Source organism: Caballeronia udeis (assembly GCF_001544555.2).
GTDB classification, from domain to species: Bacteria; Pseudomonadota; Gammaproteobacteria; order Burkholderiales; family Burkholderiaceae; genus Caballeronia; species Caballeronia udeis.
The window spans coordinates 1-115343 of the sequence record NZ_FCOK02000006.1; the positions used below are offsets into that span (position 1 = coordinate 1).

103 protein-coding genes and 4 pseudogenes are annotated in these 115343 nt (G+C 60.8%); 73 read left to right on the forward strand and 34 right to left on the reverse strand.

What is annotated here, in order from left to right:
- Nucleotides 1–58 precede the first annotated feature (58 nt).
- The 8 genes and pseudogenes from AWB69_RS06355 to AWB69_RS47495 form a co-directional block, all read left to right on the forward strand.
- Nucleotides 59–646 (forward strand): annotated as a pseudogene (locus AWB69_RS06355) (TolC family protein); the annotation flags it as partial.
- A gap of 763 nt (nt 647–1409) precedes the next feature.
- Nucleotides 1410–1787 carry a hypothetical protein gene (locus tag AWB69_RS06360; protein ID WP_063977758.1) on the forward strand — a complete coding sequence of 126 codons (378 nt, stop codon included), beginning with the start codon at nt 1410–1412 and terminating at the stop codon, nt 1785–1787.
- 67 nt (nt 1788–1854) lie between these two features.
- Nucleotides 1855–2139 (forward strand): hypothetical protein, encoded by a 285-nt coding sequence (locus AWB69_RS06365; RefSeq protein WP_062083388.1) that lies wholly within the window; start codon nt 1855–1857, stop codon nt 2137–2139.
- A complete protein-coding gene (locus AWB69_RS06370) occupies nt 2136–2420 on the forward strand; it encodes a DUF6723 family protein (RefSeq protein WP_062083390.1) in 285 nt (94 codons plus the stop codon). Before AWB69_RS06365 ends, AWB69_RS06370 begins: the two co-directional genes overlap by 4 nt.
- 259 nt (nt 2421–2679) lie before the next feature.
- On the forward strand, nt 2680–2883 hold the full coding sequence (locus AWB69_RS06375; RefSeq protein WP_031362000.1) for a cold-shock protein: 204 nt from the start codon (nt 2680–2682) through the stop codon (nt 2881–2883).
- 391 nt (nt 2884–3274) lie between these two features.
- The gene (locus AWB69_RS06380; protein ID WP_062083392.1) at nt 3275–3499 is read left to right on the forward strand and encodes a hypothetical protein; all 225 of its coding nucleotides are present in this window, start codon (nt 3275–3277) and stop codon (nt 3497–3499) included.
- 220 nt (nt 3500–3719) lie between these two features.
- A pseudogene (locus AWB69_RS49215) lies at nt 3720–3929 on the forward strand (hypothetical protein); the annotation flags it as partial.
- Nucleotides 3930–4177: 248 nt separating this feature from the next.
- Nucleotides 4178–4348 (forward strand): hypothetical protein, encoded by a 171-nt coding sequence (locus tag AWB69_RS47495; protein ID WP_156528758.1) that lies wholly within the window; start codon nt 4178–4180, stop codon nt 4346–4348.
- 83 nt (nt 4349–4431) lie between these two features.
- On the opposite strand, the gene AWB69_RS06385 is transcribed toward AWB69_RS47495, so the two are convergent.
- Entirely contained in the window at nt 4432–4893 is a 462-nt protein-coding gene (locus AWB69_RS06385) for a response regulator (protein WP_062083395.1), read from the reverse strand.
- A 267-nt stretch (nt 4894–5160) separates the two neighbouring features.
- Here AWB69_RS06385 and AWB69_RS06390 point away from each other — a divergent pair, with 267 nt between their 5' ends.
- The 3 genes from AWB69_RS06390 to mazF all read left to right on the forward strand — a co-directional run bounded on the left by AWB69_RS06390 (nt 5161) and on the right by mazF (nt 6622).
- On the forward strand, nt 5161–5865 hold the full coding sequence (locus AWB69_RS06390) for a response regulator (RefSeq protein ID WP_062083398.1): 705 nt from the start codon (nt 5161–5163) through the stop codon (nt 5863–5865).
- A gap of 164 nt (nt 5866–6029) precedes the next feature.
- Nucleotides 6030–6272, forward strand: coding sequence for an AbrB/MazE/SpoVT family DNA-binding domain-containing protein (locus AWB69_RS06395; RefSeq protein ID WP_062083400.1), 243 nt, complete (start codon nt 6030–6032; stop codon nt 6270–6272).
- Nucleotides 6272–6622, forward strand: coding sequence for an endoribonuclease MazF (mazF, locus tag AWB69_RS06400; RefSeq protein ID WP_062083402.1), 351 nt, complete (start codon nt 6272–6274; stop codon nt 6620–6622). The genes AWB69_RS06395 and mazF overlap by 1 nt, the downstream gene beginning before the upstream one ends.
- Before the next feature lie 59 nt (nt 6623–6681).
- On the opposite strand, the gene AWB69_RS06405 is transcribed toward mazF, so the two are convergent.
- Nucleotides 6682–8709, reverse strand: a complete 2028-nt coding sequence (locus AWB69_RS06405) for an ATP-binding response regulator (protein ID WP_062083404.1) — start codon at nt 8707–8709, stop codon at nt 6682–6684.
- A 232-nt stretch (nt 8710–8941) separates the two neighbouring features.
- Here AWB69_RS06405 and AWB69_RS06410 point away from each other — a divergent pair, with 232 nt between their 5' ends.
- From AWB69_RS06410 to AWB69_RS06420, 3 genes are all read left to right on the forward strand, one after another.
- Nucleotides 8942–9715 carry an SDR family NAD(P)-dependent oxidoreductase gene (locus tag AWB69_RS06410; RefSeq protein ID WP_062083406.1) on the forward strand — a complete coding sequence of 258 codons (774 nt, stop codon included), beginning with the start codon at nt 8942–8944 and terminating at the stop codon, nt 9713–9715.
- Nucleotides 9716–9874: 159 nt separating this feature from the next.
- On the forward strand, nt 9875–10279 hold the full coding sequence (locus AWB69_RS06415) for a PaaI family thioesterase (RefSeq protein ID WP_062083408.1): 405 nt from the start codon (nt 9875–9877) through the stop codon (nt 10277–10279).
- 555 nt (nt 10280–10834) lie between these two features.
- A complete protein-coding gene (locus tag AWB69_RS06420) occupies nt 10835–12202 on the forward strand; it encodes an MFS transporter (protein WP_062083410.1) in 1368 nt (455 codons plus the stop codon).
- On the opposite strand, the gene AWB69_RS06425 is transcribed toward AWB69_RS06420, so the two are convergent.
- The 8 genes from AWB69_RS06425 to AWB69_RS06460 form a co-directional block, all read right to left on the reverse strand.
- Nucleotides 12191–13327, reverse strand: a complete 1137-nt coding sequence (locus AWB69_RS06425; RefSeq protein ID WP_062083412.1) for a zinc-binding metallopeptidase family protein — start codon at nt 13325–13327, stop codon at nt 12191–12193. The two genes, AWB69_RS06420 and AWB69_RS06425, sit on opposite strands and share 12 nt — an antisense overlap.
- A gap of 365 nt (nt 13328–13692) precedes the next feature.
- Nucleotides 13693–15171, reverse strand: a complete 1479-nt coding sequence (locus tag AWB69_RS06430) for an efflux transporter outer membrane subunit (protein WP_082913285.1) — start codon at nt 15169–15171, stop codon at nt 13693–13695.
- Entirely contained in the window at nt 15168–16202 is a 1035-nt protein-coding gene (locus AWB69_RS06435) for an efflux RND transporter periplasmic adaptor subunit (RefSeq protein ID WP_062083713.1), read from the reverse strand. The genes AWB69_RS06430 and AWB69_RS06435 overlap by 4 nt, the downstream gene beginning before the upstream one ends.
- Nucleotides 16203–16209: 7 nt before the next feature.
- Complete coding sequence (locus tag AWB69_RS06440) at nt 16210–16419, reverse strand: DUF1656 domain-containing protein (RefSeq protein WP_062083416.1); 210 nt, start codon at nt 16417–16419, stop codon at nt 16210–16212.
- Between the two features lie 40 nt (nt 16420–16459).
- The gene (locus AWB69_RS06445; protein ID WP_062083418.1) at nt 16460–18601 is read right to left on the reverse strand and encodes an FUSC family protein; all 2142 of its coding nucleotides are present in this window, start codon (nt 18599–18601) and stop codon (nt 16460–16462) included.
- Between the two features lie 6 nt (nt 18602–18607).
- A complete protein-coding gene (locus tag AWB69_RS06450; RefSeq protein ID WP_407923017.1) occupies nt 18608–19135 on the reverse strand; it encodes a MarR family winged helix-turn-helix transcriptional regulator in 528 nt (175 codons plus the stop codon).
- 91 nt (nt 19136–19226) lie between these two features.
- The gene (locus tag AWB69_RS50720; protein WP_407923019.1) at nt 19227–19904 is read right to left on the reverse strand and encodes a cobaltochelatase CobT-related protein; all 678 of its coding nucleotides are present in this window, start codon (nt 19902–19904) and stop codon (nt 19227–19229) included.
- A 1186-nt stretch (nt 19905–21090) separates the two neighbouring features.
- A complete protein-coding gene (locus AWB69_RS06460; protein ID WP_062083423.1) occupies nt 21091–22302 on the reverse strand; it encodes an AAA family ATPase in 1212 nt (403 codons plus the stop codon).
- A gap of 482 nt (nt 22303–22784) precedes the next feature.
- Here AWB69_RS06460 and AWB69_RS06465 point away from each other — a divergent pair, with 482 nt between their 5' ends.
- Together AWB69_RS06465 and ltaE are read left to right on the forward strand one after the other, a co-directional pair.
- The gene (locus tag AWB69_RS06465) at nt 22785–23087 is read left to right on the forward strand and encodes a hypothetical protein (RefSeq protein WP_063977759.1); all 303 of its coding nucleotides are present in this window, start codon (nt 22785–22787) and stop codon (nt 23085–23087) included.
- Between the two features lie 377 nt (nt 23088–23464).
- Nucleotides 23465–24496, forward strand: coding sequence for a low-specificity L-threonine aldolase (gene ltaE / locus AWB69_RS06470; protein ID WP_062083425.1), 1032 nt, complete (start codon nt 23465–23467; stop codon nt 24494–24496).
- A gap of 30 nt (nt 24497–24526) precedes the next feature.
- Here the strand turns inward: ltaE and AWB69_RS06475 are convergent, their stop codons facing one another.
- A complete protein-coding gene (locus AWB69_RS06475; protein WP_062083427.1) occupies nt 24527–25417 on the reverse strand; it encodes a LysR substrate-binding domain-containing protein in 891 nt (296 codons plus the stop codon).
- A gap of 115 nt (nt 25418–25532) precedes the next feature.
- Between AWB69_RS06475 and AWB69_RS06480 the strand changes: the two genes are divergently transcribed.
- The 3 genes from AWB69_RS06480 (at nt 25533) to AWB69_RS06490 (ending at nt 28599) form a co-directional block, all read left to right on the forward strand.
- Complete coding sequence (locus tag AWB69_RS06480) at nt 25533–26537, forward strand: aldo/keto reductase (RefSeq protein ID WP_062083430.1); 1005 nt, start codon at nt 25533–25535, stop codon at nt 26535–26537.
- Nucleotides 26538–26669: 132 nt separating this feature from the next.
- Nucleotides 26670–27554, forward strand: coding sequence for an oxidoreductase (locus AWB69_RS06485; RefSeq protein ID WP_062083432.1), 885 nt, complete (start codon nt 26670–26672; stop codon nt 27552–27554).
- Nucleotides 27555–27561: 7 nt separating this feature from the next.
- Complete coding sequence (locus AWB69_RS06490; protein WP_062083434.1) at nt 27562–28599, forward strand: AraC family transcriptional regulator; 1038 nt, start codon at nt 27562–27564, stop codon at nt 28597–28599.
- Between the two features lie 152 nt (nt 28600–28751).
- Here the strand turns inward: AWB69_RS06490 and AWB69_RS06495 are convergent, their stop codons facing one another.
- Nucleotides 28752–29687 (reverse strand): alpha/beta hydrolase, encoded by a 936-nt coding sequence (locus tag AWB69_RS06495; RefSeq protein WP_062083436.1) that lies wholly within the window; start codon nt 29685–29687, stop codon nt 28752–28754.
- Nucleotides 29688–29820: 133 nt separating this feature from the next.
- Here AWB69_RS06495 and AWB69_RS06500 point away from each other — a divergent pair, with 133 nt between their 5' ends.
- Nucleotides 29821–30732, forward strand: a complete 912-nt coding sequence (locus AWB69_RS06500; RefSeq protein ID WP_062083438.1) for a LysR family transcriptional regulator — start codon at nt 29821–29823, stop codon at nt 30730–30732.
- Between the two features lie 115 nt (nt 30733–30847).
- Nucleotides 30848–31756: a pyridoxal-phosphate dependent enzyme gene (locus AWB69_RS06505; RefSeq protein WP_062083717.1), complete on the forward strand. Its 909-nt coding sequence runs from the start codon at nt 30848–30850 to the stop codon at nt 31754–31756.
- Nucleotides 31757–31801: 45 nt separating this feature from the next.
- On the opposite strand, the gene AWB69_RS06510 is transcribed toward AWB69_RS06505, so the two are convergent.
- Nucleotides 31802–32866, reverse strand: a complete 1065-nt coding sequence (locus tag AWB69_RS06510) for a LacI family DNA-binding transcriptional regulator (protein ID WP_062083440.1) — start codon at nt 32864–32866, stop codon at nt 31802–31804.
- A gap of 238 nt (nt 32867–33104) precedes the next feature.
- On the opposite strand from AWB69_RS06510, the gene AWB69_RS06515 reads away from it, so the two are divergent.
- From AWB69_RS06515 to AWB69_RS06560, 10 genes are all read left to right on the forward strand, one after another.
- Complete coding sequence (locus tag AWB69_RS06515; protein ID WP_062083442.1) at nt 33105–34097, forward strand: substrate-binding domain-containing protein; 993 nt, start codon at nt 33105–33107, stop codon at nt 34095–34097.
- A 154-nt stretch (nt 34098–34251) separates the two neighbouring features.
- Entirely contained in the window at nt 34252–35772 is a 1521-nt protein-coding gene (locus AWB69_RS06520; protein ID WP_062890646.1) for a sugar ABC transporter ATP-binding protein, read from the forward strand.
- A complete protein-coding gene (locus tag AWB69_RS06525) occupies nt 35765–36778 on the forward strand; it encodes an ABC transporter permease (RefSeq protein ID WP_062083446.1) in 1014 nt (337 codons plus the stop codon). The genes AWB69_RS06520 and AWB69_RS06525 overlap by 8 nt, the downstream gene beginning before the upstream one ends.
- Nucleotides 36775–37806 (forward strand): ABC transporter permease, encoded by a 1032-nt coding sequence (locus tag AWB69_RS06530; protein ID WP_062083448.1) that lies wholly within the window; start codon nt 36775–36777, stop codon nt 37804–37806. The genes AWB69_RS06525 and AWB69_RS06530 overlap by 4 nt, the downstream gene beginning before the upstream one ends.
- Complete coding sequence (locus AWB69_RS06535; protein ID WP_062083450.1) at nt 37803–38678, forward strand: sugar phosphate isomerase/epimerase family protein; 876 nt, start codon at nt 37803–37805, stop codon at nt 38676–38678. The genes AWB69_RS06530 and AWB69_RS06535 overlap by 4 nt, the downstream gene beginning before the upstream one ends.
- A 165-nt stretch (nt 38679–38843) precedes the next feature.
- Nucleotides 38844–39464 carry a nucleoside/nucleotide kinase family protein gene (locus tag AWB69_RS06540; RefSeq protein ID WP_062083452.1) on the forward strand — a complete coding sequence of 207 codons (621 nt, stop codon included), beginning with the start codon at nt 38844–38846 and terminating at the stop codon, nt 39462–39464.
- A gap of 382 nt (nt 39465–39846) precedes the next feature.
- Nucleotides 39847–41601: an oxalyl-CoA decarboxylase gene (gene oxc, locus AWB69_RS06545; protein ID WP_062083455.1), complete on the forward strand. Its 1755-nt coding sequence runs from the start codon at nt 39847–39849 to the stop codon at nt 41599–41601.
- A 106-nt stretch (nt 41602–41707) separates the two neighbouring features.
- Nucleotides 41708–42958: a formyl-CoA transferase gene (gene frc / locus AWB69_RS06550; RefSeq protein WP_062083456.1), complete on the forward strand. Its 1251-nt coding sequence runs from the start codon at nt 41708–41710 to the stop codon at nt 42956–42958.
- A 100-nt stretch (nt 42959–43058) separates the two neighbouring features.
- Nucleotides 43059–43502, forward strand: a complete 444-nt coding sequence (locus AWB69_RS06555) for a PAS domain S-box protein (protein WP_062083459.1) — start codon at nt 43059–43061, stop codon at nt 43500–43502.
- Between the two features lie 52 nt (nt 43503–43554).
- Nucleotides 43555–45006: an aldehyde dehydrogenase family protein gene (locus AWB69_RS06560; RefSeq protein ID WP_062083460.1), complete on the forward strand. Its 1452-nt coding sequence runs from the start codon at nt 43555–43557 to the stop codon at nt 45004–45006.
- Between the two features lie 81 nt (nt 45007–45087).
- On the opposite strand, the gene AWB69_RS06565 is transcribed toward AWB69_RS06560, so the two are convergent.
- Nucleotides 45088–45438 carry an HAD family hydrolase gene (locus AWB69_RS06565; RefSeq protein ID WP_062083463.1) on the reverse strand — a complete coding sequence of 117 codons (351 nt, stop codon included), beginning with the start codon at nt 45436–45438 and terminating at the stop codon, nt 45088–45090.
- 131 nt (nt 45439–45569) lie between these two features.
- On the reverse strand, nt 45570–46490 hold the full coding sequence (locus AWB69_RS06570; protein WP_062083719.1) for a LysR family transcriptional regulator: 921 nt from the start codon (nt 46488–46490) through the stop codon (nt 45570–45572).
- A gap of 403 nt (nt 46491–46893) precedes the next feature.
- On the opposite strand from AWB69_RS06570, the gene oxlT reads away from it, so the two are divergent.
- The 9 genes from oxlT (at nt 46894) to AWB69_RS06615 (ending at nt 57004) form a co-directional block, all read left to right on the forward strand.
- Nucleotides 46894–48246, forward strand: a complete 1353-nt coding sequence (gene oxlT / locus AWB69_RS06575) for an oxalate/formate MFS antiporter (protein WP_062083465.1) — start codon at nt 46894–46896, stop codon at nt 48244–48246.
- Nucleotides 48243–49223, forward strand: coding sequence for a LysR family transcriptional regulator (locus AWB69_RS06580; protein ID WP_062083467.1), 981 nt, complete (start codon nt 48243–48245; stop codon nt 49221–49223). Before oxlT ends, AWB69_RS06580 begins: the two co-directional genes overlap by 4 nt.
- Before the next feature lie 134 nt (nt 49224–49357).
- Entirely contained in the window at nt 49358–50386 is a 1029-nt protein-coding gene (locus AWB69_RS06585) for a 2-dehydropantoate 2-reductase (protein WP_062083469.1), read from the forward strand.
- A 114-nt stretch (nt 50387–50500) separates the two neighbouring features.
- Nucleotides 50501–50722, forward strand: coding sequence for a hypothetical protein (locus AWB69_RS06590; RefSeq protein WP_062083471.1), 222 nt, complete (start codon nt 50501–50503; stop codon nt 50720–50722).
- Between the two features lie 64 nt (nt 50723–50786).
- A complete protein-coding gene (locus tag AWB69_RS06595; protein WP_407923020.1) occupies nt 50787–51467 on the forward strand; it encodes a GntR family transcriptional regulator in 681 nt (226 codons plus the stop codon).
- A gap of 1197 nt (nt 51468–52664) precedes the next feature.
- Nucleotides 52665–53912: a formyl-CoA transferase gene (frc, locus tag AWB69_RS06600; RefSeq protein WP_062083475.1), complete on the forward strand. Its 1248-nt coding sequence runs from the start codon at nt 52665–52667 to the stop codon at nt 53910–53912.
- Nucleotides 53913–54011: 99 nt separating this feature from the next.
- Nucleotides 54012–54788: a fumarylacetoacetate hydrolase family protein gene (locus AWB69_RS06605; RefSeq protein WP_062083477.1), complete on the forward strand. Its 777-nt coding sequence runs from the start codon at nt 54012–54014 to the stop codon at nt 54786–54788.
- A 13-nt stretch (nt 54789–54801) separates the two neighbouring features.
- Nucleotides 54802–55521 (forward strand): hypothetical protein, encoded by a 720-nt coding sequence (locus tag AWB69_RS06610; RefSeq protein WP_062083480.1) that lies wholly within the window; start codon nt 54802–54804, stop codon nt 55519–55521.
- Nucleotides 55522–55834: 313 nt separating this feature from the next.
- Nucleotides 55835–57004, forward strand: a complete 1170-nt coding sequence (locus AWB69_RS06615; RefSeq protein WP_231937003.1) for a YbfB/YjiJ family MFS transporter — start codon at nt 55835–55837, stop codon at nt 57002–57004.
- Between the two features lie 167 nt (nt 57005–57171).
- Here AWB69_RS06615 and AWB69_RS06620 read toward each other — a convergent pair whose 3' ends face one another.
- The 3 genes from AWB69_RS06620 to AWB69_RS06630 all read right to left on the reverse strand — a co-directional run bounded on the left by AWB69_RS06620 (nt 57172) and on the right by AWB69_RS06630 (nt 59499).
- Nucleotides 57172–57501, reverse strand: coding sequence for a DUF4148 domain-containing protein (locus tag AWB69_RS06620; RefSeq protein ID WP_062083484.1), 330 nt, complete (start codon nt 57499–57501; stop codon nt 57172–57174).
- Between the two features lie 288 nt (nt 57502–57789).
- A complete protein-coding gene (locus AWB69_RS06625) occupies nt 57790–58569 on the reverse strand; it encodes a carbon-nitrogen hydrolase family protein (RefSeq protein ID WP_062083486.1) in 780 nt (259 codons plus the stop codon).
- Nucleotides 58570–58599: 30 nt separating this feature from the next.
- Nucleotides 58600–59499, reverse strand: coding sequence for a LysR substrate-binding domain-containing protein (locus tag AWB69_RS06630; protein ID WP_062083488.1), 900 nt, complete (start codon nt 59497–59499; stop codon nt 58600–58602).
- Between the two features lie 333 nt (nt 59500–59832).
- Here AWB69_RS06630 and AWB69_RS06635 point away from each other — a divergent pair, with 333 nt between their 5' ends.
- Entirely contained in the window at nt 59833–60465 is a 633-nt protein-coding gene (locus AWB69_RS06635; RefSeq protein ID WP_062083490.1) for a helix-turn-helix transcriptional regulator, read from the forward strand.
- 19 nt (nt 60466–60484) lie between these two features.
- On the opposite strand, the pseudogene AWB69_RS06640 reads toward AWB69_RS06635, so the two are convergent.
- Both AWB69_RS06640 and AWB69_RS06645 read right to left on the reverse strand, forming a co-directional pair.
- Nucleotides 60485–60748, reverse strand: a pseudogene (locus AWB69_RS06640) (FAD-dependent oxidoreductase); the annotation flags it as partial.
- A gap of 72 nt (nt 60749–60820) precedes the next feature.
- Nucleotides 60821–62305, reverse strand: coding sequence for an aldehyde dehydrogenase family protein (locus tag AWB69_RS06645; RefSeq protein ID WP_062083494.1), 1485 nt, complete (start codon nt 62303–62305; stop codon nt 60821–60823).
- 364 nt (nt 62306–62669) lie between these two features.
- Here AWB69_RS06645 and AWB69_RS06650 point away from each other — a divergent pair, with 364 nt between their 5' ends.
- Entirely contained in the window at nt 62670–63995 is a 1326-nt protein-coding gene (locus tag AWB69_RS06650; RefSeq protein ID WP_062083496.1) for an NAD(P)/FAD-dependent oxidoreductase, read from the forward strand.
- Nucleotides 63996–64120: 125 nt separating this feature from the next.
- Here the strand turns inward: AWB69_RS06650 and AWB69_RS06655 are convergent, their stop codons facing one another.
- Nucleotides 64121–65092, reverse strand: coding sequence for a threo-3-hydroxy-L-aspartate ammonia-lyase (locus tag AWB69_RS06655; RefSeq protein WP_197500185.1), 972 nt, complete (start codon nt 65090–65092; stop codon nt 64121–64123).
- Nucleotides 65093–65416: 324 nt separating this feature from the next.
- On the opposite strand from AWB69_RS06655, the gene AWB69_RS06660 reads away from it, so the two are divergent.
- Entirely contained in the window at nt 65417–66343 is a 927-nt protein-coding gene (locus AWB69_RS06660; RefSeq protein ID WP_062083498.1) for a 2-hydroxyacid dehydrogenase, read from the forward strand.
- On the opposite strand, the gene AWB69_RS47500 is transcribed toward AWB69_RS06660, so the two are convergent.
- A complete protein-coding gene (locus tag AWB69_RS47500; RefSeq protein WP_156528759.1) occupies nt 66337–66504 on the reverse strand; it encodes a hypothetical protein in 168 nt (55 codons plus the stop codon). The genes AWB69_RS06660 and AWB69_RS47500 overlap by 7 nt on opposite strands.
- Nucleotides 66505–66940: 436 nt before the next feature.
- On the opposite strand from AWB69_RS47500, the gene AWB69_RS06665 reads away from it, so the two are divergent.
- The 5 genes from AWB69_RS06665 to AWB69_RS06685 all read left to right on the forward strand — a co-directional run bounded on the left by AWB69_RS06665 (nt 66941) and on the right by AWB69_RS06685 (nt 72584).
- Nucleotides 66941–67378 carry a hypothetical protein gene (locus tag AWB69_RS06665; RefSeq protein ID WP_062083500.1) on the forward strand — a complete coding sequence of 146 codons (438 nt, stop codon included), beginning with the start codon at nt 66941–66943 and terminating at the stop codon, nt 67376–67378.
- Complete coding sequence (locus AWB69_RS06670) at nt 67300–68643, forward strand: hypothetical protein (RefSeq protein ID WP_156528760.1); 1344 nt, start codon at nt 67300–67302, stop codon at nt 68641–68643. Before AWB69_RS06665 ends, AWB69_RS06670 begins: the two co-directional genes overlap by 79 nt.
- A 70-nt stretch (nt 68644–68713) precedes the next feature.
- The gene (locus tag AWB69_RS06675) at nt 68714–69337 is read left to right on the forward strand and encodes a twin-arginine translocation signal domain-containing protein (protein ID WP_062083504.1); all 624 of its coding nucleotides are present in this window, start codon (nt 68714–68716) and stop codon (nt 69335–69337) included.
- 86 nt (nt 69338–69423) lie between these two features.
- A complete protein-coding gene (locus AWB69_RS06680; protein ID WP_231937004.1) occupies nt 69424–71205 on the forward strand; it encodes a GMC oxidoreductase in 1782 nt (593 codons plus the stop codon).
- A gap of 134 nt (nt 71206–71339) precedes the next feature.
- The gene (locus tag AWB69_RS06685; protein WP_062083507.1) at nt 71340–72584 is read left to right on the forward strand and encodes a nucleoside deaminase; all 1245 of its coding nucleotides are present in this window, start codon (nt 71340–71342) and stop codon (nt 72582–72584) included.
- Between the two features lie 92 nt (nt 72585–72676).
- Here AWB69_RS06685 and AWB69_RS06690 read toward each other — a convergent pair whose 3' ends face one another.
- The 3 genes from AWB69_RS06690 to AWB69_RS06695 form a co-directional block, all read right to left on the reverse strand.
- On the reverse strand, nt 72677–76084 hold the full coding sequence (locus tag AWB69_RS06690) for a molybdopterin cofactor-binding domain-containing protein (protein WP_197500186.1): 3408 nt from the start codon (nt 76082–76084) through the stop codon (nt 72677–72679).
- A complete protein-coding gene (locus tag AWB69_RS48595; protein ID WP_062083512.1) occupies nt 76035–77333 on the reverse strand; it encodes a 2Fe-2S iron-sulfur cluster-binding protein in 1299 nt (432 codons plus the stop codon). Before AWB69_RS48595 ends, AWB69_RS06690 begins: the two co-directional genes overlap by 50 nt.
- Nucleotides 77334–77461: 128 nt before the next feature.
- Nucleotides 77462–78607: a porin gene (locus tag AWB69_RS06695; protein ID WP_062083513.1), complete on the reverse strand. Its 1146-nt coding sequence runs from the start codon at nt 78605–78607 to the stop codon at nt 77462–77464.
- Between the two features lie 336 nt (nt 78608–78943).
- Between AWB69_RS06695 and AWB69_RS06700 the strand changes: the two genes are divergently transcribed.
- The 8 genes from AWB69_RS06700 (at nt 78944) to AWB69_RS06735 (ending at nt 87936) form a co-directional block, all read left to right on the forward strand.
- Entirely contained in the window at nt 78944–79957 is a 1014-nt protein-coding gene (locus AWB69_RS06700) for an ABC transporter substrate-binding protein (protein ID WP_231937006.1), read from the forward strand.
- Nucleotides 79954–80790: an ABC transporter ATP-binding protein gene (locus AWB69_RS06705; protein WP_231937007.1), complete on the forward strand. Its 837-nt coding sequence runs from the start codon at nt 79954–79956 to the stop codon at nt 80788–80790. Before AWB69_RS06700 ends, AWB69_RS06705 begins: the two co-directional genes overlap by 4 nt.
- Nucleotides 80790–81623, forward strand: a complete 834-nt coding sequence (locus tag AWB69_RS06710; protein ID WP_062083517.1) for an ABC transporter permease — start codon at nt 80790–80792, stop codon at nt 81621–81623. Before AWB69_RS06705 ends, AWB69_RS06710 begins: the two co-directional genes overlap by 1 nt.
- A 37-nt stretch (nt 81624–81660) precedes the next feature.
- Nucleotides 81661–83043: an FAD-dependent oxidoreductase gene (locus AWB69_RS06715; RefSeq protein WP_062083520.1), complete on the forward strand. Its 1383-nt coding sequence runs from the start codon at nt 81661–81663 to the stop codon at nt 83041–83043.
- Nucleotides 83040–84203 carry a CaiB/BaiF CoA transferase family protein gene (locus tag AWB69_RS06720; protein ID WP_082913286.1) on the forward strand — a complete coding sequence of 388 codons (1164 nt, stop codon included), beginning with the start codon at nt 83040–83042 and terminating at the stop codon, nt 84201–84203. The genes AWB69_RS06715 and AWB69_RS06720 overlap by 4 nt, the downstream gene beginning before the upstream one ends.
- Before the next feature lie 13 nt (nt 84204–84216).
- Entirely contained in the window at nt 84217–84990 is a 774-nt protein-coding gene (locus AWB69_RS06725; RefSeq protein WP_062083522.1) for an enoyl-CoA hydratase-related protein, read from the forward strand.
- Nucleotides 84991–85202: 212 nt separating this feature from the next.
- On the forward strand, nt 85203–86120 hold the full coding sequence (locus tag AWB69_RS06730; RefSeq protein WP_062083525.1) for a LysR family transcriptional regulator: 918 nt from the start codon (nt 85203–85205) through the stop codon (nt 86118–86120).
- A gap of 433 nt (nt 86121–86553) precedes the next feature.
- A complete protein-coding gene (locus AWB69_RS06735; protein ID WP_062083727.1) occupies nt 86554–87936 on the forward strand; it encodes a sigma-54 dependent transcriptional regulator in 1383 nt (460 codons plus the stop codon).
- 53 nt (nt 87937–87989) lie between these two features.
- Here the strand turns inward: AWB69_RS06735 and proX (AWB69_RS06740) are convergent, their stop codons facing one another.
- From proX (AWB69_RS06740) to AWB69_RS06750, 4 genes are all read right to left on the reverse strand, one after another.
- The gene (proX, locus tag AWB69_RS06740; protein ID WP_062083527.1) at nt 87990–89018 is read right to left on the reverse strand and encodes a glycine betaine/L-proline ABC transporter substrate-binding protein ProX; all 1029 of its coding nucleotides are present in this window, start codon (nt 89016–89018) and stop codon (nt 87990–87992) included.
- Nucleotides 89019–89087: 69 nt separating this feature from the next.
- Nucleotides 89088–89555: an Lrp/AsnC family transcriptional regulator gene (locus tag AWB69_RS06745; RefSeq protein ID WP_062083729.1), complete on the reverse strand. Its 468-nt coding sequence runs from the start codon at nt 89553–89555 to the stop codon at nt 89088–89090.
- A 5-nt stretch (nt 89556–89560) separates the two neighbouring features.
- Nucleotides 89561–89710: a hypothetical protein gene (locus AWB69_RS47505; protein ID WP_156528761.1), complete on the reverse strand. Its 150-nt coding sequence runs from the start codon at nt 89708–89710 to the stop codon at nt 89561–89563.
- A gap of 81 nt (nt 89711–89791) precedes the next feature.
- A complete protein-coding gene (locus AWB69_RS06750; protein ID WP_062083529.1) occupies nt 89792–90382 on the reverse strand; it encodes an amino acid synthesis family protein in 591 nt (196 codons plus the stop codon).
- Between the two features lie 167 nt (nt 90383–90549).
- Between AWB69_RS06750 and AWB69_RS06755 the strand changes: the two genes are divergently transcribed.
- The 9 genes from AWB69_RS06755 to proX (AWB69_RS06795) all read left to right on the forward strand — a co-directional run bounded on the left by AWB69_RS06755 (nt 90550) and on the right by proX (AWB69_RS06795) (nt 100613).
- Entirely contained in the window at nt 90550–92379 is a 1830-nt protein-coding gene (locus AWB69_RS06755) for a helix-turn-helix domain-containing protein (protein ID WP_062083531.1), read from the forward strand.
- 92 nt (nt 92380–92471) lie between these two features.
- A complete protein-coding gene (locus AWB69_RS06760; RefSeq protein ID WP_062083533.1) occupies nt 92472–93461 on the forward strand; it encodes a flavin reductase family protein in 990 nt (329 codons plus the stop codon).
- A gap of 16 nt (nt 93462–93477) precedes the next feature.
- The gene (locus AWB69_RS06765) at nt 93478–94989 is read left to right on the forward strand and encodes an aldehyde dehydrogenase (RefSeq protein ID WP_062083731.1); all 1512 of its coding nucleotides are present in this window, start codon (nt 93478–93480) and stop codon (nt 94987–94989) included.
- A gap of 40 nt (nt 94990–95029) precedes the next feature.
- Entirely contained in the window at nt 95030–96130 is a 1101-nt protein-coding gene (locus AWB69_RS06770; RefSeq protein ID WP_062083535.1) for an LLM class flavin-dependent oxidoreductase, read from the forward strand.
- A 3-nt stretch (nt 96131–96133) separates the two neighbouring features.
- Nucleotides 96134–96988: an alpha/beta fold hydrolase gene (locus AWB69_RS06775; protein ID WP_062083538.1), complete on the forward strand. Its 855-nt coding sequence runs from the start codon at nt 96134–96136 to the stop codon at nt 96986–96988.
- On the forward strand, nt 96985–97341 hold the full coding sequence (locus AWB69_RS06780; protein ID WP_062083541.1) for an NIPSNAP family protein: 357 nt from the start codon (nt 96985–96987) through the stop codon (nt 97339–97341). Before AWB69_RS06775 ends, AWB69_RS06780 begins: the two co-directional genes overlap by 4 nt.
- Nucleotides 97338–98522 carry a quaternary amine ABC transporter ATP-binding protein gene (locus AWB69_RS06785; protein ID WP_062083543.1) on the forward strand — a complete coding sequence of 395 codons (1185 nt, stop codon included), beginning with the start codon at nt 97338–97340 and terminating at the stop codon, nt 98520–98522. Before AWB69_RS06780 ends, AWB69_RS06785 begins: the two co-directional genes overlap by 4 nt.
- Nucleotides 98512–99462 carry an ABC transporter permease gene (locus tag AWB69_RS06790; protein WP_062083546.1) on the forward strand — a complete coding sequence of 317 codons (951 nt, stop codon included), beginning with the start codon at nt 98512–98514 and terminating at the stop codon, nt 99460–99462. Before AWB69_RS06785 ends, AWB69_RS06790 begins: the two co-directional genes overlap by 11 nt.
- Nucleotides 99463–99569: 107 nt before the next feature.
- Nucleotides 99570–100613 carry a glycine betaine/L-proline ABC transporter substrate-binding protein ProX gene (gene proX, locus AWB69_RS06795; protein ID WP_062083733.1) on the forward strand — a complete coding sequence of 348 codons (1044 nt, stop codon included), beginning with the start codon at nt 99570–99572 and terminating at the stop codon, nt 100611–100613.
- 117 nt (nt 100614–100730) lie between these two features.
- Here the strand turns inward: proX (AWB69_RS06795) and AWB69_RS06800 are convergent, their stop codons facing one another.
- Complete coding sequence (locus AWB69_RS06800) at nt 100731–101708, reverse strand: GlxA family transcriptional regulator (RefSeq protein WP_062083549.1); 978 nt, start codon at nt 101706–101708, stop codon at nt 100731–100733.
- A gap of 198 nt (nt 101709–101906) precedes the next feature.
- Between AWB69_RS06800 and AWB69_RS06805 the strand changes: the two genes are divergently transcribed.
- Nucleotides 101907–102137 (forward strand): hypothetical protein, encoded by a 231-nt coding sequence (locus tag AWB69_RS06805; protein ID WP_231937009.1) that lies wholly within the window; start codon nt 101907–101909, stop codon nt 102135–102137.
- 38 nt (nt 102138–102175) lie between these two features.
- Complete coding sequence (locus AWB69_RS06810) at nt 102176–102895, forward strand: GNAT family N-acetyltransferase (RefSeq protein WP_062083551.1); 720 nt, start codon at nt 102176–102178, stop codon at nt 102893–102895.
- Between the two features lie 72 nt (nt 102896–102967).
- Here the strand turns inward: AWB69_RS06810 and AWB69_RS06815 are convergent, their stop codons facing one another.
- Complete coding sequence (locus tag AWB69_RS06815) at nt 102968–104197, reverse strand: alpha/beta hydrolase (RefSeq protein ID WP_062083735.1); 1230 nt, start codon at nt 104195–104197, stop codon at nt 102968–102970.
- 357 nt (nt 104198–104554) lie between these two features.
- On the opposite strand from AWB69_RS06815, the gene AWB69_RS06820 reads away from it, so the two are divergent.
- The 6 genes and pseudogenes from AWB69_RS06820 to cydB all read left to right on the forward strand — a co-directional run bounded on the left by AWB69_RS06820 (nt 104555) and on the right by cydB (nt 110771).
- Complete coding sequence (locus tag AWB69_RS06820; protein WP_231937010.1) at nt 104555–104731, forward strand: hypothetical protein; 177 nt, start codon at nt 104555–104557, stop codon at nt 104729–104731.
- Between the two features lie 296 nt (nt 104732–105027).
- On the forward strand, nt 105028–105408 hold the full coding sequence (locus AWB69_RS06825; RefSeq protein ID WP_062083556.1) for a TraR/DksA family transcriptional regulator: 381 nt from the start codon (nt 105028–105030) through the stop codon (nt 105406–105408).
- Between the two features lie 151 nt (nt 105409–105559).
- Nucleotides 105560–105766: pseudogene (locus AWB69_RS45560) on the forward strand (Clp protease N-terminal domain-containing protein); the annotation flags it as partial.
- Between the two features lie 248 nt (nt 105767–106014).
- Nucleotides 106015–108300: an FdhF/YdeP family oxidoreductase gene (locus tag AWB69_RS06830; protein ID WP_062083558.1), complete on the forward strand. Its 2286-nt coding sequence runs from the start codon at nt 106015–106017 to the stop codon at nt 108298–108300.
- A gap of 70 nt (nt 108301–108370) precedes the next feature.
- Entirely contained in the window at nt 108371–109759 is a 1389-nt protein-coding gene (locus tag AWB69_RS06835; RefSeq protein WP_062083560.1) for a cytochrome ubiquinol oxidase subunit I, read from the forward strand.
- Nucleotides 109760–109763: 4 nt separating this feature from the next.
- Nucleotides 109764–110771: a cytochrome d ubiquinol oxidase subunit II gene (gene cydB / locus AWB69_RS06840; protein ID WP_062083562.1), complete on the forward strand. Its 1008-nt coding sequence runs from the start codon at nt 109764–109766 to the stop codon at nt 110769–110771.
- Between the two features lie 82 nt (nt 110772–110853).
- On the opposite strand, the gene AWB69_RS06845 is transcribed toward cydB, so the two are convergent.
- The 3 genes from AWB69_RS06845 to AWB69_RS06855 all read right to left on the reverse strand — a co-directional run bounded on the left by AWB69_RS06845 (nt 110854) and on the right by AWB69_RS06855 (nt 115198).
- Entirely contained in the window at nt 110854–111657 is an 804-nt protein-coding gene (locus AWB69_RS06845) for a family 1 encapsulin nanocompartment shell protein (RefSeq protein ID WP_062083564.1), read from the reverse strand.
- Complete coding sequence (locus AWB69_RS06850) at nt 111654–112709, reverse strand: Dyp-type peroxidase (RefSeq protein ID WP_062083566.1); 1056 nt, start codon at nt 112707–112709, stop codon at nt 111654–111656. Before AWB69_RS06850 ends, AWB69_RS06845 begins: the two co-directional genes overlap by 4 nt.
- Before the next feature lie 1181 nt (nt 112710–113890).
- Nucleotides 113891–115198, reverse strand: a complete 1308-nt coding sequence (locus AWB69_RS06855) for an MFS transporter (protein WP_197500188.1) — start codon at nt 115196–115198, stop codon at nt 113891–113893.
- Between the last annotated feature and the right edge of the window lie 145 nt (nt 115199–115343).

A 115343-nucleotide genomic window follows, 5' to 3' on the forward strand; every position in this document is an offset into this window, starting at 1 on the left:
GCGAGAAAACCGCTGAAACCCTTGTCAGGATTGGTGCGCCCGGCTGGGATCGAACCAGCAACCCCTGCCTTCGGAGGCTTTGCTGCGCCGTCCGGATGTCCGCAGCGCCTACGCCGAGCTCACGCAACGCGCAGCGGAAGTGGGTGTTGCGCAGGCGGATCGTTATCCTAAGTTTTCGCTGCAACTGACTGACGGTTTGCTGGCGTCGTCTTATCTTGGCTTGCCCACGCTCACCGACAACCTCTTCAGCGCCGCGCTCAATGCGACGAGCCCGATTTTCAACGCCGGGCGCATCACGGCAGGCATCGAGCAGAGCGAAAGCCGCATGCGCGGGTCCGATCTGCATCTCCGGCAGACCCTGCTGCAGGCGCTGAAAGACGTGGAGGACACACGCACTGATCTTGTCAGTACGTCTGAACAGGCGGACCGCCTGAAGGATGCCTTGCAATCGTCCGACCAGTCGCTGCGTCTCTCTACGCAACTTTATAAGGGCGGTGCGAGCGGTTTCCTCGATGTGCTCGCGGCGCAGGAAGCGTATCTGCAAGACTCGGATGCGCTGAACCAGGCGAGGCGCGAACACGCGCTGGCAGCGGTCGCGTTGTACCGCTCGCTCGGCGGCGGCTGGAGCGAGACGAAGGAGGAGTGATGCACGCAATGATGGCCGATACGAGGCACGCGTAACATCGAGCATTCTTTGGGTTCGAGTTGCCCGTAGTTGCACTCGCTGGCGGCGAACCACGTCACCCTGCGCGGTCGTCGCACGCAGGGTCGACATCCACGTGCCGATCACCCCGTGCGACGAGTCCAAGGCTCAAGCAAGTTTAAAACCGCCGTTTCGACGCAAGTTGAAACGGCGTTCTATTTACGGCCACCAGCTGAAGCTTTATAAGATGAGGCGAGTGGTTTTCGTCGCGGGTCGACAAAAATCCCGGTGCAATCGAGCGTGCTGTGGAATATCGGCAGGGTTTGCCGCATTGGGTCAATATAAAAGATCGCGGTGCAAGTGGCGAATGCGCCAGCTCATTTTATTCAGCGGACGGCGCGCCGCGAAACTGCAGATTTTTATTGGTGTAGTAATCTATTTTCATCCAGCGTTCTGATGCCTAAAACGGCTTGAATCGGTTATCCAGGTCTGGATCCGGCCAAAAGTGCCGCCCGTGGCGAAATTCGTGCTGACGCAGGAAAAAGCGACCGGCGTACTTCGACCAGTGCTTTAAAAATGGTCGTGGCGCCTCCGCTGGTCAAGCACCTCCGCCATCCGTGCAATCTCGGTCAGACGTCGATTTGCCTTGCCTCACGCAACGATTGAGCGCATTCTTAATCGTTCCGATGCCGATGACCGCCAGTTTGCATATCGGTCTTCAGCAGATTTTCCCGACGGTCAGCGCAGTGTGTCCAGCGAGTGCGTTATGACCATCCATACCATCGAATATCGCGGCTATGCATTGCGCGCTTATTCGCAGCAGATTTTCCCGCCGCATGGCGATCCGTTTGCAAAAGGTCCCAAGCGTTTTTCTGCGATTGTTCAGATAGACGCCGTACCGTCCGACAGCGCAACGTCCAAGCGCTATTCGCCGGCAATCAAGGGCGCCGAGCCGGCTAACGCCGAAGACGCAATCGAGCTGGCCATGCAGTACGGTCGTGACATCATCGACGGCAAGGTCCAGGCAGGTGCTCTGTATAACGCGCGCAGCGGGCGCTTTTCCCGCTCCGTAAGGCGGTTCCAGCCATCCGTGACGGTTGCGCCCGCACCTTTGCAGCCAGGCGGCGCAGACAACGCCACATGAGCGGTAACGCTCGCAGTACCCACGCGCGGCAAGACCTCGGGACGTCGCGCAATAACTGAAGAACATCATGAACGACACTGTAAGAAGCTACCGCGGCCTCGAAATTTATCCGCTGATCTACCCGCACAAGCCGCGCGGCGCGGATGGTTCGCGCCATTACGACGCGGGTTTCGACGCCGCCGTGAAAATTTCCCGGCGCGGCATTGACGACAGCACGACCACCAGCCGCGTGTACCGCGTGCCGGGCGAGGGTCCGTTCAGCGGCTCGGGCGAAGCGCGGCTCGCGTCCACGCGCTATGCGGAACGGCTGATCGACGGCAACGTCGCCGGCGAATCGATCGCCGACCTATGAGTTATTCGCTCGATCATTCGCCTTCGACCGCTTCACTTGATAACCGGGCGGCCGACAAGCCGGCCGGGTGGGCCAATTACAACATGGCGGCCTCGTCAAGGCGCGCAACGGGCGGAACCATGCCCACGCTGCGCATCACGCGCCTGAGCGACAAGCGCGTGATCTATCCGTTTGTCGGTTGCGCAGACATGCCGCTTTTCCCGGACGCGCAAAGCGCCCGCGATTACGCGGAGCAGTACGGTGCAAGCCTCGTGGACGGTGACATTGCGGTGCCTGAGTGACCGTCCTGGCGCTTTGCCCGCGCGGCGAACGACTGTAAATCGGCTGTGATCGTTACACTGCGCGACTCGGCACAGTCCGAAATAGCTTGACACCTTACGCCGCGGCACGTAACCTGAAGGTCGAAGTATTCAAGAAGCTCGATTGCTGTTCATCATTCTGCCTCGTTATCTCCGCGGTATTTGTTGTCCTCTCACTTCCTTGAAGCTTCTCTCGCCTCAATACGAGGTTGCATCATTTTTATATTTTCAAGGATTTAATATGGATACCGGTATCGTTAAGTGGTTCAATGACAGCAAGGGCTTCGGCTTCATTACGCCTGACGCAGGCGGCGACGACCTCTTCGCCCACTTTTCGGAAATTCGTAGCGACGGCTTCAAGACGCTCGCCGAAAACCAAAAGGTTAGCTTCGAAACCAAGCAAGGCCCGAAGGGTCTGCAAGCTTCGAACATTACCCCGCTGTAATTGGTGGTGTAAGTGATTGATCGCGTAAATTAGCTCACGCTAATTTACGCGAGTAGTAAATGTTTTCGCGGAGCTTCGGTTCCCGGTTGCGGCAGTTGCCTGTATTGAACGACGCCGCTACCACCAGCATTGCACCTGTCTGCCTCTGCTTGCATCTGTTTGCACTTCCACTTTAGTCCGCTTTAGTCCCTCTGCAATCTCCTGCAACTTCGCTGCCACACGTCGCGATTCAAACTGAACGTTAATAGTTCGTTGGCGCGCTTGTGATTTCGGCTGCTTTCTGCTGTTTTTCTGCTGTTTCCTCTGCGAATTTTTAAGGCCTGGTGCCTGTTATCAACGCGTCCTGACAATCAATGTTGTCGGACCCGCGTTTGTTCGTGTGTTTCAACTTATGCATAACTCTAATATTTATTTGTACAACGGCTATAAAGTCGTTCCCTCCGCTCATCGTCTGCCTGATGGATCGTTTGCGTCGAACCTTTTGCTCGAGCGTAACAGCGGCAGCGAAAAGGGCAGCCGCTACCAATTCCACGTTCTCGATTATTTCAAGAACGAAGCGCAAGCGCTCGGTCATTCACGCAAGTGGGCACGGCACTGGGTCGACACCCGCGGCTGATTCCTCGCAGCGGGCCGTTATTCGCCGCATCGAAAGGGCTGGCTGTTTAAAGCACCCACCGACAACGTCTTTACAAGTCCGGTCTGACCGGCTTGCTCTCATAGTTTCCTGACACGTGCAGCAAGCGCATGTGTCCCGTCGGCGCACCCTGAGGTGCGCCGTTTTCATTTCAATTGATCAAATGGGCATTTAGCCTGTACGGACGGCGTTAAGCCCGTCCCAGAACGCTGCACTGGTGGAAGAAGCGGCAGCGGCATCCCAGTCGCTGCAGGATCAGGGCCGGCAGTTGACGGAGGCCGTGGCGTTCTTCCAGATGGAGGGGACGACCGTTGCGTCACATTCCGTCGTAAAACTGTTGGTTCGCGTGGCTCCTTCGCCGATCCCAAACGTGCCGTTAAACGCTCGCCTACCGTGCTGGCCGCACCGTTGAAAACGGCGAGCGCCGGCGAGGAGAGCTGGAACGCGTTCTGACGCACTGCCACCTCCGTGCAGGTGAATGAAGCGTTTTATATACGCTCGCTGTGTTATGTATTTACGTTCGAATAATGATTCGTTATACGAACGATTATTTTTGATTGGTCTCGTCGCGCTGTATTACGGACATTGATACGCTGGTTTTTAAGCGCCGGCTCCACGGTGCGGTGAGCGGCGCCGCGCTGGGTGCGGCGGCGGGCTTCGATGATTGGCGGTGCAGCGGCAGGGCGGATAGGCGCTGTCATCGGCACGCCCGGTGGCGCGGGTGTTCGCGGTGCGCTGCCTCACGCAATGGGCCGTGATTTGCCGGCGGCACTGAGAGAAGACGTAGTGTCAGCGGGCGGCGCGGTGTTGATCGTCATCATGTTCACTTGAGCTTGCCTTTCAGTTCAGTACAGCCGGTGCTGGTGGCGTCGACGTCGGCGTCGGCGTGAATTCAGCGCGGTTTCAGCGCAGTTTCAGTACTGGCACCGTTTCGGTATCGAGAAGTAGGTGGCCAGCATCTCTGCCAGGCGCCAGGTGGCGCAGGGCCGCCGGCAGTGAGCGTCGAAGCCTGCGTCTTTCAGGGTTTCGACAGGATCGGCCGGCCAGATGTTACTGATTGCGACCAGCAGGCGGCCGGTGAGGTCGGCGTCGGGGCGCAGTGCGTTGATGAAGGCGTAACCGGATTCGCTGTCGAGCCGCGTGTCCAGTATCAATGCCTGGGGTTTCCAGTTCTGCAGCAGTGACCGTGCGGATTTCAGGCTCTGGGTATGCATGACCTGCAGCCCGGTCAGCCGTAGCAGCGCGGCCAGCGATTCCCCGATCAGTTTGTCCTGATGGGCGATCAGTACCCGCGGTGATCCAATCGGCATGCGTGCCTGCTTGTTGCTCCACAATGCAAAGTGTCTTTCATCATCCGTGCCTGAGCGATTGCTCATGGTGTCCTCCTTTTGGTTTTATGTGACTGGGCGAGTCGCCGGAGCCGTATGACCTCCATGAACGGCTGTTTCGAATCCGGCGTTGGGAGTGCTGCGGAACCGATGACGCAGTGTCGCGGTGAAACGTTTGCCGCAAAACCCGGTCGAGGAGGGGCAGGGCCTGATTTTTCGGGGGGGTCGCAGACCCCCCTTCGTATCCCTGCGAAAGGGGGGGTGGCGACGCCCCGACATGCCGTTACCATCAGGGTGTGATTTATGGGAATGGCAATGGAAAACGGCAATTTCAAAACGGTGCTGCTGGTCGAGGATGAGGGGCTCACGAGAAGCGCCATGAAAAGCCTGATCCTTGCCAACGAACCGTTACTCGATATCGACGAGGCTGACGGCTTCGAACAGGCGACGGAGAAGCTTTCCGCGCGCTCGTACGATCTCGTTTTCCTCGACTATCAATTACGGGGGAATTCCACGGGACTCGATCTGCTGAACTGGATCGGGGAGCAGGAGCGCGAGGTACAGACCATCATGCTGTCCGCACAAGACGACCGCGATACGGTGCTGGAATGCATCAGGAGCGGCGCATGCGGCTTTATTTCGAAGGCGAGTGAGCAAGGGGCGGGCGTGTTCCGCGAGGCCCTCAAGACGATTCTGAGCGGCCGCGTGTATCTGCCCAATAGCGTGCTGGGAAAGGGCGGTCACAGCCCCAAGCCGGTGTCGACGCATTCCGGCGTGACGGTGGAGTCGCTGAACCTGCCGCCGCGCCTGACCGAAACGCTGCGCTATTTGTTGCAGGGTTTGTCGAACAAGGCGATCGCGAGAAAAATGAATATCAGCGAGAACACCGCCAAGGAGTATTCAAGCGATCTCCTCGCGCGGTTTCACGTGACGCGGCGCACGTTCCTGATCGTGGAGATGGCGCGCCGGGGAATCGAGATGCCGATGGGCAATACCGCGACTGCGAGCGCGTCACGGTAGGGTTGGCTGGACCTGAGAGATTTATAAAAACAAGTATGGATGGACCGGCGCGCTGAGAACAGCGGGCCGCCCTTTCACAATGCAGGCACTCTCATGTATCTACAAAGTTGCTACTGCCTTGGTGTTATGGCATAGTATCTACATTGACGATACAGGGGATTGAAATGCGCGTAACGGTGAAGAAATGGGGTAATAGCGCAGCAGTGCGCATTCCCGCCGCGGTGATGGACGCGATCAGCCTGAATCTGGACGAGATTGTAGACGTGCATGAGGAAGGCGGACGGATCGTTATCGAGCCGGTGCGCTCCAAAGAATACGACCTTGATCAGATGCTTGCCGGTATAACGCGGGAAAACTTGCACGCCGAAGTCAGTTTTGGCGCGGCACTCGGCAAGGAAACCTTCTGATGGTACGTCGTTATGTGCCGGAAGCCGGCGATATGGTGTGGCTGCATTTCGACCCGCAGGCAGGTCACGAACAAGCCGGGCACCGACCCGCGCTCGTGCTCAGTCCATCGACGTACAACAACAAGACTGGGTTGATGCTTTGTTGCCCTATGACAACGCAGATCAAGGGTTATCCGTTCGAGGTGATCATTGGTGGCGACCGGCAGCAGGCGGTGCTGGCCGATCAGGTCAAGAGCCTGGATTGGGGGGCGCGCAAGGCAACCCGCAAGGGCCAGGTTTCTTCAAGTGAACTCACTGACGTAAGAGCGAAAATTGGCGCCCTCATCGGGATTCCCAAAATCAGGCCCTAACCTGCCAGCAGGCTTACGCCCTAGCCTGGCGTTCGCGTTCGCTTCCCATCTCCTTCCCTTCAGCAAGCTTTTGCGGTTTCACCCACCGCGCGCCCCGATATCAGCGATGCGATCTGCTTGCGCAACTCAGCGGGGCTGACAGGCTTGCTCAACACATCGTGATCGCATGCAAGCGGCACGATGGTTGCAGCCGGTTCGCCGGTGACGACCAGGCACGGGCAGCGGCGCCCGATCTTTTGCGCCCCCAGCATGGCCACTTCGCGCGCGGTTTTGGAATCGCGCAAGCGGAAGTCCGTGATGATGAGATCCGGATAGCGTTCAATGGTGTCCAGCGTTTCTTCGAACTCCTTGAAGCTGCTGGCGGAGTCGAACAGCATGCCCCACTGCACGAGCAACGCTTCCGTCGATGCCCGCACGAGGCTGTCGTCCTCCACCAGCAATACGTAGAGCCCATCCAGCGGCACGGTCTGCAGATCGGCGGTCTCGCCTCGCGTACGCGGCGCGGTTTCGCCCAGAGGCGAACCGCAAATGGGCATTTCGAGCGAGAAGCGTGAACCGCGTCCTTCAGTCGATTTCAACTCGATCCGATGCTCCTCCAGGATCGACACCACGGCGTTCACGATCGACAGGCCGAGGCCCAGGCCCCGGTCGCTGTCCCGCTCGGTATTGCCCACCTGGAAGAACGGCTGGAAGATCGAGTCCCAATGTTCCGATGCAATGCCAATACCGTTGTCCACCACATCAATGCGCGTTCGCGTGGCCGAGCGCACCACGCCCACAATAACCACCGGCGTGGCTTTGTTGCTGGCATCGGCGTAACGAATGCCGTTCGACACCAGGTTCACAATGGCCCGCCCAAGCCAATGCGCGTCGCTGCGCACGTACACGGGCGCCTCAGGCATGCGCAGCCGCAGCTCGACACCGTGCATGGCTGCGAGCGGGCGCAGTTGTTCAGCCGCTTCCAGCACGGCGATCTTGAGGTCGAACACGTGATAGCGCGGCACGACCCGGCCCGACTCGAGCCGCGACAGATCGAGCACCGCGTTCAGGAAGCGCGCGAGGATCACCGAAGAACGGCCGGATTCATCGATCAGCCGGCCGGCTTCGGTGACATCGTCGTGGTGCAGCGCTTCGGCGGCAGCTTGCAGGAAGAGATTGAGCGCGTGCATGGGCTGCCGCAAATCGTGCGTGGCGGCCGCCAGGAAATTCGACTTCTCCTTGCTCGCGGTTTCCGCGGCGAGCATCTGCTGCTCCTTGAGCGCAAGCAACGCGTTGGTCTTGGTGTCCTGATCCTTCTTCGACGCCAGCAAGTCGAGGTTCTTTCGTTCCAGTTGAACGTTTGCGGTGAGGAGCTCGTTATTGAGCACACCGAGTGCACGCTCTGCCGCGAAGCGCTCACGCGATACCCGCTCCGCATGCACGCACACCCCGTGGCCGATCACGACCACGTTGAAGAGATAGAACAGGCCCATGTAGAAGTCTTCGGGCGAGAGAATCCTGATGGTGAGCTGCAGCACGATGACTGCTGAAAACGTGACCACGGCGGCCGTCAGCGCGACCCTGGACTTCAGGTAGAAAAAGCCGAACTGGAAGAAAAATACGAGGTAGAGGCCAACGAAATACCAGGTGTAATTGAACGGCCCGGGCGACAGGGCCACCAGCAGGAGCAGCAGCAAATTGCAGCCATAGACGCCGGTGAGGATCACGCGCTGTGATGTGGCATGCGTCGCGAACGAGGCCCTCAAGGTCAGGCTGCCGACGAACATCAGCAACACGATGCCGGCGAGCCGCAGCGCCATGATCTGCATGAAGACGGGTGCAAGCACCGCGCTTTCGCGGCCGAAGTTGAAGTCGTACCAGAGAAAGCAGACCCATACGCTCAGCGCGAGAAGCGCTGACGCGCGGCGGAACGCGCAGAAACGGCGGCTGTGGTCTTCAAGGAACTGGGCTTCGAGGGCGGCTTCGGGAAAGGGCTTGGGAATCGAGAGATTGCGGACGAGACTTAACCCCGCGTCGCGCGCGGACGAGGAAAAGAGCCGCGACGGCTTGGGCGCGGCAATGTCGGCAACATGCTTAGGGACGTCCATGATTCGCTCACTCGAAAAAGGGCGTGATCGATTACTTTAGCTGACCACGGGCCTGAAGCAAACATCGTTTTTTACAAAGTCTCTCAAGTGCTTACCGTCCATGACTGCATGTCATGAGCTTGATGACCGGCGCGCGCTCGCTCAGGACAAGCTCTCGCGCTACGCTCGCCATCAAGTTGACCGAATCAATATTCGTTCGGTCTGATTCATCTGATCATTAAAGGGTGCCGCCATGTCACGCATTTTCATTACCGGCTCAGCCGATGGACTCGGTCAAATGGCCGCCCGCTTGCTGGTTGCGCAGGGGCATCAGGTGGTGTTGCACGCCCGCCATGAAGAACGCGCGCATGAAGCGATGCAAGCCGTATCGGGTGCACAAGCTACCGTATCCGGCGATTTGTCCAGTATCGAGGAGACCACCCGCGTGGCTCTGCAAGTGAACCGGCTCGGACATTTCGATACTGTGATCCATAACGCGGCCGTGGGGTATCGCGAGCCGCGACGCATTGAGACCGTTGATGGCTTGCCGCATGTCTTCGCCATCAACACGCTCGCGCCTTACATCCTGACCGCGTTGATGGATAAGCCCCAGCGCCTGGTCTATCTCAGCTCGGGCCTGCATGAAAGCGGCGATGCCAGTCTCGACGATCTTCTGTGGGTGCAGCGGTCGTGGCAGGGCGCAAGCGCCTATTCCGATTCAAAATTGCATGACGTCCTGCTCGCGTTCGGCGTGGCGCGCCGCTGGCCGGGCGTGTTGTCCAACGCCGTGCATCCGGGCTGGGTGCCGACCAGGATGGGCGGCGCCGGCGCGCCCGATGACCTGAAGGCGGCCCCGCAGACACAGGCCTGGCTCGCGGTAAGCAATGATCCAGCCGCAAGGGTGACCGGCGAATATTTCTTCCATATGAAACGGCGCGAGCCGAGCGCGGCCGCCCGCGATGCGGATTTGCAGGATCGGCTGATCGCAGCGTGTGAACGCTTATCCGGGATTCGGCTGCCGGAGTGAGTACGTACTTGCCTTGCGGTAGCGGGATGTAGCGCACTACAGAGACATGATGAACCCGCGTCCGCGACCGGGAGTCTTCGCACGTCAATCGCTTCGCCATGGCACAGTCTTGGTTAAACGCTTTGGTTAAACCCTACTTACCCGGCAGGAGCCTTTTCGATGTCCGATTTCATTCTCGACAACCCGTTTCTCGAATTCCTCGATGCGCGCCTGGTTGCGTGGAAGAACGGTTATGCCGAGTTTCGCATGCCGATCCAGGCGCGCAACCTGAACCGGCAAGGCGTGTTGCAAGGCGGCGCGGTAGCGACCTTGCTCGATGCCGCATGCGGTTATGCGGGCCTTTATGCCGAGGAGGGCGAACCGGCCATCCACGGCTTCACGCTTTCGCTGACAGTGAATTATCTCGATACGGGTCTGGGTGAAAGCGTGACAGCGAAGGGTTTCATCGAGCGGCAAGGGCGCAGCATCTTCTTCTCGCGCGGCGAAGCGTGGGTCGACGACAAGCTCCTGATTGCGAGTGCGCAAGGGACGTTCAAATATGCCGGCACGCATGGCAAGAAGTGATTCTCTTCTAGCGGCGCTTCGCGTGAAGTTGTAAGCCTTGATCGACACGCATGCACGCGATGCAATCAAGCCGCCGGCTTGAGCACGACCTCGGTCCAGCCGTCATCGCGCGCATCGACCTGACCCGGTTGCACATCGTCCGGTTCGCGACTTCAGGGCCCGAGCAACCGCATTGACACCCGACGCACTCGCAGCCGGGTCCGGTCATCTCCATGACCTGTTCGACCGATGAACCGCCGCTGTCGTCAATGGAGAGACGCACCTGTCTTCCCAGTCAGTTTGAGCCGGTAACGACGACGGGCGGAGCTCGGCTGCACGCAGATTCTGCCAATGCCGGGCCGTGCTCCCATTCGTCAGGAGCGCTGCGTTCGTCCCGGCCGCACCCGTAGCCGGCGGGATCGATGTCGCTTCGGTCCTATCACCTTGACGTGATCGTTCTAGGAGCGGAGTTTATGGTCGCATCTACTCAAAGGGACCCATCCAGCGCGTTTCCGGTGTGCCGGCTCGCTAAAAAAACCATCCTGCAAGGCCGTTCCTTTTCCCGGGAGTCATCGAATGTCGAGACCGTTGGAAGCATCGCCCCCTGAAGTCGATCTGAAAACGCTGCGCAAGGTGATTTTCGCGGCGTCGATCGGCAACTTTGTCGAATGGTTCGACTTTGCCGCGTATGGTTTTCTCGCAACCATTCTCACGCGCGAGTTCTTCCCGAGCGGCGACCCGGCGATCGGGCTGCTCAAGACCTTCGCCGTCTTCGCCGTGGCGTTTGCATTCCGGCCGCTGGGCGGCATTGTGTTTGGCGTGATTGGCGACCGGATTGGCCGCAAGCGCACGCTTGCATTGACCATCCTGATGATGGCCGGCGCCACCACGCTGATCGGCTTGCTGCCAACGTACGCCGCCGTCGGCGCGCTCGCGCCGTTCCTGCTGACGGTCATCCGCTGCGTGCAGGGGTTTTCCGCCGGCGGCGAATATGCCGGTGCATGCGCCTACGTGATGGAACATGCGCCGCAACACAAGCGGGCGCGTTACGGCAGCTTTATACCGGTATCGACGTTCTCGTCATTCGCGGTGGCCGCGGTCGTCGCGTATGCATTGGACGCGTCCCTTTCCGCCGATGCCATGAGCACCTGGGGCTGGCGCGTACCGTTCCTGGCCGCCGCGCCCATCGGCCTGATCGGGCTGTACCTGCGGATGAGCCTCAACGAAACCCCCGCCTTCCGCGCGCTCGAAGGCGAGCACGACGTGGCGCACGCGCCACTGCGCGACACGCTGCGCACGCAAGCGTCGGGCATTCTGAAACTGGGGGCGTTCATCTCGGTGACGGCGTTGTCGTTCTATATGTTCACCACTTATTTCGCGACCTATTTGCAAGTGGCGGGCGGGTTGAATCGCGCGACGTCGCTGCTGATCACGGTGATTGCGTTGTTTTTCGCGGCGGCGCTGTGTCCGCTGGCCGGGCTGTATTCGGACTGGGTCGGCCGCCGGAAAACCGTGTTGACGGCGTGCGTCATCCTGATCGCGACCGTCTATCCGTCGTTCTCGCTGGCGGGGTCGGGGCACTTCTTGCCATCGGTGATTGGCGTGGGCCTGCTGGCGCTTGGCGGGGTGCTGGCGAACGTGGTCACGGCGCCGTTATTGTCGGAGGTGTTTCCGACGCGCACGCGCTATACCGCTTCCGCCATCACCTACAACCTGGCCTATACGGTGTTTGGCGGCACGGCGCCGCTGGTCGCCACGTGGCTGATTACGACGACAGGCAACAATATGTCGCCGGCGTTGTACCTGATCGTGATCTCGGTGATGGGATTGATCGGTGGATTGATGCTGCCGGAAACATCGAAGGTCTCGCTGCACGGCGCGGGTGCTGTTCATTCCGATGCGACCGCCGCTGCATTGAAAAGCGTACCGGGGTCAGCGGCGTAGCGGTTGCTGTTTGCTGCTGGTCGCCGGCGATGTGATGGCCGCTGAAACGGCTACGCCCGGCGTCGGCTGGACGTGCCGCGAGGCTGCGATCACGTGATCCACGAAGCGCAGTTTTTCGACGACGGGCGGCGCGAGCGCAAACGGGTAAGCGTCCGGCATGCCGAGACTGCGATTCAGGCTGTTCAACGCGTAGGTGAGCGGAAACCACTGTTTCATCAGATGATCGAAGGTGGCTTCGCCCGGCGGGGCCTTGGCCGAAAGCGTCGGGTCCAGCGAGTTTCCCGGCATGAGCGCGACACCGCAGGCCATGGCGGTGTCAACGGTGTCCACGATGTGCAGGTAATGAGCCCAGGTTTCCGCCCAGTCCTCCCACGGATGCGTGGTCGCGTACGCGCTGACGAACGATTTGCCCCAGTCCGGCGGTGGTCCGTCTTTATAGTGCGCGGCCAGCGCTTCGCGGTAATTCACCCGCTCGTCGCCGAATAGTGCGCGAAAATCCGTAATCCACGGGGTATTCGCAATCAGGCGATCGAAATAATAGTGGCCTATCTCGTGCCGGAAATGGCCCAGCAGCGTCCGGTATGGCTCACCCATCGAGAGCCGCACGCGTTCGCGTTGCGCGTCGTCGGCTTCCGCAATGTTCATGGTGATCAGGCCGTTATCGTGGCCGGTCAGCACTCTTTTGCCGCGTTTATCTTCTAGGAATTTGAACTGCAGCCCCGTTTTCGGGTTGACCTGACGTGATTCCACCCGCAAGCCCAGCACGCCCAGCGTATAGAGCAGGCGGCGTTTGGCTGCTTCCAGACGAAACCAGTAGTAGCGGCGGTTGGCTATGCGAAGGTTGGGAATGGTGTGCGTCAGCCGGCAGGCGTGGCACAGCGGGTCGGTGGACTCGGCCGGAACCATCCAGTTGCAGACTTTTTCTACTTCGTAGTTATGACAGCGTTTGTAAAGCGCGCCTGGGCGTTCCGGGTGCCGGCTGCGCCAGAGGCCGTGGCCAGCGTCTTCGAAAGCGCTGATTTCAGCGATTTCCGGAATGAAACCAAGCAGCGACTCGCAGCGTTCGCAGCGAAAATTCTCGAAGAACACCAGTTGATTGCAATGATTGCAATGGAACGTTTTCATAGGCCGGGGGTATCGAAGTACATGGTGCATGTTCCCCTAGTATGGGCATGCGCGCTGGAAGTTCTTCGAAGCAACCTGCATGCCGCCGGGCAGCCTCGGGCCTAGCTTACGCGTTCTGTCAGATTCGCTGTCACAACAGTTTTATATTCATCGGCGAGCAGACGGCGTTTCTGCTGGGGGACGCGTGGCGAGCGCAAGTGGGCGATGTGAGGAGATGCCCGGATTATAAGAGAGCGAAGGGCGCAGGTTTTCAAACGTGCATCCGCATAAATCGCCGCAACGCGATCCGGCCGAATGATTAATCAGGATGACGATCTAATTCACCAGCCAGCGAAGCTGCAACGTCATGAGCTCGTCCATCTGCTTCACTGACTCGGCGCGCTGTCGCTTGCGCTCACCGGCGCGGCTGCCGCGTTGGCGGGGTCCATCTCCCAGCCGCCGCCCAGCGCGAGGAACAGGTTGACCTGATCCAGCGCGACCTGTCCTCTTGCCGCAGCCAACTGCGCATTCGTCGATGTCAGCGTTCGCGTCGCATCCAGATCGGCGATAAACGACTCCCGTCCGGCGAGAAAGAAGCGATGAGTCTGGTCGGCGGATTCAGCCGCTGATTTCTGCGCGGCCGTCAACGCATCGGCGCGGGTGTAATCGGCGGCATACGTGGCGAGGCTCGACTGCGTTTCCCGCAGCGCCTTCAACACGACGCCATCGAACTGGGCAAGCGCGGCATCGGCGCCGTATTGCGCTTCGCGGATTCGCCCGCGCTGACCGTTCACCGGGAAGGTCCAGCTAATCAGAGGACCGAAACCCCATCGTGCGGTGGGTTGCGTGCCGAGATCCTCGAGCACGCCGGTAAGCCCCGCCGATGCCCCCAGGGTCACCGTTGGAAACAGCGCACCCGTGGCTACGCCGATCCTCGCCGTCGATCCGGCAAGCTTTCGTTCCGCCTCGCGTACGTCGGGACGCCGGCGCAGCAGCGCGGCGCCATCGCCGACGGGCAGCGGCTGCGCGATCACCGGTGTCTTGTTGCAGGCAAACACGCCCCTGGGCAGATCGGCGGGCGCACGCGCCAGCAGCGTGGCGAGTTGGTATTGCGCAATCCGCCGGCGTGCCGTGAAGACCGGAATATTTGCCAAGAGCGTTTCCACCTGCGTTTGGCCGCTCGTGACATCGGGCACATTGCCGCGGCCTGCCTGCTGCAAGCGCCGCGATACGGACACCCGCTGGCGCTGCAAGTCCAGCGAGCGTTGCGCAATGCCCAGTTCTTCCGCCGCCGAACAATTCTGCACGTAAGCCCGCACCACATCCGCTACTACCGTAATGCGCGCAAGATCGGCCGCGGCCTGGGTCGCGTCACTATCGGCGCGCGCCGCTTCCACGCCTCGGCGAAGCGTACCGAACAGATCAAGCTCATAAGAAATGTTGATGCCGATATCGCCTTCATTCGCGACCGGGACTTTTTCCGTCAGCAGGTATTGCTCCGCCGATTCCTGCGCGCGTTTGAACGCAGCCGACGTCCCGCCTGAAAAGCCGCCTTGCGCCTGCGCCACGCCGAGCGCGGCACGCGAACGGCCGAGATTGGCCGCGGCAACGCGCAAGTCCGTGTTCGACGCCATGGCTTGCTGGACCAGATCGTCGAGGACGGGGTCGTCGTACAGACGCCACCAGTGCGCCGGCACGGGCCCGCTCGAGATTGTCGACTGGCCATCCGCGCCGTCGAGCGGGGCGTTGGCGAACGGCGCATTGACGACGGCGTCTTTCGGTACCGAATAGTCGGGACCAACGGTAAAACACGCGGCAAGCGCGAGCACGAACGGCGTCAGGACGAGAGCGCGCGGCATCTTCATTGACTCGCACCCGGCGCGGAGGCGGTGGCAGTGCCGCTAACCGGCAGGACACCGCTAGCAGCGCTCACGGGAGCCGCGGCGGAAACGGAGGCGGAAGCGCCTGAAGCCGCGAAGACCCCGCTCGCGCCACCCGCACCCGCCGCCGGGTTCGATTTGGCGAGCGGCGCGATATCGCGTACCGACACCGTCGCCGTGCGCCCCGCGATCATGCGAAAGTCTGCCGGCACTTCATCCAGCGCGATCCGCACCGGAATCCGCTGCGCGAGCCGCACCCAGCTAAACGCCGGATTTACGTTCGGCAGGAGATTCGATCCTTGCGTGCGGTCTCGATCCTCGATCCCCGCCACGATGCTCTGCACGTGCCCGCGCAGTATTTTCGTCTCGCCCATCACCTTGATGTCCACCGGTTGCCCGATATCGATCCCGTGGAGCTTCGTCTCTTCGAAATAACCATCGACGCGGAACGAGTGCAGGTCCACCACCGACAGCACCGAGCGTCCCGCCGTCACGTATTCGCCCGTGCGCGGCGCGCGATCGTTGAGATAACCATCGACGGGACTCACCACCGTCGTGCGCTGCAGGTTGAGCCTGGCGGTATCGATAGCGACATCCGCATCCGCCAGCGCCGCTTCCGCCGTTTGCACGCGCGAATGGGTTTCCTCGGTCACTTCACGTGCCACGAGGTCGCCGAGCGCGCGGTTGCGGGCGTCTTCCCTACGCGCCTGATCGAGCGTCGCGCGGCGCTGCAGTGCTGTTGCCTGCGCCTGGCGCAGCGCCAGTTCGTAGCGCGCCTGATCGATGACGAACAGCACCTGGCCCGCGTTCACCGGCTGGCTGTCGACCACGTTCACGCTCACGATCAGGCCGCCCACGTCGGGCGCCACTTGCACGACGTCGGCGCGCACGTGGCCGTCGCGGGTCCAGGGCGCGAACATGTAGTAGTCGACCAGCCGCCACAACACGAATGCGGCGATCGCCACGACGACGAGCGTAAAGAGGATCTGTCCAACGGAGAACCAGGTTTTTTTCACGGTAAATTCACGGTAATAGCCGATGCGAAACAATGACCACGATGCCGAGCACGATCACGTAGATCGCGAGATCGAAAATGGAGCGATGCCAGACGAAACGGTACAGCCCGACACGGGCGAACACCCGCGTGACGATCAGGCAGAAAAGGTACGAGACCAGCATCAGTACCAGCACGGCGGGCAGGTACACGCCGTAGATATCGATTTCACCGATCATCGCGGGGTGCCGTCCGAAGAGGAATGGAAGGAGCAGCGCGTCATGCGGCAGGCCCCGGTTGGGGCGGCAACGCGGCCGCGAGCGTGTCCGGGAACAGCGACAGACGCATGCCTACCAGCGCATGCAATGCATCGCGGATCTGGCGGCCGGGGACCGTCTGGTCCGGCTGCGCGGCTTCCACCGCTTGTTCCGCCGCCGCTTCCGCCTGCACCGCGCCGCCGCGCCTGGTCATGCGTTCCAGCGCTATGTCGATAGCCGTCTCCAGGCTCGCCGGTACCGGCTGGCGTACGCCGCGCTCGACGCACTGCTGGAAATACGCCCGCACGCCTTCCAGCACGCGATCGACCGACGCGAGATCGGCGTCGTGCAGGCGTCGCCGCAGGCGCCGCAGATCCAGCGAGTTGAAGGCAATACGCAGGTCGCGAAAACTTTCGATGGACGGATGGCGCTGGTCGTCGCTGGCGGCCAGACGGGGGATGACTTGCATGAGACGGTCGATCATGCGCGCGGTGTGATTTTTCTGGTCGTCGACGGGCCGGGTCGATGCGCTGAGCGCCACGTCGCGCCAGCCCGAGCGGATCAGCCGGGCTGCTGCCAGTTCCGAACCGAAAGGCCGTGTCACGCGGGTCCAGACGAAGGCGAATAACAACCCTGCCGGTCCCGCAAGATTGCTGTTCATGAAGGTCAGGAAGTTCGCGTCGTAGGTTCCCTGGATGCTCATGAACGTGGCGGTATTCACGGCTGTCAGCATGGTTGCGAGATTGAATTGCGGGCGCGGGATCAGCGTGCCGATCAGGATGAAGGGGACCGCGAACATGATCACGAGCATGGGGAAGTCGTGCACCGTCGGTAGGATGACGAATAGATACAGCCCGGCGAGCACCACGGCAAGACAGGTGTAGGTGAAGAACGCGAATACTTGAGGCGCGGGTTCATCGAGGGCGGCGAAGAAACAGCACGCCACCGCGGCCAGCGTGACCGCGCCCGCGCCGTCGTTCCAGCCGGATGCAATCCAGAGGCTCGACGCGATGAAAATGGCCAGTACGGCGGAACCCGCCGAAAACAGCAGCATGCCGCGATCGAAGTACTGCTGCGTGCCGCCGAGCCGCCAATGCCGGTAACGGGGCCGCCAGCTGCCGTGCTCGTGCGTGATGATCACGCGCAGCGCGCGGCAATCCTGCCAGACATCGACGAGTTGTTTCAAGCGCCACAGGGTGTTCGAAAGCAACGCGCCTTCCCAGGTCCGCAGCCGGTCCGCGTCCGGTTGCAGGCTCGCGATCCGGCTGCGCAGGGCGTCGGCCTTGGGGTCGTTATTGGCATTGCTGGATGACGCCGCATCAGTGTGCGCGGAGAGCGGTTCGTCGAACCATGTGACGATATCGGCGAGCAGCGGTTCGAGGCCCGGTGGCGGCGGGTTCCGGCCGTTGAACAACGCGGCGAGCGGGTCGCTGATCGCCGACATGATCGGCATCAGCAATTGCATTCGGCCACGCAGCGCCTGCGCCCGCGCGAGTATGTCGGGCCGGGTGTGGTCGTAGGCAAGCTGGCTCAGCAGGAATTCGAGCGCGTTGACGGTGACCGCGAGCCGCTGCCTGCACGCCGAGAGGGTCTTGCCGCCCGTGCGCCTGGAGAGCGTTTCCCTGGCATAGAAAGCGGCGTCGCGGAACCAGGCGTCGGTCCGCTCGATCAGCGTTGGCGCAAGGCGGTTCGGCAGTATGGCGCTGCCGACCACGCTCGCACACACGATGCCGAGCAGGATCTCCTCGGTCCGCGTGACAGCCAGGTCGAAGATGCCCGCCGGGTTCATCACGGAGGGCAGTGCGATCAGCGGCATGGTGTACGCGGCCAGCATGAACACATAGCTGCGTGCGGTGCGGTCCGAGATGGCGAGAAGCAGCAGCGTGCCCGTCCACAACGCGACTATCGCGCTGAACCAGTAGGGCGACTCCACGAACGGCGGCACGAACAGCACGGCGGCCGATGCGCCGATCATGGTGCCGAGCGCGCGATACAGCGCCTTGGAACGCGTCGCCCCCACGAACGGATTCGACACGATATAAACCGTCGCCATCGCCCAATAAGGGCGCGGCAGTTCCAGCTTGAGGCCGATATACAGCGCCAGCATGGAAGCCGCGAAGGTCTTGACCGAAAATATCCAGTCGCGCGAAGTGGGGTACGTCATGGTGCGCTAGACGCCTTCTTCCGTATTGGTGTCGGTCGGGCCGATGGCAGGGCCTTGCTGTGACGCGGGTGTTGACGCTGGTTGCGTTTGACTGAACGCGCCAAGTTTAAACGCGGCGAATACCCGCAGGGTCGCTTCCAGGTCCTCGCGGCTCACGTCGTTCAGCACACCGGCGCGCAGTCCGATCAGTTCTTTCTCGATCTTGGCGGTCACGGAGCGGCCTTCGTCGGTGAGCGAGATGATCTTCGCGCGCCGGTCGTCGGGATCTTCGTCGCGACGCACGAGGTTGGCCGCGCACAACTGGTCGAGCAGACGCACCAGCGACGGCCCCTCGATTCCAGTCAACTCCGCGAGCGCAACCTGCCGGACGGGCGCGTCGAGCCGCGCCGCGATCAGCAGCGGCGTGGCGCAGGCCTCGGAGACGTTATAGGCTGCTATTACCCCTTGGCTCGTGCGCCGCCACTGGCGCGCAGCAATGACGAGCGCGCTGCTGACGGATTGGCGAAGGACATCGATTTCTGGCATGGCGGGCATTGTATTTCGCTGACAATTCGTTAGCAAGCTATTGAATTAATTTTTGGGGCGCGATGCGAGTGAAGCGAGGCGAGGGCAGCGAACAGCGCGGCTAATGCGTGCGGCCGCGTTGGAGCAGGAGCTTGCTGAGTACCGTGAACGCCATCGTGGGGAGTTCATCGAGTTTTCGCACGACGATGTTATGCGCATAAAACTTTTCTACGGCGTCGTCGAGTAATCCGATACCAATCAGTTCTATTCCCGAGTTCGCGATCTCATCTATACGTGCCCGCAAGTCGGTGCGCAATATCACTGGATGACCGTCGCCCGTGGCGGGATACCCGTCGGAGAGGACCATCAGGATGTGCCTCCCGGCGCGTTGTGCGGCGAGGCGCTCCGCGGCCCACGCCAGCGCCTCGCCGTCCGGATTCTCGTGACCGCAATCGATCGCGCTCAACCCCACCGGGTTATTCGAGCCGAAACGCTTGTAGACCTGCAGGTCGAGCCGTTCGACGCGCCGGTTGAAACGGTTCAAATCCACGCCTTCGGCCAGCTTCTGCTCATAAAGTGTGCGCATTTCCGGGGATTCGACCGAGCTGTAGCCGAGCACTTCGCACTTGAACGAAAGCTGCATCAACGCGTCGCAGAGTGCGGCGGCGCAGAGCCTCGCGAGGGCGATCTTTCCGCCGGCCATGGAGCCGCTTCGGTCGATCAGCAGCGTGACGGCGGCATCCCGCCCTTCAGTCGTGCGCTTGACACGAAACGGCGTCCTGTATCCCGGCGATATCACCAGCTTGGCCAGCGCCGGCCGGTCGATTTCCCCGCGCTCCTGTTCGCGTTTCCAGTGCGTCTGTTCATCGGCTTTCAGCGCACGTTCAAGACGTGCGGTCAGCGGCGCGGTTTCTGCGCGTGCGAGCGCGCGCAGATTGCGCCACGCGGCGGCGTCGCCCAGGCCGGTGAGGTCGGTGACGAGATCGAATTCGGTCGTGAGCGGAATGGACAGACGAGGCCGGCCATCGATCATGTCGATATCGAAAGTCATGGGCGCGGCCGGCGCCTCTGCTTCGGAAGCTTCCGAGGAGGCATCGGACGGCGCTTGGGCGGGGCTGGCGGCGTCAGAAGACGCCGCGTCGGACATTTCCTGCGACGCCGCAGCGTCCAGCGCATCCGGATCGGCCGATGCCTGCTCGGCGTCGAGGGCTTCGTCGGCATCGGCGGAAAACATCATGGTGTTCACGTCGCCGGCTGCGAGCGACCTGATCCGTTCCACAAGAGCCCGTGCGCCCGCCACGCTTTCGGCAGTCGAACGGCTGGCACGGGTGGTCTTCAGCAGTTCGCTCACGGCGCCGAGCGTCGCGATCAGGGCCGGAGTTCGTTCGGTCACGTCGGGCGCCTGGTCCCAGAGCGCGCGTTCGATGAACCAGATCAGCTTGTCGCGCCAGGCCAGGGTCGACCAGCGTGCGTGGGTGTTTAGCGCCGTTTGTTCATGTAGTTTCTCAACATAGCTACGTGCGCCCGGATAGTCGTTGAACAGGCGTTCGCAGACGCGCCGGTCTTCAATCGCTTGGGCAATCTGCCGGGTCGGGCCGGCATTGAGCGCGCTGATTTCACCGATGGCGGAGTATTTCGAGCGCGCCACCAGCAAGTCGAGCTGACCCGTGAGCGCGTCCAGGTTGATCGCGCCGGCGGACTCCGGTGGGATTTCCGGCAACACAATGCGGTCGCGTTCCACGCGTGGTCCGGTTGCGTCGAATGACACCGTCACGCCGTATCGGCCCGTCAGCACGCGCGCCATCTTGCCGAGCATGGCGTGCGTCGCGTCTGAATAGATCGGGCCGGAGCGGGACACGTCGGTTACCCGTAAGACACGATGGTCTCGCGCTTCACGCCGTTTTCCACATCGGCTGGCGTGAAAGCCGCGCTTGCGCTCGGGGAAGATCGCGCAACGTTGGCGGGATTGCACATGAGCACGTCGCTCATTCGTCGAACGCAATGTGATGCCGGATGATGCTGCGGATCAGCGCAGCGTCCTCGGCGCTCACTTTCGCGTAGATCGCCGGGCCGGCGGCGCGTTCGGGGTCGCCGGAACGCAGCATCAGGTCGGCCCAGTCAAGCAGGCGCCGGGTTGAAAACGCGCTTGCCAGATCCTCGCGGGCGAACGCCGCGCGGCAATCGGCGGCAACGGCTGCGAGCGTTTGCGCCATCGACCGCGTGAAGCGGCTCCCAAGCGTGCGCATCAACACTTCGGCCTCTTCCTCGGGCGACAGGTAGTTCATCAGATACACGCGCCAGCGATCCAGAAAGGCCTCGTTCATCAGGTTGGCGCCCTGATACAGATGCCGGTACACACTCATCGCACCGACCGCGTTTGCCGTTGCGAACAGCCGGAACGACGGATGCGGCGCCACCAGTTCGTTGCCCTTTTCCTTCAGCAGCAAACGGCCGTGGGGTTCGAGCACGGCAGTGAGAACGGCGAGTATCGAGGGTTCGGCGAAGTCGATTTCATCGACTACGAGCCACAGGCCTTCGCGCATGGCGGTTGGCAGGACGCCATCGACCCAGAGCGTTTCACCGCCTTTCACGGTCCAGAAACCCACGAAATCGCCGATGGTCGTCTGGCCGTTCATGTTCGCCCGCAGCACGCCGTGTTGCGTACGCGCCGCGACCTGCTCGATCAGGCTCGTTTTCCCCGCGCCGGTATGGCCGATCAGCAGCACGCGCCGGTTCTCCACGATGTCCTGCAGGATGTCGCCGAAACGCTCGGGAAAAAGATACGCGGGGTTCAGGGGCGGCACGAGCGGACCCGGCTGGCCGACAGGCATGTCCACCGGGCCGATCGCCGTGGTGGTTTCGTTTGAATCCGGATTCGCGCCTTGCGGCGTTCGCCTGGCGGCATGCCGGAGCTCTTTCAGAAATCCCGTTCTTCCCGCAGCCGGCAGCGGCGCAAGCGCGGGATCGCCCGGACGGAAAAACCCCTCCCGGTGCCACTTTTGCAATTTCGACTTGAGATTTTCGAGGTCGACGACCGTATCGATATTGGCCGGCCCTTCACCATAGCCATGTTCAATTCGATACATCTGCGGCCGGTCGGAGAGCGTCACCTGCCACCACTCTGCGGCCTGTCCCGTCGAGCGCTCGTAGCGGCCAATGTGAGGATCGTCTTGCAACTTCGGTTCGGGCGCGTTCATTGGCTTGCGGGCATGAGCTGGGTGAATGAGTGACGCTGAATGTTCGAAACTTTACACGGTCGACGGATGTGGCTCAGCGTGACTGGCACATTTGGGGTGGTGTCGAGGGATTTTTTAGGGTTGGAACGATGGGCGGTCGGGGTTAGGTATTCGTGATTTTTATGGCGATAAAATAGTTTAATAAGACGTGGTAAATATTTGATACTTAAAAATTTGTTTGTGCACAAGTCGCTAAATCCATGCGAACTCGAAATTTGTTCATAAAGACGTTATAAGTAACTGTTTTAAAACTAAAAAATTATCCAATCGGTACCTTTCGCTGTCCCCGATCTCCCCGCATGACAAAACCTTCACGCAAGCGAAGCGGAAACGACAATCCGTCTGCCTATTCTGAAAGCGCAGTCTCGGCAACAGCCCGGTACCCGTCGTGACCCAGGCTGCATCGCCTCTCAAGGCGATATGACAAACTCAAGGAGACACTCATGAAGACCCCCTTCAAATTCGCATTCCCTCTCGGACTGATGCTGGCCAGCGCGTGCGCTATGGCCTCGAATCAGCTCACTCCGCGCGAGTGCAACGCCTATCCGTTTAAACCGGCGCACGGCGAGCTCACGCATCGTGCGCTGATGCGCGAACTGACGGAGCTTGAGTCGGTAGGCTACCGGCCGGCGATCGATAACTACTCGCTCGATATCACGCAAGCTAGGGAGCGGCTTATCGATAAATACAATACGGACTGCAAGCCGCAGCAGGCGGCGACTAGTCTGCCGGCAACCAACGGCTGAGCGTGGTCGAGGGGTTTGCTGGAGCGATGCGTCCGGAAATTCGATGAGTTTCAGGGCGCGCGCTGCCGCGGCGGGTCAATTGGCGATGCCGTTGATCAGGATTCAAGATCTACCTCTTGTTAATGATTAACTGCAGAAATAATCAATAACTATTTGATTTTATGCAAAAAAACTAAAATACATGTTGTTATGAATTAGATCCAGGCGACATATAACTGATTTTTAAGGAATTTCATAAATTTCAACAAGATTTCTGTCGCCTTCAAGCTGGAAACCAGATCACATATCCTCCGTAGAAGCCTGATCTGCCAACTTGCCCGCGCGACACGTTCCTCCTCGCGATGGCAAAATACCCCCTCCACCTACCAGGAGCTGCAATGAGCACCCCGATCCAGCACGACTTCCGCAGCGATACCGTTACGCGGCCCAGCCAGGCCATGCGTGCCGCGATGGCATCCGCGGAAGTCGGGGACGACGTTTTCCGCGACGATCCCACCGTTACGCAACTGGAAGCCGTGATGGCCGAGCGTTTTGGCAAGGAAGCGGCTGTGTTCCTGACGTCGGGCACGCAATCGAATCTGGTCGCGCTGATGGCGCATTGCGGGCGCGGCGACGAGTACATCGTCGGGCAGCAGGCGCATGCCTACCGCTGGGAAGCGGGCGGCGCGGCGGTGCTGGGGAGCATCCAGCCGCAACCGCTGAACAATCAGGCGGACGGCTCGCTGCTGCTGACGGAGATCGAAGACTCGATCAAACCGGATGACTCGCATTACGCGCGCACGCGGTTGCTGTCGCTGGAGAACACGATCGGCGGCAAGGTTTTGTCGCTGGAGTACATGGAAGCCGCGACGGCGCTGGCTCGTCGGCACGGCCTTGCCACGCATCTCGACGGCGCCCGTATCTTCAATGCGGCGACCGCGCTCGATACGCCGGTGGCTACGCTGACCCGCTCTTTCGACACGGTGTCCGTGTGTTTATCGAAGGGCTTGGGTGCGCCGGTCGGCTCGGTGCTGGTCGGCAGCGCGCCGCTGATCGCAAAGGCGCGACGCACGCGCAAGATGGTGGGCGGCGGCTTGCGGCAGGTCGGCATTCTCGCCGCGGCCGGGCTTTACGCGCTGGAGCACAACGTGGCGCGTCTCGCCGACGACCACGCCAATGCAGCAACGCTGGCTAAAGGTCTGGCAGCCTTCGAACAATTGAAAGTCACGACGCCGGACACGAATATCGTGTTCGTGGAAGTGGACAGCACGATTGCCGATGACTTCAAGACACATCTGGCGGCGCGCGGGATTGGCATCACGTCGACGTATAGCGCGACCAAACAGCGCTGGGTCACGCATCTGGATGTGGACCGCGCGGCGGTTGAAAACGCCTTGGCGGCGGTTCGGGCGTTTTTCTCCGAACGGTAACTGCCGCGCGCGGGTTCAATCCTCGCAGGTTCAATCCTCTTTGATGAAATCGATGAATGCCCGCAGCGGCGCGGGCATGTGCGTACGGCTCTGGTAGTACAGAAACGGCCCTGAAAAACTCTCCCACCACTCGTGCAGCACGGGCACGAGTGCGCCGCTTCGTATTGCTGGCCGCAAGAACTCTTCGAACGTATAGATCATGCCCAGGCCGGCTGTGGCGGCGCCCACTTCAAGCTCGATCACCGACGCCACCAACGGCCCGTTCGGCGTGAATCGAACCTGTTCGCCATCGCGCTCGAAACGCCAGGCCGCCAGCACGCCGCTTGCAAACCGATGCCCGATGCATGCGTGCTCCAGCAAATCGCGAGGGTGTTCAGGCCATCCGTGCGCCGCAAAATAAGCCGGCGCGCCCGCCGCCACGAAATGCTGCGTGCGCGGGCCGATAGGCACGGCGATCATGTCGCGCTCGATCCGTTCGTCGTAGCGGATGCCGGCATCGAAACCTGCTGCCAGCACGTCGATAAACGTATCGTTCGATACCACCTCCAGCGTGATGCCCGGATGCGCCGCGAGAAAGCGCGCGACGATGGGCGGCAGCACGTGCATGGCCACAATGCTCGGGACGTTCAGGCGCAAGGTGCCGGTCGGGCTGTCGCGGAAACTGTTGATTGCATCGAGCGCACCGGCAATCTCGCCGAGCGCCGGTCCTAGCCGTTCCAGCAGACGCTGGCCGGCTTCCGTGACCGTGACGCTGCGGGTGGTGCGATTCAGCAAACGCACGCCGAGCCGGGCTTCAAGCCGGCGAATCGCCTCGCTCAAGGCGGAGGCCGACACACCGCGCAAGCGCGCCGCGGCCCTGAAGCTACGGACCTCGGTGACGGCAACGAAGGCGCTGAGATCGGAGAGATCGGGATCGTTCATTGTGCGGTTTTTCGTACAGCCCGTGCTGTGAAGGCCGGATTGTCGCACGACAAAACGCCTCGCATACTCTCTCGAACGCTCGCAATCACGCGACGCCCGACCCAGGAGACTTGACATGGACTATCGGCAACTCGGCGCGACCGGACCGCGCGTATCGGCACTTGGACTTGGCTGCATGGGCATGTCCGGCATGTACGGCCCGGCTGACCGGAGCGAAAGCATTGCCACGATTCACGCCGCGCTCGACGCCGGCATCACGCTTCTGGATACCGGTGATTTCTACGGCAGCGGCCACAATGAAGCGTTGATCGGCGAAGCGCTGAAGGGCACGAAACGCGATTCCACCGTCATCAGCGTGAAATTCGGCGCGCTGCGCGATCCGGCCGGCGGCTGGGTCGGTTATGACGCGAGGCCGGCTGCTGTGAAGAACTTCCTGACGTATTCAATGCAGCGCCTCGGGGTGGATTACATCGATATCTATCGTCCCGCGCGGCTCGATCCGAATGTGCCGATCGAGGACACCGTGGGCGCGATAGCGGACATGGTGAAGGCGGGTTACGTGCGTCACGTCGGGCTGTCCGAGGTCGGCGCCGAGACGATCCGGCGCGCGGCAGCCGTGCATCCCATAGCCGATCTGCAGATCGAGTACTCGTTGATTTCCCGGGGCATCGAAGGCGATATTCTCTCGACGTGCCGTGAACTCGGCATTGGCGTGACGGCCTACGGCGTGTTGTCGCGCGGGCTGATCAGCGGCCATTGGCAGACGACGCAAAATCTGGCTGGCAACGATTTCCGCGCGCATAGCCCGCGTTTCCAGGGCGAAAATGCCGAGCGCAACCTGCAACTGGTCGAAGCGTTGCGGCGGATTGCGGAAGCCAAGGGCGTGTCGGTCGCGCAGATTGCGATTGCATGGGTCGCGGCGCAGGGCGCGGATATCGTGCCGCTGGTTGGCGCGCGGCGGCGCGACCGGTTGGCCGAAGCGCTGGGGGCGCTGGATGTCGTGCTGACGCCGGACGAACTGAGTGCCATCGAATACGCCGTGCCGAAGGGCGCTGCAGCCGGCGACCGTTATGCGGCCGCGCAAATGGCCCATCTCGACAGCGAGACACGCCACAAGTAACTGCCCGGATCAGTCAAGGCGTTGGCGCGATCCGATTGCAAGTTGGCGCGATCGGATTAGTGCCACACGGAGGGCGCTCCTAGAATCTGGTGATCGCAGCACCTTTCGTTCACCATTAAAGGAAGCACCTCAATGTCTTCAGTCTGGTTTATTACGGGCAGTTCCCGCGGCATCGGCCAGGAATTGGCCAAGGCCGTCCTCACCGCGGGTCATCGTCTGGTTGCGACCGCGCGCCGTCCCGACGATCTCGCTGCGCTTGTGGAGCAGTATGGCGAGCGCGTGCGCGCCGTCGCACTCGACGTGACCGACCCCATGTCGGCACAGTCGGCCGTGCAGCAGGCCGTGGCGTCTTTCGGCCGTCTGGATGTCGTCGTCAATAATGCGGGTTATGGCAACATCGCGTCGATCGAGGAAGGTGACGACGCCGATTTCCGCGCGCAGATGGAAACCAATTTCTACGGCGTGTTCAACGTGACGCGCGCCGCGTTGCCGATCCTGCGCACGCAGCGTAGCGGCCATATCATCCAGATTTCATCGATAGGCGGGCGCGTTGGTTCGCCGGGCCTCGCCGCATATCAATCGGCGAAATGGGCCGTGGAGGGGTTCTCCGAGGTGCTGTCGAAGGAAGTCGCGCCGCTCGGGATCAAGGTGACGATCGTGGAGCCGGGCGGCTTCCGCACGGATTGGGCCGGTTCGTCGATGACCATCCACCCCCCCGGCCCGGACTACGCCACGAGCATTGCGCCTTTCATGGAGTACCGTGATTCGCACAAGCCAGTCGGAGACCCCGCGAAAGCCGCACAGGTCATCCTCGGCATTGCGGGACTGGATGAACCGCCGCTGCGATTGCTGCTCGGCAGCGACGCGGTGTATATCGCGGCGCAAGCGCACGAAGCGCGCAGCGCGGCGGATGCCAAGTGGCGTCACGTGAGCTTGTCGACCGACGCCGGCGACGCCACTGAATGGCGCGGGCTGGTCGACAAACTCGGGATCGTGAAGGAACCGGTCAAGGACTGAAAAGCGTATGAGAACCGATGGCGTTCCGGTCAGTCACGCACTGTTCGCACGGCTGCGGGCGCTGGGCGTGGATGTGCCGCGCACGTTCCGCGCGGCGGGCTTGCCCGTGCCGGCGGCGAATGCCGAGCCGGGCAGGCTGCGGCTGACGACGCAGAAATACTTCGCGCTATGGGACGCTATTGCGCAGGTGAGCGGGGACCCGGCTATCGGTTTGCGCATTGGTGCTGAAACCTTGCACGGGCAACTCGACGCAATGTCGCTTGTGGCGCTGCATTCGGCCAACTTCCGCGAGGCGCTGGAGAAGCTTGCGCGCTACAAGCGGCTGAGTTGTCCGGAAGAGGTGGTGGTCACCGTGCAGCGTGACGAGGCGGCTGTGACGTTCCGCTGGTTGCTGGCCAACGGTTTTGTCCCTGACCTGCTGGCAGACACCATGTTTGCGTCAGCGCTGGCCATCGCGCGGCGCGGATCGGGCGTGGCGATCAAACCGCGTCGCGTGGAGCTGACGCGGCGGGCGGCCAACCGGGCGATGTTTGCGCGCCACTATGGTTGCGAGATCGTGTTCGATGCGCCGAATGACGTGCTGGTGTTCGATGCGGCAAGTCTCACGCTGCCTTTCGTGACGCACAACGTTGATTTGCTTGCCGCCGTGGTGCCGCAACTCGATGCCGGACTGGCTGCGCTTGCCCGCGAGCAAACATTCGCCGATCACGTCGATGCCGCTCTCGCACGGAGCATGTGCGGCCAGCGGCCGAGCGTTGAAGCGCTGGCGCGTGAACTGGGGATCAGTACGCGAACGCTGCAACGCAAGCTTGCGCTCGACGGAACGAGTTATCAGCAGCAACTGGACCGCGTGCGCAGCCGCATTGCTCGCCGCTTGCTGGGCAGTACGGATCTCGCAGCCGGCGAGATTGCGTGGTTCCTGGGCTTTGAAGAGGTCAACTCGTTTTCCCGGGCGTTTAACCAGTGGGAAGGGACGACGCCTCAGCGATGGCGAGGCAATGAAGCCGGGGGCCGTGACCGGCTGTTTTCGGAACCCGTCGTTTGATTCGGAATGCTGATCAGATGACCTGGGCGCTCGATCATCGCGCAAACAATATCGCTGAATTGGGGAATCCTGAAGGTGCATCTTGAGGCCGCGCTCCTGCAAGAGCAGCGCGGGATCCACTTGGTCGCGGCGGCTCTCCTGGGCGCGTCGCGTTACGCCCAGTGACGGCTCAGGAATGTCGCCACCGCATCGAGCGCGCGGCGTGCAGCCGGCAGGTCTCTCGTCGCGCCCTGGAACACGTGGTGCAACCCTTCGTAGATCTCGAGCTGCACCTCGCCACCCTTGTCCGCGGCCGCTTGCGCGTAGCGCCGCGCGTCGTCGAGCAGGATCTCGTCGCTGCCCACATGGATCAGCAACGGCGGCAGGACCTCGGGCACGGCGTAGAGCGGCGACGCCCGGCCGTCCTTCGGATCGGCGCCGGCGAGATAAGCAGCGGCGGGTCCCCCAAGCATTTCCGGCTGAATGAAGATGGGGTCGCGGATGTCGGGACTGGTGACCGAGGCGCCGGTCATCGCCAGATCGAGCCAGGGCGAAAAGACCGCGATGGCCGCTATCGCCGGTGAGGTCGTCGCCGTATCGCCCAACACGCTGAGCGCCAGGCCGCCGCCCGCGGAGTCACCGACCAGCGCGACCTGCGAAATACCTTGGCCCTGGCGGCCCAGCCAGCGGCGAACCGCGGCGGCGGCTTCGGACGCGGCCGGGAACACATGCTCCGGCGCGAGTGGATAGTCGGCCACGAACGCCGCCACGCCCGCGCGGACCGCAACCTCGCTGGCCAGGCCGCGATACGCCTTGGCCGAGCCGAGCATGTAGCCGCCGCCGTGCAGGAAGAGGATCGCCCGGTCGGCCGGGGCGCCGGCCGGCCGCACCCACCAGCCGCTGACACCGTCGCGGTCGATGGCTTCCAGGGTAACGCCGTCGGCGATCGGCGTGCTGGCGATCATCGTGTCATAAGCCTCGCGCTGATTGCCGGTGGGGTTCGAGAACAGTTGGTGGATCCCGGCGAGCACAGCCCGCTCGATCTGGCGCTCGTCTTCGGACAGAACGTGCCGGGTCTCAATGGAGGTGGTGTTGGTGGCGGTGGTCATGGAACTTCCCTCTGGTCTTGGGGCCGGACACTTCCGGCCGCGTCTGGCGAGAGGATCATCCATTTCCATCTGGCACGGAAGTCCGGTTTCCGGAATACAATCCATTCCTGACAGGAAGTATTGGGAACCTTCAATGGATCGGCTCGACGCAATGCGCCTCTTCGTCCGCGTGGTCGAACGCGGCAGCTTTTCGTCGGTTGCCCGCGAAGCCGGGGTAGGCCAGTCGGCGGTCAGCAAACAGATCGCCGCCCTCGAAGCACACCTGGGTGCGCAACTGCTGCGCCGTACCTCGCGGAGCATGACCCTCACCGACGCCGGCCAGGTTTTCTACGAATCCGCCTTGCGGGTGGTCGACGAATTCGACGCGGCCGAGTCCCTGGTTGGCCACGGCCAGTCCGCGCCGTCCGGGCTGGTCCGGGTGACTGTCGCCCCGGTGTTCGGCCGGCTCTACATAGTGCCGCGCCTCCCCGAGTTTTTCGCTCGCTATCCGGACATCTCCATCGAGCTCACCGGCTCCGGGCGCAACATCAACCTGATCGAGGAAGGCGTCGACCTGGCGATCCGCAACGGTGAGCTCACCGACTCGAGCATGATCGGACGCCGCATCGCCACGGCGCCTTTCGCGACCGTCGCCACGCCCGCCTACCTCGCGGTGCATGGCGTGCCCTTGACCCCCTCCGACCTCGACGTCCACGCCTGCCTGATTTTCGCGCCGCTCCACGAGCCGCTGCCGTGGGAGTTCCGGGACGGGGCGAGGACCCTCCTGCATCACCCAAGAGCGAACTTTCGCACTGCCGACGCCGAACAGATCCGCGCCGCGGTACTCGCCGGCCTGGGACTTGCCCACAGCCCGGCCTGGGCGTTCGCGCCCGAGATCGCCTCGGGCGCGGTCCGCGTCGTGCTGGCCGACTACGCCCCCGGCCCGCTGGCCATCAGCGCCGTCCACCCCGCCGGCCGGCGCTTGCCCACCAAGGTCCAGGTGTTCATCGACTTCCTGGCGGAGATCCTGGCGGGCGATGCGGGGCTGACGGGGCACGCGGGCTGAGTAGCATTCAACGGCGCGGCCGTTCCCGGCCTGCAATAAACTACGAGGCTCGAATCCAGCCGCGGCCGTCATGCCGGCGCGCTGGTCCCGGAATTCCCGTTTGAAAGGACCGATCTTGCTTCACATCGAAACCCCGTTGATCCTGCATCCCGGACTGTCCACGTCCACGCGCCGCATCTGGCTCAAGCTCGAAAACCTGCAGCCCAGCGGCTCATTCAAGATGCGCGGCATGGGCTTGCTGTGTTCGCGGGCGAAAGAGGCCGGCAAGCTCCGCGTGGTTTGCCCGTCAGGCGGCAACGCTGGATTTGCGACGGCGTTTGTGGCGCGCTTGCTCGACATGCAGGCTGAGATCGTGGTGCCTTCCACAACGCCCGAAAGCACCCGCAAGCGGATTGCCGCGCTCGGCGCGACGGTGGTTGTGCAGGGCGATGTCTGGGACGAAGCGAACGAGCATGCGCTGGCGCTCTCGGCGTCCGATGAAGTCGAGTACGTGCCGGCGTTCGATCACCCCGTGTTGTGGGAAGGCCATAGCACGATGATCGACGAGATTGTCGGGGTGCTGCCGCAAATGGATGCCGTTGTGGCCAGCGTGGGTGGGGGCGGTTTGCTTGCAGGCATCCTGACCGGTTTGTTGCGCCATGGCCGCACGGATTGTCGCGTGATCGCGTGCGAGACGACGGGCGCGGCATCATTTCGCGCGGCATTGGATGCAGGGCATCCGGTGAAACTGGATCGCATCGACAGCATCGCAAAGTCGCTTGCTGCGCTTCAGGTGGCGAGCTGGCCGGTCAACGCCATCAGGCAGTTTCCGCACGAGTCCGTTGTGCTGCCGGATGCCGACGCAATCATGGGCGTGACGCGTTTCGCCGATGATCACAGGCAGCTCGTGGAACCGGCGTGCGGGGTGTCGCTTGCTGTCGGTTACCTTGATCATCCGGCGATTGCCGGCGCCCACGATGTGGTGATCGTGGTGTGCGGCGGAGTCAGCGTCGATGCGCGGATGGTGGCGGACTGGGCGGGTTGATCGCTCGTGCCGGGGATGCGTTGTGCAAAAAAAACGGCGCAACTTTCACCTGTCATATTTGTGTTTGATCGCCGGATCGTCTTCGTCCATCACGTCGCCGAAGCCCGTCGGCACGACAATCAGCGGATGATTCGCCGCGGTCTCATGGTTATCGGAAAGTGCGAAGGCCTCCGAAATAATTCTATCCACGTCCTGCCGCATCATCGTCACCTCAAACGGTAAATGGGCGGCAAACGGATCCCAGTCGAAGCACCCGACAACCGTCGATTGCAACGCATCCCGGGACAGTTGCGACGTGAACTGCACAAGCCCTTCGAACGCGGTGATCGAGTTGATGAACAAACCCGCGGGCAGCTTGCCAAGGCTCTCGTAGCCACGAGCAAGCGCTTGCCGGGCAACGGACGCGTTGTATCCGCAGCAGTCCACCGCATCGGCGGTTGGGCTGATTCCCCTCGCCTCGAACGCGTCGCGGAAGCCGAGAATGCGCTCCTCCGTTGCGTATTCGCCGGCAACCCCGCCAAGGAAAACCAGCTCTTCGGGGGCGCCACCGCGTGCCTTCATTTTGTCGATCAACACCTCGGTCAGCGCGCGAGCACCGCCGCGGTTGTCCGACACCACCGACGGTGCGCCGGCACCGGGCAGGTCGACATTGATGCAAGTCACGCCCGCCGCCGCACACAGTGCGTTAAGCGGCGTCGGGTTGCGCACGCCGGCAATGAAAAGCACTTCGACCCGTTGCGACAGCAGCGTTTCCGTGACGCTCGTCTCGACCGCCGGATCCCGCTGGGTACTGACGACGATAGGGCACAGACCCCGGCTTCTCGCCTGTTCTTCGAAGGTCTCCGCGAGCCCCGCAAAGAAACGATTGCGATAGTGCGGAAGAATCATGCCGGCGAGTCCGGAGCGGGAAAGCCTCAAGCCCCGGGCGCGCATGTTCACGTTGTACCCGAGCTGCTGCGCGCTCTCCAGAATGCGGTTGGCGGTTTCCTCCTTGATGCGATATCTCGCCCAACTTCCGTTCAGCACCATGCTCACCGCCGTGACCGACGTGCCGGTTGCTTCCGAAATATCGTAGATCGTGGATTTGCGTCCCTTGCTACTGCGGACCATCTGTATTTCCCCTTTCAATTGCTTGGCGCTCCACCCGGAGGCTGACCTGCTTCGGCCGGAAACCATACTAGGGTATCCGAGAGTTGACCATCAAGCTAAATGGATTCAGCATCGGTTCCGTCATTAGCTGAATGGATTTAGCAAAATGCTAAATAGTTCAATGATCCGGCAAATTGTCCACAATCAAACCAATGGACTCCCCGGAGCGAGAGCTCACGGAAGTCCACGCGGAGGAGACATGTCAAGGTACTTCGTACGCGCTCTGTGCGCAGGCGTCGCTGCATTTGCGTTGGCAACGGGCCTGGCTGCGGCCTCACCCGACAAACCCGTCATTGGGATCGTTGTAAAAATTGGCGGGATTCCGTGGTTCAACGCCATGGACGCCGGCATCAAGAAGCGAGCGGAGCAGCTTGGCGTCAAGGCGTTCATGGTCGGGCCGACCAGCGCTGACCCTGCGCTGCAGGTCCGGGCGATCGAAGATCTGATCGCGCAGCACGTTGACGTGATCGGCGTGGTGCCGAACGACGCCGAGGTCCTGGAGCCGGTGCTGGCGCGAGCGCGCGCTGCGGGCATCAAGGTCATCACGCACGAGTCGCCCAAGCAAAAGAATACGGATTGGGACTTCGAACTCGCCTCGGTCAAGGGCTTCGGCGAAGCGTACGCCAAGCGCATGGCGACCGCGTTGGGCGGCAAGGGGGAATACGCGGTCTTTGTCGGCTCGCTAACCGTGCCCTTGCATAACGCGTGGGCCGATGCCGCCATCGCTTATCTCAAGGCGAACGATCCCGGCATGACCCTGGTTGGCGACCGTTACGGTGTTGCCGAAGATGTCGACGCGTCGCGCAAGACCGCGCTCGACCTGATGCGTGCGCATCCCAACCTCAAGGGCATTCTTGCCTTCGGCAGCCAGGGTCCGATCGGGGCAGCGCGCGCGGTGGCGGAAAAGCACGAGCAGGGAAATATCCTCGTGCTCGGTCCGTTTTCGCCGGGGCAGGGCAAGCGTCTCGTGCACGATGGCGTCCTGACGGGCGGCTATATGTGGAACCCCGAGATTGCCGGCGAAGTGTTCGTGACCCTGGGTGTGATGGTCGCGAAGGGTGAGCCGATCAAGGACGGTACGAAGATCGAAGGCCTGGGGGTGGTTCACCCCGACGGCCACAACCTGATCGTTGACCAACTGGTGGATCTCAACGCGAACACCGTCGACGACCTCGCGAAGATGGGGCTCTGAGCGGAATCGTTTCGTTTCTCTGGAAGGGTGCGGGGCAGCCGAGGCTGTCCTTCACTTGATCGGTCAGGCCAGGTATGGGTTGCATCGGAGTGTCTTCATGGTTCCAGCGGCTTCGAAGGACCGCTTCGCGCCCTCGCGAGGCGACGCGAGCGAGATGGCGGTGGCGCTCGAGAACGGTGGCATCGGCGTCACGCCACTGCTCAAGCTTGAAAACATCACCAAGATTTTTGGTGGCGTAAAGGCGCTGCAGGCCGTGAAGTTTGACGTGATGCCGGGCGAGGTCGTGTGCCTCGCCGGTGAAAATGGCTGCGGGAAGAGCACCCTGATCAAGGTGATCAGCGGCGTCTATCAGCCCGAAGCCGGCGCCGTCATGTTGATGGATGGGCAATCAATCGGCGGTCTGGAACCGTCGAAGGCCCGCGACCTTGGCATCCAGGTGATATGGCAGGACCTCGCGCTATTTCCCGAGATGACCGTGGCGGAGAACATTGCCTTCGAACGCAACCTCGGCCCGCGTCCGCGCCTGGTCAACTATGGCCAGATGAAAATTGCCGCGCGCCGCATCCTGGAACGCCTGGGCGTTGCGATCGATCTTGGCCGCTCCGTACGCTCGCTGTCGATTGCCCAGCGGCAGATCGTGGCAATCGCCCGCGCACTCGTAGCCGACGCCCGGCTGGTGTTCATGGACGAACCTACTGCTTCTCTCAGTCACGCCGAAACCAAAGCATTGCTGACGATTGTCCGGCGCTTGTCGTCTGACGGGATTGCCGTTGTATTCGTCAGTCACCGGCTTGCTGAAGTTCTGGACGTATGTACCCGCGTGACCGTGTTGCGCGACGGACAGTATGTCGGCACGTTCCCCACTGTGGGCATGACGCAAACCCGCCTCACCGAACTCATGACCGGCCGCACCTTCGACTACGCGGTGCGCACGACGGACCTGTCCGCTGCGCCTGTGGTGCTGAAGGTGGAGGGCCTGTCACGTCGCAATGAATACGATGCCGTTTCCTTCAGTGTGCGAAAGGGCGAGATTCTCGGTGTTACCGGCCGGCTTGGAGCAGGGCGCACGGAACTGGCGTTGTCGTTGTTCGGCATGACGCGGCCGACTGCCGGCGCGGTCAGCCTCGACGGAACGAAACTGTCGCTCGGCTCGAACCGCGACGCGATTCGCGCGGGCATTGCTTACGTGTCGGAAGATCGCCTTCAGCTGGGACTCGTGCAGCAGCAGTCGATAGGCGACAACGCCGTGGCCGCCGTGCTGGATGATTTGCTCGATGCCACCCGCCTGATTGCGCCCAGAAAGCGCGACGCGCTGATCCGCGACTGGATCAGACAACTGGCGGTCAAGATCGGGAAGGCCGAAGATGCGGTATCGACATTGTCCGGGGGCAATCAGCAGCGCATCGTGCTCGCCAAATGGCTGGCGACCAATCCGAAACTGCTGATCCTGGATTCGCCCACAGTAGGGGTCGACGTGGGGGCGCGAGCCGGCATCTTCGCCATTATTCATAGGCTCGCCGCGCAGGGCATGGCCATCCTGCTGATCTCCGACGAGATCCCTGAGGTCTATTTCAACGCCGACCGTATCCTGCATATGCGCAACGGACGCATGATCGCGGAGTACGTGCCGGGAGCCACGACCATCGACCAGATCGAGCGAGACGTCCATGCCTGACTTGCGCAAATGGGGGATCGGCTCGATCGAGGCCCTGCTGATTCTCGTGATCGCCGCCATGGTGATCGGGCTCGGGGCTACGACTTCAACGTTCCTTACCCTGCCCAACCTGTTCGACCTGCTTAACCAAAGCGCGGTCAACATCATCTTTGCGGCCGGCTTGCTGGTCGTGCTCATTGCCGGCGGGATCGACATCTCGTTCGCGGTCGGCGCGTCCGTGGTCCAGTACCTGACGGCGCTGACCGTCATGCGGCTGGGCGGCGGCGACTGGGCATTGGGCTTCCTGGTGGCCGCCGGGTTCGGCTGTCTGCTGGGCGCGATCAACGCCACCATCATTTACCGCTTTCGCATCGTATCGATCGTCGTGACCATCGCGACCTTCAACGTGTTCTTCGGTGGCTTGATGTTCCTCACGGGCGGCGTGTCGATCTACGACCTGCCGGACTGGTGGATGAACCGCGTGTCGCTGATCTCGTTCAAGACGTCAGGCGGCGTGGCTGAGCTCGCGCTACCCGTCGCGGTGATGGCAGTCATGGTCGCGGCCACCTGGTTCCTGCTTCGGCGCACGACTGTCGGCCGGCAACTCTACGCCATGGGCGACAACCCGGAAGCAGCGCGGCGTGTGGGCATCAACATTGGCGCGATGCATTACGTGGCCTTCGGCTGGCTCGGGATGATGGCGGGTATCGCAGGGCTCATGCAGGCTCATTACGTGCAAGAGGTGGTGCCCAACGCGCTTTACGGCCGGGAACTCGACGTGCTCGCGGCCGTGGTGCTCGGCGGCGCCCGGCTGGGCGGCGGGCGCGGCACGATCCTCGGCGCAATCCTGGGCGTCCTCCTGACCGCCATTACCGCGAATGGCCTGAACCTGCTCGGGATCTCGCCCTATGCGTTCAAGATGATCATCGGCGCCATCATCCTGATCGCCATCACCTTGTCGAGTGAAGGCCTGGCCAAGCTGGTCGGATCGCGTTTCACGCTGCCACGTGCAAAGGTTTCATCATGAAAACGTCCTCGTCGCAAGGCTCCGCTGTGCCGCTCGTGCAAGCTGATGTCGTCGGCCTGTCAGGATTCCTTATCATTGTGATCGTGGTCCTTAGTTTCGCCTCGGACCGTTTCCTTACTACCGACACCTTTGTCTCGGTGGCGTTTCAGTTGCCTGAACTGGGGCTCTTTACACTGGCCATGCTGATGCCGCTGATCTCCGGCGGCTTCAACCTGGCCGTCACATTCACCGCGAACATAGCCGGCCTCGCGATGGCCTGGGTGCTGCATGCCCACGGGGGCGCGGATGCAGGCGCCGGCGCTATTGTGCTTGGGATTTGCGCTGCACTTGCCACGGGCGCAGCGGCAGGATGGATCATGGGGGCCATCATCGCGCGCACCGGCGCGAGCCCGATCCTGGTATCCCTTTCAATGATGATCTTCCTGCGCGGGCTAGGAGAATTCCTGACCCACGGCGGCGACATTTCAGGGTTTCCCCCCTTCGTGCTGAAGCTGGGCAACGGCCTCCTGCTCGGCGTTCCGGTCCCGCTCTGGATTTTCGCCGGATGTGCGGCGCTCTGGCATGTGGTCATGACGCGCTCGCGGCTTGGCTTCGCCACGCGCATGATCGGTTCGAATATTGAAGCGACCCGCTATTCGGGCATTGACACCCGCAGCGCCGTGACCCGCATCTACATGCTCTCCGGCCTGATGTGCGGCGTGGCTGGTGTGGTGATGCTGGCGAGTTTCAACTCGGTGCGCGTCGGGCACGGCGAGGCATTCCTGCTGATCGCCGTGCTTGCCTGTTTCCTCGGCCGCGTGGATCCGTTCGGCGGCTTCGGGCGAGTCGTGCCCGTGGTGATTGCGCTTGTGATCCTGCAGGTCATTGCCTCCGGCCTGAACCTGCTCGGCGCCAACCAGCACCTTGCCACCGCTTTGTGGGGCGTGTTTTTACTCGCCGTGATGTTCCTGCGCTGGGCATGGGCACGCGGTTATTTTCAGTCTTTGGTCCGCAGACGCGCGACCGCTACCGGAGGAGTGACTCAATGAATAAGCTCGGTGTTCATGCATTGGTATGGGCCGGCGACCTGACGCCGGAGTCGACCCGCAAGGTCATCAGCCAGACCAGGGCAGCGGGTTTTGATCTGGTCGAGTTGTCGCTTCACGGGCCCAAGGTCATGGACCTGTCGCTTACGCGTGACCTGCTCCAGGAGCATGGCCTGGAGATCGGGTGTTCGCGTGGCCTTACGCTGGACGCGGACGTATCCAGCGACAACCCGGAGTCGGTTGCACGTGGCCTGGCATTGCTGGAAGAGGGCGTCAGCATCACGGCGGAACTCGGCGGCAAGTACTTCGGCGGCATCCTGTACGGTGCAATGGCGAAGTACTCGGCGCCGCTCACCGCTCAAGGAAGGCGCAACGCGGTTGACTCGCTCAAGCGGATTGCGGATTTCGCCTTGAAGAAGGACGTCACTCTCGGCCTCGAAGTCGTGAACCGCTACGAAAGCAACCTGCTCAACACGGCATCACAAGCGCTCGACATGCTGGATGAAGTCAATGCGCCCAACGTAGTGGTACACCTTGATACCTATCACATGAATATTGAGGAATCCGACTTTATGCAGCCGGTGCTGGCATGCGGCAAGCGTTTGGGTTATGTCCATATCGGCGAAAGTAATCGGGGTTATCTGGGCTCGGGCACTATTGATTTTGCCCAGTTCTTTCACGCACTATCCATGATCGGCTATGAGGGCGTGGTCACCTTCGAGAGCTTCTCATCCACGGTCGTGAACGAGCAACTGTCAAACGCGCTGGCGATCTGGCGGAACCTGTGGGACGACAGCATGGATCTGGCCACTCATGCGCGGACGTTCATGGCCGGCGGTATCAACGCCGCGGCTAAAGCCAGGGCGCACCATTAGAGGGATTTTGACTGGGGCTTGGAAGGACGCGAGACATGGCACGTCTGCGATCATGCGCTCGTCGCGTCCAGGTCCTTTCTTCGTTTCGCGGCGAAGCCCCAGCCGCTCGAAGACCAGCGAAGTGTGCCGTGCCGCAATAAACAAAACCCAAACAGGATTGTGCCGATGATCGAAGACCGTTTTCTCGCGCGACTGCATCAGCTGGTAGCGGATGGTCGGCGCCGTATCCTTGGGCTCGTGGGTGCGCCGGGCGCCGGCAAATCAACGCTGGCGCAGGCCATTCTCGAGGCACTGCCGGGCCGCGCGGTGGTCGTGCCCATGGACGGTTTTCATCTTGCGAACGTCGAACTCGCCCGTCTGGGCCGCGCGTCCCGCAAGGGCGCCGAGGATACGTTCGACAGCGCCGGTTACGCCGCATTGCTGGAGCGCTTGCACGCGCAGCGTGACAACGAGCTGATCTACGCTCCCACGTTTCGCCGGGAGATCGAGGAACCCATTGCCGGGGCTATTCCGGTCATGCCGGACGTGCCGCTTGTGATCACCGAAGGCAACTACCTGCTGCTGCAGCAAGGCCACTGGAAGGCGGTTCGGCCTTTGCTCGACGAAGCCTGGTACGTCGACGTCGATCCGCAATTGCGCGTGCAGCGGCTCATCGCGCGCCACGTGCAGTTTGGCCGCGATGAAGACGCCGCCAGAGAATGGGTCCAGCGAACCGACGAGGTCAACGCGGCGCTGATTGAGTCAACCCGCGGGCACGCCGATCTGGTTTTTCAATGGACGTCATAGAGCGTGTGAGCGTGCGGAAGATCGACATTTCATACAGACAATCACCTCGTCAATCCTCCGCGGATTGACGACTCAAGCGCAGGCATCCGCCGCTAAGCGCGGGTAAACCCACGCTCCGGCAAGCGCTGGCAAACGGCTGTGCCGCACGCCTCCACCACAGTCCCCGTTCGCCCCTGCTCCCTGCCGCGAAACCCGCAGCATCGCTCAAACACCCTCATCGCATCGCAGCAAAAAAAACGTCAAACCTGCCGGTGCGCCAGCATTTTCGCGTCAATCGCACCGCACCACATTCGACGCATCAAACAAATCCGCTTGACTAATACTGTGTGTGGAATATTGTATATCACAAACCAAACAACACCCGCCAAGGAGGGGAGACGTTATGGCAGAAGTATTGAACCATCCGCAGACCGCCACTGCAGCCGAGACAGCGAAGCAAGAAACACCTGCGACCACCGACGGTTTTCATCTGGTCATCGACGCCCTGAAGCTGAACGACCTCAACACGATCTTCGGGCTGGTCGGCATTCCCATTACCGACCTGGCGCGCCTGGCGCAAGCCGAAGGCATGCGCTTCATCGGCTTTCGTCACGAACAGCACGCGGGTAATGCGGCGGCTATCGCCGGCTACATGACGCAAAAGCCGGGCATCTGCATGACCGTTTCTGCGCCGGGCTTCCTGAACGGCCTGACGGCGCTGGCCAACGCGACCACCAACTGTTTCCCCATGATCCTGATCAGCGGATCCAGCGAGCGCGAGATCGTCGACTTGCAGCAAGGCGATTACGAGGAAATGGATCAGCTCAACGCGGCCAAGCCCTACGCGAAGGCCGCGTACCGCGTGCTGCACGCGGAAGATATCGGCATCGGCATTGCGCGGGCGATCCGTGCGGCGGTGTCGGGCCGTCCCGGTGGCGTCTACCTGGACTTGCCGGCGAAACTGCTGTCGCAGACCGTCGACGCCGTGAAGGGCAAGCAGTCGCTGGTACGCGTGGTTGACGCGGCACCGCGCCAGCTTCCGGCGCCTGACTCGGTCAAGCGTGCGCTCGACGTGCTGAAGGGCGCGAAGCGTCCGCTGATCCTGCTCGGCAAGGGCGCGGCTTACGCCCAGGCCGACGCGCAGATCCGCGATCTCGTGGAAAAGAGCGGCATTCCGTACCTGCCGATGTCGATGGCAAAGGGGCTGCTGCCCGATACCCATGAGCAATCGGCGTCCGCCGCGCGCTCGTTCGTGCTGCAGGAAGCCGACGTCGTTCTCCTGATCGGCGCACGCCTGAACTGGCTGCTGTCGCACGGCAAGGGCAAGACGTGGGGCGGCGCACCGAAGCAATTCATCCAGGTCGACATCTCGCCGACTGAAATCGACAGCAACGTGGCGATCGCGGCGCCGGTGATCGGCGATATAGGCTCCTGCGTGTCGGCCTTGCTCGGCGGCATGGATGCCAGTTTCCCGAAGCCGAGCACCGAATGGACGGGCGCGATCTCCGAGCGCAAGAGCAAGAACCTGGAGAAGATGGCCGCGACGCTCGCGAAGAACCCGTCGCCGATGAATTTCCACAGCGCACTGCGCGCGATCCGCGACGTGTTGAAGACGCGTCCGGACATCAACGTGGTCAACGAAGGGGCGAACACCCTCGACTACGCCCGCAGCATCATCGACATGTATGAGCCGCGCAAGCGTTTCGATTCGGGCACTTGGGGAATCATGGGTATCGGCATGGGCTTTGCGATTGGCGCGGCGGTCACCAGCGGCAAGCCGGTCGTCGCCATTGAAGGCGACAGCGCGTTCGGTTTCAGCGGCATGGAACTCGAAACCATCTGCCGCTACGACCTGCCGGTTTGCACCATCGTCTTCAACAACAACGGCGTGTATCGCGGCACTGACGTGAACCCGACCGGCGGCAAGGACGTCGCCCCGACCGTGTTCGTCAAGGGCGCTCGCTACGACAAGATGATCGAGGCATTCGGCGGCGTAGGCCACCACGCCACCACGCCGGAAGAGCTGACGAAGGCGCTGCAGGAAGCCATTGCGTCCGGCAAGCCGACCCTCATCAACGCGGTTATCGATGAAGCCGCCGGCACCGAGAGCGGCCGCCTGACGAATCTGAACCCGCAAAGCACGGCGATGAAAAAGTAATCCGCTTGGAAGGCATCGGCGGCAATGCAAACGCGCGCCGCCGATGTCACCGCCTGGAACATCAGTAAAAACCCACCTTTAGCCAGTGAGTCAGGAGACAGGAATCATGAGCAAGCCACTCGAGGGAATCAAGATTATCGACTTCACGCACGTGCAGGCAGGCCCCGCCTGCACGCAGTTGCTAGCGTGGTTCGGCGCCGACGTGATCAAGGTGGAACGCCCGGGTTCGGGCGACGTCACCCGCACGCAACTGCGCGATATCCCGGATGTCGACGCGCTGTATTTCACCATGCTCAACAGCAACAAGAAGTCGCTCACGCTCGACACGAAGAAGCCGGAAGGCAAGGAAGTGCTGGAGAAGCTTATTAAGGAATCCGATGTGATGGTGGAAAACTTCGGTCCGGGCGCACTCGACCGGATGGGTTTCCCGTGGCACGTCATCAGCGAACTGAATCCGAAGATGATCCTGGCTTCCGTGAAAGGCTTCAGCGACGGCCACCATTACGACGACCTGAAGGTCTACGAAAACGTCGCGCAATGCGCGGGCGGCGCGGCATCGACCACGGGGTTCTGGGACGGCCCGCCGACCATCAGCGCAGCGGCGCTGGGCGACAGCAACACCGGCATGCACCTGGCCATCGGCATCCTGACGGCGCTGATCGGGCGTGACAAGACGGGCAAGGGGCAGAAGGTCGCGGTATCCATGCAGGACAGCGTGCTCAACCTGTGCCGCGTGAAGCTGCGTGACCAACAGCGCCTGGACCGGCTGGGTTACCTGGAAGAGTATCCGCAATACCCGCACGGCGAATTCAGCGATGTCGTTCCGCGCGGCGGCAATGCCGGCGGCGGTGGACAGCCGGGATGGGTGCTCAAGTGCAAGGGCTGGGAAACCGATCCCAACTCGTACATCTACTTCACGATCCAGGGTCACGCCTGGGCGCCGATTTGCCGCGCGATCGGCAAACCCGAGTGGATCGACGACGCGAACTACAACACGGCGAGCGCACGCCAGCCGCATATCTTCGACATCTTCAAGACCATCGAAGAATGGCTCGCCGACAAGACCAAGTTCGAAGCAGTCGATATCCTGCGCAAGTTCGATATTCCGTGCGCGCCCGTGCTGACGATGAAAGAGCTGGCCAACGATCCTTCGTTGCGCGAAAGCGGTACGATTGCTGAAGTCCCGCACAAGGAACGCGGCACGTATCTCACGGTGGGCAGCCCGATCAAGTTCTCGGACATGAAGCCGGAGATCACGGGGTCGCCGTTGCTGGGCGAGCATACGGACGAAGTGCTCGAGAGCCTGGGTTATAGCAGCGCGCAGATCGCCGACCTGCATCAGAAACAGGCCGTTTAAACGCAGCACAGACGCAAGAACGCCGCGCCGTGGATGCCCTGACGGGGATCCGCGGCGCGGCCAGAAAAAGACCCAGGCCATTTCAACCATGAATAGCGCCATGCAACCCAAATCCCCCATCGATTTCGAGCAACTGGTCGACGTGATCGGCGACGCGGTCGTCATTTCCGACGCCAGTGGCGCAATCACCTTATGGAACCCCGCTGCCGAGCGCATGTTCGGGTTCACGCCCGAAGAAGCGCTGGGAAATTCGCTGGACCTCATCATTCCCGAGCGCTTGCGAGGGCGTCACTGGAGCGGCTACGAAAAGACCATGGCGACCGGCGAGACACGTTACGGACACGACGTGCTGCGCGTGCCGGCCATGCACAAGGACGGCCGGTCCTTATCGATTGCATTCACGGTTGCGCTGCTGCATTCAGCCGGACCGGAACACGGTGTAAGCGGCATCGTGGCTGTCATACGCGATGAAACCAGCCGCTTCACTGAAGAGCGAAACCTGCGCAAGCGCCTCGCTGAACTCGAAGCAAAATCCAGCGCGTGATCCGGATACAGAGACCGCGCGCGGGACTGCAATACGGTAAAAGGAGACAACAATGACCGCCCAAGCGGACGTGAAACGTTACGAGCTGCTGATTGGTGGCGAAGCAATACCGCCCGGTGGCGGCGCGTATTCCAGCATCATCGATCCATCGACCGAGACGCAGATAGCGAGCGTTGCTCAAGGCACCGCTGCTGATGTCGACCGTGCCGTGCAAGCTGCGCGCGCCGCGTTGAAACCATGGAACGCAATCCGCGCATCCGAGCGAGGCCGGATCCTGACGCGCTTTGCAGAATTGATGCGCACGCATCAGGATGAAATTGCCGCGGTGGAAAGTCTGGACGCCGGCAAGCCTATCTCCGGCGTGCGGCGCCAGGATGTACCGGCTGCCATCGACACCCTCGCGTATTACGCGGGCTGGTGCGACAAGATCAATGGGCAAGTGGTGCCCGCGCGCCCGGACGCGCTGACCTACACCGTGCGCGAACCGGTCGGCGTGGTCGCGGCTATCGTGCCGTGGAATTTCCCGTTGATGATCGGCATGTGGAAGATTGCACCCGCGCTTGCCTGCGGCTGCACGCTGGTCGTCAAGCCTGCGGAGTTGACGCCGCTGTCGGCGTTGATGCTCGGCCGTCTCGCGCTGGAAGCAGGCGTACCGCCGGGCGTACTCAATATTGTTACCGGCAAGGGCTCGGTGGTCGGCGACGCGCTCGTCGCACATCCGGGTGTGGACAAGGTTACGTTCACCGGTTCGCCATCGGTCGGCCGGGGCATTCTGCAGGGCGCGGCGGTCAACTTCAAGCGAGTGACGCTTGAACTGGGCGGCAAGTCGGCCAACGTGATCTTCGCCGATGCCAATCTCGATCAGGCCGCGCGCGCAGCCGCCTCGGGGATCTTTTTCAACGCGGGGCAGGTGTGTTCGGCGGGTTCGCGGGTCCTGGTCCAGCGAGCCGTGTACGACGAGGTCGTCGAACGTCTTGCGCAGCGTGCGAAGGCAGTCACGCTCGGTGATCCATCGCAGAAAGAGACGTCGATGGGGCCGCTCATTTCCGCGAAGCAGATGCAGTCGGTGCTCGACTACGTGGACATAGGCAAGAGTGAAGGGGCGTCGGTCGTGTCGGGTGGAAGGCGCTGGGGCGAGCGCGGCTATTTTGTCGAGCCCACGGTGTTTGCCAATGTCGAGCACGAGATGCGCATCTCGCAGGAAGAGATCTTCGGCCCGGTGGTCAGCGTGATTCCCTTCGACGATGAAGCCGATGCCGTGCGCATCGCCAACGGGACGCTCTACAGCCTTGCTGCGGGTGTGTGGAGTGCGGACATAGGCCGGGTGCACCGGATGGCGTCAGCGCTCAGGGCGGGCACGGTCTGGGTGAATACCTACGGTTATACGGATGTGCGATTGCCATGGGGCGGCTCGGGTGATTCAGGCTTTGGCCGCGAGCACGGGGACGTGGCCATCGAGAACTTCACGGAGCCCAAGAGCGTGTGGGTGTCGCTGGCGCAATGAAGGAAGGGGCGGGTTTGACAAACCCGCCCCCTTTGAAATCGTAGTACCTGAGGCATGACCTCAGGCTGGAACATTCGCGCGTCAGGCGGCTTGCGCATGCGGGGTATCGCAGTCGGGCCGCCACATCCGCGCGCCGCGGGTGTCGTCGGCGCGGGCGATGCTGGTGGCGCGGCACGCTTCGTAATACGCGTTTTTCCTGTCCACGATGGCCTGGCACAAGAACTCCGTGCTGTACGCCTTGAGCAGGTGAGAGCAATGCATTTCGATGTACTGGGCGATGCGCGCCTGATCGCTTGCTGCATGCGCCAGCGACTTAAGGGTTTCGACGTCCCAGCGGAACATCAGGTCAAGTTCTTCGAAGGCGCTGTTGTAGGCGCAAAGCTGCGTCTGGAGTTCGCGCGCATCGGCGATCGTGGCTTGTGAATGGTTCATGGTCGTCTCCTAAGGTAGCCCTAACGACAGCGTGATATGGCTGCGTGGCTTAACTACAGGATAGAAAGAACCATCCATATACGATAGTCACTTGTTTTTTGCTTAACTATTAAAGATACCTAATAGATGGTTTACCCGATATGCGTGATGGTCGAGATTTGCGCCGCCCCTTCCTCAATGAGGAATTGCTTGAACGCCATTGCCACTGCCGGCAGCCGCTTGTTGTGACGATGCACGAGATACCAGTTGAGCATCACGGGGAAACCCTCTATGTCGAGCACGGCCAGCCGTCCGATCTGCAACTCCATGCTGACCGTGTGCGCCGACAGGAAGCTGATCCCCATGCCGGCGATCACCGCCTGCTTGATGGTCTCCATGCTGGTGATTTCCATTGCGATATTGCGGGGCTTGAACCGTCCCGCGAAACCTTCTTCCATCGAATTCCGGGTGTCGGAACCGCGCTCCCTGACGATGAACGGTTCGTCGACAAGCGACTCCAGCGGAATGTTCTTCCTGCCCACCAGCGGATGATCAGGGGGCGCCACGATCACGTACGGGTGCGGGGCAAACGACACGTTCTCGGTGTCCATGTCTTTCGGCGGGCGAACCATGATCGCGAGGTCCGTGAGGTTGTCGGTGAGCTGGTGCAGCAGTTCTTCGCGGTTATGGACGGCCAGGTTCAGCTTGACGTCGGCATTGCGTTTGGTGAATTCGGCCAGCAGGCGCGGAAAGAAATAGTCCCCGGCGCTGATCACGGCCACGTTCAGCGTGCCTCCGGAAATACCCTTGAGTCGCGCCATGGCGTCGTCGGCTTCGCGGAACTGTTCGAGGATTGCGCGGCTGTGGTGAAGCATTTCGTGGCCGGCCGACGTCAGGTAGATCTTCTTGCCGAGCTGCTCGAAAAGCGGCAGTCCCGCATGCTCCTCGAGCTGCTTGACCTGCGTGGAGACGGCCGGCTGGGTGAGGTAGAGCTCTTCAGCAGCGCGCGAAAAGCTGAGCCTCCGAGCGACGGTTTCGAATATTTTCAGTTGCCTGAGCGTCGCATTACGCATCATGGCGGATCTCCACCTATAAACGATCCTGAATTTATACAATAAATTTTTCTAACTTTCCCTAATCATTTTTCTGCCGCAGGATGCTTTCAACGTGCGCTAGTTCCGTAAGGTGCACGGGGGGAGAAGGCAGCGGCAGGGTCTTCCCCTATAAGCATCAGAACATTGGGAATCGCTTAACCATGATTCTTCGATCACCTCCCTTACTTTTGCGGCCCGCAGGATGGGCGTGGCCGTATCCGCCGCAGCGGCGCCACGAACGCGTTCCCTGACCGACCAAGTCCCCTCACACCTTGACTCACGACACGGTGTGCCGCAGCCGATTAAGTAATCGACGAAATAGTCGATGCAGCAGTTGATTACGCGCCGCACGAGCGCTGATACAAACATAACGGAGACAGACATGGCAAACGCAGCGACGGCACCGGCCGCTGGCCAGCCCCAAACTGGGTGGCGCAACAATCGGTGGGCTCAACTCGCCATCGGCATCATCTGCATGGGCTTGGTCGCCAATCTGCAGTACGCGTGGACTTTGTTCGTAGTCCCGATGGATGCGAAACATCATTGGGGTCAGGCGGCGATTCAAACCGCGTTCACCATTTTCATTGTCACGGAAACGTGGCTGGTGCCGCTCGAAGGCTGGCTCGTCGATAAATTCGGCCCGCGGCCGGTCGTGATCGGCGGTTCGATCTGCGCGGCGCTAGGCTGGATCATCGATGCAAACGCGACCAGCCTGGTCCATCTCTACATTGCGGCGGTGATTGCCGGCGTGGGCGCGGGTTGCGTGTACGGCACCTGCGTGGGCACCGCGCTCAAGTGGTTCCCGGACAAGCGCGGCCTCGCTGCCGGTTTGACGGCTGCAGGTTTCGGGGCGGGCGCGGCGGTCACGGTCATCCCCATCTCGAACATGATCCAGCGCTCCGGCTACGAGCACACCTTCGTGTTCTTCGGCATCTTCCAGGGCGTCTGCATCCTGTTGCTCGGCATGCTGCTGGTCCGTCCGAGGCCACCGGTCCATGCCGTACCGGCCAAGCGCGTGGTGGCGTCGAAGATCGACTACACGACGGGCCAGATGGTGCGCTCGCCGCTCTTCTGGGTGCTGTACATGATGTTCGTGTTCGTGGCGGCGGGCGGTGTGATCGCCACGGCGCAGCTCGGTCCGATCGCGAAGGAATACGGCTTTGCCAAGATGCCGGTCAGCCTGCTCGGCGTGACCTTGCCGCTCCTGACCATGGCGCTGTCGATCGACAACCTGTGCAACGGTTTTACGCGTCCGCTCTGCGGCTGGGTCTCCGACAAGATCGGCCGCGAGAACACCATGTTCTTCATTTTCATCGGCGAAGGCGTTGCATTGCTCGGGCTGATGGAGTTCGGTCACAACCCGTATCTGTTCATGTTCTTCGCGGCCGTGACGTTCCTGTGCTGGGGCGAAATCTTCTCGATCTTCCCGGCCACCTGCGCCGATACCTTCGGCAGTAAATACGCCGCCGCCAACGCCGGTACGCTCTATACGGCGAAGGGCACGGCTTCGATGCTCGTGCCGCTTGCCTCGGTGCTGTCGGCCATCGGCTCATGGGACACGGTGTTCATCGTGACGGCCACCATCTCGATTGCCGCCGGGCTGTGCGCGAAGTTCGTGCTTGCGCCCATGAGAAAGCGCTGGATCGACAACACGGTTGCCGAGTCGAGCCGGCTCGATGCCGCTACGTTTCAGGCTGCCTGGCCGGAAGCACCGCGCAACTCGTCGGCGCAATGAACCGGAGCCCGACGACTGATGCCGTGCAGGGATTGAAGACGTCCGGCGTGTCGCTGCAGCAATTGCGCCTGTTCGTGATCCTTGCGCAGCATCGGAGTTTCACGCAGGCGGGCAACGCGCTCGGCGTCACGCAGTCGGCGGCGAGCCGCGGCATCAGGGAGCTGGAGGACCTGCTGGAACTGAAGTTGTTCGACCGCACGACGCGTCAGGTCGCGCTCACCGATACCGGCCGCGCGCTGCTGCCGCGCATTGCGTTACTGGTCGATGAACTCGAAGCCGCGCTGCGTTTCGGGCGGCAGGTTTCCACGGCGGAGAGCGGCGCGGTGTCGATAGCGAGCAGCTCAAGCCTGGTCGCTTCGGTGCTGCCGGCGCTGCTCTCATCGTGCCGGGCGAGCTACCCCAATATTGCGCTGACGTTGCACGATGCGCCTGCACGCAAGGTGCTCGAGCTCGTGCGCGCCGGCGATGCCGACATGGGCGTGCTGGCCGGTCCCCTGGACGATAGCAATCCTCACGATCTCTGCGATTTATCGACGCAAACCCTTTTCTCCGATTCCCTCTGCGCGATCGTTCCGGCGCGACATGCGCTGGCATCGCACGCCACGGTGCGATGGCGCGACCTGGGCGGCGCGAGTCTGTTTCTTCTCGACGACGACGCCGGCAGTTTCGACCTCATCGCGCGTGCGCTCGATGAACACGGTGCATCGAACGTCAGGCTTCAGCGGCTGACCCAGGCCGCGAGCGTCGAGCATATGGTCGCGGCGGGACTTGGGTTTGGCATTCAGCCCATGCACGCAGGCGCAGCCTCGGCGCAAGCGCTGGTTCAACCGGTGCAGCTATGGCCGCCGGTGACGCGGCCCGTCGTGCTCGTCAAGCGGCGCGGCCGCACGTTGCAAGCGCAGGCGGCGTGTATCTGGACGCACGTCATTTCGTCCTATGATGAGCAACATAAGCCGCTGCAAATCGCCCACGCCTGACCCCAATCCACTGAGTATTCGAAGCGCGGCTCCCTGAAAAGAGTCGCGCTTTTTTCTTGCTCTTTCTTCGTTGTTATCCAATACTGAATCTAATATGTTGTATATCAGAAGAGCCGACAATCCAGGAGACAACAATGAAAATTTGCATTTACGGTGCCGGCGCGATCGGCGGTTATATGGGTGCGCAACTGGCCCGGGCTGGGGCGGATGTCAGTTTCGTCGCACGGGGGCCGCATCTGGCTGCCATGCAGGCGAACGGCGTGCGCTTGCAGATCGATGGTGAGGAGCACACCGTCAAGGTCCGCTGCACGAACAATCCCGCGGAGCTTGGGCCGCAGGACTACGTGGTGATTGCGTTGAAGGCGCATTCGGTGCCTGGCGTGGTGGACCTGATGCAACCGCTGCTGGGACCGGATACGGCCGTGGTCACGGCGGTGAACGGTTTGCCGTACTGGTATTTCCACGAGCATGGCGGTGCGTTGGCCGGTACCACGCTGGAAAGCGTCGATCCGGGCGGCCGCCAATGGCAGGTCCTCGGGCCGGAGCGCGCAATAGGCTGCGTGCTGATTCCCGCAGCCGAAATTGCGGAGCCGGGCGTGATCCGTCACGTGTACGGCAAGAAATTTCCCATCGGCGAGCCGAGCGGACTGGTAACGCCGCGGCTGCAGGCGTTCCACGACATCATGGGCGCCGCCGACATGGAAGCACCAATGCGCGACAACATCCGCGACGAGATCTGGCTGAAGCTGTGGGGCAACCTCTGTTTCAACCCGATCAGCGCGCTCACGGGCGCCACGCTCGATGTTCTTGCCGGCGATCCTGCCGTGCGCGCGCTGTCACGCCGCATGATGGAGGAGGCGCAGGGCATTGCCGAGCAGCTCGGCGTTCATTTCCGTGTCGATGTGGAAAAGCGCATCAACGGAGCAGCAGCTGTCGGCGCTCACAAGACCTCGATGCTGATGGATTGCGAAGCCCGCCGTCCCATGGAGATCGATCCGATCGTGACCGTCGTGCAGGAAATTGGCCGCAGGCTTGCCGTCGACACGCCGATGATCGACGCCGTGCTCGCGCTGATCAAGCTGCGCGAAGGCGTCAACCAGGGCACGGCCAAGCCCGGTATCAAAACGATTGAATCCTTCACACGTTCGCAAAAAGCCGCTTAAACTGCGAACACAGGAGGACTGTTGTTTCTGATATATCACATACGAAATATGTTGCGTTGCATTGCGACGCAACATATACTGAAGGCTCTTGGAGTAAACCACTAGGAGCCGGAAATGAGCATCGCTTTATTAGTCGTGATCGGAATTGCCTTGGTAGCGGGCGGTGTGGGTGTGACGTTTGCACTGGCATCGGCGGTGCCGCAAGACGTGTTGCAGCGCGCGCAGGACAATGGTCGGTACGCCGGGCTGACGGCGGATGACCAGGGCGGCAGCACGGGTACACGGGCGACGACGGGCGTGCGGAACCTGGGACATCAAACCATCAATGCCATCTGATACAGAAGTTGCAGCGACCCCGGCCAATCTTCTTGAGCCGCGTGCAGAAGGTAAGCCTGCTGGCGTGACGCTTTCGCTGGCGCCGATCAACGCGACGGCTTCGTTGCGCGATCAGGCGTATGCGCGGCTTCGCCAGGCCATTTCGGAAGCGGACATTTATCGTTCGCGGGAAGAGATCCGGCTGGACGAGAAGGATTTGACGGAAGCGCTGGGCGTGAGTCGTACACCCATTCGCGAAGCCATGACGTTGCTCGAGCAGGAAGGGTTTCTGCGTACGGTGCCGCGTCGTGGGATTTATATCGTGCGCAAGACCAAGCACGAGATTGTCGAGATGATCAATATGTGGGCCGCGCTGGAAAGCATGGCGGCGAGGCTCGCGACTCAGCGCGCGACGGACGAAGAGATTGCTTCGTTGCGGCATATGTTTGACCATTTTCAGAACCAGGCGCCGGCCGAACATATCGAAGAGTATTCGGAGGCGAATATTGCCTTCCATCAAGCGATTGTGCAGTTGAGCAAGTCGCAGATCATCTTCGATACGATCAAGAATATTTTCGTGCACGTGCGCGCGATCCGGAAGATGACGATTTCGCAAAGCGATCGGGCGGCGCGGTCGATTCAAGACCATATGAAGATCATCGAGGCGCTCGAGGCTCGGGATACCGAGTTGGTCGAGAGGCTGGTCAGGCAGCATTCGCTGGATCTCGCGGCGTTTGTCGAGGCGAATTGCGATTTTCTTGACTGAATGGACGGGGCGCTGGCGCTGGGGGGTAGCAGTTTGGGTTGTGCGGGTTCTGGGGGTGGCGGTCGGGGTTGGTGCCGGGTTGCCAGGTTTCGGGGGTAGCGGTCTGAGTCAGTGCCGGGTTGCTGCTTTCGGGGTTAGTGGTCTGCCTGAGTGAGCTATTTTCTTTATCACTATTAGCCACTGCGCGTGGCGGCGCGTCATTTCCTGGTCCTTAGCGACAAAGAAATGAAGCAAAGAACGCGCTTTAACCGCACTACCCTAAGTGTCCACAGCGTGCAGTTTCTATTCATGGGTACCCGAAAAGCACGGTGCTCGCCAGAGCCACGGATGTGTGAACCCCTCTTTCTCCGAACACGGATACCCACACGCTTCGCCACCAGTGACTGAACCTGCCCAAGGGGCACCCCGCGCTATCCGCGGAAAACCAGTCTCCGAATTAATATGCACTTCTAACCACACCGTCAACCACCAAAAACCTCGATCCTAAAATATGCATGAGGCCGTACGGATTCTGAGCAATAGTGCTTGCCCGAGAGCGTGCGGGGCGAAGCGTGTTCATGTCAGGATTCGCGAGAAAGAGGGGTTCAAACATTCTTTGCTCTGGCGAGCACCGTGCTTTTGGGGCACCTATGAATTAAAACTGCACGCTGTGGACACTTAGGGTAGTGCGGTTAAAAGCGCTTTCTTTGCTTCGTTTCTTTGTCGCGTTGGACAAAGAAATGACGTGCCGCCACGCACAGTGGCTAATAGTGCGAAAAAGATCAGCCAGAACAGAACGCGCGAAGACCTGGAAAGCAACAACCCGGCAAAAACCCCGACCGCTACCGCAGACCCTCCACCCAAAATCCGCCGTCCCTCGCATTGCAGCAAAACTCGACCGACATTCGCCATTGCGCGAGCATTTCCGGCCTACTGCACCGCACAACCCACCGCGCATCACGCAAAACCCACCGCGTATCACGCAAAACCGCTTGACTAATACTGTGTATAGAATATTGTATATCACAGTGCTCGCACTTTAACCGGTGCCGTGAGGGGCCTCCCCATCTACAGAAAAGGAGGAAAACAGCCCATCATGTCCAGAGCAAGACGAAACCAGGCAACTCCGCAGCACTAAAACCCGGCACGGCCCGCAGGGCTATACCGAAGGGCATCACAAGCATCACGATAAAACCTGCTAAAGGTTAGGAGACAGGCATGAGCAAAGCCCTCGACGGGGTGCGTATCCTCGATTTCACGCACGTTCAATCAGGCCCGACCTGCACGCAGCTGCTTGCATGGTTCGGCGCCGATGTCATCAAGGTCGAGCGCGCCGGCGCAGGCGACATCACGCGGGAGCAACTGCGCGATATCCCCGACGCCGACAGTCTCTACTTCACCATGCTCAATCACAACAAACGTTCGATCACCATCGATACGAAAAACCCGGACGGCAAGAAGGTCCTCGAGTCGCTCGTGAAAAAGTGCGACGTGCTGGTCGAGAACTTCGCCCCCGGCGCACTCGACCGCATGGGCTTCACGTGGGAACGCATCCAGGAACTGAACCCCAGGATGATCGTGGCATCGGTGAAAGGCTTCGGCCCCGGCCCCTACGAAGACTGCAAGGTCTACGAAAACGTCGCGCAGTGCGCGGGCGGCGCAGCATCCACCACGGGTTTCGACGACGGCCCGCCAGTCGTCAGCGGCGCGCAAATCGGCGATTCAGGCACAGGCCTGCACCTCGCGCTCGGCATTGTCACCGCGCTCTATCAACGCAACGCCACCGGCCGCGGCCAGAAGGTGCTCGCCGCCATGCAGGACGGCGTGCTCAACCTCTGCCGCGTGAAGCTGCGCGACCAGCAACGGCTTGAACGCACCGGCACGATGAAGGAATATCCGCAGTACCCGAACGGCACGTTCGGCGAGGCCGTGCCGCGCGCCGGCAACGCATCGGGCGGCGGCCAGCCGGGCTGGATCCTGAAGTGCAAGGGCTGGGAAACCGATCCGAACGCCTACATCTACTTCATCACGCAAGCGCCGGTCTGGGGCGAGATCTGCAAGGTGATCGGCAAGGAAGAATGGATCGATCATCCCGACTTCTGCACGCCGGCTGCACGGCTTCCGCATCTCAAGGGCATCTTCGCCGAGATCGAAGAGTGGACCATGACCAAGACCAAGTTCGAAGCCATGGAGATCCTGAACCAGCACGATATTCCGTGCGGCCCGATCCTTTCGATGAAGGAAATTGCCGAAGACCCGTCGCTGCGCAAGACCGGCACGATCGTAGAAGTGGACCATCCGGTGCGCGGCAAATACCTGACCGTAGGCAACCCGATCAAGCTCTCCGATAGCCCAACCGACGTCGTGCGTTCACCCCTCCTGGGCGAGCATACCGACGAAGTGATGGCGGAACTTGGATACTCGCCCGATCAGATCGCGACGTTGCGAAGCCTCGGGGCGATCTAGGTCACGGTCGTGCTTGGCGCCCCTTGAAGGCGCGCATGACCGCTGGCTCCGGTTGCCGTTTTTAAAAGACGGCAGCACTACTTCTTCAGGGCTTTCAACGTGGCTAACTGGATACGTTTTTCCCGCGCCGATGGCGTCGAGGGCTTCGGCACGCTGTCGGAAGACGGCAGGAGCGTGATGCAATGCGAATGTTCTCCCTTTGAGCGCATAGAGCCGACGGGCAAGGAACTGGGCATGGACGAGGTCACGCTGCTGGCGCCTTGTCAGCCGGGCAAGATCGTTGCGCTCTGGAACAATTTCTACGCGCTATCGAAGAAGCTCGATAAAGCGCCGCCCAAACATCCGCTGTTCCTGATCAAGCCCGCACGGTCGGTGATCGGCACCCAGGAGGCGATACGCCGGCCGGCCAGCTACGACGGCAAGATTGCTTACGAAGGCGAGCTAGGCATCGTGATCGGCCGGCGTTGCTCGTCGGTATCGGTGGAGGAAGCCGAGGCCGCGATCTTCGGCTACACGTGCGTGAACGACGTCACGGCCGGCGAACTCCTGCAGGAAGATCCGAACTTTCCGCAATGGTGCCGCGCGAAGGGATTCGATACATTCGGATGCCTCGGGCCCACGATCGCAACCGGATTCGACTGGCGTGCGGCGCGCGTGATCACCACGCTCGACGGCGTCGAGCGGCAGAACTATCCGCTCGACGACATGATCTTCACGCCCGCTGAACAGGTCAGCCTGATCTCGCACGACATGACGCTCGAACCCGGCGACGTCATCGCGTGCGGCACGTCGCTCGGGATCGGATCGATCAAGGACGGCGCCGAGGTGTGCGTGTCTATCGAAGGTATCGGGACCCTGGTCAATCGCTTGCTCTGATGCGGAGGCATCAATGCTCGACGGTGCGTTGTGTGCGTTCGCCGTGATGGCGTCGATGCAGAGCCTGAAGGCGCCCGGCGCAGTCTCGCCCACCCGGCGGCAGGCACTGCGCGATGCGACGGGCGTGGGGGCTGCGGTGATCGTGGCTTACGGCATGGCGACGGGCTTCGACTCGACGCTCGTCGCGCTGGCCATCGCGGCGTTCGCGATGCTGACGCCCCGGTTGGGCAGGACCACGCCCGCGTCGCTGCAAAGTGCGCTGGCGCTTGCCGCGCTTGCGTCGGCATCAGCAGATCGCGTGCTCGGCTTCGACCCGGGCGCGTCACTCGCGTGGACCGCGCTTGGCGGTATCGCGGCGATTGCGTTTGCGGTCTTACTGGGCCGTGTGCGCTTCGGGGTATCGAATGCAAAACTGATGAGCACGATGCACTTCGCCTGTGCCGCGTTGTGCACGGTGATTGCGTATACGGCAGGGTTCGAAGGCGGCGCGGTGGCGGTAGTGATCATCGGCGCGATGGTCGCGTTGATCGGCGCTTACCTGGCAATGGCGATGGCCGATCGCGCGTATCCGGTTTTTATCGCTGCATTGAATGGGTATGCCGCGTGTTCGGTCGTCGCGGCCGGAGTCGGGCTGGCAAACGGCGCGCTGGTGGTGACCGGCGTGGCGCTCGTGCTGGGATGCGTGGCGACGTGCACGAGTGTTAGGCCGTCGGGTGCGCCCAGCGAGAAGTAGGGCGGCAGGTTTGTGCCATGGGGTGACTGGATAGCGTGCTTCGGCACGCTATCTGCGTTTTGAGGCTGGGCTTTTGTTGAGCAGAAGGCCGCGGGCATGCAAGGAGGGAGCGAGCGTGCCGGTATGAGGCCAGGGCGCGTTACCATAGCGACACGCCGCCAGATAGCGACGCCGCGTCCGGTAAGGTTCATGTCCTTCAAGTTCCTTTAGCCCGTCAGCCCACAAGCCGCCTTAGCCGATGATCGACGACACACGCAGCACCGCGGCACAGGCATCACCTGTTCAAGCATCACGCTCTCGCGGGCACACACTTATGCTGGCCGCGGGTTTGTCATTCGGCAGCGCTATCGCGCTTGGCCTTACACGTTTCTCCTACGCACTGCTGTTGCCGGCAATGAAAGCCGATCTCGGCTGGAACTTCGCGCAAGCCGGTGCGATGAACACCGCCAATGCGCTGGGTTACCTGCTTGGCGCACTCGCATTTCCATGGGTATCGCGTCGATGGCCCGTGGGTCCGTGTTTCATCGCGGGATGCATCTTGACTGCTGCGTTGATGACCCTCGGCGGTCTCGTTTCCGATACCCATGCATTGCTCGCGCAACGCGTTGTCACCGGCATCAGCAGTGCGTTGATCTTTGTCGGCGGCGGGGTGTTGGCGGCACGTCTCGCGTCGGCCCATCCACGCGATGCGGGTCTGGTGCTCGGGCTCTACTACGGCGGTGCGGGCAGCGGGATAGTCGTCGCAGCGCTGCTGGTGCCCATGACCACGTTCAGCGGTCCGCATGGCTGGCAATGGGCCTGGTTCGCCTTGGCCGCCGCTTGCGCGCTGGCATCCATTGCTGCGATCGCCGCCGCTCGCAGGATCGGGCACGCTGAACCTGCGCCGGCGGTTTCTCCTGCACATACCGCATCGCCGTTGCGCCCAAGCGCTTTGCCCTGGCGACGTTTCGGTTTCATGCTGGCCGGTTACGCGCTGTTCGGCGTGGGTTATATCGGTTACATGACCTTCCTGATCGCGTTGCTTCGTGCGGCCGGCATGAGCGCGGCCGTGGTAACCGCGTTCTACGTGCTGCTCGGTCTGGCGACCATCGTCTCGGCCCGGCTGTGGTCCGGGCTGCTCAACCGCATGAGCGGCGGGCAGGCGTTGGCGGTGTTTAATGCGGTCCTCGCGTTTGCGACCTTGATGCCCGCGTTGTTCACGCAACCAGCGGTTGCATTCGTATCGGGAGCGTTATTCGGCGCGACGTTTTTATCGGCGGTGGCGTCGACTACGGCGTTCGTCCGGCACAATCTTCCAGCCGTGCAATGGACCCGCGGGATCGGCGTGTTCACGATCGTATTCGCCGTGGGACAGATTGTCGGGCCGATAATCATTGGATGGATATCGGATGGCGCAGGGCTCGCTCGTGGGCTCGTGTATTCATCAATCTTGCTTGCTACAGGCGCTGTTCTTGCGATGTTGCAGAAACCATTGCGCGTTTGAGCGCGCTGCAAAGTGCTATCCGTTGCTGCGAGGTACGGATATGGATAATACTTGGCATAGCTTAGTTGTTTGCCTAGCGTAAAAAAATCGCCCAGCGCCTTTAAGCGGTGAGCGATTTCTTGAGTCCCTGCGTCAAGCAATCAGTCGACGGCGGAGCTTATCAAATCTTAGTGACCAAAGAAGATTGAATGCGGGTCGTTGCCGGAAGCCGGTGCGATGCTGGTCCGCACACCTGAAGCCGATGTGCCGCTGTTCGACGGGCCATACGCTCCTGCCGTTACTCCGTTCGCTGCATCAACGCGTTGCTGCGCGGCTTGCAGCGCTTGGGGATAATAATTGTCGTTGGCAGCCGGGTTATAACCGGCTTGTTCGAGCTGGGTCAACTGAGCGCGAACTTCCGCACGCGTCACAGGCGCGTTGTTGTCCTGGGCAAACGCAAATGAAGGAGCGGCGAGCGCAGAGGCAATCAGCAGGGCGGAAAGAAGCGACTTGGTCATGATGAACCTCCAGAGTTTGTTTTCGATTTTCGGAAGACGTTGAGACTGAGTGCCTGTGTCTGCATGCGCTTCTGATGAAAACAAGTCTAGGTCGCCTATTGACCGTTTTAAACGATAGTTTCGGCGAAAGATATTTTCCGTTGCGGCAACAATAAGCCCGTTTCCCTAGGGTGGTGCATACGTGTCGGCTTTATTTCGGTAATAAATCGTTGAGTTAAACGGTCACGGAATGAACCAGCAATAAATGCCAGCAATCATGCGTTTGCCGCGCGACTCAACCCGCACGGGTCAGGGCATCTCTTTCACATAACACGGGTATTGCGCTTTCTGCGCGCGGGCCGCATCAAGGTCGATCGTGACAACGCGTAGCGGCGTTGCTTCGCTTGTTTCCTCAAGCAAGACACCGTCAGGCGAGACCACGAATCCGGCTCCTCCAAACTGTTGTCCTAGCGCGCCCTGACCATGCCGGTTCGAACTGACGAACCACGCACCTGACACAATGGCCGCCATGGTGCCCGCCGTTTTCCATCGCGCCAGTGACGTGCCGGTCGCGCGTGGCGTCACGATAAGGTCAACGCCGTCGCGACCATACGCTCGCGCGCGGTCGTTGAAGAACAACTCGGTGCAGAGCAGAACCCCCACCTTGACCTGCCCGACCTGCACGCAGTCGAATCCACCCGCGCCGCGCACGTACCACGCTTCCTCGAAGAAGCCTGGCTCCTGCGGGAAGTACTTCTTATGGTGGATCGTGCGATACGCATTCGATTCCAGCACAAATGCCTCGTTGGCAAGACGGCCGTCGAAGGCAACAGGACGCGATGAAATTACCGCTGCCGCGCCCAGGCCGCGCAATGCATCGAGCGCGTGCTCATGCAGCGCGATGCTGCGTTGCGCTGCTTGCGCATCGAATTTCGCATGCTCTGCAAGCCACGGGCCGAACGGCATTTCGTTGGTCACCAGAATGTCGGGGCGGGCACTTTCGATGGAACGGCGAATGGCATCCCATGCCGGTCCGGCAGGTTGCAATCCTTCGGGCCACTGTACATACGCAATGCGGGCAGTTGTCATGACGAAGCGGTCGATCTCATCCAGGCAGGGTTACTGGGACCCGCGAAAGTGCTCGACCAGGAAGTCGATGAACGCACGCATACGCGCGGGTTGATTGCGGCGGCTTGGATAGTAGACAAACAAGTCCGCCGGCGGCAGCAGGAAGTCGGGCAGCACGACTTTCAGCCGGCCGCTTTCCAGGTATTTCGCGAGGTCCCATTCCGAGCGGATCGAGATGCCGTGTCCGTCGAGCGCCCATCCGAGCACGATGTCGCCGTCATTACTCGAGAGCCCGCCGTTCACCTTGACCGACACCGTCTCGCCGTCGCGCGTGAAACGCCAGACGCCGTAGGCGTCGTCATTCTGGCGGTGAAGGATAGTCCGGTGACGTGCAAGATCCGCAAGCGCGGCGGGGTTGCCGTGCCGCTGCAGATACGCCGGCGATGCACACAGGAAGCGCCGGTTCGACATGATGCGGCGTGCGTTTAGCCGCGTGTCGGGTAGCGCGCCGAAGCGGATGGCGAGATCGAAACCCTGCTCGACAATATCCACCGGCCGGTCCGTTACATCCAGTTGAACCTCGACCTGCGGATAACGCTGCACGAACGCGGAGACGAGCGGCGCGATGGTGGTGCGGCCAAAGCCAAGGGAGGCGTTCACGCGCAATATGCCGCGGGGTGCTTCGCGGCTGCGCGACACGGCGTCTTCCATTTCGCTCATAGCAGCAAGAATACGCGTAGCGTGCCGCAGATATGTGTCGCCCTCGTCAGTGAGGCTTGCGCTGCGCGTAGTGCGGTTCACGAGCCTCACGCCCAGCCGCTGCTCCATCAGCGCAAGCCGTCGGGTGGCGGCCGGTGGCGTGAGATCAAGCGCACGCGCGGCAGCCGACAAGCTGCCCAGGCGCGCAAGCTGGACGAAAAACTCGAGATCGGAGGTGACGTCGTTCTTCACTTAAACTGAATAGTGTTTGTGAGGGGTTTCAATCAACGGTCCATGATTCTGGTCGACCGGCTCAGCGCCTTACCTGAGACATCGCTATGAAACCGCGCTCACCCGACGCCAACTCGAAGTGTACAAGAACCCCTGAACCTAACCATCACGTTGCGCCGGGGGGCGGCTGCGACGGGCATCGTGACTTCCATCGCGGTCTAAAACACATAGTCCAAATTTAGAATTTCGGTATAATTCGGCAAAACCGGGTTGCTGCGTGAAATCCTTTTTTGCTTCCAACGGCGCAACTGCAACCAGGTACATAACACTCTGAATTGAGACACATCGTCCGGCATGGCAAGAAACAAACAGAAGTCCGAGCAGGAGTCGTTACTTGAGCAAGTGCAATGCATTGCTGAAGGCCTGGGCGAGATGTTTGCGCCTTTCACGGAAGTAGTGGTGCACGACCTGCGCTCGCCCGAGCATGCCATTCTCGCGATCCACAATAATTTGTCTGGGCGGCGCGTGGGTGAGCCTGCCACCGAACTCGGCCTTGCCCGAATTCAGGATCAGGATTTTCCTCAGCTCCTTGCCAACTATCCGAATCGATTCGCGGATGGCAGATCGGCGAAGAGTACCTCGATTGGCATCAGGGATTCGTCCGGCCGCTATATTGCGGCGCTTTGCATGAACGTCGACGTGACACTTTTTCGCGGAATGCAAGGGATGCTGGAGCAGTTCTGCAGCACGTCGGCAGCGCCGATCAAAGAGTCGCTTGACCCAACGAACGCAGATGCCATTCGCGCGCGTATCGACCGCTTCGCGATAAACCTGGCGACCACCTCGCGCTCACTCAAGACGGAACACCGCCGAGAGTTATTGCAAGAGCTGAGAGATGAGGGTTTCCTGGAAGTGCGCCGCTCAATGGAGATCGTCGCGCAACACCTGGGAGTATCTCGGGCGACCGTGTATAACGACGCGAAATAACGCCCAGCTACTTCTTCTAGACGCCTTGGATGCTACGGACTGCTGCATAATCTTGCGCCGCACCGGTATTGCAGTGGCCAGTGTTTCGGCCAGAGACGCCGCTGCCAACCGTTGACGCCTCCAGGACCGTGACAGAGGCCCCGCGCTTCCCAAGCGCGAGAGCGGCCGGGAGTCCGGTAAAGCCTGGGCCAATGACAACAACATCGGCCACTCCATCAACGGGTTCTTCCAGGGCGCCGCCGAAGTGGGTTACCGAATCCAGCCACCAGGATTTGAGCTTCATTTTTGGGCGTGGATAGAATCCAGCCCGTATTCCAAATCGAATGCGCTCGTTTCCGGCGGCACCGGTTTCGCACTAACCGTTCAGATCAATCAGTACGCTCTTGGAGCGAAGGTTGGCTTCGAATGCTTGTCGCCCAAGATCTTTGCCCAAGCCTGAGCGCTTGTAGCCGCCAGTGGGAATAATGAAGTCCGATGAGCGGCCATAGCGATTGACCCAGACGTTGCCCGCTTCTATCCCTCGCACCATTCTCAATGCGCGGCCGAGATCGGCTGTGTGCACGCCCGCGGCGAGACCATAGTCTTCGTGTTGAGCGAGTTCCAATGCCTCCTCTTCGTCTTCGAACGTCTCCACTGTCAGGACCGGGCCGAATACCTCTTCACGGACGATTTCCGACTCACGAGCCACACCGCTCAGAATGCTCGGCGCAACGAAGGCACCGCCGGTCGGGGCGTCCGCCCGCCCGCCGCCGCAATGAACCTGGGCGCCGGCGAACACGGCTCGCTCCAGAATACCGTCGATACGGATCGCTTGCGCTTCGCTGATGATGGGCGATAACGTCGTGCTTGCGGACCAGGTCGGCCCGGCACGCAGGCCATTGAAAATGGGGACCAGCCGACTTAGTATCGCTTCGGCGAGGGGGCGCTGAATCAGCAAACGAGAGCCTGCGTTGCACACCTGGCCCGCGTTGCCGGTGATGCCCGTGACGATACGACGCGTCACGGCATCAAGGTCGGGAACGTCGGAGAAAACCACTTGCGGGCTTTTCCCGCCAAGCTCAAGCGTCACCGGCTTGATGCCCGTTTCCGCACACGCGGCCATGATCGAAGCGCCAGAACGGGTCGAGCCGGTGAACGACACCTTGCCAATGCGTGGGTGCCTCACAAGCGCGTCACCGGTGACGCGGCCATCCCCCTGGACTACGTTAAAGATGCCGGCCGGTACGCCGGCCTGGACGGCCAGTTGTGCCAGACGGAGTACCGAGAAAGGTGTCATCTCCGACGGCTTGATCACGACTGCGTTACCCGCGGCCAGCGCCGGTGCGATTTTCCACGCTGCAAGCACCAGCGGGAAATTCCAGGGGACGATGCCTGCCACGACGCCTATTGGCTCAGTAAGCGTCATGCCCAGCAGGGACGGGGAGGTCGCGGCGACTTCGCCACCGTACTTGTCTGCAAGTTCCGCAAAGAAGCGGATGCACTCAGCGGTATAGGGCACATCCCACGCGGTTGCATCGCGTACAGGGCGCGTGGATCCCACGGCTTCGAGAGGGGCCAGGGTGGCAACGTCCTGTTCCACCAGGTCAGCAAACCGGCGCAGAACGCGCGCACGGTCGCGCGGCGGCAATTTTCCCCAGCCGCTTTGGCGTTGCGAGCGCCATGCGCTCTGCACGGCGCGGTCAACCAGCTCCGAATTTGCTACGGGCATCTGGGCGTAGCGAACATGGTCGGACGGGCGAGAGACCGGCAGATAATCACTTCCGGGGCCGCCGTTTACGATTTCGCCGTCGATGAAATGGCCGTTGGGAATCACCAATGCATCAGGGTCAAAGTTTTCCATGCAGATTTCCCCAGAGGAGGTAATGACGATGCGTTCTATGCTAAGTCCGAGCGCACAGCAGATGTCGCGGAATAAATTCCTGCGCCGGCATTAGTCAGTGGTTTTTGCGAGCAGAACTATCGACTTCTCCGCTATTGACCCGGTTGGCCGCTTTCCAGTGTTCAACTGGCCGGGCCGGACCCTGGGAAGCTGCCGGATATCAGGCTTGGAACAATATGCTGATCGGCGGGGGCAATCGGCATGCCGTTGTTACAAACGCCCCATTTTTGATAATGATCCGGAAGCACGTCATGCTTAAATGAACTGGCGCCGGATTGGAGCACGGTGCCCCCGTACTATCCGAATATGAAACTGGAGTAGTTTGATGCCTGCCCCCTTAATGAAGATTGAAGCGACACCCTCCTTACCTGAGCAGGTGGATGTCGTTGTCATCGGTGGAGGAATTGTCGGTGTTTGCTCAGCGTACTATCTGGCGCGACGCGGCATACGTGTCGCGCTTGTCGAGAAGGGGCTGGTAGGGGCCGAGCAATCAAGCCGGAACTGGGGCTGGTGCCGTCAGCAGAACCGTGATGGCCGCGAATTGCCAATAGCCACGCGCAGTCTTGCATTGTGGGAAAACTTTGCGGAAGAGATTGGCGAAAGCACCGGCTTCAAGAGATGCGGGCTTCTGTACCTGAGCAACAACGAAGCGGAAATTGAACAGTGGGCCAACTGGCGTGACTTTGCGCGGACAGTGGGCGTCACCACGAACATGCTCAGCGCCTCGGACGCAAAAGACTATGGACGCGCTACGGGCCAGACATGGAAAGGCGGCGTGTTTTCACCCTCGGATGGCACGGCAGACCCCGGCATCGCCGTACCCGTCATTGCCAAAGGGGTCATCAAAGCCGGCGGGACGGTACATCAGATGTGTGCGGCACGCGGACTCGAGATGGAAGCCGGGCGGGTAAGCGGTGTCATCACTGAAAAGGGCACCATTCGCACAAGGGCCGTTGTATTGGCGGGTGGCGCGTGGGCATCGTCGTTCTGTCGGCAACTTGGCATTCGATTTCCGCAGGCATCGGTAAGATCGTCAATCCTTTCGGTCGCTCCCGGTGGCCATGATCTGCCACATGCGCTGCACACGGCAGATGTTTCGGTTACCCGTCGCCTGGACGGCAGCCATACACTCGCCATCAGCGGCCTTGCCAAAGTGGATCCGACGCTTCAGCAACTACGCTTTTCGAAAGACTTCATGCCCATGTTCGCCAAGCGACGAGCGAGCCTCGCGCTGGGCGACCTGACCGGTTGGCGGTCCGGACATGAGACGCTCGCAAAATGGCGCCTGGACGCGCCGACTCCCATGGAAAGGAATCGCATACTGGACCCGGCGCCTGACCGTGGCGTGGTTGACGAAACGCTGCGCCGGGCGAGGAAACTTCTGCCTGCCTTGGGCGCAGTGGGAATAGCACACGCCTGGGCCGGGTATATCGACAGCACGCCGGATGGCGTACCTGCTATCGGTGAAATTCACACGCATCCCGGTTTGTTTCTCGCTGCTGGATTCAGTGGACATGGCTTCGGCATTGGCCCTGGGGCCGGCCATCTGGTGGCCGATCTTGTCACCAACGCAACGCCAATTGTCGACCCGAAACCGTATCATCCCGATCGTCTCGCCAAATCGGTCAGAGGGAAAGTCGCGGAATTCTAAGCTCGACTGGCATCGCTCACATCAAAAACCACAACGTCGACGCACCCTCGACAAAGCGCGCAGATGGCGCCCCATGGTTTGGCTTTTTGGCGCGCGAAAAATGATTGTGATTCCTCATGAGTCCGTCAACGGGACGTCAATTCAGAGAATTTCGCGAGATCGATGTTGCCTCCGCTGACGATGACGCCCACACGTTTTCCGGCGAGTTGATCCTTCATTTGCCTCGCTGCCGCCAGGCCCAGGCAACCCGTGGGTTCCACGATAATTTTCATTCTTGCGGCAAAGAACTTCATGCAATTGATGAGTTCCTGATCGTCGGCGGTGAGAATGTCATGCACGCCCTTTTGAATGAGCGGAAAGGTGTAATTCCCGAGATGCTGGGTCTGAGCCCCATCGGCAATCGTAACCGGCGTGTCGATGTGGACGATGCTGCCGCTTCGGAAGGACTGTTGGCCGTCATTGCCGGCCTCGGGCTCGACTCCATACAACGCGGTATCCGGCGACATGGCCGCTTTGGATAGCGACGTGCCCGCGAGCAGGCCACCGCCTCCCAATGGGACAAACAGCGCATCAAGCTGACCCACGTCCTCAAAGAGCTCATACGCGGCCGTGCCTTGCCCGGCGATCACGTCAGGATGGTCGTAGGGCGGGATAAGGGTCAGGCCGTGCTTTGCAGCAAGTTCCCGCCCGATCTGTTCTCTGTCTTCCTTGTACCGGTCGTAGATAACCACGTTGCCACCGTACCCCTTGGTTGCGGCAACTTTTGCTGCGGGTGCGTCATGCGGCATCACGATAGTTGCCGGCATGTTAAGGAGTCCTGCCGCGAGTGCGATCGCTTGTGCGTGATTCCCCGAGGAAAAGGCCACGACACCCGCTTTGCGCTGAGTCTCGCTAAAGCGCGAAAGTGCGTTGAAAGCCCCGCGAAATTTGAAGGCCCCCATGCGCTGGAGGTTCTCGCACTTGAAGAACACCTCTGCTCCAAGCTCCGCGTTGATCGTGCGGGAAGTCAGCACCGGAGTTCTATGGGCATAGCCCTTGATGCGGCCGTTCGCTGCCGTGACGTCGTTGAAAGTGGGAAGGGGTAGCAAGTTGTCCATGGCCTTTCGATACGAGAGATGATCCTTGGCACTGTGGGGAAAACAATGCCGGCGACGCTAGAAAATCGAGCAAATACAGTTTGTCCAAAAATATACAAACTGTCAAATTTTTCGCCATGGGCGGCATTCGTAGCGAGAATAGAAAGATCGTCCTATGCAGCAACCGCAGATCTCGCCACAGTAAAGTCATCGTGAGGATCTCCGGCAATTTGCCACCATTAATTTGCTACCGCATTTTCCACCATCAACCAGGCTACCGGGTAATGCCGGGCTCTCCCCGGCCGCTCCATTGGGGCAGGGCGGCACGGATCAAAAGAGGACTTCATGACATTTCTCTACAAGGCCGATCCCTCACGCGGCCAGCAATGGGCAAAGCTCTTCGCCGAGCGCGCACCGGAGATTGGGTTCCGCGTGTGGCCCGATCTGGGCGACGCCCGCGAGGTGCGTTATCTCGCTGCATGGGCGCCACCTGAGAACCTGCACACGCTCCTGCCCAACGTCGAGGTCGTCTTCTCGACCGGTGCAGGCATTGACCAGTTCGATCTCTCGCTGGTGCCGCCGCATATTCCCGTGGTCCGCATGGTGGAGCCGGGCATTGTCGAGGGCATGGTCGAATATGTCACGCAGGCGGTACTCAGTTTGCACCGCGACATCTTTACCTATGGCCGCCAGCAGGCCGCGCACGAGTGGGGGCCGCTGCCGGTGGTGTCCGCCAGCGAGCGGCGCATCGGCGTGTTGGGGCTGGGCATGCTGGGGCAGGCCGTGCTCGAGCGGCTCAAGCTGTTCAACTTTTGCTGTGCCGGGTGGAGCCGCACGCCGCGCGAAATCGACGGCGTGGAATGCTTTGCCGGGCAAGAGGCGCTGGCGCCGTTCCTTGCGCGCAGCGATGTGCTGATCTGCCTGTTGCCGCTTACGTCCGCCACGCGAGGCATCCTGGACAAACGCCTGCTGGCGGGGTTGCCGCGCGGTGCAGCGCTGATCAACGTCGGGCGTGGCGGGCACCTGAACCAGGAGGACCTGCTGGACCTGCTTCACAGCGGGCATCTTTCGCAGGCGATCCTCGACGTGACCGACCCCGAGCCGTTACCGCCCACGCATCCGCTCTGGACGCACCCGTGTGTGCGCATCACGCCGCATATCGCCAGCGCCACGCGACCCGATACGGCAGTCGAGGTTGTGCTGGAGAACCTGCGCCGTCATCGTGAAGGCCGGCCGATGATCGGCCAGATCGATCGGGGGCAAGGCTACTGAGCCGGTGCTGCGGCCACGCTGAAAGTCATTCGATTGTATGAAGCGCCCGTTTTGGAGTTGGCAATGAAAGGGGCGTGACCATCAGCAAGGTCGCTAACCCATCCATGCGGATAGTGCAGCCGTTCAAGTACGCGTGCTTTTGCTGAATCCAGCGTCTTCATTAGCGATCTCTTTTTTAGTGCGCCCCCGGGCAATAATTGTCCTTGCGGCGCTGTTTTTTGTTATGGAAATATGAGGAGATCAACGAGTTGGCTTGAGCGTAAAGCCGCCGATTGATCTGACCGCCTTCGCTGAATACCGGACGGTATGCGCAAGAAGGAGGTCGGCCCCTTACGAGGGCATTTGGATTCCCCCGCTACTCAACAAGTCTGCACACGCACGTGCCGGCATCGTGCTCTCTGGCCGATGCCGGTCCGGCATACTTGTCGACCACGGTGGCAACCGCAACGATTGATGTGGTAATAGCATCTGGTAAGGCCATTCCAGATGTGACTGCGCATGGTTGACTCTGGCTGAAGTCTCTCGCTCGGGAAAATCCGGTCCCGACCGGATCCGGGGACCAGTCCGGGCGAGTCCTTGATGTAGAGAGAAAAATAAATGGTTGCGATTGCGAGGCGTCACGTCATCTTGCTGCTGGCCTTTGGCCTGCTTTCCATTTTCAGGCCGGATGGTGCGAACGCAGCAGGTTGCTGGAGTGCACCGTATAGCTGTCATCCTGGCGGCGACATCAACCCGTCCACCGCCGCCACTTACGAGGCCAGATACATGGCCTATGCCGAGCTGGCCTGGCGGGACTTCATCGCGTTGAACTTCCCGGCCGCAACGAGCCCGCAGGGAAAGCCGGAACCGGCGCCAAGCAGGGAGCACGGACTGGACTATCGCGGCGGGGACTACACCGCCGTCTGGCAAACCTGGCCGGAGGCACGCGACATCTTCCTGCCGGGGTCTGGTGACCCGTGCCTGCTGCGTTCGGCACGGGTCACCAGACCCCGGCAACCTGTCTCAGGCCGGATGCGTCGGGGCGGCTTGAACTGACTGACAGGATCGTGCTGGACGAGTATGTGCAGGCCAACCGGATGGGACCGGTGATCGACAAGCAGGGGCAGTATGTCAGGTATGGCTTGAGCTTCAATAAACCGATATTCGACTACATCACGGCTCACCAGCTCTATTCCACCGAAGGCCAGGCCGCGATGGATGTGAACAACCCGGACCGTGACAAGCAGACGGTCCGGTTCCCGGCCGGCCAATATTCCGGCAACGACGATCCTGCAATGACAGGATCCATTTTCGTCAAATCGTCCTGGAAGATACTGGACGCCTCGGACAACAAGTCGAGCTTTTACCGGACCCAGGCCTATGTCTACGATCAGGCCGGCGGTGCATTCGCCGATGAACCCACGGTCAGGGAGCAATGCTCGCTGAAGCCGATCGGACTCGTCGGCTTTCATATCGTCCATCTGGCCGGGTCGGCGCCGCAATGGGTATGGGCAACATTCGAACATGTCGACAACGGGCCCTGGCTCAACGATTTCACCTCCACGCTCAAGCGTGACTACAGTTTTTTTGACGCTGCCAAATGTGCGGCATCGGGTCCATCATCGGGCGGAGTGCCGGGCTGCGCGTTCGATACCGGACCGGCTGAGCCGTGGAATCCTCAACGGCCCGGCCAGACGCCGACGCAGCTCGTGCGCCTGGCTGCCCCGGGCAAGCTCGCGCTGGCCGTCAACGAGCAATACAACAACCGGATCAAGAAGACCTATCCGGATAGCGTCTGGGCTAACTACTTCCTGGTCGATGTCCAGTTCCCGACCAACGTAAAGGCCGCGGGCGGCGAGCAGGGCGCCGCTGTACCGAATCCCGCCTACCCGGACGGAATGCCGGCCACGTCCTTCCTGTCGAACTCGACCATGGAGACGTATATCCCGGGGTTCTTCCACGGTGAGATCACGCCGAGCGGCAACCCGATTCCCCCGGACGACCAGATGCGGACCATACCGCCAACGGGGGCGGTGATGCCCTTCTCTTCAACGGGGCCTCATACCGTGTCGGGCGGCGCTGATCGTACGACGTCGAGTTGCGTCAGTTGCCACTCCGATGCTTCCATGACCACCGGCTCGTCCAGCGATTTCGTGTTTTCGCTGAGCCGCGCGCAAAGCAAAGGCAGGCTCAACCTGAGCACGTCCGGCACGAAATCGGACAGTGCTGCCGGCGCGCGGGTGCTCACAGGACATGAAGCGTCCTCGGTCGTCGAATACGTGATGGGGACCAGCAAGCCGGAGGAGCCGTCCGGGAAATAGGTTGGGCGGATATTGCAGACGGAAATTGGGACGAATATTGAATAGCAGCAAGAAGGTCAAGGGACCAGGCATGATAAAAATCAGTCGCAGAGACGTATTGAAAACCGCGGGTACGATCGGTGGCGCGCTGCTCGCGCCGGGGTTGCCGCTCTGGAGTCTCGCGGAGGCGGCGCCGCGTGAGCGGGCGCCCGCCGGCTTTGTCAATTTGTCATCGGCACTGCTTGGTATTGACGCGGGCGTTCTGAATCCGGTGATCCGGCCGGATGATGTATCGATGGCAGACGTGTTCTACGGCCTCACCGTACTGGCCGGAAAGGAAAGCATTGCAAACCTGCTCGCCGCTTATGACGTGATGGAGAAACAGCACCGCAGGCCCGATCAAATCGCCCAAGTCTTGCTTGCCTCCGGGGACGGGCCCAATACCACTCTGAATGGTGCTTTTTCCCGCCTGATCACATTGATGTGGCTCTACGGTAGCTGGTACGGCGGCACCGAAATAAACAATATCTCCACGTCGGCAACCGGGATCGCCACTGACTACCAGAAGGACTTCGTCATTTCCAGCCGCGCATACAAAAGCGCCTGGATCTGGCGCATCGCCCACACGCATCCAATGGGTTTCAGCCAGTTCAGCTTCGGTAGCTGGGCAAGTGCCCCGCCGTCGCTCGCCGATTACGGAATCAGTCTCGCGTAAAACGCGGCACCGTCGTTAAACATGGGGAATCGAAGATGCCTGAGTATGACGTGATAATTGTCGGGACCGGTCACGCGGGTGCCTTCATGGCTTACGAACTGGGAGGCAAGGGAAAGAAGGTGCTGATGCTGGAGGCGGGCCCGGCTACGCCGCGGCATCGGGAAGACTATATGGAGTCTTTTTATCTTGCCGGATTCAAGTCGCCGGAATCGCCGTATCCGCCGGACGCCAATAACAATCAGCCGCGAAAGACAAATGCCCCGCATCCGACGATCCAGCAACTGGTCTTTGGCTGGAACAATCCGGCGATTTCCTACCTGACCTACACGCCGGGTTCCCTGCCGTTCGGCAGTACCTACCTGAAGCTTGCGGGCGGTACCGGCAATCACTGGCAAGGGACGACGCTGCGGATGAGCAAGAATGATTTCATGCTGCGGCGGAAATACCAGCATGGACTCGACTGGCCGATCGCCCAGGAGGAACTGGATAACCACTATGCAAAAGTCGAAGCGTTCATGGGCGTTGCCGGCAGCACAGCGGAACAACTCGCGGCCCGCGACGACATTCCGCCAGACTACCAGTTCCCCATGCCCCCGATCCCGCTGTCACTGAGCGACAAGTACATCAAGGCTCGTGTAGATGGCGAGCCACTAACTAATGAGGATTACTTCACAGGCCAGAAGACGGTTGTCACGAAGACGCCGCAAGCACGAAATTCCGTGCCTTATGACAATCGCAGGGTATGTCATGGCAACACCAACTGCGTGCCTATTTGCCCGATCCAGGCGAAATACGATGCGGCCTATGCGTTGGGAAAGGCGCTGGGTACCGGGTGCGTCACCGTCAAGTATCAAACCGTGGTGGACAAGATCACGGTCGGCGAGGACGGAAAAATCAGCGGCCTGCATTACCTGACCTACGACGATATTTCAGTACCGGCCAAGTCGGGACAGACCGGGGAAGGCACCGCGGCCGGCACATTGTTCGTGCTGGCAGCCAGCGCGATCGAAAACGCGAGGATATTGCTTAACTCGCCGTGGAAAACGGGCATGACCGTTGCGAACAGCAGCGACCAGGTTGGCAGGAACCTGATGGACCACGCCACGTATCTGGCGTGGGGGCTGATGCCCGTCAACGCGCCGGCGTACAGCTATCGCGGCCCGCTCGCCACCAGCGGGATCGAATCGCTGCGTGACGGACCGTTCAGGAGCACGCGCGCGTCCTGGCGACTGGAGCTCGGCAACGAAGGATGGAACTGGGCGAGGGGCGAGCCGTACGCGATCGGCCCGGATTTCCTGTACGGCACGAACCACGGGGGGCTGAACGGCGGCGGCCCGAACAGGAGTCCGCAGGTGCTCGGCAACAAGAACCTGCTGAAGGCACTGAATGGTTATCTGACGCGGCAATTCAGGATTGCCTTCCTGGTCGAACAGGACGCCGAGCAGAGCAATCGCGTGCAGTTGTCGCCGACCGAGACCGACAACCTGGGCATTCCCAGGCCGCTCATCACGTACAACCTGTCCGACTACACGCGCAAGGGTTTTATCTCGGCCAGGCTCGCCACCACCGAATTCATGCACCGGGTAGGCGCGCAGGAATACACGAAATTCGATGCCGGCAACGCCAAGCAATTTACCTGCGACAACCAGTCATTCAACTATTACGGCGCGGGGCATGTGTGCGGCACTCATGTGATGGGTTCTATGCCCCAGGCCTCGGTGGTCAACTATCACCAGCAAAGCTGGGATCATTCGAACCTGTATATCGTGGGTTGCGGATCAATGCCCAGTATCAGTTCGCAGAATCCGACGCTGACCATGCTCGCGGTCACGTCAATGACCGTGGACCATATTCTGACGAGGGTTTGATGGAGCAGGGAGGCGACTTTCAATTTCCGTGACTGCCAGATGTATGTCGGATGTACATCCGGTTGTGCGTCAGCAGTCATGTCGGTTGAGAGATTTGCGTATCCAGAATCACAATTTCCATATGGGTGGTCGAAATGGCAAAAGTAACAACCGTGGAGCAGGCGATGGAAATCGCTGCGAATCAAACGCTCATCGCCAGTTGCGCGAATACGTTCTCGGTCGGTGGCCTGCTGGTCGACGACGCGGGTAACGTCCTGCACGCGATGCCGAACCAGGTGATCAAGGACGGTTATACCTCCGACCCGACAGCACATGGAGAACGGCAGCTTACCGACTGGTACTACGCAAATAGCAATAACCTTCCTGAGCCGAGCCAGATCACCGTCATCACGTCTCTCGATCCGTGCTGCATGTGCACGGGTGCGATCCTGACCGCGGGGTTCAAGGTCCTGACCGCTGCCTACGATACGTATTCCGGCATCAACTACGACACGAAGTCCGACTTTCCTTCGTTGACGCCCGGCATGGCGAAAAGAGCGGAGGAGCGATTCGGTTATCCCGAGGTCATTGACGGCGTTTGCTACAACCGCCTGGCGAAGGGACCGGAGAATAACGTTCCCGCATTCACCGCGAAGACCATCCAGGGCCGTACCGTCGCCTTGTGCGAAAACATTTTCCAGGCGACGCTCGCGACCGTGCGCAACCAGATCAACAATGATCTGCCGTTCGATGAACTCGGGGATATCCTGTCGCTGGCTTCGACGGATCCGATCCGCGTCGCGCTGTCCAGCAAATATGCCCAGGCCCTGCAGTACCGGTCGCAGGTGCCGTTCACACCGGACGAGGGGCTGGTGCCGTACCTGAAGCCCATGATGCAGCATGACATCACCCTGGGCGGCAAGGGACAGGCGGTCGCGCTGCTCGATCACCATGGCAATCTGCTGCTTTGCAAGTCGGGGTCGGAGTCCATGTCGTCCATCCGGACCGCGTTCATGGAAGTGACCCGCACCTATGCCGGATTGCGCCGGCAACTTCAGATGGATGGAATCAAGGACACGCGTAAATACCTGCCCCATCCGAAGTACTGCACCTTTGTTTTCGCGTTGGGACCGATGCTTGACGACGTGCCCCCGGTGCGCCCCGACATCGGCCCGCTTAGCCAGACGCAGAGCTTCATGGAGCTAGGCGCCTACGGTTCGACGATGGAAGGCGCGCTCGATACTGTCAACAACCCGTCGCCCTATCAATACGTCCGCTCGCGGATGAACGCCGACACACTGGCGGCGTTCTGCAAAAAGATGCCGCCGTTGTATAGCGGGGAGATCAAGGTCAACCCGATTCAGGTGACGAACCAGGGGTTGATCGAAGGGATCGGCTGATCCGTTTGAAACCCGCTTGAGCCGTACATGAGCCGTACATGAGCCGTACCTGAACCACGGGCGTTCCCCGACCGGAACCCCGTGGTTTTCTTTCAGGCATGCAGGACGAGTGCTTCTCTCCCCACCTCACACGCGCGCCGTACCTCCTGTACTGTCGCCGGCGCATCCAGGAAAAACAGCGGTGTGAGGTTGCGCTCGACGCGCGACGCACGGATCGCCGCCTTGATGGCAAAAAACACGCTGTTGGCGAGCACCATGGGCGGTTCGCCGGCCTCTTTCGACGAGTAGATACCGTGCTCGTCGGTGGTCGGCACACCCGCGACTGACGGGTCGTTTCGCGGGAACAGGTGCACGTTCATTTCCAGCGGAATGGATACGTGTGCGGGGACTTTATAGCGCCAGGTATTGGCGCTGTTCAGACGGCCCTTTTCGTCGCCTTCCGGCTCGAACACAAGGTCTTCGGAGATCAGGTAGCCGACGCCCTGCACGAACGCTCCTTCGACCTGGCCGATATCGATGGCCGGATTCATGCTCCATCCCATGTCATAGGCAATATCCGAACTGATGATCTTGACCTCGTCGGTCAGGATATCCACTTCCACAACCGAGCATGCCGCGGAGTAGGTGAAGCCGACGAAACAGTCCACTGTACCGCCGGGCTGCGCACTTTCGTCAACGTCGATGCCCGGAATCCGGGGTTGCTGGTCCAACGGCTTGAAGGTCTTCCATGGCACGGACTCCTCACCACCGGCGACCTGTACCGTGAAACTCGCTACCAGGTTCACCCTTGCTACATAGGCGTAGTGAATCAGGTTCTGCCAGATCAACGCGGTTTGCCCGTGTGCGAAGACTTCTTGCGCCCAGCCGGTTTCTTTGTAATCCCAGTAGTTGATGCCATTGTCCTTGCACCATTGCTCGCCTTTGTCGACTCTCAACTGCTGCCCGAATTCCCGGAGACGTTTAGCGAGGTCTGCGCAGATAGCCTTGGCCACCTCGCAGTTGTATTGCGTTCCGGTCGAGGCTCCGGTGCTGGTCGGGTTTGGCGTAACACTGGTCTTGGGGCTTTCAATATGGATCATCTCCATCGGGATGTTGAGCACATAAGCGGCGACTTGCAGGACCTGGGTGATCAGGCCTTGTCCCATTTCCACGCCGCTTTGATGAATCGTCACCGTTCCGTCCGCCTGATTGACCACCGCGATCCCCGCGGCCTGCTCCAGTTGCAGCAGGTTATATCCGGAGCCGTACTTCACCGGGATCATCGCGATACCGCGTTTGCGCCATGTGTTGTCGCGGTTGAATTGCTCCACCGCGCGGGACTTGTCTTCGAAAGAGCAGGTGGTTTTCAGCCAGTTCCACACCTGCCGGATATAGCAGCCGTCCAGCACCTGTCCAAACGGAGTCACGTCGCCAGGGTTATAAAAGTTGGCTTCCCTGAGTTGCTCGGACGGTATGCCGAGTGCGACAGCCGCATCGTCGATCGCATTCTCGATGATGTTTTTTCCCTGCAGGTCGCCGAATGCGCGCATCGCCGTGCTGGGTGCAGTGTTCGTCCGGCACACGTCGATCTGGCTCTGGTAATTCGGCACGTTATAGACGTTGTCGGCCCGTAGCTGGATGCAGTTTGAAACGATAAACGAACAGTCGTAGTAAGCGCCGCCGTCTCCCCACATCTGGGTCCAGAAGCCCTTGATCTGCAAAGTCGTGCGGTCGACGGCAATCTGGCACTGGCCAAAAAATGCGTGCCGTTTGCCGATCATCCGGGTATCCACATCTCTTGGCAGTACCACCCGTACCGGTCGATTGAGCCGGTATGCGGCCACGACAGCGGGTCCGGTGACGAATCGCGCCTGCTCTGTTTTCCCGCCAAAACCGCCGCCAAGCGGTGCGACGCGGATATCCAGCCGGTTGTAGGGAGCCCCGATCGCCATCGCCGACGTTTGATGCATTTCCATCGGGCTCTGCGAGGATGGGTGGACGATAAACCGGCCTTCATCCTGCGGCACGACCAGGCAAGCCTGGGTTTCCATATAAAAATGGATCTGGCCGCCGTTGCGCTGGCTGTTCGCCAGCCGGACACAGTTGGCAAAGGCCTGATCCGGCACACCGGACAGGTCGGTTACCTCGATGCTTCGATCCAGCGGTTCACGGCTCGAATCCATCCAGTCGAACGTGCTGTCCGGCCGCGTGATCTGCCAGATATGGGTCACGTAGTTCGCCGTGCTCGGGGCATCCGGGAAAATGCTGTTTCTCGCGATGGCATCCTCAATGCCCAGCACCGGTTCGTTCCACTGCGTGGGCCAGCTTCCGTCCCATGTGATCGTTCTATAGCCAATGCAGAACCGGGTCGCATACTCGGCTATGTCATTGGCCGCCTGTTCGTCGCGGGCCAGTACCATCGCAATCGTCTGGCCCGGGTAATGAACGCTGTGCTTCGCAAACAGCGGCTGGTCCAGCGCTTTTCCCTGAAAATTGAGGCCGTGGGGCGGAACACTGTCGCTTGTCAGGACATCGGTGAATTGATTGGGGAACGTTGCGGCGAGATGGCCCTTGAGTTGTTCGCGCGTGATTTCCGTATCGGAAGAACCCGGCAGGCAAAAATAGAACCCGGCCAATGCACGCAGGCTTTGAACGAAGGCGCCATGCAGGGTCCGCGGCGGGATCGCCAGTTCGTGCGTATAGTGCATTTCGCCAAGGGCCTGGTAGATCGCCGTATTCTTGATATACGGCTGGCCCACCGGATGGCGGTCGACCGGCGGAACGGCGTACGACTGGCGTCCTGAGCTGACGCCCCAGTGACCCCATGGGATATTGCCTGCCGAGGCTACGGCCGGGTCAATCGGCACGCCCCGGTGCACCAGCGCGTTGATCAATGCCTTGTAGAACAGGGACAAGGCCAGGGTCACCCGGTAGCCGTCGGAGAAGCCGTCGTCAGGCAGCTTGGCCCGAAACGACGTCCATTTCTCGAGCTCTTGCCTGACTTCCCGCTCCAGTATGGCCAGGCTTTCCGTGAGGTCCTCCGTCGTCAGCGGCCGGCCCAGGCCATTCAGGAATGCTTCCGTCCGTTCGGCCGGCCACGGCGCATCCGAAATCCCGCCGAATACGAGGCTTGCCGTCTGGATATAGATATTGGAAGGTTCTCCGCCTGCCGCTGCCCACACCGTATCGCTAGTCATATTGACGATAGCGTGAGCGTTCACCTCTCTCAGTGCGGTCTTTTGGGAAAGGACAACCTGGTTGGCCCTTGCAAGCGGAATCCGGTACGACACGATCAGCGTGGCTTCGCCGGCCTTCCCGCCGAGGTCCTGGAAGAATGTGATCGCCTCTTTCACGGACATCACATAGGTCGTGGTGCTGGACGGCGGGTCGATCGGAGATGGCCGCAGCATGACGAAGGTAATTTCCGCGCCGATCGCGGCCAGTACCGTCAGCGTGTCGGAGGGGAACGGCTCACCACCGTATCCCGGATGTGCCTCGTCCCGCGGGAAGAGGTGTTTCATCACCAGCATCGTATTGCCGCCCAAGGTTGCGGCATTGCGGACTATGCGGCCTCCGGTCCTGCGAGCCATGCAATGCGGCCAGGGGACTGACCGCGGACTGGTCGTATTCCGCCATCACCGTGTCGAGAAGAGCGATCAGGTCGTTGAAGGTAATGCCTGCGCTGACCGTGAGCCATTCGGCATCCACGCTGTGCGGCCGGTTTAATTCCGGTACCCGGCGCACATCAATAGATGCACGCGACTCAAGACATTCGTCCTTGTAGATACCGAATGACGTGTGGCCGTTGACAAACTGGTAGGGAATCGCCTGGGACTGGCACTGGAAGGCATACTCGAACGCTTCGTTCCACGAGGTCGCCGTGTACCAGTGCTTGCCCGTGTGATGAGGCCCGCGAGGCCCGCCGATTATCACCGGCCGCGGCACCGCCCGGGCCGCCTCCGGAAACGGAATCGCGACGCTGGCCGCCGGGACTTGCCCGGTCTGGCCGCGCTCCAGCAGGCACTTCATTCGCTCCTTCTCGTCCTCGCGGGTGTAGTCGCATGCGAAGGTCTTCATGCCGGTCAGGATCGGACGATAGCCCGTGCACCGGCAGATATTTCCATCGAAGATATCTTCGATCTGCTGCTTGGTCGGATGCGGGTTATTGACGATGAATTCGGACATGTTCATCACGAACCCGACCGTGCAGTAGCCGCACTGACTGCCATTGTTTGCCGCCAGCCGCTGCGCGACAGGATTGATGCCGGGCAGGTTGCCGGCGGCTTGCAGATCCGCGTCGCCAGGGTCGGGCAGGCCGGCCGTGGACGAAAAATCCGCCGACTTCGTCGTACCGGATGCGATCCTCGTCATGCGCGATCGCGTTGCAGCTTGCCGCACCGCCGGCGGTGGCGTCCAGTTAAGCGGGGCGAAGCCCGAAGTCGGCGCGTGCATGGGGTAGCGCGCGGGCAACACGCCGGGTGTTCCCGTGCCTTCCACTGTCGTGACGACGAGCCCGCTCAGCGCGCACACTGGCCGAAGACAGGCATTGATGGCGCGGTGTTCCTCGCGGTTGTCCTTCCAGCTGGACAGGATCACGGTGCACGAGCCGCATCCGCCTTGTCCGCACGCCTTCTTGGGTCCGGCGAGACCGATATCGGGGGACCGCAGAAAGTCGATCAACAGAAAATCCGGGCTGGGATTTTCGATGCTGACGGGCTCTGCGTTCAGAAAAAAGTCGACACGATTGACGTATTGCGTTTCACCACTCATATGAAGCCTTCCACAGGTTTATTTTTAAGCCCTCTTCATAGTAGTGCCGCTTATTTTCGGCATCTGATTTATAAATTCAGCCGGAGTAAAACCGGCCATGCGTTGAGGCCCGCAACTCGCCTTTGTGTTCAGAAGCTTTGAGTCATGCCGATCCGGACATCGACCTGCTTGTTTGTTGTGGACGGAGAAAATGCGTAGCCAATAGCGGCACGCGTACCCGAGTTAGCAAGCAAATAATCCGCACCGGCGTAAACCGAGGTGCGTTTGGAAAACAAATAATTAATGCCGGTCGAAAACCGGCTCCATCTTGATTCTTCAAACCGCGTGCGTTGATAATCGAAAATGCCGAATAGATCAGGTGCGAAATAGTATTGCGTGCCGCCCTGGTAAACTTGCATGGTCGAACTGGTTCCATATCCCTTGACGTTGATATTGTTATAAAGAGCATTCAACTGGAGGTTGCCGATTATGTAAAGGGCGCCGGCACCGAAAACTCCTTTGCTGTCGACATGGATGCCGTTCGGGAAAAGGTCGGTGGCAACGCCTGTCGCAGGATTGATAGTGGCGACTGTCTGGCCCAAAAACGTGGTTACACCCAACTGGGCATAGGGATCGAACCCCTGTCTGCCAGTCGGGTTGTTGATTTTTGTATAGACAATTGCAGTGCGGAATGCGCTGCCTTTAAAGATGCCGCCGGCACTCCAGGCGCTACCTTGATGAAAATTACCCGCAACATTACCAAATTCATACATGCCGCCAAATCTGGCGCCACCAAAATCGGCACTCGAAAACTTGACTGCATTATTGAGCCGATCTGCCCCTGAGTACCCGTCGAAGTCTCCCTGGTGGCTGCTATATCCCGTCCCTTCGGATGCGAGATTGAATCCACCCAGATTCAGGTAATCCCATACGAAATCGTATTGATTACCCAAAGTAAATGCGCCCCATTTGCTGTTCAATCCAACAAAAGCCTGTCGCCCGAACAGCGCGCCATTTTGAAAGGCTTTGCCGGTTCCCAATGAGAAGCCATTCTCAAGAGTGAATATTGCACTCAAGCCGCCACCTAAATCTTCGACCCCTTTGAATCCCCACCGGTTACCGTACCAGATGCCGTCTTCAAACCGATAGGCACTGCTTCCGGCATAATTCGATACATAGGTTATTCCGGCGTCGAGCCGGCCGTACAGTGTTACGCTACTTTGTGCCTGTACGAAGAGTGGGACTAGCGATGCGACTATGGCGCCAAGCAAGTGAACCGCTCTTTTATTATACATATCTTCCCAGTTTTAAAGAACTAATTGATCTTATGGCAATTCGGGCTGCTTGGCGTCCGGGCCAGTGGGTCGATGCCAGATCTTTTGATAAAAAAATTGGTGTTGCAAGTACAAAATTTATGTGTATGTGCCCACAAAATCAGAACACCCAATAGGGAAAAGGCTCTCAAAGGAATCGGGTAGGGGGGACTAATTTTAGCAACATACGCAGGCAAAATTTGATCTTGTGGTGGGCGAATTTAGATGTTTTCATTGCAGCAAATAGAACATGTCGCTGTTCGGCGACCTGTTTTTCTTACATTTGGGGATGACGACCTGATGCATTGCCGATTCAGCTTGCCAAGACGAAAGCTTGTACTGGGGTCCATAGCGACACTCGGCGTTGCGGCGACGGGTTCTCTTGCGACAGTCCAGGCTTTGGGGGCGGAAGATGGGCTTATCAATCTGCAACTCGGCTATATAGCCGGCGCCGATCAAATTGCCGAGGTAACGGCGCGGGCCTTGGGGTATTTCAAGGATGAAGGACTGACGCTGGCGATCCAGCCGGGCGGCCCGAGTGTTGACGGCCTCGCCGTCGTGGCGTCGGGCCGGTTTGAAGTAGGGGAGATCTCGTCCAGCCCGTCGATCATGCTGGCAACGTCTCAAGGCATTCCGATCCAGTCTTTCGCGGCGGGTCTTCAGCGGCACCCGTACGGTTATTTCTCTCTCAAGAAGAACCCCGTGCATGCCCCGCAGGACTTCATCGGCAAGCGCGTGGGCGTGGCGCCGACCGGCGTGATCTTGCTACGCCTGCTGCTGGCCAAGAACAAGATCCCGGAAAGCCAGGTGACGATCGTCCCGATTGGCGGCGACATGTCGCCATTGCTGACCGGGCGAGTGGATGTTGTGACAGGCTGGCTCTCGAACACGTCCTCGCTGAGGGCGTTGGGCGACGAGCGAGTCGGCCTGACGTTATGGGACGCAGGCGTGCATCTGTATGCGTGGCCGTACTACGCGACCCAATCCACGCTCCAGACCCGTCCGGACCTTCTCGTGCGCTTCCTGCGGGCGACAGCGCACGGCTGGCATGTTTGCAGGACGCAGCCGGATCGCGCCGTTGACTACTTGATGAAAGATTATCCGCAGCTGAACCGCGAGGACGAACGGGCGGCGCTGGCCATCAAACTGCAATGCGCACTGGACGACGAAACGGTGGCGAACGGCTGGGGCACGATGAGCACCGACCGCTGGCAGCAGCAGATCACGCAGTTTGACCAGCTGGGTCAGTTTTCCGGGCACGTGCCCACGGTGAACGAAGTCATGACAACAGCCATCCTCGATAAGACCCGGGCAGTCCGGATGGCCGTATGAACGCGGATACCGACATGACCGCAGCCCACTCTCCGGCGCGCGAATTGCGCGGCGCCGGCGACGCGGTCGCCGGACATGCGATCAGTTGCCGCGACATCGTGGTTCGTTTTTTTTCCGAGCGCCGCAGCGTGACGGCCATTTCCGGGCTGTCGCTGGATGTGCGGGAGGGCGAATTCCTGACGCTGCTCGGTCCTTCCGGGTGCGGCAAGTCGACCTTCCTTCGGGTTGTAGCGGATCTCCTGTCGCCCAGCAGCGGTTCGATCACGGTTCTCGGCGACAAGCCTTCGCGCGCCCGCGCCAACGGCGACGTTGCATTTGTCTTCCAGGATGCGGCTTTGATGCCGTGGCGAACCGTGCTGCAGAACATCGAGCTGCCGCTCGAGATCGCCGGCAAAAGCCCGCGCAAGCATCGCGCCAGAACCATGGAGCTACTGGATCTCGTTGGGTTGAGCGGATCGGAAAACGCCTACCCGAATGAACTGTCCGGCGGAATGCGGCAGCGGGTTTCCATTGCGCGCGCGTTGATAGGCAATCCCAGGGTCTTGCTGATGGACGAGCCTTTCGGCGCGCTCGACGAAATTGTGCGGGATCGTCTGAACGACGAGATCCGCAGGATATGGAAGGAAACAAAGCTGACGATCCTGTTCGTGACGCACAGTATTTATGAGGCGGCTTATCTCGGTGACCGTGTGCTTGTCCTGAGCGCCAATCCCGGTCGCGTGCGCGACATCGTCCCCGTTCCGTTGCCCTATGAACGCACGCTCGAAGCACGGGAAACGCCCGAGTTCGTGTCGCTTGCCGCCAGGTTGCGCAGAACGCTGGAGACCAGCTGATGAACGCCTACCCGACTCCCATGAATGCGCCGGCGGCCTCTCTTGCGATCGACGAAGCGCGCTACCTCGCGGAGCAGCGCCGGCTTGCGCTTCAGCGGCGCATGCTGCCTGTGCTTGGCATCGTGGGCCTGCTGATTGCGTGGTGGGCCGTTATCGCCGGCTTCAACATCAAGCCCTTCATCGCACCGTCTCCCTTGCTGGTGATGCAAACCATCATCCAGAAAAGCGACCTGCTGCTGCAGAACCTCGGCGTGACCGCACTGGAAGCACTGTTCGGGTTCATCCTCGGAAACCTCGCGGCGATCCTCATGGCGTCCGTGTTCGTGCACAGCAAGATTCTCCAGTGGATCTTCCTGCCGATCGCGGTCGCGATCAATGCGATTCCTGTCGTAGCCAAGGCGCCTATTCTTGTGTTGATCATGGGCAACGGCATGGCGCCGAAAATCACGATCGCCGCCATGGTGTGCTTCTTCCCGACGCTGATCAACATGGTGCGTGGGCTGGAGGCGGTGAATCCGCAGATCATGGATCTGATGCGCATCCTGTCGGCAACGCGTACGCAGATCTATTTCAAACTCCGCCTGTTCAGCGCGCTGCCGTATCTGTTTTCGGCGTTGCGGATAGCCGCTTCGATGTGCGTGATCGGCGCCATCATAGGCGAGTGGATCGGGTCGACCCAGGGTATCGGCGCCCAGATCATCCAGGCTACCTACAACTATGACTCCCCGTTGTTATATGCGGCCATTGTCATGAGCGCATTTTTATCAGGTCTCTTCTATGTGGTGATCGTGCTGCTGGAAAAGCGGGTCGTGAAGTGGTCCGCGTCGCACTGAAACGGCTAATTCGTTGATACAGGCAGCAAGGAAAAAAATGACTTTTAATAATTTTCTGCATGAACCGGCTCGCGATACGAAGATCGTTGCCAAAGCCGACGTGGTGGTCGTCGGCGGTGGCCCCGCAGGCGTGGCCGCGGCTTTGGCGGCGGCGCGCAATGGTGCGCAGACGATTCTCCTTGAACGCTATAACCATCTTGGCGGCCTGGCATCCGGCGGCATGGTGCTGATACTGGACGACATGTGGGACGCGAGCCAACACGAAATTTCAGTGCGGGGCACGTGCCTGCAATTCATTGAGCGGCTGTCGCATCTGGGCCTGGCTGTCTATCCGAAATCGGCCGAATGGCGGCAGAGCGAAGAGGCGTACCGGAAGTGGGCTCGCTGGGGCACGTTCGATTTTCATAGCCACCAGAGGCCGCGTCCGGTTTGTTTTGCGGTGGCGTTCGACCCGGATGGCTGGAAACGTGTATCGCTCGAGCTCGTCAAGGAGACCGGGGTTCAACTGCGCCTGCATTCGTGGTTCTCAAGCACGATCATCGAGGACGGTGTCGTCAAAGGCGTGGTGTGCGAGACCAAGAACGGGCGTGAAGCCATTCTCGGAGACGTCGTGATCGACGCCACGGGCGACCTCGATGTCGCCGCGTCGGCGGGTGCGCCCTACATTGGCGGCAGCTACATCATGACGACCGTCTTCCGGATCGGTGGCGTGGATACCGACACCGCCGAGCGGTTCGAATTCGAAGACCCGGTGGCCTACGCCGCGCTGGACCGGACGATCAAGCAGATGCTGGGCGGCGCGTGGGCCTACTGGTGGCTCAAGACGCCACTGAAGGGCATCGTCTGGTGCAACTGCCCGCACTTGCCCGGCTATAACGGGATCGAGGTCGAAGACCTGACCAAGGTGGAAATGCTCGGGCGCGAGATCGCTCACGACATGCATGAATTTGCGAAAAAGAATTTCCCGGGTTTTCAGTCGAGCTATGTGGTGGACTTCGCCTCTCAGACCGGTGTCCGGCAAACGCGGCTGTTGCAGGGCGAGTATGTGATGACAAAGGACGACGTCATGAAGCGGGCCCGTTTTCCGGACGCAATCGCGCGCGGACGTGACTACTACTATCCGTATCGCTCGCTGCTGCCGAAGAAAGTCGACAACCTGCTGATCGCGGGCCGCCATTACTCCTCGACCTCCCAGGCGCAAAAAATGTCGCGTGAAATTCCACCCTGCATGGCAATGGGCGAAGCCGCAGGGGTCGCCGCGGTGCAGGCCCTCAACGCGGGCCAAAAGGTTCGCGATATCGATGTCGGCCTGCTGCAACGAACCTTGCGCGCACAGGGCGCGGACCCGGGGGACCAGATGAGGTCCAACACTGACATTCCCGCACTGGCCGAAGGCGCCATGATCGGGGTGGCCGCATGAGTTCGGTTTCGTTCAAGTCGTCTGTGTCCGAGCTCCCGCTGTCGGGAATCAAGGTTGTCGATTTCACGCAAGTGATGATGGGCCCCGTGTGCACCCAAATGCTGGCCGACTACGGTGCGGACGTGATCAAGATCGAGCGGCAAGCTGAAGGAGATCTGAGCCGCTCGACGTTCCGGCCGGTCGCCGGTGCGGATAACCCGGTCTTCTGCAGCCTGAACCGCAACAAGCGGAGCGTGGCGCTCAATTTGCGCGACCCGGCACAGCTGGAAGCCGTCAAGAAACTCATTGCCGGGGCTGACGTCGTGACCAGTAATTTTCGCGCCGGGGTGATGGAGCGTATGGGCCTCGGCTATGAGGAATGCAGAAGGCTTAACGAACGGATCATCTTTGCCGTCGGAACCGGCTTTGGCGAAACGGGGCCGTATAGCGCGAAGGGGGGGCAGGATGTGCTGGCGCAGGCAATGTCGGGTGTCATGGCCCGGCGATCGGACGAGTCGGTGCCGCTGAACATCTATCCGACCACGCTTGCGGACTACTCGGCCGGCATGCACATGGTACAGGGCATTTTGCTCGCGCTGCTGCATCGCGACAGGACCGGGACCGGCCAGAAAATAGCCGTGTCGCTGTACGACTCAATGCTTGCCATCCAGATGCAGGAGGCGGCAATGCTGATGATGGAGGATTCCGAACTGAATTGGGCCGCGATGCCGCTTTCGTCGGTATTTCACGCGAAGGACGCAGCGTTCGTGCTCGTCGGCGCGTTCAAGTCGAACCCGTTACGCGATATCTGCGATGTGCTCGGAATCGACGACCTGTCGACTGATTCGCGCTACTGCAATCTCGGGCAGCAATTGCTGCATAAGGCTGAACTTCGCAGCATCCTGGCGGAGGGATTTCGCCGCGAGACACGCGATCACTGGCTTCACCTGCTGGAAGAAAAGGACCTGCTGTGCGCACCTGTGAAGCATCTGCGCGAGGTGCTGGACGACGAACAGACGCATCACAACCAGATGATCTTGCAAGGGCAGGGAATAGGACGGGAGTTGAAGCTGATCGGCAGCCCGATCCGGATGTCGGCGTCACCGGTTGAACTGCGCCGGCCACCGCCTTCTCTCGGACAGCACACCGCCGAAGTATTTGGCGACGGATTCGTCAAATGACAGGTGAGATTCAATGGGCGTAACTCTGGAAGTGAACGGCGGTGTTGCACGGGTTACGATTTCCCGGCCCGAGGTGCTTAACGCACTCGACTCCGCCGCGCAGCAGGAACTGGAAGATACCTGGCAACGGATCGAACGGGACCCGGACGTCCGCGTGGTTGTGCTGACAGGCGCCGGCGAGCGCGCGTTCTGCAGCGGCGCGGATATAAAAGCGGCGGGTTCCAGCGGGCTCGATTACTGGGCGCATCCGCTGCCAAAAGGTTTCGGCGGATTGCCGCTACGCGACACGTTGAACGTGCCGGTCATCGCGCGCGTCAATGGGTATGCGCTTGGCGGCGGACTGGAATTGATGCTTGGCTGCGATATCGCCGTTGCTTGCTACGAAGCCACATTCGCGCTGCCGGAACCGAAAGTAGGCAGGATGCCGCTCGACGGCGGCATGACGCTGCTCGCGCGCCAGATTCCCTACCGTCATGCAATGGGCATGCTGCTGACCGGACGACACGTCAAGGCGACCGAAGCGTTCGAGATGGGACTCGTCAACGAGGTCGTGCCACGCGCGGATCTTGATGTGGCGGTCGAGCGCTGGGTCTGCGAGATCTTGTCCTGTGCGCCGTTGTCGTTGCGCGCAATAAAAGCTTTCGTGCGCTCGACGCAGGGACTGTCTCCATCCGCTGCGCAGGGCATGCGCTTGCCCGCGCTGGTCACCGCGCTGGAATCGGAAGATGCGCTGGAAGGTGTCCTGGCATTCAAGGAGCATCGTAAGCCAGTGTGGAGGGGGCTCTGATGGCACATGTCATTACCGGGGCATGCATTGATGCCAACGATGCCCAGCCGGGCTTGAAAAATATGAGCGGATCAATTCGGAATTCTTCGGGCCTGCGGTAACAGCGCTTGGCAGTCCCCGCGGAGCGTGCGACGTCGGCCCGGCCGGCATCGACCATCCGGAAGTCCGCAGCTATACGAGACAGTAATACGGGTAACGAGGTCGAGATTCCCATGCATGCCAGCGTTTTGAAATATTTTACTGAAGTTGCCAGGTGCGGTTCGATGCGCAAGGCGGCGCAACATTTGTTCGTTGCTCCGAGCGCTATCAACCGGCAGATACGGAACCTCGAAGATGAACTGGCGGTTGAGCTGTTCGACCGCCTGCCGAGCGGGCTGAAACTGACGCCCGCCGGCGAACGGTTGCTCAAGCATATCCGCGAAACACTGGATGGTTTTCATGCAATGCGTGCGGAGTTCGACGCCATGAAAGGCGAGCGAACCGGCCATATTTCCGTTATTGCAATGGACTCGGCCATGGAGAAACTGTTGCCGGCGGCTATCGACGATTTTGGCGAGTCGTTTCCCGCCGTGACCTACGCGATCCAGTACGCATCGTTGTCCAAGGTGGCGGAGCGAGTGGCGTCGGGGCAATTCGACATAGGCATCAGCTTTTGCCAGAAAGCGCCTGCCGGAACCCGGATCGCCGCCACCGCGAGTTTCCCCAGCGGCGCTGTGCTGTCGGCTTCTCATCCGCTGGCAAGGAAAGACCAGGTGACGTTCGAGGAATGTCGTGAATACCCCATTTTTCAGACAGGCGTAGGCGATGAATTACCGAGCCCGTTGTCGCTCGAGTACTCCCGCCACTGGGAGGAAACGAAGGTCCATATGCAGTCCAACTCTATCCGTGTGATCAAGTCCATGGTCGTTCGGGGACGGGGGGTCGGGTTTTTTACCAAGCTGGGTTTCATCGACGAAATTGATCGGGGAGAGGTTGTCTGGCGGCCCATTGCAGGGGTGTCGGACAACACGCCGCCTGTGGCAATCCTGGTTCCCAGCCCGAAGGAACTATCGCCAATTGGCGAGGAATATTTGAACTGCCTCATTCGTTTCTTCAAGCAATTCGAGGCTATGACGCAAGGCGGTCATTAATTACACCAGGGCGCAGTCCAGAGCCTGAGAGAAAAGAGTGTCGTGATCATGGGGACGGGAGCTGGCGCCGGCATCGGTGCTGCGACCGCCCCGGGGTCCGGCAATGCAGCAGCATGCGTGGCTGTGCGGGATGGCAGCAGCGTGGAAGAGGCCGATAAGCAGTCCAGATGATCTGAGAGCCCGGCAGCCCTGCCGGGCCGTTTCACGCAGACATAGGCGAGATCATCGAAGTCCACAGGCCCATGTCGGAGGTGCGTGCAGCCTTCGGCACAGGTTGATGTGCTGATCAACAACGCCGGCGGTTCGGTAAGGCACTCGCCGATCGTGGATGCGAGTGACGATGACATCGACGCCGTGTTCGCCTCAATGCCCGCTTGGTCATTTCAGCGGCATTCGATGGTGGTGTTCGCTTTAACTAACCGGTATGACTTTCATGGCTGCTTCTTCCCGACTTCCCAGGCATCTGTTTAGCGTTGGCAATCCTCTGACGCTCGAACTTCGTTCGCTCCTGGACACGCGCGGCTGGACCGTCAAAGCGCTGGAACTGGAGCGTCAACCGGGTGATTTTTCATCGCAACCCAGCGGCGGATTGCTTGATTTCTCAGCGCGAGGCGTGCTGAGAAATCTGCGTCTGGTCGAAACATGGTTATCGGTAAAGACCATGGGATGGGTCGCGCTCGTGTCGCCTGAGCAGCTTGAAGATCCGACCATCAGACGCCTCGTCCGCGATTTCTGTTTTGACTATGTCACGATCCCGGCATCGGGCGAGCGCATTCTGAATGCGCTGGGCCATGCTTACGGAATGGTGGCGCTGCATGACAGCGCCACACGCGACGCTCGTCATGGTAAAGACGATGGCGTCACGGAGGGCGAAATGATCGGCTCGTGCGACGCGATGCTTGCGCTTTTCCGTGCGATCCGCAAGGTGGCGGCGACCGACGCCCCGGTGTTCATCTCAGGTGAATCGGGAACGGGCAAGGAACTGACGGCCACGGCCATTCACGCGCGTTCGGAGCGGCGTGACGAGCCGTTTGTCGCGATCAATTGCGGGGCAATTCCCCCGCATCTCTTGCAGTCCGAGTTGTTCGGGTACGAACGCGGCGCCTTCACCGGAGCGAACCAGCGCAAGATCGGCCGCGTGGAAGCGGCGAATGGCGGCACGTTGTTCCTCGATGAAATTGGCGACTTGCCGCTCGAGAGTCAGGCAAGCCTGTTGCGTTTCCTGCAGGAACGAAAGATCGAGAGGCTGGGCGGTCACGGTTCTACGCCGGTAGACGTGCGCATTGTCTCGGCTACCCACGTCGACATGCAGGCTGCGATGGCCGAAGGCCGGTTTCGTGCCGACCTGTACCACCGCTTGTGCGTATTGCAAATCGATGAGCCGCCGTTGCGCGAGCGTGGCAAGGATATCGAAGTGCTGGCCAGGCATATGCTCGATCGCTTCGAAAAGGATGCAAACCGGCGCCTGCGCGGGTTTGCCCCCGATGCGATTGCTGCAATTCATAACTATCGCTGGCCGGGCAACGTGCGTGAGCTGATCAACCGCGTGCGGCGCGCGATCGTGATGGCCGAAGGGCGGTTGATCGGTGCGCGCGACCTGGAACTGGGCGAGTTTGCGGACCACATCCCCATGTCGCTTGCTCAGGCACGGGAAGTGGGAGAACGACAAGCGATCGAAATGACGCTGCTGAGGAATCGCGGGCGCGTGGGCGAAGCGGCGCGGGATCTTGGCGTATCCCGCGTCACCTTGTACCGGATCTTGTCGGCCTACAGCATGCGAAATGAAGAGCCGTCGCGAAGCATGGGTCTGGACTAGTGCACGTCTAGCTTGCATTGCGCTGCCAATCACTTTTCAGCGCCGGGACGCCTTCAATGCGCGTTGCGGGCCGTGTCAACCCAGCCGTCGAACTGCGTCTTGTTTGCGGCCAACCACTGATCCGCAAGGGTCGAGACGACCGTTGTTGCGCCGTTGCCCTTGCTGATCGCAAGTTCCCACGCCGACCATGTCGCCGATGGAAAACGGATCTGCTCGACGAGCTTCTTGACGGCCGGATTGGCCGCGATGAATGCCTTGTTCGCGACGGCGCCATAGTTCCAGGATGCCATGGCCATACGGCACGGATTGGCGCCGCCCGCACACCCTTCGACACCATTCACGAGCGCGGAGCCCCGGTTCGGCACGTTCGGCGGTAACGCGTCGGTGGGTGTTGGCAGCCACACGACGTCTTTGCCGGGAACAAGCACATTGGTCGTCCATGACGGACTCCACGCATAAAAGAACGCCGGCTTGCCTTCTTTGACGCGAGTCACGACGTCCGCCATCAGCGCCTCGTATTTGCCGCTCACCGGATGCACGGTCTGCCGGAGTCCGAACTTGTCCAACTGATAGTTGACGACGTCGCCACAACTCCAGCCTGGATCACAGCTGATCAGTTGTGCTTTGTTATCGTCCCCGAACAACCCCGCAATCTTCGGGTCCTTCATCTGTTCGAGACTGGTGATGTTGTGCGCCAACGCGGTTTTCTTGTCGATCAGATAGCCATTGATACCACCGCCAATGATCTCTCCGCCGCCGACCATTTCCGCCTGGCTCTGGACTACGCGGAAATCAGGCTCGCTCTGCGGAAAATTGACGTCGGTCTCCATGTCGACGTCGCCCTGTGCGACCGCCTGAAAGAACAGCACCGTTCCCATGGTGCTCAAATTCACCTCGTAGCCCAGCGATGTCAGTGCCTTCTTCACAATCTGCACCGCGACGTAATTCGCGCCCAGGCTGTCAGTCTGCGCATAGTGAATTGTCTTGCCCGTGCCTGGCAGCGCTTGTGGGGATGCCGCCATGGCAGGCATTGCCAGTGCCACGCACGCCGCGACGGTTGCCGCTCGCATCATTGCTTTCATGAACGTCGTCTCCTGATGTCATATTGAGGTTTAGTGTCCTACTGCCGCTGCGGCTTATCGAAGTGTTCCTCACTCCCACTCGGGCACGCTGTCAGGCATGCTCTTCACGACCTTTGTAACGATATAAGTAAAGTAGCGTTCGATGCCGATTTCACCTGTCAGCAAGGAGTCAATGAAGCGCTGGTAGTGATAGATGTCTCGTGACACTACATGCAGTACGTAATCCACGCCCCCGCCCGTTGCATAGCACTGCACGACTTCCGGTGCGGCCTGCATGGCCTCCTCGAAGCGGCGCATGTCTCGCTCCGTATGCCGCGCCAGCGTCACTTCCACCACGATCCGGCTCGCGTTGAGGGTCCCGACCCAGTCGAGTTCCGCACGATAACCCTTGATGACGCCGCTCTCCTCGAGCTTGCGCACCCTTTCCCAGGTGGGTGAAATCGACAGGTTCACCTCTTCGGCTAGCTTTGATTTCGTGATGCGGCCATCGCGGGCGAGAACGCGCAGGATGGCGATGTCGTAACGGTCGAGCTTGATCACCATCAGGCGGCCACCGGGCTATCGCTCTCGAGGGCGTTCCCGTCGTTATGCGCGTCGAGTGTGGAGGTGTGTTTCGACAACACGATCGGGCATGCGCGTTCATCGTCATGGCCGATGAACGGTTTGGCCGGCACAACGGGTGATGCACGCATGACTACTCCTTCACGAACAACGTTGGTAACCGGTAACCGGTAACCGGCCACGAGGTCCACGCCGCCAGCACGTCCCGCTGGTCAAGCGCCCGCTTTTTCGGCTTCCATCTCCGCCATGTCCTGGAAGCGATCGGCAATGCGCGGATGAGCACGCCCGCCATCCGCCGCACCGATCGCGATCAGGATTTCGTCGGGGCCGGGCGCATCTGCCACCTGGAACGTCGCCGTGATGAAGTGCGAACGCTTGCCCGTTTCCGACTTGTGGATCATCGGGACAGACAGGAGCGCGCCGGGAGCAGAGCGCGTGTTCGTGAAGCTGAGAAATGCGGTGCCGTTGACCGCTTCGCGGAACATGTTGCCAAAGCGAAGCGTGTGGATCAGTGCCGAGCCGTGCTCGATCTCACCGTTCACGCCTACGGTTGCTGCCTTCCCATACGCTTCGACACGATCGGCGGGCATGATGGCCACAAGCCGGCGGGTCATCTCGGCGCCCAGCACGGGAGCAAGACGCAGGATCTCCGGCCGGAGGTCTTCCACGAAGCCCTGACCTGCCCACGGATTGCGGACGATTGCCGCAACGACCACGGTCGTGATCGGCCGCTCCGCTGCCCGGCCGCCCTCGATGACGGTCTCTTCAATAAACGTCGCGATCTTGCGAATCCCAGTTTCCATTTGCGCACTCCGTTGGTTAGCGGTTGGTTATCAGTGGGTTATTGGCTCGTCCCATACGAATGCTAACGATGCGAAACGGGTGCGTCCTCCGCGTCTTCGGGGGATGAATCTTTTATTTTTTGCTACGTTATGTCGTATATTGAAAAAAGACTTTTGGACGCTTTGACATGCCAGATCAACTGTCGCGAATCATGTCGCTTCGTGATGTCGCGAGCCAAATCAACTCGGACGGTGACCTCGATACGCTGCTGCGGGACCTCATCCAGGCGGCATGCAGGCATGGCTCGTGGGACCTGGGTGCGATCATGACCGTGGACCTCGCGCATGGTTACGCGCTGGTCACCGCGCGCCATGAGACCAACGCCATGCTGCGCCGCCCGCTGGGAGACCGCTGGGAACTGGCGACCAGTCCCGCGCTGGTTGCCTTGCAGCGTTTCGAGCCTGTGTATATCCGCGATGCACGTGAGTCCGTTGAATTCCCCGGCTATCGGCTTGAAGCTCATGAGCGCGGGTATTGCACCGTGCTGATCTATCCCATGGCGTGCGTCGACGTGGAAGGGCGGCCCATGGTGATGTCCGTTACGTCGCGCAAGGTGGTGGATGTGTCGCCGGACGACCTCGCGTTCATGGGGATCATCGTGCATCTGGGGGCGATTGCGATTGAACGTGCGCATCGGCATCGCGCGCAGCTTGCCGCGGCCGAGCAATTGCGCCGCGTGCTGGGCGCCCAGGGTTCGCTGTTGCAGGAAGTGCTTGCCGGCGGTTCCATAGAAACCCTCACCGCGATGCTGGGCGATCTTCTTAATGCGCCTGTGCTCATTGTCGATTTCTTCGCAAGCAGCCTGCTTGGGTCCGAGTCGCCGGTGCCGGGTGTCCATGACAACGACGCGTGGCGCCTCATGCTCGAGGGTGCAACGGGCCGTCAGATTCTTGGCGAGGTCCGGGACGCCGTGACCACACGGCGCGCCGAGACGATCACGCTGCACCTCTCCGACAAGCTTTCGCTTGACGCGCGCATGGAGTCCCTCATGGTCGACGACGAAGCCGTTGGCGCGCTGCTGACCTTCGACAAGTCCGACGCGAATGATCTTCAGAAACTGCTTGTCGAAAGTGCGAAGTTTGCGCTGAGCGTGCAATTGATGCGCAGCGTCATACGCTTTCGCTTCGAGACGCGAACGCTCACCGAATTGTTCTTCGAAATCGTCGAGCGACGCTGGCGCGACGAGCAGGACATGCTGCGCCGCGCGCGGCGTCTCGGGCTGTCGCTCGCGGCACCCATGCGCATGCTCGTGACGGATTTCCCGGATCGCACGAACGCGTCCGCTGATCTTTCCGTCGATGGTCATCGCGCGGTCGCGTTGCTTGCTGCGCAGCAGCATATTGCGGTGCACATCGTGACGGTTGGCGGCGCGCTGGTGTGTCTCGTGCCGCAGGAAGAGGGCGTTGAACTGGACCGGGTCGCGCGACTGGCGCAGCGCGTGTCCGAGACCTTGTTCCGTTCGTTCGGCAGTGAGCCCATCGTAGTCGTTGGCGATACCTGCGAAGGGCTCGAATCGATCGCGAAGGAATGGGAGCGCTGCTGGCGCATGATCCGGGTTGCCCGCACATTCGGCAGGCGGGGCGCGATGACCGTCCCCGACTTCGGGCCGTTGCCCATGCTGATAGGCGCGGCTGACTCGGCCGACGTACGCAGCTTCATCGACGGCGCCATAGGACGCGTAGTGGAGCACGACAAGAAGCACAAGTCGGCTTACCTCGAAACCCTGGCGGCCTATGTTCGCTCGGGTTGCCGCAGTCAGCATTGCGCCGATGCGATGGACCTTCACGTGACGACCTTGCGATACCGCTTGTCGAGGATCTCGGACCTGTTTGGCATCCAGGTCGAAACGCCGGAGCAGCGTTTCGCGATCGAGCTTGCATTGCAACTGCACAGCTTGGTCGAGAGCAGCATACCGTCCGCGAAGCACGCGAAGCCGATCCCCCGAATGAGAGGTTAATTAGGCTCGAACGTCCTTCGGTCCATCGGAAGAAACCTTTTTTTGCATGGCTTAACTTAGACGTCAACGTAACGACGTTCGAGGTAAAGACCATGCAAGCCGAAGTTTCAGACAAACCTGTCGCCGTTGATCCGGTGGCCTTGCGCCGGGCGTTCGGCACCTTCGTGACGGGGGTGACGGTCATTACCACCCGTGACGCCGAAGGCCGTCCGCGCGGCATGACGGCAAACTCGTTCACGTCGGTGTCGCTCGATCCGCCGCTTCTGCTCGTATGCGTAGGAAAGGGCGCTTCGAGTTTTCCTGTCTTTCAGGATACCGATCACTTCGCTGTCAATCTGCTGCACGAAGCGCAGACCGACGTCTCCAATCTGTTCGCCTCCAAATCCGCCGACAAATTCGCTGCCGTCAGCCATGACGGCGTTCACACCGGCGCCCCGGTGCTGACGGAATGCCTGACGTGGTTCGACTGCACGGTCCATGACCGGGTCGATGCAGGGGACCACACGATCCTCATCGGCCGGGTCCAGGCCTTTGGAACCAGTCCCTCCGCGCCGCTGGGTTTTTGCCGTGGCCGCTACGCGCAAGTCAAGAATCCGTTGCCGCCAGGCTGGCTCTCATCGCACAACATGATCGTCGGTTATCTCATCGAGGCGGAAGGATCGCTGCTGCTGGCAAGCGACGGCAAGAACGGCTGGACGCTGCCCAGTGCACCCCACCGGCTCGTCAATGGCCGGCTTCCTATTGCGGGAGGAGACGACCTGGAATTGCTGCCCGACGATACGTTCCTCTATTCCGTCTTCGACGCAGCCGGCAGCGACTCCGGTTACCTGATCTATCGCGCGCGGCTGGCGCTGCCGCGTGCGGCTTGCGAGATCCCCGAAAACTTCTGCTTCTTCCCGCTCGATCAGCTTCCATACGACGACATTCCGACGACGGAAATACGCGGAATGCTGCGGCGTTATGTGACCGAGAGCGCGGGCGGACGGTTCGGCATTTACATGGATTCACACGATGGCGGCCGTGTCGCGATGGTGAGCGCAGCGCAGCCGCACATGCAGCATTTGCAGCATTCGCAACCTTGAGTCTGGAAAGGACATGATGAAAACGACAGTCGAAAGCTTGCAGGGATCGAGACAGAATCTGTTCATCCATGGAGAGTTCACGCCGCCGCGCAGCGGCCAGTATGTATCCAGTTATGACCCCACGACGGCGCAGCCCTGGTATGAGTTTGCGCAGGCGAATGCCGAGGACGTGGATGCCGCCGTGCGTTCCGCGCAAGCCGCATTGAAGAACCCGGCGTGGCGCCGGATCACGCAGACCGATCGCGGCAAACTGGTGCGCCGTCTTGCCGACCTCGTGCTCGCTAACGCCGACGAACTGGCGCTGATCGAATGCCGCGACAACGGCAAGCTCATCAAGGAAATGCGCGCGCAGATGCGGGCTATCCCTGACTCGTATCTCTACTTCGCCGGAATGGCCGACAAGCTTCAGGGCGACACGATTCCCGTCAACAAGCTCGACACGCTGAACTTCAATCTGCGTGAACCGATAGGCGTGGTCGGGATGATCATCCCGTGGAATTCGCCGCTGATGATGCTCACGGGCACGCTCGCGCCGTGCCTCGCGATAGGCAATACGGTCGTCGTGAAACCCTCCGAACATGCGACGGCTTCAACGCTCGCGCTCGCCGAACTGGCGATTGAGGCAGGCTTTCCGCCGGGCGTGTTCAACGTAGTCACCGGCGACGGTGCAACCACGGGCGACGCGCTCACGCGCCATCCCGGCATCGCCAAATTTGTCTTCACCGGCAGCACGGTGACCGGCCGCAAGATTGCCGGCAATGCGGCCGAAAATCTCGTCCCCTGCCAGATGGAACTGGGCGGCAAGTCGCCGCACGTCGTGTTCTCGGATGTCGACGTGGATCGCGCGGTGAACGGTGTTGTATCGGGCATCTTTGCGGCGGCCGGACAGACCTGTGTGGCGGGGTCGCGATGCTTTGTGGAAGCAAGTGTGTATGAGCGGTTTGTGGAGGCGCTGGTTGAGCGTACGAAGCGAGTGAAGGTCGGACACCCGATGGCCGACGACACCGACATCGGCCCGCTCGCGCTCGCGAGCCAGCTCGACAAGGTAGTGGGCTACGTAGCTTCCGGCGTGCACGAAGGCGCGAAGATCGCGGTCGGCGGGGGCCAGCCAAAAGACCCGGCCTTATCGCGCGGCTGGTACTTCGAGCCAACCGTGATGACGCAGGCTCGCAACGAGATGCGCTTCATGCAGGAGGAGATTTTCGGGCCTGTCGTGGGCGTGGTTCCGTTCAACACGGAAGAGGAACTCATCGCGCTCGCCAACGATACCGAATACGGCCTGGCCGCCGGCATCTGGACTCAGAACATCGACCGCGCCCTGCGCTTTGCGCGCGACATAGAGGCGGGCACGGTCTGGGTCAACACCTATCGCTCGGCGGCTTACATGTCCGCTAACGGTGGCACCAAACGAAGCGGTTACGGCCGTCGCGGCGGTTTCGAAGTGATGCGTGAGTTCTCGCGCCTGAAGAACGTCGTGATTGACTACTCGGGCGCCATGCAGGACCCGTTCGTCATTCGTCTGCGCTAAGCCAGACGCTTGCAAAAAATCCAATAGAGAGAGACTCACCATGAAATTTGCCATCTCAATCAGCATGGAGCGGTTTTCGCCGACCGATTTAATGTCGGACGCCATGTCCAATATGCTGACGCTGGCTCGCATCGCCGATGAAGGCGGTTTCGAGACGCTCTGGACTGCCGAGCATCACACCATCGAGTGCACGGTTTCGCCTAATCCGTTCACTATCCTCACGTGGTTGTCCCAGCACACGCAGCGCATCAGGCTCGGAACGGCGACGCTGGTGGCCCCGTACTGGTCACCGATCCGGCTCGCCGGCGAAGCGGCCATGTGCGACCACCTGACCGGTGGGCGCCTCGAATTCGGGATTGCACGCGGGGCGTACCAGTACGAATTCGATCGCATGGCCGGCGGCATTCCTCAGCAGGAGGGCGTAGGGTATATGAAGGAGCTCGTGCCGGCCGTGCAGAAGCTCTGGGCAGGCGACTATGCCCATGACGGCCACTACTGGAAGTTTCCGCTTGCGACTTCCGTGCCCAAGCCGCTGCAGCAACCTCATCCGCCCATCTGGGTCGCCACGCGCGACCCCGGCAGTTTCGACTGGGCGGTGGGTATTGGCGCGAACATCTTGTCTACTCCGCTGTCCGCGCCGCCGGCCGAAGTCGCGGTGCTGGGCGAGAAGTTCCGCAAGGCGGTGGCCGACCATCCCGAGCATCCACGCCCGCGTTTCATGATGCAGCGGCGCACCTGTGTCTACGACCGCCCTGATGACTGGGAAACCGCTGTGCGCCACAGCGTGGATTATGGCCGCACCTTTGAAAACCTGATGCGGAACATCGGCACTGTGAAGGACGGTTTCCCTGAGCCCGTGCCTTACGAGACGGTGGCCAATCGTGCCAACTACGATCCCGCCAACATTCGCGACAACCTGATGTTCGGCACGCCGGACGAGGTGATCCGGAAGCTGCAGGTGTATGAAGATCAGGGCGTCGATCAATACTGCCTGGGCCTCTCGTTCAATCTCCCGTTCGAGCTGCAGGTCAAGACGCTGCGCCTCTTTATAGACGAAGTGATGCCGCATTTTGCTGCCCGCGACGGTGCCCGTGAAGGGGATTCGCGGGGCGAGCCAAGCGTCGCGGCCGCGGGGTACTGAGCCATGGACGGTGCCAGGACTTCAACGACGCAAACGCCCGGTGACCGCACGTTCAGCGGCCGTGGCGTGGCGCTGAATTATCGGCTTCAGGGTGAGGGTCCGCGCTCGCTGGTCTGCATTCACGGCGTGGGTTCGAGCCTCGAAGCGTGGGAGGGCGTCGCCGCAAAACTCGACGACACCTTCCGCATCCTGACACTGGACCTGCGGGGTCACGGACGCTCATCGCTGGTGAAGGGCCGCTATGAGATCGATGATTTCGTCGGGGACGTGCTGGCTCTCGCTGACCATGTCGGCTTCAACACATTCGACCTCGCCGGCTTCTCGCTCGGTGGCCTGATTGCACAGCGGATGGCGCTCACGCATGCACCGCGCCTGAGGAAGCTCGTGTTGCTGGCCACTGTCGCGGGCCGTACGCCCGAGGAGCGTGAGCGGGTCGCAGCACGGCTTGCTGCACTGCAAGCCGGCGACCGGGGCTCGCACTACGATGCGTCGGTGTCGCGCTGGCTTACCGAAGGGTTCCAGCAGCGTCATCCCGAGCTGGTCGCGCGCATGCGCCAGCGCAATGCCGAGAACGATCCCGATTGCTACGCGTCGGCTTACCGCGTGCTGGCGCAAACGGACTTCGGCGGACTCGTCGACCAGATCAGCGTACCGACCCTGATCGCGACAGGAGAGGAGGACCAGGGCTCCAATCCGCGCATGGCGCACTTCATGCACCAGCGCATTCCCGGCTCGCAACTCGAGATCCTGCCCGGCCTGAGGCATTCGATCCTGATCGAGGCACCGGATCTCGTCGCGACGCTTTTACGCCGCTTTCTGGCGGGGGATGATGAGATGCGTGAGGAGGCGGGCCGATGATTGTCGAAGAGCGGATCTACCGGATCAGGAACGGTCGCATGGGCCGGTATCTTCAACTTGTGCGGGAAGAAGGGCTGGCGATCCAGCAGCCGATCCTGGGTGGTCTCGTGGGATATTTCACAACGGAGATTGGTCCATTGAGCCAGGTGACGCATCTGTGGGCTTACGCAGACCTTCAGGATCGGGCGCGCCGCCGTCAGCAACTGGCGGACGATCCCAGATGGCAGGCTTTCCTGCCCAAGCTGTCAGAGAACATCGAGCAGGCGGAAAACAGGATTCTCGTGCCGACGGACTTTTCACCGTTGCTGCATCTGTCCCGTTCCGCAGGCTCTCAAGAGGAGAAGAGGCTATGACCGAGCGCTTGAAGATCGAGCACTTGTACAAGGTGTTCACGGACAAGCCGGAGAGAGCACTGGCTATGCTGAAGGCCGGAAAAAACAAGTCGGAGGTGCAGGAGACGCTGGGCCAGGTCGTCGGGCTCGACGACGTTTCCTTGAGCGTGCCGTCGGGTTCGATGTACATGATCATGGGACTGTCGGGTTCGGGCAAGTCCACGCTTGCACGCTGCATCAATCGTCTCAACGAACCGAGCGCAGGAAAGATCCTGCTGGACGATGAAGACATCTGCACGCTCGACGAAGCCGGTTTGCGCGACGTGCGCCGCAATCGCATCTCCATGGTCTTCCAGCATTTCGCGTTGCTGCCTAATCGGCGTGTGATTGAAAACGTCGAGTTCGGATTGAAGCTGCGCGGCATGTCGGCCGGCGAACGACGCAAGCGTGCCGAGGAGGTACTGAGCGTTGTCGGCCTCGCTCGCTGGGCCTACAACCTGCCGCATGAACTGAGCGGGGGGATGCGTCAACGCGTGGGTCTGGCGCGTGCGCTCGCCACCGACGCCGACATCCTCATCATGGACGAAGCGTTCAGCGCGCTGGACCCGCTTATCCGCACCGAGATGCAGGACGAGTTGCTGCGTCTGCAGCGCACGCTAAGCAAGACCATCCTGTTCATCACGCACGACTTCCAGGAGGCGCTCAAGCTTGGCTCGAGGATCGCCATCATGTCGGAGGGGCGGCTTGTGCGCGAAGGCACGCCGCAGTCCATCGTGCTTGAACCCGGCAGCGATTACGTCGCCGCCTTCACCCGCGAAGTCGACCGGGGAAGACTGTTCGATGCAGGGTCGGTAATGACCTCGCTCGTGACCATCCTGCGCAGCCCGAACGGGATTGTCCTCGGCGACGCTTCCGGTGAACCGGGACCGGGTTTCATGCTCGACGCCGATGAGCGCATCCTCGGCACCGTGACGGCGTCCGAGATCGAACTGGCGCGCGGCGGCGCGATGCCCCGGCCAGACACGCGCTTCACCTGCGTGCCCGTCCACACCAAGCTCGTCGATGTCGCCAGCCGTTATCGCGCGGGCGGAACAATCGGCGTGACAGACGACACCGGCCGGCTGATAGGCCGTCTGGAAGCCGGGCAGATTCTTGCCGGCATTGGCGCTCCGGGCGCCGCGGGAGCACACCATGTTAATTAAAGCCGATGATCTCGCGGGCCTGCCGGTCGGCGACTGGATCCAGCACGGTGTGCAATGGATCGCACTCAACTTGCGGCCGTTCTTTCTGCTGATCAAATGGCCCGTTGAACGGCTCTTGAACTTCAACGACAGCGTGCTCCACGCTATTCCGTTCCCACTCATGCTGTTGTTGATGTTCCTGCTCGCGTGGCGTTTGGCGAGTATCGGGGTCGCTGCGTTTACCCTGGTGGGACTGATCGTTATCGCGATGCTGGGCGTTTGGGATCAAGCCATCACAACGCTCTCGCTGATCGCAACCGCCATCGTGTTCTGCGCGGTGATCGGTATTCCGATCGGGATCTGGTGCGCGCGCAGCGATCGGGTCTGGCGGATCGTGCGTCCGGTGCTGGACATCATGCAGACCACGCCGACGTTTGTGTATCTCGTGCCCGTGGTGATGCTCTTTGGCGTGGGCACGGTACCGGGCGAGGTCGCGGTCGTCATCACGGCCATGCCGCCGCTCATCCGCTTCACTCACCTCGGAATTCGCATGGTCGACCACGAGATCGTGGAGGCGGGTCTCGCTTTCGGAGCGGACAAGCGCCAGCTTCTCTGGGAGGTTCAGTTACCGTTAGCCATCCCGACGATCCTTGGCGGTCTCAACCAGACCGTGCTCACCGCCATGGTCATGTCGGTTGTGATCGCGATGATCGGTGCGGAGGGGCTCGGGCTGGTGGTGCTTCAAGGGCTGGGACGTCTTGATGTCGGTCAGGCGGCCATAGGCGGTATCGCTATCGTCCTGCTCGCGATGATGCTCGATCGCATCACCCAGAAGCCGGCCCAGTCGAAAGGAGGAACCCGGAGCGCGCTTCTGCCGGTGCTGGCGAGGTTCATTCGCGGTGGACGGATGTCCAGGAGCGTGACGGCGGACACAGCCCACGACGCTGAAAAGGCGCTGTGAGGATGGTCGAAAAGGGCGTACGAAAGAATGAGCTGGCCTTTAAGCGTATTCAAAGCGCGTCGGGTTTAAAAACCAGGCGATCGAACGACCATGAAAGAGGAACATTGATGAGAGCATTTGTTCGGGCAGCAAGCGCACTCGTTGCGCTCGCCGTCGCCATTGTAGGGCTGACATCGGCGAGCGTGGTTGCCGCTACGCCAACACTACCCGGCGACGGCAAGACGATTCGCTATGCGCAGGGTGACAGCCTCGGCGGGAACTATGTCGCGGCACAGATCGTGATGAAAGCAATGAAGGCGCTGGGCTACGACGTGAAGGTGAGCACGATCAACACCACGCTGTTCTTCCAGGCTGCGGCGCAGGGTGACTCGGATCTGGCGACCGACGTGAATTTCCCCCAGCGCGAGCCAGGTTTTCGAGCCGTTGAAAAACAGACGGAAGTGGTTGGCAACGGCATGATCATAGGTGGTGGCATCAATGGCTATATCATCGACAGGAAGACGGCGCTTGCATACAACATCACCAGTCTGGAACAACTGAAAGACCCCAAGATAGCGGGGCTTTTCGGCAGCGACGGCAAGGCGGAGCTGATCAGTTGCGATCCGGGCTGGAGTTGCGGCGACGTGGTGGATTACCAGTTGGACAAGTTTGGGCTCAAGCAAACCGTTCATGCCGTGCGCGGTAAATACGAGGCATTGATGGTCGATGCGGTGACGCGCGTGAAGAACGGCAAGCCCGCGCTTTTCTACGCATGGAGTCCGTCCTGGGCAACGAACGCAGTGGTTCCGGGAAAGGACGTGGTATGGCTGCCTACGCCTGCTGATGCTCTGCCGCCCAACGTGCCCAACAAGGGCACGGCGCTCGTGAAAGGCGTGGAGGGCTGTGCTGGCGGTGCTGATCCATGCCGCATGGCGATGTCGTCATGGAACTTCAATACCGTAGCGAACAGGGAGTTCATCGCCGCCAATCCAGCGATCAAGACGCTGATCGAAGAGGTCAAATTTCCTGTCGCTACGTGGTCGCAGTGGGAGTATGCGATCAGCAAGAACGGCGGTTCGTCCACGCAGATCACGAAGCTGGCCGATGATTGGCTTGCGGGCAACAAGCCGCAATTTGAACAGTGGGTTGCAGCGGCAAGCAAGGTCCACTAGCGCGATACGGACCGAAGGAGGGTGGCAAGCTTCGACGGTCGGGCACGCCCGACTTTCCCGGCGGCGATTGTGCGGGCGTGGTCCGCCAGATGCTGATATTCGCCAGACAGCTGGCTTTCAAATGTGGTTTGCCTTTTCTCCACGTAGCTCGCGCACTCCGCGTCCAAGGCGTCGGCGCAGCAGTGCGCGCAACGTCGCTCCGTCGGCATAGCCGACCTCCGTGGCAATCGCTTCGATGTCGAGGCGGCTCGTGCGAAGCAGATGAACGGCTCGCTCGACGCGAAGGTCCTGGAAGTAAGACAACGGGGATTTTCCAAGCACAGCTTCAATGCGGCGCTGCAGTGTTCGAGTACCGGTTGCCAGGGCGTCCGCTGCCGCGTCAAGCGAAAACCCCTCAGCGAGCCGGCCTCTTGCCCAGCGCTCGAAGCGCTCGACGAGCGGATCTGCACGCGCGAGATGATCCGGAATCATGTAGGGTGCTTGCGAAGGCCGCGCGTCCACCAGCAGATAGCTGGCTACAACCGACGCCAGATCCGGGCTCGCCTGATTCAGCAGCCAAAGAGCGAGATCGAGATGTCCCATCGCAGCGCCCGCGGTGGTGAAGTCGCCCGACGGCACCAGCATGCGGGAACTGTCCAGCTGTACCTCCGGATAACGCTGACGAAACAGCGGTGCCAGCCACCACGTCGTGGTGGCTTCCTGACCATTGAGCAGACCGGATTCCGCCAGCACGAAAGTCGCTTTGCAGGCGGCCGCGATCTTCACTCCGTCCGCGTGACTTTGACGGAGCAATGCCATTGCGTCGATCACGTCGCGCCGCGCGAACGTCGACGCCAGTTGCTCCGGCACCTTGATGCCGAGTGCCGGCATGACCAGCCAGTCGGGTCTTTCCATTGCGCTCACCGGCTTGACCGGCACACGTAGCCCCAGGGCGGTCCGCACGTCGCGCCGCATACCTATTACATCGATTTCAAAGTGCGGGCCGGTGCCGGACTGCTGGGCGGCGGCCAGTTCCTTTGCGGTGTTGAGGGCGTCGAGTACTGCGCAAAGCCCCGTGTCGAACACCCCGTCGAGGGCGAGAACTGTCAGTCGCATGTCGTAAATGACATCAAAAATGTCATTTACGACAATAGTACGTATCCACGTTCCTGTCTACAGTGGTCCTCAAGCCGAACGCAACCTGTCTGCGTTGCCCGGACGATCTCCTGATCAACCTTTGTAACTGGAGCACATGATGAAAGTGATGGCGATTGGCACACTCAAGCCGCTTACCCCGAGCAACAGCAGACCTATATGCCGGAGGAAGTCCCGGCAACCCTGCAGCTCTACCTTGACGGGAGGATGGAGCAATTCTGGTTACGGGACCAGGCGAAGGGCGTTATTTTCCTGATGAACGTGGATTCCGTAGACGAGGCCGACACGCTTCTGAAGGCGTTGCCGCTCGACCGGGACAACCTGCTGACGTTCGACTTGATGCAAATCGGACCGCTTATGCCGCTCCGGTTGCTGATGAACGCCGCGTGATGGTGCGGCGGGAACCGGAGCCGTCCAAAAGGAACTGTATGAACCACTCAACCCAATCCAGCCTCGACCGCCCGATCTGGGCGGCCCTGACAACACGGCAGGCGCATCTTGGCCAGGGCGATGCGCTTGCCCGTCGCTATCACCCCGACGTGGCTCCGTTTGCGGCCGCGGAGCACGACACCCCCGACGCCTATCAGGCGCTCCACCGGCTCCTGCTGCCTCATGAGCAGGTAGCGTTGCTGTGCTTCGATCCTGTCGCTCCAATCGAGGCTCTGCAAGCGGAGTGCATAGGCGTGGTCCATCAGATGGTCGGTACTCGCCGCGAAGTCCGAGGCACGGACGATCTCAACAACGATCGGGAAGTGGTCTGCCTGAGCAATGTCGATGCGAAAGACATGCAGGATCTGGTCCAGAAGACCAAGCCGGGTCCTTTCGGCAAGCGAACCCACGAGATGGGCAACTACATCGGAATACGCGAGCGGGGACGTCTCATTGCGATGGCCGGCGAACGGATGCGCCTCGACGGATACGTTGAGATAAGCGCGGTTTGCGTGGATCCCGACTGGCGCGGCAAGGGCTTGGCCGGCCGGCTCGTGAATGGCTTGTGCCGGGAAATCGAGCAACGTGGGGAGACGCCATTCCTGCACGTGTTCAGTGACAATCAATCCGCTATCGGGCTGTACGAGAGTCTTGGATTCGAGTTGCGGCGCACGTTCTTGCTCACTCGTATCAGACATGCTGATACGGGCCCGGTGTGATACGCAGCCCCCTGTTGCGCATCCAGGCCATAACGGCTTGGCGACAGGTTCTCCTTCAAGCAAGGAGTCCTGCTAAGGCTTAGGTAAAGAGTCGCAATTGCCGTTAATGCGCTCGCCCGCAAATGCCCTTGCGACAAACTGGGTGGAGTCAGGAAGCGAGCCGTTGACGGTTCCGGAATGGTCAAGCGCCGAATAGAAATGCCATTCGATCCGGTCGCCGGCCTTGCATGCGTTGGTGACGAGCGCGACCTGGCCAGGCACAAACACGTCGCGATCCTTGCCGCCGGTTCCGACGAAGATCGGGATGTCCGACTTCAGCGTGGGATACGCTGCTTCGCGGTTGATCACATTGAGCGCGGGCATCGGCGAGCGCTTGAAGCTGCTGTCGAATGTGAGTCCATCGGCGACTATCCGCTGCTCGATCGCGTGCAGACATTCGCGCTGACTGGTTTCGAACGCCGGCATCGCGCGGTCGTTCAGGTAGTCGGCGGGTACGAACGACGGATCGAGCATGGTTGCGGTGCTGAGTCGCAGCATGTCGTACGCGAAGGTCGGGACAACTGACTTGTGCGCGTTCGCCCGTTCCTCGTCATCCGCGCTTTCACGGACGGCCGCGTACGGCGTGCCGGTCGCGACCACGCCCACAATGTTCAGCTCGGGTGCGTAGGGTTTCGCGTAAGCGGCCGTCGCGAACGCTGCGCGACCCCCTTGCGATTGCCCGAATATGACCACCCGCACCGACAACTCGAAGCCGCCATGCATCACCGCGCGGATGCTGTCGAGAACGCCGTACGCGAGGGGGCGAGTGAGCCCGTACGGATGCTGGCCGGGTGTCCCAAGACCCTGATAGTCAGTCGCGACGATTGCGTAGCCCTGCGCGAGCCAGTGGTTCAGGTAGCGCGTGTCGCGTGGACTGCGGCCTGCGAACGACGGCGCACAGATGTCGGCGCTGCCGACCGTGCCGTGCGCCCACGCCATCAACGGCCAACCGCCTTGCGGCGGCGTCCCCTTCGGCACATACAGAGCACCGGACACGACGACTGGCGTGTGGTTGTCGATACCGTCGGTGGACGTGTACAGGATCCGGATATCCTGGCCGGCTTCCGCGAGGCTTTGCTGTGGCGTCAACGGCTCGGTGCGGAGCATCTGTCCGGGCGTTGGCGGCACCTTCTCCGTCCAGGCGTAGAACGCGGGGACACCGCCGTCGCCTATGACAGGCAGTGGCGCGGCGACTACCGCCGATGTGCCGATGGCGGTCGCAATGGCCAGCATGACCAGTCGTCTGAGATTTGCAGTGGACATCGGATAGCTTTGCTTTTTATTGACGTAGCGTCGGCGGACCGGGCGTTGCACCCGGACATCGAGGATGGCGATAGAAGTAGTCGATTTTATTTCAAGGTCGTTACATCAGGTAGAGACGCGACGAATCTCCCGTCTTGCATCGGTCACGTTGCCTCGCCCACGCATTGCGCATTTGCAAGTGCCTCGTAAAGGGCGAGGTATCCACGTGAGTAACCTTGACGACGGTGCCTCCTGATCTTATGTTGGAGTCCGTGCTCTTCCTGCATGGTGCGCAGAGAGAGCCCGCAGGATGTCGGGAATGGTGATTGAAAGCGTAGCTTGCGTGAGGTGTTGCAAATGCAGGAATTCGATTTCTACATGAACCTGAAGAGGCCGACACTTGGGCTCTACGTGCGTAAGGGGGCTGGCCTCCCTGATCTCGCTGACGCGGATCAGTGGGAATTCGAAGGTAACGTGTGGCAAGACGAGCTGCCACCCGACATCCTGAAAGGACTCGAGGCCAATGGCCACGCATTTCAGGAGTTGGGTGGGTGACGTGTGATGGCGCTTGGTCGCCAAGACGCTTTCGCCGGGTGCCGCCAGGGTATTGATCGCGCCCGCTGATTCCTTGTATCGGTCGAGATGGCATTTCGATTTCTACAAATTTCTACTATCCTAAGCTCAATCCGGAAGCAAACGCGTTGTCGCACGATAGAAGACGTGTGACTGCGCGATGGTTTATACCGCTTGATCGTCGAAACCGTGAACAGACAGTCCGCAAGCCTGGTCCATGACACCTGTGTTTCGCCGACTTGTTAAACCGTACGTCAGCCGTGGCGCAGGAGAGAACAATGTCCGGGAACCAGGGTGCATTGGGTGAGGCCTTCATCACGCAGCAGCGCACGCGCCTTGAAGCGCTGCGCCGGCAACTGCTGGGCGGCGAGGAAGATACGCTCGCAAACGAGCGGACGGCTCAGGAGCAGCATGGCGACGAGGCCGAGGAGCTTGAAGACGAGGCGCAGGGAGCGGCGCAGCAGGAGGTCAACCAGGCGCTGCATGACGTGAACGACCAGCGCATCAGTGATATTGAGCGCGCGCTGCAGAAGATCGCGGAGGGTACCTATGGTTTCTCCGATGCCAGCGGTGACCCAATACCGAAAGCAAGGCTCGAAGCAACTCCCGAGGCGATCTTCACCGTCGAGGAGCAGAGTAAGCGCGAGACCGGCGCATGACGGCTGCCGGTAATGAGGCCGTTGCCCTTGCCATTCCTGTGATGAATCCCCAGTCCGACAAAGGGATACCTCCGCGCCATGCCTTTGATGCCATTTCACCAATACCTGTCATTGGAAAAACCAATATTCCCTTATCCACGACTTCCACGGCTCGCTCGATGCGACCGACGCTTTCAGTGAGCAGACAGTCGAATTGCTGCAGCGTGCCGCGTAGAACGCATATGAGCTTGGCCGCAATGAGTTCGACACCGAGCACCTTCTTTGCGTACTTGCGGACACCGACGTGTGCGCGGCGCTTCTCAAGGAGCTCAAGCTCTCGCCGCAACACATCAAGGCATATATTGACCGGCACGCGCAAAAAGAGACCGGCGAATTCGAAGGGGTGATGCGCGTGACTGGCCGCCGACGGTGTGCGGACTCCAAGCCGGGTCGACACAGGCGGCGGTGTCTCCGTACTGTGCACTCCCGCCACCGGTCGATCTGTCCCCTTGGCGCCTTATCAACCTGACTAGACTGAAACGGTTTCCAGGCCTTATGCCGTGATGCGGCGTAGCCCCAGTAGCGAGCCAGTCCCCAGGTTTCCCGGGGCAACTGATGGAGTCTCATATGACTGAACGACGCGAAGTTCCCGGAATCCGACCGTATGACGATCCCGCTGGCGGCTGGGGGGCGCTCCGGGCGACCGCTCAAGCCGTCCGCACGCAGATGGAAAGTGTCAGGGCGCCGATTACGCTGCTACGGACCAATCAGCCTGACGGCTTCGATTGTCCGGGTTGCGCCTGGCCGGACAAGGAGCACAAGTCCACGTTCCAGTTTTGCGAAAACGGCGCCAAGGCGGTCACATGGGAAGCAACGACCAAGCGAGTGACGCCGGAGTTCTTCGAGAACAACACGGTGTCGTCGCTGCTGCAGCGATCCGATTTCGAACTGGAGGATCTTGGCCGGCTGACGCATCCTCTGGTCTATGACCGTGCCACCGACAAGTTCCGGGCGGTCGAATGGGAGGATGCGTTCGCTCGTATAGGTGAAGTGCTGCGAGGGTTGTCCTCTCCCGACGAGGCCGAATTCTATACGTCAGGCAGGGCGTCGAACGAGGCCGCTTACCTCTTTCAATTGTTAGCGCGCGAATACGGGACCAACAATTTCCCTGATTGCTCGAACATGTGCCACGAGCCCACCAGCGTTGGGTTGCCCCGGTCGATTGGTATCGGCAAAGGCACGGTATCGCTGGATGACTTCGATACCACCGAACTCATCATCTCGATCGGCCACAATCCCGGGACGAATCACCCGCGCATGATGGGGACGCTCCATGAATGCTCGCGGCGCAATGTTCCGATTATCGTATTTAATCCGCTGCGCGAGCGCGCGCTAGAGCGCTTCGCCGATCCGCAGAGCGTCATTGAAATGGCGACCTTCGGATCGACCCGGATCGCGTCGACCTATTTTCAGGTCGATGCAGGGGGAGACGCGGCCGCCCTCAAGGGCATCATGAAAGCACTCCTGACCATGGACGCGGAACAGGGCAACACTGTTCTGGACCACGAGTTCATCGCCAAGCATACGCAGGGTTTCGAGCCATTTGCGGCTGACCTGGAGGCGACGACATGGGACGATATTGAAACGGCGAGCGGACTTAGCCGTGAAGACCTGGAGGAAGTTGCGATTGCCTATGCAAAATCGAATGCGACGATCATCACTTACGGAATGGGCATTACCCAGCATAACAAAGGGACTGCCAATGTCCGTCTGATTGCGGATCTGTTGTTATTGCGCGGCAATATCGGCAAACCCGGTGCCGGCATCTGTCCCTTGCGCGGGCATTCCAATGTGCAGGGAAACCGCACAGTCGGCATCACGGAAAAACCGTCCGCCGCCTTCCTCAAGCAGATCGAGGATGTACTCGGATTCAAGCCGCCCGCGGCGCACGGGCACGATGCCGTCCAGGCGATGCAGGCAATGATCGCGGGGACGGCCAAGGTGCTGATTTGCCTGGGCGGAAACTTCGCTGTTGCGTTGCCCGATTCCGAGCAGTCCTTTCCCGCAATGGGCAAGCTCGACCTGAGCGTCCACCTTGGTACCAAGCTGAATCGTTCGCACCTGCTGGTGGCAAAAGAGACGTACGTGCTGCCAGTTCTGGGCCGCACGGAACTCGATCTGCAAGCGACCGGCCGGCAATCCATTACTGTCGAAGATTCCATGTCGATGGTCCACGCGTCTTCGGGGAAGCTGACGCCTGCATCCGAACATTTGCGTTCCGAACCGGCGATCGTTGCCGGCATCGCCATCGCAACGTTGCCGGACAGCAAGGTGGCATGGAAGGATTTGATTGCCGACTACGACAGGATTCGCGACCTGATCGAGCAAACCGTGCCGGGATTCGAAGCCTTCAACGCACGAATCAGAACACCGGGGGGATTCCGTATGCCGCTTCCTCCGACCGAACGCGTGTGGCCCACACCGTCAGGAAAAGCGATGTTCTCGGTGTACGGCGGAGTGAGGGAAGACGCGGACGTCCTCGGCGCTGAAAACGTGCTTCGTCTCATCACGCTGCGCAGCCACGACCAGTACAACACGACAATCTATGCGCTCGACGACCGTTACCGAGGGGTGTTCGGGCGGCGTGACGTGCTGTTCATGAACGAAGACGATCTTGCCGAGCAAGGACTCGAACACGGTGATCTGGTCGACATAGAGACGATCACGTCGTCGGGCAGGCAGATGCGCCTGAAGAACATCACCGCGATCGCCTACAACATCGCGAAGGGTTCAGTCGGTGCGTACTATCCGGAAGCCAACGTGCTGGTGCCACTCGACTTCATTGACAAGGACAGCGGCACGCCTTCGTACAAGTCTGTTCCTGTTCATGTCTTGCGCTCAGCCGTGAGCTGACTCAGTTCCGACGCCACATGGCGCCCGTTTTTACGCAACTGACGTTATCACCTGGAGCCAGTGACCCATCATGGAAATCTTCGATGCATTCCACCTTGCCAGGTTGCAGTTTGCGTTCACGGTTTCGTTTCATATTATTTTTCCCTCGATCAGCATCGGCATGGCCAGTTTCCTGGCCGTGCTGGAATGGCGCTGGTTGCTGACCGGAGACGCTGCCTACAAGGACATGTTCCTGTTCTGGTCGAAGATCTTCGCAGTCGGCTTTGGAATGGGTGTTGTCTCCGGTGTAGTGATGGCCTATGAGTTCGGCACCAACTGGAGTGGATTTGCCAGCGTGGCCGGCAACGTCACGGGACCGCTTCTGACCTATGAAGTGCTGACGGCGTTCTTTCTCGAGGCTGGATTTCTCGGCGTCATGCTGTTTGGCTGGGAACGCGTCAGTCCCCGGGCGCATTTCTTCGCCACGCTGATGGTGGCGGCGGGCACGCTGATTTCCTCGTTCTGGATTCTCGCGTCGAATAGCTTCATGCAAACGCCGCAGGGGTATGTCATCGAAAACGGCCGTATTGTGCCAGTCGACTGGCTGAAAGTGATTTTCAGCCCGTCGTTTCCGTATCGCTTTGCGCATATGACGATCGCCGCGTTCATTGTCGCGGCTTTCATTGTGGGCGCTTGCGGTGCGTGGCATCTGTTGCATGGCCGCCGCGACAAACCCGTCAAGCGCAGCTTTTCGATGGCACTGTGGATCCTGCTTCTGCTCACGCCCATCCAGATTTTTGTTGGCGATGCGCACGGGCTCAACACACGCAAATATCAGCCGGCCAAGATCGCGGCAATCGAAGGCCTGTGGGAAACCGAGCACGGCGGCACCGCGCTCAACCTGGTTGGCCTGCCCGACATGAACGCGGAAGTCACGCGATACACAATCCAGATACCGCATCTGGGCAGCCTGATCCTGACCCATAGCTGGGATGGCGAGATTCGCGGCCTGAAGGACTTTCCTCCCGAGGATCGTCCCTATTCACCGATCATATTCTGGACCTTCCGCATCATGGCCGGTCTCGGCATGTTGATGCTGTTGACTGCGTTGCTTGGGCTGGTGCTCAGGATGCGCGGCCGTCTCTACGAGACGCAGTGGTACCAGCGTTTCGTGTTGTGCATGGGGCCTTCCGGAATCGTGGCGCTATTGGCGGGGTGGGTAACGACGGAGGTCGGGCGCCAACCCTGGACGGTCTATGGCGTCCTGCGTACCGTGGACTCCCTCTCGCCGATCAGTTCCCAGCAGGCAGGCGTTTCATTGCTGATCTTTGTGCTGGTGTATTTCCTGGTGTTCGGCACGGGCTTCTACTACATGATGAAGATGATGAAGCGCGGCCCGGAGGAGCATGCCGAGCGCCGCGAGTCCGCCAAACATCCGATATTGCGCAATCGCGCGCTCGACGCGCTGGAAGGGGAGTGAGGCCATGCAAATCGATCTTCCTGTCGTGTGGGCCGCGATCATCGGACTGGGCGTTTTCATCTACGTGATGCTGGACGGATTCGATCTCGGCGTCGGCCTGCTGTTTCCGTTCTTCGAGGAGAAAGGCGATCGGCAAGTGATGGTCAATACCATCGCACCGGTCTGGGACGGCAACGAGACGTTCCTCGTGCTTGGCGGCGCCGGGCTTTACGGGGCATTCCCGGGGGTCTATTCAACGCTCCTGCCGGCGAACTATCTTCCGTTGATCCTGATGGTCGTGGGCCTGATCTTCCGCGGCGCGGCTTTCGAACTGCGTGCAAAGGCCGTCAGGACCCAGCACGCGTGGGACCTCGCCTTCATTGGCGGCTCCGCGCTCGCGGGGCTCTGCCAGGGCATCGTGCTGGGGTCGCTGCTGCAAGGCATCAAGATCGTCGATGGCCGTTTCGCCGGCGGCGCGTTCGACTGGCTCTCGCCGTTCAGCCTGTTCTGCGGAATCGGCGTGCTCTTCACGTATGCAACGCTCGGTTGCGGCTGGCTCATCCTGAAGACGGACGGCGAGCTGCAGGGCAAGATTCGGCAGGTCATGAAGCCGCTCGTGAGCGTCCTGCTCGGGGCGATTGCGATCGTGAGTCTCTGGACGGTGATCGGATTGCCCGCGGTCGCGCTTCGCTGGTTTGGAAGCGGCAATCTCGGCTGGTTCCTGCCGGTGCCAATCCTCGTCATCGGCTGTGTGTGGGGCATCTTCCGCTCGCTCCGGCTAAAGCATGAAGCGACCCCGTTCCTTCTCACGCTCGCGCTGTGCTTTCTCGGCTTCAGCGGTTTGCTCATCAGCATCTGGCCGAACATTGTCCCGCCGTCCCTGACGATCTGGGAAGCATCGTCGAGCCACTCGAGCCAGCTGTTTACGCTGGTCGGCACGGTGATCGTGCTGCCGGTCATCCTTGTCTATAACGCCATGCAGTACCGCGTATTCCGGGGCAAGGTGCGCGAAGGAGACGCTGGTTACCACTGATGGTTGCAACACGATAAAGCACGCGCCGGCCGGGAGCGTGTTTTTGTCTTCCCGATTTGCCGGCTGCTTCGCAACTGCCCGCTTATTCCGCCTGCGTGACGGACACCGAGGCCTCGCTCGTCAACATCAGGAATGTCAGCGTCTCGCACAGATAGAGGCGCACGACAGTGTCGGTATGGCTCGCGTAGCCTATCGACAGGTCTTCGCCTAGATGCAACTCGAAGTCGCCGCCGCGCATGGATAGCACGCTGCCGCCTGCGAGCGCGGGCGCCCAGATGATGTCACCGTTCACGATCCGCTTGATGTGTTCGAGAACCGGATAACCCTGATCGCGTGCCTCGCCGAGCGCCGTATAGGCATCGGCGCCGAGCAGCACCGAATAGGGGCCGTCCACGCCGGCAAGCCGCAACTGCTCGAGCGCGTTGCTGATCGTGTTCGGATAATCGCTGACGTCGGCCGGCAGTGCGAGCGGTGGATTCGATGAACCTTCGCGAATCCCGCCAATCCCCGCAGCCTTATACCCGTCGAAGATCGCACGATCCTCGGCATAGGCTAGCTCCTTTGCTGCCTCCTTCGCAGGCTGCCAGTCGGCATCTTTCGCGCCGCGCTCGACACTGTCGATCGCGTCGCGCTGCAGCTCGAACGGCACGGTCAACTGGACGAGCGCCTTCACCTCGGACAGTTTCGCCGCGACACCTTGCTGCGGCGCGCTGATCGCGATCTGATGCCCTGTGCCGACGCCGGACAGTTCTGTACCTCCGGGACCCTTGACGTCGACCACACGACGGCCGGCGACGCTGCGTTTGAACGTGCGCGCCACTTCCTCTTCGATCTGCGACCAGGCGGCACGGGAGATGGGGGCAAGTTCGCGATGCAGGTTATTCATGGTGAGGGGTTTCCCTTGAGAGAGCCAATATTCAGCGAGCCGTCCTGGTGCGGCCCGGCGGAGGAAGAGGTATCGGGCAGCGGCTCGGCAGCATTGGCGGCGGACTCCGGATCGCGGTCCGCGAGCGCCTCGAGCACGGTAGCCGACGGCACGAAGAAGAGGCCGCCCGTGACGGCGCGGCTATAGTCGAGCAACCGGTCGTAGTTGCCCGGCGGCCGTCCGACGAACATGTTTTCGAGCATTTGCTCAATCGGCTGGGGCGAACGGGCATAACCGATGAAGTAGGTGCCGAACTCGCCCGCGCCGGGCCGGCCGAAGGGCATGTTGTCGCGCAGGATTTTCACCTCCTCGCCGTTCTCTTCGATCGTCGTCAGCGAGCTGTGCGACGACGACGGTTTGACCGCTTCGTCGAGCTCGATATCGGCCAGCTTCGTGCGCCCGATAATGCGCTCCTGGGTCTCGACGGAAAGCGCGTTCCAGCCGGTCATGTCGTGCAGGTACTTCTGCACGAGGACATAACTGCCGCCCACGAACCCCGGGTCTTCGTCGCCGATCAGCGTGAAATCAACAGCCTCGCTGCCCGTGGGATTCTCGGTGCCGTCGACGAAACCCACCATGCTGCGCATGTCGAAGTTGCGAAAACCGTGCACTTCATCCACGACCAGGACCGCGTCGCCAAGCCGTCCCAGAAGCTGCGTGGCGAGTTCGAAGCAGAGATCCATGTGTTCTGCGCGGATGTGCAGCAGGATATCTCCCGGCGTACTCGCGGCGCGGCGTTCGCCCTCGCCGAATTCGCGAAACGGGTGCAGCGCTGCGGGGCGCGGGGCGCCGAACAGCGTGTCCCATGCGTCGGAGCCGAAGCCGCACACGCACGAGAGGTTGCCGGAGGGGACACGCTTGCCGACCGAGCGCACGAGGGCGGCGATATCCGCGCACCATGAGCGCACTGTGTCTGCTGGATCGCTACCACCCGCGAATGTCGCAACGATGAAGATGGCACTGCGGGTGACGGTATTACAAATGCTTTGCGATTCTGGAATGTCTTTAGGCATCGGCTTGGATATTGATGAACCGTTACGGATTCCGATAACAGCGGAACCAACGTCTTTCCGCCTCTGCGAACACGTGCTTGACAGCCTGACGTTCACTGCGTCCACGGATGTTATACCGGGCAGTCACCTTATGGAAAGTGTACAAAGGTTTTTGTAGTGTCGCGCACGCGTTGGTCCATAACATGTCAAGCGACGCCATGCTAAAGGCGTGCGTGACTAAAGCACCGCCTTCCTTGACGAAAATCCTTGTTTTCCGTTCGATACTTCGTATCGGGTTTAGCGGCTTTTTATTCTCCTGTCACATTGTTACCATTGCTTTAGCTGGCGCGCTCTCCTGATTGATCGCCAAGGGAGCAGATTCCCCGCAGGCACAAAAATGCTTTGAGCTGATTTATCGGAGCATCAAGGGTTATTCAAGATAATTCGTATGCCGAATTGATCTTGACGAAGCATCGAGTTGCTGAAGAGGTCAAGTCCTGATCGATCGCGTGCGCGGTTCAGGTACTAAAGAAGTGCTCATGCTAGTGATGCATTGCTGCGACGACCATGAGATGGAACGGAAGCACGAGCAGCGCCGTCCCGACGAATCCGAGCAGCCACAATGCAACGAACCATAACAGGTTTTTGCGAAACGTTTTACCGGGCTCAGGGCTTTCTGACGACACGGCAGTCCTCCTCCCTACAGGTCAGTGATGCTGGCCCCGGTTGATTTTCTTCTACTGATCGTTCGTCGACGAGCCGCGTGTGTCACCGGCTAACCACCTTGCTGCGACGTCCAGGTTCATGAAGGTCGCTGCCTGGCACTGTTGCGAAAGTATCCATCCGTAGAACATAGACCGCTAGGGCAAACAGCGCCAGATCTGAGCCTCCGATTCGAGCTATCGGTTCACGTATCAGTGTAAGGCAGCCAAACGCAGTAAGCACGATTTCCTGTCTTAGGACTTTGAGTTATGAATGCACGTCGGATCATTTCCACATGACATAGTGAATATCCGCCACTCGGCGACGCCGGCCTATGACGCCCGGAGGAGATGCCATTCGGCCGCTGCCATTTCCGCCACACGCACCGCGGTTTCCGGTGGGGTTCCATCTTCCAGATGCCACGCGGCGGACGGGCCGGCCCAGGCGAGGACCCACATGAGCAGCCGTTGGCGCCGGTCAACCCCCGGGGTAACAGAAGATCAAGGACTCACTTCGTCTGAAGTCAGATCCCTGGTGCTTGCTACCTGCTGGAAACGCTCGTTTGACAGGCCGGCAACGCTAGCTGGCTGGGGGGCAAAGAGCGGCTTCTCGGGATGCACAAACAACCAGAGCACCGTGCCTACCGCCGCCGCCAGTGCGATGACCACCAGAGCGCTGCCCCAGTTCCCGGTGAGCTTCACCATGAAAGCGACGGCGACGGGTCCCGCGACATTCGATGCAGCTCCCCACAGGTTAGTCCAGCCAGACATCACGCCGGTAAAATCCCGCGCCAGGTCTTGAGCAGCCGACCAGACGACGACTTGCACAAAACCCACCGCAGCGAAAGACAGGCACAGGAAACCTACGACCGCCACAATATTGACAGCCCATGAAGCCAGACAGAGGGCAAGGGCGCTGACCAGAAATCCCACCATGGCGACCGGGGCGCGAGCGGCCCAGACCGATTGAGTGCGCTTCAATATCCTGTCGCATACGATCCCCGCCACGAACACCGCCACGAACACGGCGATCCATGGAAGCGATGCCGCAAAGCCCATGGACTTGAGAGAAAGTCCACGTGCACGCATGAGGTAGGTCGGCAACCAGGTCGTGTAGAAACTCTGGATCAGGACCAACAGAAAATACTGGATGCCGAAAAGCCAGAACCGCGGATGCCGGAGACACTTCAAAAATACCCCTTTGGCGACCGCCTCTGCTTCCGATTGTCCCGCGGCAATATACGTCGCTTCCTCAGCCGTGATCAGAGGATGTTGCGCAGGAACATCGCGATAACCGAACCACCATGCGATTCCCAGGACGAGGCCTATCGCGCCGAACACATAGAAGACGGAGTGCCAGCCGAACTGCAAAATCATCCACGCGGTAAGAGGCGCGGAAATGATGGGGCCGAGATAGAGCCCGCCCAGGAGAAAGGAATTTCCCTTCGCGCGTTCACTCTTTGGGAACCAGCGTTTCACCGCAAGCACGCCGCTTGACCAGTCGGCAGATTGCGCACCCCCGAGCAGGGCGCGGCAGCCAACGAGCCAGTTAAACCCCACGCCGAACGGCGTCACTATCATCATCAGGGACCAAAGAGCACTCGTTCCAAAAAGGACTTTCCGGGACCCATGTCGCTCTGCCAGTCTGCCGGCGGGGATCTGTCCCAAAGCGTACGTCCAGAAATAGACGGTCAGGATCACCGACATCTCGACCAGCGACAGACCCAGCTCCTTCTGGATCGTGGGTGCCGCGATCGTCATCGCCGCGCGGTCCAGCGTCATGACGAAGGTGATGGGAGCGATCAGCAACGAAACAATCCCCCACCGTAAATTGCCGCTTCTTTTGGGCATTCTCACTACTCCAAGGATAATTAACTACGCGTTTTTTTTGGAATCACTGCTACCGGTGCGGCCCTGCCAATCGCTTGCCAATCGTCATTCATCATTCGTCATG

Coding starts and splice junctions, on each gene's coding strand:
- AWB69_RS06360 (WP_063977758.1), top strand. CDS start 1,410: ATGACCATCCATACCATCGAATATCGCGGCTATGCATTGCGCGCTTAT.
- AWB69_RS06365 (WP_062083388.1), top strand. CDS start 1,855: ATGAACGACACTGTAAGAAGCTACCGCGGCCTCGAAATTTATCCGCTG.
- AWB69_RS06370 (WP_062083390.1), top strand. CDS start 2,136: ATGAGTTATTCGCTCGATCATTCGCCTTCGACCGCTTCACTTGATAAC.
- AWB69_RS06375 (WP_031362000.1), top strand. CDS start 2,680: ATGGATACCGGTATCGTTAAGTGGTTCAATGACAGCAAGGGCTTCGGC.
- AWB69_RS06380 (WP_062083392.1), top strand. CDS start 3,275: ATGCATAACTCTAATATTTATTTGTACAACGGCTATAAAGTCGTTCCC.
- AWB69_RS47495 (WP_156528758.1), top strand. CDS start 4,178: ATGATTGGCGGTGCAGCGGCAGGGCGGATAGGCGCTGTCATCGGCACG.
- AWB69_RS06385 (WP_062083395.1), bottom strand. CDS start 4,893: ATGAGCAATCGCTCAGGCACGGATGATGAAAGACACTTTGCATTGTGG.
- AWB69_RS06390 (WP_062083398.1), top strand. CDS start 5,161: ATGGAAAACGGCAATTTCAAAACGGTGCTGCTGGTCGAGGATGAGGGG.
- AWB69_RS06395 (WP_062083400.1), top strand. CDS start 6,030: ATGCGCGTAACGGTGAAGAAATGGGGTAATAGCGCAGCAGTGCGCATT.
- mazF (WP_062083402.1), top strand. CDS start 6,272: ATGGTACGTCGTTATGTGCCGGAAGCCGGCGATATGGTGTGGCTGCAT.
- AWB69_RS06405 (WP_062083404.1), bottom strand. CDS start 8,709: ATGGACGTCCCTAAGCATGTTGCCGACATTGCCGCGCCCAAGCCGTCG.
- AWB69_RS06410 (WP_062083406.1), top strand. CDS start 8,942: ATGTCACGCATTTTCATTACCGGCTCAGCCGATGGACTCGGTCAAATG.
- AWB69_RS06415 (WP_062083408.1), top strand. CDS start 9,875: ATGTCCGATTTCATTCTCGACAACCCGTTTCTCGAATTCCTCGATGCG.
- AWB69_RS06420 (WP_062083410.1), top strand. CDS start 10,835: ATGTCGAGACCGTTGGAAGCATCGCCCCCTGAAGTCGATCTGAAAACG.
- AWB69_RS06425 (WP_062083412.1), bottom strand. CDS start 13,327: ATGAAAACGTTCCATTGCAATCATTGCAATCAACTGGTGTTCTTCGAG.
- AWB69_RS06430 (WP_082913285.1), bottom strand. CDS start 15,171: ATGAAGATGCCGCGCGCTCTCGTCCTGACGCCGTTCGTGCTCGCGCTT.
- AWB69_RS06440 (WP_062083416.1), bottom strand. CDS start 16,419: ATGATCGGTGAAATCGATATCTACGGCGTGTACCTGCCCGCCGTGCTG.
- AWB69_RS06445 (WP_062083418.1), bottom strand. CDS start 18,601: ATGACGTACCCCACTTCGCGCGACTGGATATTTTCGGTCAAGACCTTC.
- AWB69_RS06450 (WP_407923017.1), bottom strand. CDS start 19,135: ATGCCCGCCATGCCAGAAATCGATGTCCTTCGCCAATCCGTCAGCAGC.
- AWB69_RS06460 (WP_062083423.1), bottom strand. CDS start 22,302: ATGAACGCGCCCGAACCGAAGTTGCAAGACGATCCTCACATTGGCCGC.
- AWB69_RS06465 (WP_063977759.1), top strand. CDS start 22,785: ATGAAGACCCCCTTCAAATTCGCATTCCCTCTCGGACTGATGCTGGCC.
- ltaE (WP_062083425.1), top strand. CDS start 23,465: ATGAGCACCCCGATCCAGCACGACTTCCGCAGCGATACCGTTACGCGG.
- AWB69_RS06475 (WP_062083427.1), bottom strand. CDS start 25,417: ATGAACGATCCCGATCTCTCCGATCTCAGCGCCTTCGTTGCCGTCACC.
- AWB69_RS06480 (WP_062083430.1), top strand. CDS start 25,533: ATGGACTATCGGCAACTCGGCGCGACCGGACCGCGCGTATCGGCACTT.
- AWB69_RS06485 (WP_062083432.1), top strand. CDS start 26,670: ATGTCTTCAGTCTGGTTTATTACGGGCAGTTCCCGCGGCATCGGCCAG.
- AWB69_RS06490 (WP_062083434.1), top strand. CDS start 27,562: ATGAGAACCGATGGCGTTCCGGTCAGTCACGCACTGTTCGCACGGCTG.
- AWB69_RS06495 (WP_062083436.1), bottom strand. CDS start 29,687: ATGACCACCGCCACCAACACCACCTCCATTGAGACCCGGCACGTTCTG.
- AWB69_RS06500 (WP_062083438.1), top strand. CDS start 29,821: ATGGATCGGCTCGACGCAATGCGCCTCTTCGTCCGCGTGGTCGAACGC.
- AWB69_RS06510 (WP_062083440.1), bottom strand. CDS start 32,866: ATGGTCCGCAGTAGCAAGGGACGCAAATCCACGATCTACGATATTTCG.
- AWB69_RS06515 (WP_062083442.1), top strand. CDS start 33,105: ATGTCAAGGTACTTCGTACGCGCTCTGTGCGCAGGCGTCGCTGCATTT.
- AWB69_RS06520 (WP_062890646.1), top strand. CDS start 34,252: ATGGCGGTGGCGCTCGAGAACGGTGGCATCGGCGTCACGCCACTGCTC.
- AWB69_RS06525 (WP_062083446.1), top strand. CDS start 35,765: ATGCCTGACTTGCGCAAATGGGGGATCGGCTCGATCGAGGCCCTGCTG.
- AWB69_RS06530 (WP_062083448.1), top strand. CDS start 36,775: ATGAAAACGTCCTCGTCGCAAGGCTCCGCTGTGCCGCTCGTGCAAGCT.
- AWB69_RS06535 (WP_062083450.1), top strand. CDS start 37,803: ATGAATAAGCTCGGTGTTCATGCATTGGTATGGGCCGGCGACCTGACG.
- AWB69_RS06540 (WP_062083452.1), top strand. CDS start 38,844: ATGATCGAAGACCGTTTTCTCGCGCGACTGCATCAGCTGGTAGCGGAT.
- oxc (WP_062083455.1), top strand. CDS start 39,847: ATGGCAGAAGTATTGAACCATCCGCAGACCGCCACTGCAGCCGAGACA.
- frc (WP_062083456.1), top strand. CDS start 41,708: ATGAGCAAGCCACTCGAGGGAATCAAGATTATCGACTTCACGCACGTG.
- AWB69_RS06555 (WP_062083459.1), top strand. CDS start 43,059: ATGCAACCCAAATCCCCCATCGATTTCGAGCAACTGGTCGACGTGATC.
- AWB69_RS06560 (WP_062083460.1), top strand. CDS start 43,555: ATGACCGCCCAAGCGGACGTGAAACGTTACGAGCTGCTGATTGGTGGC.
- AWB69_RS06565 (WP_062083463.1), bottom strand. CDS start 45,438: ATGAACCATTCACAAGCCACGATCGCCGATGCGCGCGAACTCCAGACG.
- AWB69_RS06570 (WP_062083719.1), bottom strand. CDS start 46,490: ATGCGTAATGCGACGCTCAGGCAACTGAAAATATTCGAAACCGTCGCT.
- oxlT (WP_062083465.1), top strand. CDS start 46,894: ATGGCAAACGCAGCGACGGCACCGGCCGCTGGCCAGCCCCAAACTGGG.
- AWB69_RS06580 (WP_062083467.1), top strand. CDS start 48,243: ATGAACCGGAGCCCGACGACTGATGCCGTGCAGGGATTGAAGACGTCC.
- AWB69_RS06585 (WP_062083469.1), top strand. CDS start 49,358: ATGAAAATTTGCATTTACGGTGCCGGCGCGATCGGCGGTTATATGGGT.
- AWB69_RS06590 (WP_062083471.1), top strand. CDS start 50,501: ATGAGCATCGCTTTATTAGTCGTGATCGGAATTGCCTTGGTAGCGGGC.
- frc (WP_062083475.1), top strand. CDS start 52,665: ATGAGCAAAGCCCTCGACGGGGTGCGTATCCTCGATTTCACGCACGTT.
- AWB69_RS06610 (WP_062083480.1), top strand. CDS start 54,802: ATGCTCGACGGTGCGTTGTGTGCGTTCGCCGTGATGGCGTCGATGCAG.
- AWB69_RS06615 (WP_231937003.1), top strand. CDS start 55,835: ATGCTGGCCGCGGGTTTGTCATTCGGCAGCGCTATCGCGCTTGGCCTT.
- AWB69_RS06620 (WP_062083484.1), bottom strand. CDS start 57,501: ATGACCAAGTCGCTTCTTTCCGCCCTGCTGATTGCCTCTGCGCTCGCC.
- AWB69_RS06625 (WP_062083486.1), bottom strand. CDS start 58,569: ATGACAACTGCCCGCATTGCGTATGTACAGTGGCCCGAAGGATTGCAA.
- AWB69_RS06635 (WP_062083490.1), top strand. CDS start 59,833: ATGGCAAGAAACAAACAGAAGTCCGAGCAGGAGTCGTTACTTGAGCAA.
- AWB69_RS06645 (WP_062083494.1), bottom strand. CDS start 62,305: ATGGAAAACTTTGACCCTGATGCATTGGTGATTCCCAACGGCCATTTC.
- AWB69_RS06650 (WP_062083496.1), top strand. CDS start 62,670: ATGCCTGCCCCCTTAATGAAGATTGAAGCGACACCCTCCTTACCTGAG.
- AWB69_RS06655 (WP_197500185.1), bottom strand. CDS start 65,092: ATGGACAACTTGCTACCCCTTCCCACTTTCAACGACGTCACGGCAGCG.
- AWB69_RS06660 (WP_062083498.1), top strand. CDS start 65,417: ATGACATTTCTCTACAAGGCCGATCCCTCACGCGGCCAGCAATGGGCA.
- AWB69_RS47500 (WP_156528759.1), bottom strand. CDS start 66,504: ATGAAGACGCTGGATTCAGCAAAAGCACGCGTACTTGAACGGCTGCAC.
- AWB69_RS06665 (WP_062083500.1), top strand. CDS start 66,941: ATGGTTGCGATTGCGAGGCGTCACGTCATCTTGCTGCTGGCCTTTGGC.
- AWB69_RS06675 (WP_062083504.1), top strand. CDS start 68,714: ATGATAAAAATCAGTCGCAGAGACGTATTGAAAACCGCGGGTACGATC.
- AWB69_RS06680 (WP_231937004.1), top strand. CDS start 69,424: ATGGCTTACGAACTGGGAGGCAAGGGAAAGAAGGTGCTGATGCTGGAG.
- AWB69_RS06685 (WP_062083507.1), top strand. CDS start 71,340: ATGGCAAAAGTAACAACCGTGGAGCAGGCGATGGAAATCGCTGCGAAT.
- AWB69_RS06690 (WP_197500186.1), bottom strand. CDS start 76,084: ATGAAACACCTCTTCCCGCGGGACGAGGCACATCCGGGATACGGTGGT.
- AWB69_RS48595 (WP_062083512.1), bottom strand. CDS start 77,333: ATGAGTGGTGAAACGCAATACGTCAATCGTGTCGACTTTTTTCTGAAC.
- AWB69_RS06695 (WP_062083513.1), bottom strand. CDS start 78,607: ATGTATAATAAAAGAGCGGTTCACTTGCTTGGCGCCATAGTCGCATCG.
- AWB69_RS06705 (WP_231937007.1), top strand. CDS start 79,954: ATGAACGCGGATACCGACATGACCGCAGCCCACTCTCCGGCGCGCGAA.
- AWB69_RS06710 (WP_062083517.1), top strand. CDS start 80,790: ATGAACGCCTACCCGACTCCCATGAATGCGCCGGCGGCCTCTCTTGCG.
- AWB69_RS06715 (WP_062083520.1), top strand. CDS start 81,661: ATGACTTTTAATAATTTTCTGCATGAACCGGCTCGCGATACGAAGATC.
- AWB69_RS06720 (WP_082913286.1), top strand. CDS start 83,040: ATGAGTTCGGTTTCGTTCAAGTCGTCTGTGTCCGAGCTCCCGCTGTCG.
- AWB69_RS06725 (WP_062083522.1), top strand. CDS start 84,217: ATGGGCGTAACTCTGGAAGTGAACGGCGGTGTTGCACGGGTTACGATT.
- AWB69_RS06730 (WP_062083525.1), top strand. CDS start 85,203: ATGCATGCCAGCGTTTTGAAATATTTTACTGAAGTTGCCAGGTGCGGT.
- AWB69_RS06735 (WP_062083727.1), top strand. CDS start 86,554: ATGGCTGCTTCTTCCCGACTTCCCAGGCATCTGTTTAGCGTTGGCAAT.
- proX (WP_062083527.1), bottom strand. CDS start 89,018: ATGAAAGCAATGATGCGAGCGGCAACCGTCGCGGCGTGCGTGGCACTG.
- AWB69_RS47505 (WP_156528761.1), bottom strand. CDS start 89,710: ATGCGTGCATCACCCGTTGTGCCGGCCAAACCGTTCATCGGCCATGAC.
- AWB69_RS06750 (WP_062083529.1), bottom strand. CDS start 90,382: ATGGAAACTGGGATTCGCAAGATCGCGACGTTTATTGAAGAGACCGTC.
- AWB69_RS06755 (WP_062083531.1), top strand. CDS start 90,550: ATGCCAGATCAACTGTCGCGAATCATGTCGCTTCGTGATGTCGCGAGC.
- AWB69_RS06760 (WP_062083533.1), top strand. CDS start 92,472: ATGCAAGCCGAAGTTTCAGACAAACCTGTCGCCGTTGATCCGGTGGCC.
- AWB69_RS06765 (WP_062083731.1), top strand. CDS start 93,478: ATGAAAACGACAGTCGAAAGCTTGCAGGGATCGAGACAGAATCTGTTC.
- AWB69_RS06770 (WP_062083535.1), top strand. CDS start 95,030: ATGAAATTTGCCATCTCAATCAGCATGGAGCGGTTTTCGCCGACCGAT.
- AWB69_RS06775 (WP_062083538.1), top strand. CDS start 96,134: ATGGACGGTGCCAGGACTTCAACGACGCAAACGCCCGGTGACCGCACG.
- AWB69_RS06780 (WP_062083541.1), top strand. CDS start 96,985: ATGATTGTCGAAGAGCGGATCTACCGGATCAGGAACGGTCGCATGGGC.
- AWB69_RS06785 (WP_062083543.1), top strand. CDS start 97,338: ATGACCGAGCGCTTGAAGATCGAGCACTTGTACAAGGTGTTCACGGAC.
- AWB69_RS06790 (WP_062083546.1), top strand. CDS start 98,512: ATGTTAATTAAAGCCGATGATCTCGCGGGCCTGCCGGTCGGCGACTGG.
- proX (WP_062083733.1), top strand. CDS start 99,570: ATGAGAGCATTTGTTCGGGCAGCAAGCGCACTCGTTGCGCTCGCCGTC.
- AWB69_RS06800 (WP_062083549.1), bottom strand. CDS start 101,708: ATGCGACTGACAGTTCTCGCCCTCGACGGGGTGTTCGACACGGGGCTT.
- AWB69_RS06805 (WP_231937009.1), top strand. CDS start 101,907: ATGCCGGAGGAAGTCCCGGCAACCCTGCAGCTCTACCTTGACGGGAGG.
- AWB69_RS06810 (WP_062083551.1), top strand. CDS start 102,176: ATGAACCACTCAACCCAATCCAGCCTCGACCGCCCGATCTGGGCGGCC.
- AWB69_RS06815 (WP_062083735.1), bottom strand. CDS start 104,197: ATGTCCACTGCAAATCTCAGACGACTGGTCATGCTGGCCATTGCGACC.
- AWB69_RS06820 (WP_231937010.1), top strand. CDS start 104,555: ATGAACCTGAAGAGGCCGACACTTGGGCTCTACGTGCGTAAGGGGGCT.
- AWB69_RS06825 (WP_062083556.1), top strand. CDS start 105,028: ATGTCCGGGAACCAGGGTGCATTGGGTGAGGCCTTCATCACGCAGCAG.
- AWB69_RS06830 (WP_062083558.1), top strand. CDS start 106,015: ATGACTGAACGACGCGAAGTTCCCGGAATCCGACCGTATGACGATCCC.
- AWB69_RS06835 (WP_062083560.1), top strand. CDS start 108,371: ATGGAAATCTTCGATGCATTCCACCTTGCCAGGTTGCAGTTTGCGTTC.
- cydB (WP_062083562.1), top strand. CDS start 109,764: ATGCAAATCGATCTTCCTGTCGTGTGGGCCGCGATCATCGGACTGGGC.
- AWB69_RS06845 (WP_062083564.1), bottom strand. CDS start 111,657: ATGAATAACCTGCATCGCGAACTTGCCCCCATCTCCCGTGCCGCCTGG.
- AWB69_RS06850 (WP_062083566.1), bottom strand. CDS start 112,709: ATGCCTAAAGACATTCCAGAATCGCAAAGCATTTGTAATACCGTCACC.